Raw genomic sequence first — 113,789 nt, 5'->3', positions numbered from 1 at the left:
CAAACACGATCTCTGGATCATCGCCGACGAGGTCTATGAAGAGTTGATCTTCGGTGGTGGTTTTGCCTCGCCGCTCGATAATGCCGATCTGGCGGAGCGAACGATATCGGTGTCCTCGATCTCCAAGTCTCATGCCGCTCCGGGTTTCCGCAGTGGCTGGGCAATCGGCCCCGCCGCATTCTGCGAACGGCTTTTACCGGTGGCCGAAACCATGCTGTTCGGCAACCAACCCTTCATTGCCGACGCCACGGCTGCCGCGATCGAGCGTCCAAGCGGCGTTTCGGCCACGTTGCGCGCCTCCCTGAAGCGGCGCGCCGCCCTCCTGGTCGATGCGCTGTCGCCGGCCTCCGGCATTTCCTGCGCCATGCCGGAAGCCGGCATGTTTGCCCTGGCCGATGTCTCGGCAACCGGCCTTTCCGGTGAGGCCTTCGCGCTTGGCTTGCTGGCAGACGAGCATCTGGCGGTGATGCCCGGCTCATCCTTCGGGGACGAAGCGGATGGGTTCATTCGTATCAGTCTGACAGTGCCCGATGCCGACATTGAAGAGGCCGCGCGGCGGATCAGCCGTTTTGCCGCGGCGCTCAACGAAGAGAAAAAGGTGGCCGAGGCATGATCGGAGAAACTGTTTCCGTCGGCGAGGCGCTTGTTCGCCTGCTGGAAGCCCATGGTGTCGAGGTCGTCTTCGGCATTCCCGGCGTACACACGGCCGAGCTCTATCGCGGGCTTGCCGCTTCGAAGATCCGCCATGTCACGCCGCGTCACGAACAGGGTGCTGGCTTCATGGCTGACGGCTATGCTCGTGTCACCGGCAGACCAGGTGTTGCTTTCGTGATCACCGGGCCGGGGCTGACCAATACGATCACGGCGATGGCGCAGGCACGCGCCGACAGTGTGCCGATGCTGGTGATCTCCGGTGTCAACGCCCGCGCCACACTGGGGAAGGGGCAGGGATGTCTGCATGAGCTGCCGGATCAGCAGGCGTTGATGACACGCTTTGCCAAGGGCTCTGTGACGCTCATGCAGGCGGCGGATCTGGCGGGTGTGCTTGCGCGCTGTCTGGCGCTTGCCGTTTCGGGCCGTCCGGGGCCGGTGCATCTGGAAATACCGACCGACGTGATGGTTGAACGGATTGCGCCGCCTGCGCCAGCTATCCTGCCCGAGGCGAAGCCGCGCGCCGAAGAGGAGGTCATTCAATCGGCAGCCGCCATGATCGGTTCTGCAAAGGCCCCTGTCATTCTGGCGGGCGGTGGCGCATCCGGCGCGGAAGCCCCGCTGCGGGCCTTTGCCGAGCGCTGCGACGCGCCGGTCGTGCTGACGGCGAATGCCCGCGGGCTTCTAGCGGGCCATCCGTTGCAGGTGCCCGCCAGCGCCAGTCTTGCGCCAGTGCGCGACCTGATCGCGGCAAGTGATCTCGTCATTGCCGTCGGAACAGAGCTCGGCCAGACCGATTATGATGTCTATGTGGATGGCGGCTTTCCCGCCTTTCAAAAACTCATTCGCATTGACGTCGACATCGCGCAGATCGCGTCGGGTCCTGCCGCAGATGCCATGATCGTGGAGGACTGCGCCTCGGCGCTTTGCCGGTTGGCTTCGCTTTTCGACGGACAGGAAAGCACCGGAGCTCATCGGGCCAGAGGCGCATGCGAAGCCGCCTGGAGCGCGCTTTCGGACAAGATCAGAGGCGAAGTGCGGCTGCTGCACCGCCTGCGCGACGCGGTACCTGGTGCGCGGCTCATCGGTGATTCTACCCAACTCGTCTATGCCGCGAACCTCTATTTCGAGGCCGCCGCCCCAAAGCTCTGGTTCAATTCAGCGACCGGCTATGGCGCGCTTGGCTATGTGCCGCCGGGGCCCATCGGTGCGGCCATCGGCGAGCCGTCACGGCCCGTTGTCGCGATTGTCGGCGATGGTGGTCTGCAGTTCTCGCTGGCAGAGCTTGGAACGGCGGTGGATGAGAAGGCGGATGTTGTTTTTCTCGTCTGGAACAACCGCGGCTATCGTGAGATCGAGACCTATATGGAAGATGCGGGCATTGTCCCGGAGGGCGTGACGCCGACGCCGCCGGATATGGAAAAGATCGCCAATGCCTTCGGTCTCGGCTTCTCGAGCACGGCAGATGAGGATGAACTCGTCGCAGCGGTAGAAGATGCTGCTGCGCGTGGCGGTGTCCATCTGGTGGAATTCCAGGCCAGCTAGAACAATCCCCCGAAGACTGAGTGGGGTGCGTTGCCGGGCATACTTCGCAGCTGATAGCAGACAAAAAGCCGGGCTGCGCCTTGGCGCGACCCGGGAGAAAAAAGAGGCCCGTTACGGGCCTCTTTCAGAGCAACTGAGATTAGAAGTCGCGCTGCAGGCGGAACCAGCCAGCCCAGTAGTCTTCGTCCGCATAGGTGTCGGGCAGGTCGGTGTAACCAACGTTGAGCTTGGCGCTCAGGCCATCAACGATGGTGTAGTCGAACAGGACGCCTGCGGACCAGAAGTCTTCGTTATCCTGACCCGGAACGTTGGCGGAGGTCCACTGGTAAGCCGGCGTGACGGAGAACTTCTCGGTCACATCGAGCTGGTAGCCAGCAGCCAATGCCCACTCGGCGTATACGCCCTGAACAACCGTCGGGGTCTGCAGCGAGTAGTCGTAAAACTCATTGCTGAAGGTGTTGGCATATGCGTTCCAACCGGTGGAGTAGTTGGCGCCGAGGTTAAGCGAACCGGGGCCAATTGCGATCGAGGACATCAAACGCAGCGATGCTTCTTCGTTGTAAGTATCGTAAGCAGCGTCGAGTTTGGCGCCCACGCCACCGGCCTGGAAGCCGACACGACCGGAAATGCCGATCTTGGGGATGTTTTTGCTGTCATCAAGGCCGACCATGTCGGGCTCGAGAGCGTCGAGCGAGAGACCTGCCACGAAGCCATCACCGGCGAAGACATAGCGCATGGAGTTGAAGCGGGTGTTGCCGGAGAGATCGTCGATTTCACCGACAAGACCTTCATCCCAATAGCTGAGGAAGCGACCGGCCTGGAAGCCGCCGAGACCGATATAGGCTTCATTGATGTAAGTCGTTGCGGCGTCATCGTTGGAATATGCTTCGCTGCGCAGCGAGATCAGGCCCGTGAGCGTGCCGAGCTCGGAATCGGACTTGGACGAGATGTCGAGCTGACCACGCGTGAAGACGTTCCATGCGTCCGGGACATTGCCGCCATTCGAGCCGTCAACCTGGAAGCGGACGTAACCGCCGACATTCAGGCAGGTTTCGGTACCGGGAATGTAGAAGTAGCCGGCCCCGAAAGCGTCACAAACTTCGACATAGTTGTTCTGAACCGGTTCGATAACGACGACCGGGTCGGCAGCTTGCGCGCCGGTTGTGGCTGCAAGCGCAGCAGCCGAGCCAAGAAAGAGGCTTTTGAAGTTCATGAAGATAACTCCTCGTTGAATTAAACGGGGGCATTAGGTCTTGCCCTGGGCTGGAAGCAGCTCGTTGCGTTGCATCCATCCGCATCAAACCCGGCTGGGCCATTTTGAACAATAAACCGGTGGTGGAATGATAGTTCAATCGAATGATTAATAAATTTGTGTTGCGGTTCTGCAACGATAATCCTCTGAGAAACAAAGATAAATTGGGAGTATACAATGTCGGTCCAAGGTCACTTTGGCGTCCAAGCCGTTCCGGATATGGATCGAAAACGCAATAAAATCAAACGTATGATTAATTATTAAAAGAGGCTCGACGCCGATCTGACATGTGCCGGGCGCAGACCGAAACCTGATCGACGTACATTGGCCGTTTTTACCGGCGAAGATGTCGCGATCGTCAAAAAAAGAGGCGCGGCTGAAAAAACAGCCGCGCCTTTTTCTCTTAAAGGTTGTGTCTATCGATCTGGCGTCAGCGCCCTCAGGTTTCCGGGTCGCCCCGGCGCATCATTTCCGGGATTGGCATGGACAGAATATTGTAGCCATTGTCGACGAAATGAATCTCGCCGGTGACACCGGATGCGAGGTCGGAAAGCAGGTAGAGCCCCGATCCGCCAACATCTTCAATCGTGGTCGGGCGGCGTAGCGGCGCATTGCGCTGTTGCCAGGCATAGACGAGGCGCGCATCGCCGACGCCAGAGCCGGCAAGGGTGCGCACAGGACCGGCAGAGATTGCATTGACGCGGATGCCGCGCGGGCCGTAATCACCGGCAAGGTAACGCACAGAGGCTTCAAGCCCGGCCTTGGCGACACCCATGACATTGTAATTCGGTACAACAGCCGTGGACCCGCCATAGGTCAGCGTCAGCATCGAGCCGCCATCGGTCATCAGCTCCGCAGCCCGCTTGGCAATCTCGGTGAAGGAGAAGCAGGAGATCACCATGGTGCGGACGAAATTGTCCCGCGTGGTGTTAGCATAGAGCCCCTTGAGCTCGCTCTTGTCGGAAAAACCGACGGCGTGGACCAGAAAATCGAGCTTGCCCCAGCGCTCCTTGATGGCATCGAACACCGCGTCGACACTCTCGATATCCTCGACATCGCAAGGAACGACGAAGTCCGAACCAGCCTCAGCTGCCAGCGGATGTACGCGCCGCCCGAGCGCTTCGCCCTGATAGGTGAAGGCAAGCTCGGCACCCTCTGCATGGACCGCCTTGGCGATGCCCCAGGCAATGGAGTGGTTGTTGGCAACGCCCATGATGAGGCCGCGTTTGCCCTGCATAAGTCCGGTCATCTGCACATTATCCATTGTAACGCCGGAAAACCAGCGAGGCGTTCGTGCCACCGAAGCCGAACGAGTTAGAAAGGACGGTTTCGAGCTTGGCGTTGTCGATGCGCTCACGCACGATCGGAACGCCTTCGAATTCAGGGTCAAGAAGATCGATATGGGCGCTTTCGCCGATAAAGCCTTCCTGCATCATCAGCAGAGAATAGATCGATTCCTGAACGCCGGCAGCACCGAGCGAATGGCCGGTGAGTGACTTGGTCGACTGGATATGCGGGATCTTTTCACCGAAGACTTCACGTATTGCGCCTATTTCCCGGCTGTCGCCGACCGGCGTTGATGTGCCATGGGTGTTGATGTAGTCGATTTCGCCATCAACATCCGCCAGCGCCTGTCGCATGCAGCGCACGGCGCCTTCCCCGGAGGGCGCGACCATGTCATAGCCGTCCGATGTCGCACCGTAGCCGATGAGCTCGCCGTAAATCTTGGCGCCACGGGCCTTGGCGTGCTCCAGTTCCTCGAGGATGACGACGCCAGCACCGCCAGCGATGACGAAACCGTCACGGGCGGCATCATAAGCGCGCGAGGCGCGCTGGGCGTCCTCGTTGAAGTCGCTGGTCATGGCGCCCATCGCGTCGAACAGGTTCGACATGGTCCAGTCAAGGTCCTCATGACCACCGGCAAACATCACGTCCTGCTTGCCCCACTGGATCAGCTCGGCGGCGTTGCCGATGCAATGCGCCGAGGTCGAGCAGGCTGAAGAAATCGAATAGTTGACGCCATGGATCTTGAACCAGGTGGCAAGCGTCGCCGAGGCGGTCGAAGACATTGCCTTCGGCACGGCAAACGGGCCGATCCGCTTTGGTGAGCCGTTTTTCTCCGTAGTCAAAGCCGCTTCCACGATCGTTCGTGTCGACGGTCCTCCGGAGCCCATGACGATGCCGGTGCGCTCATTGGTGATGTCACCATCCTCGAGGCCGCTGTCGGCAATCGCCTGTTTCATGGCGACGTGGTTCCACGCCCCGCCCTGCGAGAGAAAGCGCATGGCGCGGCGGTCGACCTGGTCGGTCGGGTCCAGCGTCGGCCGTCCCCAGACCTGGCATTTGAAACCGTGCTCGGCGAAATCCGGCGAGAAAGAGATGCCTGATTTCGCCTCGCGCAGCGAAGCGGTGACTTCGGCGGCATCGTTTCCGATCGAGGATACGATTCCCAATCCCGTAACGACAACACGTCTCATATTCGTTCCTTCTCTTTCTCCTCCGGTCTCGCCTGCCGGCGCGACCGCCAATTGCGGCTTACTGTTCCTTGAACAGGCCGACCCTGAGATCGGAGGCCTTGTAGATGATTTCGCCATCGGCTTTCACCCAGCCGTCGGCAATGCCGAGAACCAGGCGGCCGCGCATCACGCGCTTGAAGTCGACGCCATATTCGACGAGCTTGTTCTTCGGCGTGATCATGCCCGAAAATTTCACCTCACCTGTGGAAATCGCACGGCCTTTGCCGGGTTCACCAAGCCAGCCGAGATAAAATCCGGTCAGCTGCCACAGCGCGTCGAGGCCCAGGCAACCCGGCATGACGGGGTCGCCCTTGAAGTGGCATTCGAAAAACCAGAGGTCGGGCGTGATGTCAAATTCTGCACGGGCGTGGCCCTTGCCATTGACGCCGCCATCCTCCGAAATCTCGGTAATGCGGTTGAACATCAACATCGGCGGCATCGGAAGTTGCGCATTGCCGGGGCCGAAAAGCTCGCCCTCGGCGCACTTGATGATGTCTTCGTAATCGAAATGCGATTGTTTCGTGCTCATTAAAACTCTGCTTCCCTTCGTTCCGCGAGGGGTTTCCGGTATCGGGCACAAGATAAGGGCGTATTCTTGTTGCAGCAATGCGCCGATATGCTACTTGGGCCAGAAATCCCGTAAATCAATTGTCATTCCGTTCACCGAGGCCATACAGGAAGCCGTCTTCCGCGGCCAGAGCGAAACGCGTTTCAGACCGGTATTTGCAGCTTAATTTCAATCGCCGCAAGCCCCAGTCCTATTGAAAGCGATTCTCAATACGGTTATACCGAGCGATATTTGCATTTTGTCAGATCAACCCATGAAAGTGGATATGACACCGAGAAATCGCGTATCAGAAGAAAAGCTTCGTGGAAGCGGCCTGCGTCCGACGCGTCAACGTGTCGCGCTGGCCGATTTGCTTTTCGCCAAGGGTGATCGTCATGTGACCGTTGAGGAGCTGCACGGCGAGGCACAGGATGCCGGCGTGCCGGTTTCACTGGCCACGGTCTACAACACGCTCCACCAGTTTACCAATGCCGGTATGATCCGTGTTCTCGCCGTCGAGGGCGCAAGAACATATTTCGACACCAATACCTCTGATCATCATCATTTCTTTATCGAAGGTGACAACCAGGTGGTCGACATGCCCGCCGACGGCATTTCCCTGAACGGCCTGCCGACGCCGCCCGACGGCATGGAAATCGCCCATATCGATGTGGTCGTCCGTCTGCGTCCGAAGAAATCCTGACAGTCTTGGCGTCGGTCGATTGGCTTGAACCGGCCGATGCTCCTATCCATCCTGCCGCGGAGACAATGTTGCTGTGTGGCCGCGCATCCGCGCAATGAGAAGACCCGCCCACTCGCGCAGTGCAGTAGAAAGCATTGCCGCATTGGTCATCGGTCTGTCGGTGCTGGGCGCAAGGCGAAGCCTGCCGTCTGTCCGGAAATCGGCGGGCCAAGGCGTCACGATCATCCCGGTCATTTCGAAAAGCGCCAAGGCGCGCGGCATGTGATAGGCCGAAGTGACCAGCAGGCACGGCCCTTCCATCGCGTTTTCCGCCATTAGCGCAGCCGTATTGGCGGCGTTCTCAGCCGTGTTGCGGGCATCGGGCTCATAAATCAGGCGGTCGGATGCGATGCCGTGATCGGCAAAGAACCGGGCAGCGGGCTCGGCCTCGCCGTTTTTCACACCGGTCAGCGCATTATCCCCGCCCGTGATCAGGATTGTCATCTCCGGGTAAAGCCGGGCAAGTCGCAGCGCCTCGATATAGCGGTCGGCTGCCCTGGTGAACACATAGCTGCCCCGGCGGGCCGAGGCCCCGGTATTGATGCCACCGCCAAGCACGATGGCGCAACCCGGTGGTTCGGTCAGGTCCGGCCGGTCGAAGCGGGTTTCGAGATCAGCCAGCAGCACCGCGCCGAGATTGGTGAAACAAGTCACCCCAAGCGTCAGCGCGGCAAGGCCGGAAAACACCGCCGCCGCGCCGGTCTTTGAAAAGGCAAGGCAGAAAAGTGCCGCGACCATTGAGAGAAAGGCGAATGCCAGGGGCTGGAACACCAGCCAGAACAGCTTTGACAGAACGAACATCATGCCTGCGTCCCGGACAGCGGTCACTCAGCCCTTGCGAAAGACGTAGTCCGTCTCCTGGCGCAATGTCTTGCCGGGTCGAAGGATGGCGTTCGGAAAGCCCTCCTGATTGATGGCGTCGGGCCAGACCTGGGTTTCAAGGCAGAAACCGGCAAACGGGCCGTAGGGGAAGCCGTTGAGGCCTTCCGGCGTCTCGTCGAGTTTGAAGGCGGTGTAGAGTTGCACACCGGGCTCGGTCGTCAGCACGTCGAGCGTGACCCGCGATGACGGCGCATAGGCGCTGATCACCGGCCGCTTTTCGGTGCGCTCGGTCGACAGGCAAAAATTGTGGTCGAACAAAACCTGCCGGCCGTTCTCGTCTTCGCGCTTCATCGGATGTGGCTTGCGGAAGTCGAAGGGCGTGCCTGCGACAGACCGCAGCTCGCCAGTCGGGATCTGCCGCTCATCCGTTGGCAGATAGTGGTCGGCCATGATCATCAGCGTGTGCTCGAGGGTATCCGTGCCGTTGCCGAGATTGAAATAGGTGTGGTTGCACATGTTGGCGATCGTCGGCTGATCGGCGGTTGTCTCGTAAACCACCGAGAACACGCCGCGCGGCTTCAGCCGGAAATGCGCGCGGATTTCGCAATTGCCGGGAAAGCCGCCGCGTCCGTCCGGGTCGGTGATCTTGAGCGTCACCCGGTCTTCGCCGATCTCCTCGAATTCCCACATGCTGACGCCGATACCGTTGCTGCCGCCATGCAGATTGGTGATGCCGTTTTCGTTGCAGTCGACCTGATATTCCTTGCCTTCGATTGAAAAACGGCCATTCGCGATCCGGTTGGACGAACGCCCCGGTGTTGCGCCAAAATAGGGAGAATGGGCCGGATAGTTGTCGAAATCGTCAAATCCCAGAACAAGCGCATGATCGTGACCTTCAAGGCGCAGATCCTGAACGACGGCGCCCCAGTTGATGATCTTCGCGGTCAGTCCGCCTCCCGAGATCGTGACTCGGCTGACGGTCTGGCCGTCCTTTGTCTGGCCGAAGGCTTCCGGTTGTGGCGCACTCATTTTTTAATCCTCCGCATCTGAAATGTTGCATTGCGGCGCGGATATTGCGCCGGAATGCCCGGTGCTTCAAGCGCTCAGGCGCTTTTTGCCGATTTCTTCCAGAGAGTAGGGCGTCGTCTGGTAGACTTCGTTGATCCAGTTGCCAAACAGCAGATGCGCATGCGAGCGCCAGCGGTTGAGCGGGGTGCGGTTCGGGTCGTCTGCCGGGAAATAGTTGAATGGCAGGTCAACTGGAACATTTGCTTCGACATCACGCATGTACTCATCGGCGAGCGAACCGGAATCATACTCGATATGGTTGAACATGTAGAGCCGGTTGGCGAAGCTCTCCTGCGCAAGACAGGGGCCGACCTCGTCGGAATCCATCAGCAATTCCATGCCGGCGACGCGTTCCAGATCCTCCCGGCGCACCTCTGTCCAGCGCGAAACCGGTATCTGGAAATCGTCGGAAAAACCGTTGAGATAGACCGAGGCCGGTTTCAGGTTGCGGTGGCGGTGGACGCCGAAGGCCTTCTTTTCCAGAAGCCTCTTGGGGATGCCGTGGAAATGATAGGCAGCGGCCATCGCGCCCCAGCAGATATTCATTGTCGAGTGGCAATGGGTCGTGGTCCAGTCAAGGATCGACTTCATCTCGTTCCAGTAGGTCACGTCCTCGAAATCGATCGTCTCCACCGGCGCACCGGTGATGATGAAGCCGTCGAATTTACGCTCCGCCACTTCGTCCCAGGTCTGGTAGAATGAAAGCAGGTGGTCGATCGGCGTGTTCTTGGCCTTGTGGCCGCCGACACGCACCAGCGACAGCTCGATCTGCAGCGGAGAGGCGCCGAGAAGGCGCGCGAACTGAAGCTCGGTCCTGATCTTGTTCGGCATCAGGTTGAGCAGCCCGAAATGCAGCGGCCGAATATCCTGCCGCTCCGCAACCGTTTCCGTCTTGACCCGCACGCCTTCGGAAATCAGTGTCTCGAAGGCCGGCAGCGTATCTGGAATCTTGATAGGCATGTCTCATTCCAATCCCGAACAGAAACCGGCCGTCTCAATACGCAACCGGTCCGAATGGGCAGGAATTTTCTGCTTGCTTCGGCCCTTTAGCGAATTGTTTTACGTGGCTGCAAGCCGGCCGGCCAAATCACCACAAGAAGAAGGTAGATATCGCCGTAATTGCCGGGCGTCAATCATGGCGCAACAGACACCATCTTGCCGGTGGGCTGCCTCAGGCGAAAAATGCACGAAATATCGGCCACGAAAGCGGTATTTCCATGCCAAATCCTAGACTCCTTGTGGCTTCTTTCCACTCAAGGAAAAACAGGCGAAAGCGAATGGAGCAATGACCGTCTGAGGAATGCTTCTCGTCATGAAACCAGAACTCCGGCGTTTTATCCTCTAGGAGAACTGTAAAGATGTGACGCCGGTGACTTACGGTCTTGCCGTTTTTGCTGAAGTTGTAGTCGGCGCTGCCATGTTCTGACCAGTTTTTGTTCGGCAACAAGCCGGTTTCCTCGTGAAATTCCCGCTTTGCCGCATTAATGGCAGACTCCCCGTGTTCTATCGTGCCGCCCGGAACCTGAAGCGGCACGGCGGGAAAATCCGGTTCATCAAAAACAAGGATTCTGCTGCCACGTCGTGCGTAGATGAGCACTTTTTCGGCGTCTGGCGGCATATGCTTTGGGCCCTTTGTTATAGATCGCGTTCATTCTCGCGGTAGCACCCTTTTTCAGGATGTCGCCCGTCTCAGTGTCGCCGTTGTGATGCCCATGGCGATCAGGGCGCTGCCACCCAGACGCGGCAACAATGAAGAAATCTTGGGAGATGTCAGCTTTATTCGGAGCCGGTCGGCCATTAGTGCGTACGCCAGAGCGTTGATTGCGCCTAACCCGACGAACGTGGCTGTGAGTATCGCAAACTGTGGAAGAAGCGGTGTTTCGGGTGCTATGAACTGCGGTACAAAGGCGATGAAGAAGGCAATCGATTTCGGGTTCAGCGCCGTCACCCCCATGGCATGAAAGAAAACCCGCCTTGCTGCAAGCGGGGCGTTGGCGGAAGCCGATACGGCCTCGCTCGGACCGGTGCTTTTGAATAGCCGGGTGCCGAGATAAACAAGATAGGCCGCACCGACCCATTTGAGAACGAGAAACAGCTTGGCTGACGTCAGCACCAGCGCGCCGAGCCCGGCAAGCGAAGCGGTCATGGCGATAAAGTCCCCAAGCGCGACACCGGCAACGGTGGCAAGCGCAACCCGCCGACCCTGACCGAGCGCGTAGCTCAGGACGAGAAGAACAGTGGGCCCCGGAATGAACAGCAGTGCTGTCGATGCGGCCACGAAGGTAAGCCAGAGGTGTAAATCCATCTCTCTCTCCGGTGAATTCTTCAGAATATTTCTAGCAAAGACAGGTCCTGCTTTTGCTGGCAAGTGGGCTGCAATCAAAAACATCTCGCACCGCCTTGACCTTCCAGCTACTGGAAGCCCCATCTTGGTCTCACCAACAGCAAGGAGCACGAAGATGGCAGAGAAACTGACGCTGAAAATCGAAGGCATGGGCTGCAGCAAATGCAGCGAAAAGGTCACCAATGCGCTTGGCCGCATTGACGGTGTTTCCGATATCGACGTCAGTCTTGACGCCGCCGCAGCCTCTTTTGCGCTTGCCGCACCGGCCACCCGCGAACATGCGGTCGAGGCCATCGAAGACGCTGGTTACGACGTCGTGGCGTGAGAAACGTCGGCTTTTGAATATTTGCGCGCCTGTCTGTCGGGGCCACCCGCTCGGGCGCGACCGGCACGAAAGGCACTGACCATGGAACAGACGATCACAACCGCGCGGAAAACGCAGCACATCACCTTGCCGGTGACGGGCATGACCTGTGCCTCCTGTGTGCGCAGCGTCGAACGGGTTGTCGGCAAGGTCGAAGGGGTTGAGGCGGTTGCCGTCAACCTTGCCACAGAAACGGCAGATGTTACGCTTTCAGACCGCAAGGCGACCGGTGCCGTTGTCGCCGCGATCGAGAAGGGTGGCTATGGCGTATCGCTTGCAACTGTCGAGCTTGGTATCGGCGGTATGCATTGCGCCTCCTGTGTTTCCGGCGTCGAACGCGCGCTTTCCCGTGTGCCCGGCGTGGTCTCTGCCCACGCCAATCTGGCCAATGAGCGGGCCACCGTTTCGGTGGTGCCGTCTGTCAGCGTCCTGATGCTCGAGGCTGCCGTGGAAAAGGCTGGTTTTGAGACGCTTCGCGTTGACAATCAGGCGCCTGACGTTGAAAGCCATGAAGGCCACAGGGCAAAGGAACAGACCGCTCTGAAGCGCGACCTGTTGACCGCCTTCGCCTTCACGCTGCCGCTTTTCGTGTTGGAGATGGGGTCGCATTTTGTCCCCGCTTTCGGGCGTCAGTTGACCGCGAATGTCGGCGTATTTCCGCTGCACCTGGTCTACTTCGTCCTGGCCACGATCGTGCAGTTCGGCCCGGGGCGGCGGTTCTACAGCCACGGAATCGCCTCGTTCCGGCGGCTTTCGCCGGATATGAATGCGCTGGTCATGCTCGGCTCGAGTGCGGCCTGGGCCTATTCCACGGTCGCGACCTTTTGGCCGCAGATTTTCCCCGCAGGCGCCGCCCAGGTCTATTTCGAAAGCTCCGCCGTCATTATCACGTTGATCCTGCTTGGCCGCTATTTCGAGGCCAAGGCCAAGGGGCGCACTTCTGCGGCCATCACCCATCTGATGGGACTGCAGCCGAAGACCGCCCGGATCGAGCGCGCCGGACAGACCGTCGATATCCCGATTGCCGACGTGAAGCGCGGCGATATCGTGATCGTGCGTCCCGGCGAGAAGATCGCGGTCGACGGCACGGTCGTCTCCGGTTCCTCGCATGTCGACGAGGCAATGATTTCCGGCGAGCCTTTGCCGGTGAAAAAAGGCGGGGGCGATGCTGTAACCGGCGGCACCATCAACAAGACCGGGTCTTTCAGCTTCCGTGCCACGGCGATCGGTTCCGACACGGTGCTGGCCCGCATCGTCAAGATGGTCGAAACCGCCCAAGGGGCGAAACTTCCCGTTCAGGCCATGGTCGACAAGGTGACCGCATGGTTCGTGCCGGCGGTGCTGATCGCTGCGGCCATCACCTTTCTGATCTGGCTGTTGATCGGGCCAACGCCTGCCTTTTCCTTCGCACTCGTCAATGCCGTTGCGGTGCTGATCATTGCCTGCCCCTGCGCCATGGGCCTTGCGACGCCAACCTCGATCATGGTCGGCACGGGCAGGGCGGCGGAAACCGGCGTGCTGTTCCGCAATGGCGAGGCGTTGCAGACGCTGCGCGACACCGCCATCGTCGCCTTCGACAAGACCGGTACGCTGACCGAGGGGCGCCCGCAGGTGACCGAGGCGCTGCCAGCTGATGGTTTCAGTTCCGATGACGTGCTGGCACTTGCCGCCGCCGTCGAAGCCGGCTCCGAACATCCATTGGCGGAAGCCGTGCTGGGCAGCGCTGCTGATAAAAAGCTTGCCGTCTCAAAGGCTGAAGGTTTTGAGGCGCAGCCCGGCTTCGGGGTGAAGGCGACGGTTGATGGGTGCATCGTTGCGGTTGGCGCCCGCCGCTTCATGGAGGCGCTGTCCGCCGATACGAAGGCGCTGGACCTCGTCGCCGAAGACCTTGCAGCCAAGGCGCGCTCCTTGTTGTTTGTCGCGGTCGATGGAAGGCTTGCCGGTGTCATCGGCGTTGCCGATCCGGTCAAGCCTTCGGCAAAGGCCGCAATTGCCGCATTGCATGATGCCGGCCTGAAAACCGCGATGATTTCCGGTGATAACCGGAAAACCGCCGAAGCGATCGCCCGGGACGTCGGGATCGATACGGTGATTGCCGACGTGCTGCCGGACGGTAAGGTTGATGCGCTCACCGTGCTGCGCGCCGAGCATGGTGCTATCGCTTTTGCCGGTGACGGCATCAACGATGCGCCTGCGCTTGCCGCTGCCGATACCGGTATTGCCATTGGTACAGGCACCGATATCGCCATTGAAACGGCGGATGTGGTGCTGATGTCGGGCGCTCTCACCGGTGTTGTCAACGCCATTCAGCTTTCGCGCGCGGTAATGCGCAATATCGCGCAGAACCTGTTCTGGGCCTTTGCCTATAATGCCGTGCTCATTCCGGTGGCCGCCGGTATCTTATATCCTGTGAATGGCACGCTCCTGTCGCCGATGCTGGCCGCGGCCGCGATGGGGCTGTCAAGCGTGTTCGTATTGTCGAACGCGCTCCGGCTGAAGCGGTTCAGTCCGCTTTCCTGATACGATAGTGGTGCTTTGAGGCCGGCTCGCACAAAACTTTTTTCGAACCGGCTTTCCTTACTGCTGCCATAGCTCTACAGTTCGTTTCAGCCGCTTTTGATCATGAAAAAAGGAAACTCCAGAATCCCCGATCCTTTGATCACGATCAATACGAACCGATTTAAAGCGGCCTATATCTGCCTCCGGTGAGATTGGACGGTCTTCGTTCCGGAGCGTTTTGGAACCCGGCCGGGTGCCATCCCGGTGACGAATTGAGGCGAAAAACTCACTGAACGACCGTTGGGCCGCTCCCAAGACCGGCCTTTTCCGTTCGCCATTTACAGCAACCGCCGGGCTTTCCGGCGATCAGCTTAGGAGTAGTCCCATGCCGGCCATCAGCACGACCGAACTTGACCAGCTTGTTGCCCGGACGAAGGCAGCGCAGCAGAAGTTTGCGACCTATACCCAGGAACAGGTCGACTTCATTTTCCGTTCCGCCGCCCTCGCCGCGGCCGACGCCCGCATTCCGCTTGCCCGTATGGCTCACGAAGAAACGGGCATGGGTGTGATGGAGGACAAGGTGGTCAAGAACCACTTCGCCTCTGAATACATCTATAACAAATACCAGGACGAAAAGACCTGCGGCATCCTCTCGGAAGAGCCTGAATATGGCATCTTCACGGTCGCCGAGCCTATCGGCCTGATTTGCGCTATCGTCCCCACCACCAACCCGACCTCGACCGCGATTTTCAAAGCGCTGATCAGCCTGAAGACCAGGAACGGGGTTATCTTCTCGCCGCATCCGCGTGCAAGACGCTCGACCTGCGAGGCCGCCCGCGTTGTGCTTGAAGCTGCCGTCAAGGCCGGTGCACCGAAGGATATCATCGGCTGGATCGATGAACCCTCGGTCGAGCTTTCCAACGCGCTGATGCACCATGACGATATCAACCTGATCCTTGCGACCGGTGGCCCCGGCATGGTCAAGGCCGCCTATTCGTCGGGCAAGCCCGCCATCGGCGTCGGCGCCGGCAACACACCGGCCGTTATCGACGAATTCGCCGATATCAAGCGCGCCGTTGCCTCGATTCTGATGTCGAAGACCTTCGACAACGGCGTTATCTGCGCTTCGGAACAGTCGGTTATCGCGGTCGACAAGGTCTATGATGTCGTGCGTGAGCGCTTCATCAGCCATGGCGGTTATGTGCTGTCGGGCAATGAGGCCGGTGCCGTTCGTGATATCATCATGAACAAGAAGGGCGCACTCAACGCTGAAATCGTCGGCCAGTCAGCCGAAAAAATCGCCGCCATGGCTGGTATCAAGGTGCCGCCGCGCACCAAGGTGCTGATTGCCGAAGTCGAAAGCACGGGTGAGGAGGAAGTCTTCGCCCATGAAAAGCTGTCGCCGACGCTGGCCATGTACAGGGCGAAGAATTTTGACCACGCCACCCGCATCGCTGCCGACCTGGTTGCGCTCGGCGGTATCGGTCACACCTCGGTTCTTTATACCGATCAGGATCTGCAGCCCGACCGCGTCAACGCCTTTGGCGAACGCATGAAGACGGCGCGTATTCTCGTCAATACGCCTGCATCGCAGGGCGGTATCGGTGACCTCTACAATTTCCGCCTGGCGCCGTCGCTGACGCTTGGCTGCGGTTCGTGGGGTGGTAACTCGATCTCGGAAAACGTCGGTCCGCAGCATCTGATCAACAAGAAAACGGTCGCCAAGAGGGCAGAAAACATGCTGTGGCACAAGCTTCCCCCGTCGATCTATTTCCGTCGCGGTTCGCTTCCCTTCGCACTTGAAGAACTCAAGGGCCACAAGCGCTGCCTGATCGTGACCGACCGGTTCCTTTTCGAGAACGGCTATATCAATGACACTGTCCGGGTTCTGAAGGGCTTTGGCATTGAAGTCGAAACCTTCTTCGACGTTCAGGCCGACCCGACGCTTGCCGTTGTCCGCAAGGGCTGGGAACTGGCGCGCTCTTTCGAACCGGATATCATCCTTGCACAGGGTGGCGGTTCGCCGATGGACGCTGCCAAGATCATGTGGGTGATGTATGAGCATCCGGAAGTCGAGTTCGCCGATCTGGCGTTGCGCTTCATGGATATCCGCAAGCGCATCTACCACTTCCCGAAACTCGGCGTGAAGGCCAAGTTTGTTGCCGTGCCGACCACTTCGGGCACCGGTTCGGAAGTCACCCCGTTTGCCGTCGTCACCGACGAAAAGACCGGTATGAAATATCCGATTGCCGATTACGAGCTGACGCCGACAATGGCCATCGTTGATGCCGATCTGGTCATGAACATGCCGAAGGCGCTGACGGCTCATGGCGGTATCGACGCCGTGACCCACGCACTCGAGGCCTATGTTTCGATCATGGCGAACGAGTATTCGGACGGTCAGGCGCTTCAGGCTCTGAAGCTTTTGAAACAGTACCTGCCCTCGGCATACAAGAACGGCGCTGCCGATCCCAAGGCCCGCGAGCAGGTTCACAATGCCGCGACGATTGCCGGCATTGCATTTGCCAACGCCTTCCTCGGAGTCTGCCACTCGATGGCGCATAAGATCGGCGCGCAGTTCCACCTGCCGCACGGCCTGTCGAACGCCCTGCTGCTGGCCAATGTGGTCCGCTACAATGCCGTCGACAATCCGACCAAGCAGGCGACCTTCAGCCAGTATGACCGGCCGAAAGCACTGTGCCGCTACGCCGAAATTGCCCGTCATCTCGACCTTGGCGGCAAGACGGACGAGCAGTCGGTCGAAAACCTTGTCAAGTGGATCGAAAGCCTCAACAAGGCCTGCGATATCCCGGAATCGATCCAGGCTGCGGGCGTCGGTGAAGCCGACTTCCTCGACCATCTCGACGGGGTTGCCGAAAAGGCTTTTGATGACCAGTGCACCGGCGCCAATCCGCGCTACCCGCTGATCTCGGAAATCCGTCAGGTCTTGCTCGACACCTATTACGGCCGCGCTTACGAAGAAGGCGTCACCCACGAGCCGGAAGCTGCCGATGACAAGGGTTCGGTCGTGCCGCTCAGCGCCCGCAAGTAAAAGCAGGGCACTGAAACCGATCAACGAAAACGCCGCCTTCGGGCGGCGTTTTTTGTTACGGTCTGAGGCCTGCTGAAACTGCGGTCTACCGTGACCGCTCCGGCCGCAGGTAGGCGGTCGGGTTGCCGTAGGTCGATGCGATTCGGGTGATGGCATGGTCGAGGTTTTCGCGCATCACCCGCATGGCCGCGCCATTGGCATGTACCAGGGTGTTGGCGTCCTCCATGATGCCGACATGGCCTTTCCAGAACACCAGATCGCCGCGTTTCAGCGCACGCCGTGTCAGCGGTTCGCCATCCATCAGTGCCTGCATGTCGGAATCGCGCGGCACGGCGCATCCGGCCATCATCATCGCGATCTGCACCAGCGCCGAGCAGTCGAGACCGAAACCCGAACGTCCGCCCCACAGATAAGGTGTTTCGATGAAGCGCAGTGCCGTTTTGACCGGGTCGTGCTCAAATGGCCGGCCGAGCGGAAAACAGTGATCGGCAAACACGGCCGTTCCGTCCGAACATACATAAAACCGGCTTCCGCGGGTCTCCATTTCGTCGACAAAGGTCAGCATGCAGCCCATGGAGAGCGCACAGACCGGCCCGGACTTGAGCTCTGGTTCCGGATAGAGAAAGGTCCGGGGTACCGAGATCATGTGGGATGCCTGGCGCTCCCCTTCGGCCACCATTGCTTCCGGAATGTAGCCGACATAGCCGTCGAAACGCGACTGGATCCACGCCCAGCCCGACTTGCGCTCGAAGATATCGACGGTTTCTCCGAACAGAAGCTGGCTGTCGATCACGGCGGCTTCCGCCGGTTTCGGTCTGAGCGGGGCGACGGGAACGATGATCTGGGCCGGCGTCGGTACAGCGAAACGGTCTGCGTGAACGATGCCGGAGAGCCGGGCATCGGCGAGATCGGGGCGAAAGGCGTGAAGCCTTCTGTCGAGTTCCATGACCATCAGGGTGTCCGGATTGTTTCGTAGAGCGCGCGGATGGCCTGAGCCTCGCCGCCTGCCGGGCCAAAATCGCGATCTGCCGGTGCGTGGCCGTAAATGTCAAAATGCGCCCAGCTACGTGCGTGGCGAACGAAGCGTTTCAGAAATAGAGCGGCGGTAATTGAGCCGGCCATACCGCCGGCGGGCGCATTGGTGAGATCAGCGATGCCGGTCTTCAGCCTTGCATCGTAGCCGGCGAAAAGCGGCATACGCCAGACCGGGTCAGAGAGCTTTTCGCCATTCGTGAAAAGCGTCTCGGCAAAACCGTCGCTGTCGGTATAAAACGGCGCGATATCCGGACCGAGGGCAACGCGGGCAGCCCCTGTCAGCGTCGCCATATCGATCAGCAGGTCTGGGGATGCCTCGTCGGCATAGGTCAGCGCGTCGGCAAGGATCAACCGTCCCTCGGCGTCGGTGTTGTCGATCTGCACCGTCAGGCCCTGGCGTGAACGGTAGATGTCGCCCGGGCGGAAGGCATTGCCTGCGATGGCGTTCTCGACGCTCGGCACGATGACGCGCAAGTCGACGTCGAGGCCGGCATCCATGATCATCAGTGCCAGTGCCATGACGTTGGCAGCCCCGCCCATGTCCTTCTTCATCAAACCCATGCTGGCAGCCGGCTTGATATCAAGCCCGCCGGTATCGAAACAGACCCCCTTGCCGACCAGTGTGACGGAGCGTGCGCCCTTTCTGCCCCATCGCATCTCCATCAGCCGTGGCGGCTTTCGCCGGCGCGGCCGACAGCATGGATCAGAGGGAAACCGCACGCGATAAGGTCGTCACCGCGGACTGCACTGAAAGATGCACCATAATGGTCGGCAAGCCCTTCGAACGCCTGTTCCAGGTGATCCGGCTGCATGTCATTTGCCGGTGTGTTGATCAGGTCTCGGGCAAGGTGGATGGCCGCGATATTACGCTCGATTTCTGCCGGGTCGCAGCTCTCGGGTATGGCCAGCTTGACCTGGCCGGTTGTCGATGGCTTCAGATAGCGCCCGAACCGGTAGCAGCCTGCAGCAAAGCCGATCAGTGCCTGGGTCAGGTCCCCGGGATAGCGGGCAAGGTGCCAGTCTCCGGCGGGCAGGAGCCTCGAAAGTCTGCCGGTGATGAAAGGACCGCCGGTGTTCGCGCCAAGTCCGAGCAGGGCGCCGGCAAGTCTGCCGTCTTTTCCCGGAAGCATCAGGATCTCGCCTTCGCGCGCGGAAAATCCAGCCGAAAGGGCAAAGCTCCGAAAGTCCTCGGGAAGAGTATCCGTCTGCTCGAGTTCGGGCTGCACAACGCCGTAGAGCGGGGTGGTCGCCGCTCCCGTGTCGCAAAAAGGTGAAGGGCGGTTGAAGAGTTGGAAACTGGCCATGGGTGAATCACTCGATACTTGTCTGTCCTCCCGGCCCACTTTCGCGGGAAAAAACTTTCTGTAAAGTGTCGGAAAGCCTCGGAACTGATTCCTTACGCTGATCGGGGCGCCCAGAACAGACGGAGATTGCCGGAAAATGAACAATCATACCGGGCTTTCAACAAAAGCGGCGATGGCGCTTGTGCTTGCCGCTATCACGGTTTCGGGCTGCGCCAGCGTGCGCAAGCCGATGACCTCGAGCCAGTATATGTCCGCCGAGGAGATCGCCAACCTGTCGCCTTCGCAGCGGCAGATGGCAAACTACAGGCTCGAAACGGCATTTCTGTCGCGGCCCGGCAACGTCAAATCGGGGATCGCCTGGTCCGAGTATTTGAAGGCGGAAGGCCGGTATTCCGAGGCCAATCTGGTGATGCGGGAGGTTGCTGCACGCAATCCCGATTCCGGTGACGCTCTGCTGTATTATGCCGGAACGCAGACTGCGCTGGGCTATTATCCCGACGCGCTGCGCACGATCCGCAACGCCGAGCAGATCGCCCCACGCGACTGGCGGACCTTTTCCCAGGAAGGTCTGATTCTCGATCAGATGGGTAAGCCGATGGAAGCACGCATGCGCTACCGTCAGGCTTTGGCGCTTTCACCGAAAAACCCGGAAGTCTTGTCCAATATGGCGGTTTCCTATGTCCTGACCCATGATTTGAATACGGCGGAAAATTATCTGCGCGAAGCAATTGCCCAGCGTGACGCCAGCTCCGAGGTGCGGATCAACCTTGCGCTTGTGCTTGCGCTGCAGGGCAAGGAACAGGAAGCTCAAAGGGTGGCGAGTGCCGGCGTTTCCGCCGAACAGGCACAAATCAACCTGGCAGCGCTTCAGGCCGCGACGGCACCCGGTGGCGCGTGGGAACAGTTTGTGGTTGGCGCCGACAGATAGAGCAATTCCGCTTTTCCCTGAATCACGAAATAGCTCTATCTCTTTGTTTTTACAGAATTCCTGACGGAAAACCGGTGCCCGTTTTTTCTGGAACTGCTCCAGGCGTGGGTGAAGGCGGTCGACCGAGGCGTTCTGCCGGTCGACCGTGTCAGGCCATCATCATGGCGACAAAGCGACTTGCAAGTCCAAAAAGCCCCGCCAGGCATGCAGCAGAAAACACCGTGCTTCCGGCGAGTGTAAGCCAGATCGCCCAGTTGGTGCTTTTATCGCGCGGATGTCTTGACAGATAGATCAGCTTTGCGTCAGCCGGTCGCCAATTGGCCATTCCTGACAGATACCCGTTTTCAGTAAATCGCCGCTTGTCGCCGACATTTTCAGCCGATGCCGTAGCAGCGAAACTCGGGCAATTTGAGGTTTGCCGTCCCATTGCCTCACTCCCTCGTTTTCCGTTCCTGCCCATGGGCAGAAAATTCTCCCGAAAGTGAGTATATGGGATTGTCTTCACAAAACTAGCATAATTTGTAAACCGGCAAGATCCGCCCCGGATTTCGGTGGATCGATTTCTTCCGGCCTCAATTTCCTCAACCTGAAAGGCGTGTCAGTTTTCTTCGCCGTCCGGCTTCGATTCGTCTTCTGTAACGGGGATGGCGTAGGACCCCGTCAGCCAACGGGAAAGGTCCAGTTCCCGGCAGCGGTTGCTGCAGAACGGGTAGTTCTCCCGGGTAGAGGGTCGACCGCATTCTGAGCATTTTCGGGGTTTTCTCAAAGGTTCGACGCGGGCGTCGTTTGCGTTACCCATGTTCGCTCCATTGCTCTGAAATGTCGCAGCCATGGCCGGAAAGCAATGTCTGCGTCTCAAAAAGCGGCAGGCCAACAACGGCGGAATAGGAACCGACAAGCCGCTCGATAAACGCGGCTGCAAGCCCCTGTATGGCATATGCGCCAGCCTTGCCACGCCACTCACCGGACGCGAGATAGGCGGTAATCTCTTTTTTGGAAAGGTTTTTGAAGGTCACGCGGGTTTCGACCACACGCAAACTGTCCGTCGTCTCTCCGGCCGCCCTGACACAAAGGCCGGTGAAGACCCGGTGATTGCGGCCCGAAAGCAGAGCAAGGCAGGATGACGCTTCATCCTCGCTCTCAGCCTTGGGCAGGATGCGCCGTCCTACGGCAACCACAGTGTCTGCGGAAAGCACGAGAGACCCACGCCAGCCCTCGTCAGTGGCGAGCGCCTCGGCAACCACGCAGGCTTTGCCGCGGGCAAGACGCCCGGCCAGCTGCCGCGGGGTTTCTTTCGCCGCCGGGGTTTCATCAATGTCGGCTGGATAGACCCGGTCGGGCGTCACCCCGATCTGGGCCAGCAGGTCCACACGGCGCGGCGATGCCGATGCCAGGACAAGTTTTGTCTTTGCCACGGTCAAGCCCGTTCCCGATCGGTCATGAGGGATCGCGCGCTTCTTACTTGAAGCGGTAGGTGATCCGGCCCTTGGTCAGGTCGTAAGGGGTCATTTCCACAAGTACCTTGTCACCAGCCAGAACACGAATGCGGTTCTTGCGCATACGGCCTGCGGTGTGAGCGATGATCTCGTGGTCGTTTTCAAGCTTCACCCGGAACGTCGCGTTCGGCAGAAGCTCGACGACGACGCCCGGAAATTCCAGTACTTCTTCTTTAGCCATCTATGTCGTTTCTTTTCTTCCATGCGTCCGGGTCCCAGAGCCTGGAACTGGCCGAACGCTGCTATCCCCCCAGGCCGTTGCCGGCAAAATAGACGGGATGCAGTTGCTTCATTTGTCTGCAGCGTATCGGCTGCGTTTTAAAACGCGCGGCGCTGCGGAATTGCGGCGGAACCTACACAATAGTTCAACGTTTGTGAACCTTGTTTGCTGCTGTCGTCGTTTTTTGTTCACGTGACGTTCGAAACAGCGGTGGATGCCGGTTCAACCGCGCCAATAGAGCACGCAGAACAGTGTGAAAAGGCGGCGTGCGGTGTCGAAATCAAGCTCGATCTTGCCGTTCAGCCTGTCCTGCAGTGTTTGCGAACCTTCGTTATGGACGCCGCGCCGGCCCATGTCGATGGCCTCGATCCGGCTCGGCGTCGCCGTCTTGATTGCCTCGTAATAGCTCTCGCAGATCATGAAATAGTCCTTCACGATCCGTCTGAAAGGGGTCAGCGAAAGGATGTGGGTCGCAACCTTGTCACCATTTTCCAGCGATATATCGAAGATCAGACGCTTTTCCATGATCGAGAGCGTCAGTTTGTACGGTCCGCCGTCATGGCCCACGGGTTTAAAAAGTTCTCTTCCAGTAGGTCAAATATGGCGACGGCGCGTTCGTGCTCGACATCGGGCGAGGCGCGGCCGATGCTCTCGTCGAGAACAACATCGCTCAGCCTGTATTCGCCCGTCGTCATGTCTATTCCTTGCGGTTGAGGCGGATTGCGACCGATCGTGCATGCGCGCCCAGTCCCTCGCATTCTGCAAGCTCAATGGCCGGCGGTGCAAGCATATTCAGCTGGTCGGGGCCCAGGCGAAGGATGGATGTACGCTTCATGAAGTCCAGAACACCCAGGCCTGAGGAGAAGCGAGCAGAGCGTGCGGTCGGCAGAACATGGTTCGAGCCGCCGACATAGTCGCCGATCGCCTCCGGGGTATAATGTCCGGCAAAGATCGCACCGGCATTGCGGACCTTCGGGATAAGGGCATCGGGATCATCAACGGCAAGCTCTAGGTGCTCCGGTGCGATCCTGTTGGCGAGCGTCAGTGCGGTGTCGAGGTCCGAGACGGTGATGATCGCCCCATAGTCGCGCCAGCTTGCGCCTGCGATCTCGCCGCGCGGCAGGGTCTTGAGCTGCCGTTCGACGGCTTGCTCCACGGCCTTGCCAAGGGCGGGGTCGGTGGTGATCAGGATCGACTGGGCTGCCGTGTCGTGCTCGGCCTGCGCCAGAAGGTCGGCAGCAATCCAGTCGGGATTGTTCTGGCCGTCGGCAATCACCAACACTTCTGAGGGGCCCGCGATCATATCGATGCCGACCGTGCCGAATACGGCGCGCTTGGCGGCTGCGACATAGGCATTGCCGGGCCCGACGATCTTGGAGACCGGGGCAATGGTTTCCGTGCCATAGGCAAGAGCGGCCACGGCCTGTGCACCGCCGATCCGGTAGATTTCGCTGACACCTGCGATCTTGGCGGCTGCCAGCACTGCCGGGTTGATCTTGCCCTTCATGGCAGGCACGACCATGACGATGCGCTCGACGCCGGCGACCTTTGCCGGCACGGCGTTCATCAGCACCGAGCTTGGATAGCTTGCCGTGCCGCCCGGCACGTAAAGCCCGACCGCTTCCACCGCCGTCCAGCGGTGTCCGAGACCGACGCCAATCTCATCCTCATAGAAATCATCGGGCGGGAGCTGGCGGGCATGGTGCTTGCGGATCCGCTCCTCGGCCAGAATGAGTGCATCAATGACCTTGGGGTCGACTGCCGCGATTGCCGTTTCCAGTTCCTCTGCTCCGACCCTCATCGGTGTGGCGGGATCAGACAAGTCGACGCCGTCAAACCGTGCGGAATATGCGGCCAGTGCTGCATTGCCGTTTGCGCGTACGTCGGCAAGGATTTCATCGACGGTATCGCCGACATCCTTGGAGACTTCGCGCTTCATCGAAAGCAGCGACCTGAAAGCGGTTTCGAAGCGATCTTCGGCTGCGTCGAGCCAGATGGCCATGTTTGCCTCACTCAATCAATTGGGAAAAGTCTGTCCTTGTCTTGCGGTTTGCCTCAGCGCGGATGGCGCGGTTTGCCGCGCGCTTCCCAGCTTGCCGAAAGATCGGCCAGCAGAACTTCGATACATTCCACATCCGCAACGATCTCGCCACCACCTGACAGCGTGATGATCAGTGAGCCTTCCGGGCCGTCACCGTTTTTTTCGAATTGCATCGAAAGCAGGTTGGAAACCTCGTCATCCGCTTTGCGGTCAAGCCCGATGCTGCGCACCGCATTGACCCGCTTGAAAACCAGCGCCGACCGTCGCCGCTCTGGCTTTTGAAGAAACCGCGCTTTTTCTCCCAGACGAAACGGTTGCACAGAAGCTGGAACTGACCCGCGACCCTGGAAAAGGTCACATCTCTGGACAGAAAAACGGCATCCTGAACATGCGCCGAGATGATGGCGAGGTCTTCTTCATCCAGCGCCATGAGCTTAAGTTGGTCGGTCGACATCGCACTTTTCCCGGCGGGTTCTCGTTTTGGAGCGTTTCAGGGCGATACGGAAACCGTTCGCTCTGTTGGTTCCAACCGAGATAAGCCCATGGCAGCCGTTTCGCAACCGCTGTGGCATCCGGTTTGTCGGTGTCGACAGGAAAATGGTGCCTGTAGCGGTGTCAGTCGCTGACGCGCTCGACAATGGCGCCACAGCGGGTGAGCTTTTCTTCCAGCCGCTCGAAGCCGCGATCAAGGTGGTAGACGCGCGACACAGTGGTTTCGCCCTTGGCCGCCAGTCCGGCGATAACAAGGGAGACCGAGGCGCGCAGATCTGTTGCCATCACCGGGGCTCCATGCAACTCGGATGCACCCTTGATTGTTGCGGTCTGGCCCGAAAGCGAAATGTCGGCGCCGAGACGGGCAAGTTCCTGAACATGCATGAACCGGTTTTCGAAAATCGTCTCGACAATGCGCGAGGTGCCCTTGGCGCGGGTCATCAGGGCCATGAACTGCGCCTGCAGGTCCGTCGGAAAGCCCGGATAGGGTTCTGTTGTAATGTCGACCGGGCGGATATCGTCGCCATGGCCGATGATATGGATGCCGGTTTCCGTGGGCGTGATTTCGGCGCCTGCTGCCCGGATCGCCTCGATTGCAGCGCTCAGGAGGGAAGCATCTGTGTTTTCCAGCGTGACCTCACCGCCAGCCATGGCAACGGCCATGGCATAGGTCCCGGTTTCGATCCGGTCTGGCAGCACGGTGTGGCGCGCGCCGGAAAGCGAGGTGACGCCATTAATGCTTATGGTGGGGGTGCCGGCACCTTCGATCTTCGCGCCCATGGCTTTCAGGCAATTGGCGAGGTCGACCACCTCCGGCTCGCGTGCAGAATTTTCCAGAACCGTGGTTCCGTTTGCAAGCGTTGCCGCCATCATCAGTGTGTGGGTCGCCCCGACAGACACCTTCGGGAACACATAATGGCGACCGACAAGCCCACCCTTCGGCGCTCTGGCCTCGACATAGCCCTGCTCGATCTCGATTTCGGCGCCCAGCGCCTTCAGCCCGTCGATGAAGAGGTCGACCGGCCGGGTGCCGATGGCGCAGCCGCCCGGTAGCGAAACCCGGGCAATGCCTTCACGCGCCAGAAGCGGACCGATGACCCAGAACGATGCGCGCATCTTGCGCACCAGGTCGTAAGAGGCGGTGGTTTCGGTAATCGTCGGGCAGTTGAAATGGATGGTGCGCGCATAGCCGTCGCTCTGGCGCTCGCGCCGGCCGTTGACGGAGATATCGACTCCATGATTGCCGAGAATGCGCATCAGAAGCTCGACATCGGCCAGATGCGGTACGTTTTCGAGCGTCAGTGTATCGCTGGTCAAAAGTGAGGATATGATCAGCGGCAGTGCCGCATTTTTCGCACCGGAAATGGGAATGACACCCTTCAAAGGGTTGCCGCCGACGACTCTGATTTGATCCATTCCACACTTTCCGGGAAATCCCGGCCTCTCCTTGAAGCTTAGGCGCGTCGCCTTAGACGAAACGCCCGCCATGATCAATCGCAATGGTTGATAAGTTGTTGAACGAGGCCGGTCAAAGCAGTGAAAAGTGGCAAGCGCGTGTTCGGCTTTTCTAAATTTCGGCGTGTGACTTCCGGATCCGGGCTGCCCGCCCGGCTTTCTCAGTCCTTGCCGGTGGTCTTCGAGGCCGGAAGCCCGTCGGTTTCATCTGCCTCGCCCTTACGGCGTGCGCGTGACTGCTGTTTGCGGCGCATCAGGTTTTCACGCAGTTGCTGTGCCGCGCGTTCCTTGCGAAGTGCTTCCGTATCTGGCTTTTTTTCTGTGGCCCGGCGTCACGCATTCCGCCATACCCTCCTGAAACAGACTTGCCGCCGAAATGGCGGTTATGGGAAAAGAATTGTGATTATCGTCTTGCACTCGCAGCGGAGCTATGGCAATAGCCCGCTTGCCTGCACCGAACGGTGCCGGACGATTCCGCCAGACGGAAACGGGCTGCCGTAGCTCAGGGGTAGAGCACTCCCTTGGTAAGGGAGAGGCCGAGAGTTCGAATCTCTCCGGCAGCACCAGTTTTTTATTTCGCTTCGCCGAAGCCAGCCGACATTTCGAATCAAGATAGTGTTTGTGTCGTTCGTCGACCGCACCAGATCGTTTGTTGTGTGATCTGTTTCCTTTCGGTCGTTATCGAAGGCGGGCAGCCCCTTCGAGGTTCGTGCTTTCAAATACCGGAAACGCCCCATGGTCGCCCTTTTTGTGCCCCGCAGAAACAACAAGCGCGAAATGGCGAGAGATTGAACTTAATTTTCTAGCGATGGCCGGTTACGGCGAACCGTTTTCTTGGATTGGGGCCTCAACTTTCCTAATTTCGGCCACAGTTCGAAACACGAAAGAATGGTTTCCCAATGAGAAAAACACTCTTCGCCGCACTCGGCGCCGCTCTCCTCCTGACCGCCGGTGCGCCCGCCAAAGCGGACGATCAGGTGGAAATTCTGAACGTGTCCTATGACATTGCGCGGGAACTCTACGCGACCATCAACCCGGCCTTTGCCGAATACTGGAAGAACGAGACCGGACAGGATGTGACCATCAAGCAGTCGCATGCTGGCTCCTCCAAGCAGGCTCGCGCCATCCTTCAGGGGCTGAAGGCTGACCTCGTGACCTTCAATCAGGTGCTTGACGTTCAGATCCTGGCCGACAAGGGCTTTGTCGCCGAGGACTGGCAGCAGGCGCTGCCGAACAATGCTTCGCCCTATTACTCGCTGCCGGCCTTTCTGGTGCGTGAGGGCAATCCGAAGGATATCAAGGACTGGGACGATCTCGCCCGCGACGATGTCCAGTTGGTGTTCCCCAACCCGAAGACCTCGGGTAATGCCCGTTACACCTATCTGGCTGCCTATGCCTACGGGCTTGAAAAGTTCGGTGGCGATGATGCCAAGGCCCGTGAATTCGTCGGCGATGTGATTGGCAATGTTGCCGTTTTCGACACGGGTGGCCGTGGCGCGACCACCACCTTTGTCGAACGCGGTATCGGCGATGTGCTGATCACTTTCGAGGCTGAGGTCGAAAATATTCGCGCCCAGTATGGCGAGGACGAATATCTGCGCGTCGTGCCGTCGATCTCGCTTCTGGCCGAATTTCCGGTTGCTGTTGTTCAAAAGGTTGCCGAGCAGCGCGGGACGCAGGACGTCTCCAAGGCCTATCTCGAGTTCCTTTACACCGAGCAGGGCCAGGAAATCGTCGCATCGTTCAACAACCGTGTCCACAACCCGGAAGTGAAGGCTCAATACGCCGACAAGTTTCCAGAGGTGAAGCTGGTGACGGTTGAGGAGATATTCGGCGGTTGGGGCGAGGCCAACGAAACTCACTTCAGCGATGGTGGCGTGCTCGACCAGATCCAGGCCGGCAACTGAGCCTGAACCGCTGACAATCCGGGGCCTGCGCCTTGGCGCGGGTCTCTTGCCTTTTTACAATCGATGTGGTGCATCGTGCCGTCACATCAATCAGGGCCATCATGTCGACCTCGATTTCACACGCCAGCCGTCAGCGATCGTCCGCCCGACGGGTTATTCCCGGTTTCGGGCTGACGCTCGGCGTCACGCTGCTGTTCGTCTGCCTGATCATTCTGCTGCCGTTGAGCGCCCTGTTCTTTCAGCTCGGCCAGCTTGGATTTGCAGATTACTGGCGCATTATCTCGTCGGACCGTACGCTGGCTGCGTTTCGGGTGACGATTTCTGCGGCCCTGATGGCGACGGTGTTCAATGCCTGTTTCGGCCTGCTGCTCGCCTGGGTGATCGTGCGTTATAAATTCCCCGGCAAGCGCTTGCTGGACGCGCTGATCGATCTGCCATTTGCCCTGCCTACCGCTGTTGCCGGTATCGCGCTTGTCGCTCTTTACGACCGCAATGGCTGGATGGGAATGCTGCTGGCCGAGATGAACATCAAGGTCGCCTATACCTGGTGGGGCATCGCAATTGCCATGACGTTTACCTCGGTGCCTTTTGGGGTGCGGACGGTGCAACCGGTCATGGAAAGTCTCAAACTCGATATCGAAGAGGCCGCGCAGACGCTTGGCGCGCGCGACATCCAAGTGTTTCGTCACATTATTTTTCCGCAGCTCTGGCCGAGTTTCATCATGGGCGCGTCGCTGGCTTTTGCCCGGTCGCTCGGGGAGTTCGGTGCGGTTATCTTTATTGCCGGTAATATGCCCTACAAGACCGAAATTGCCTCGCTTTTGATCATGATACGGCTGGATGAGTATGATTTCCCGGCCGCCAGCGCGATTGCGGGAACACTGCTTCTGCTGGCGCTTGTTGTGCTGGTTCTCGCCAATATAGCCACGGGCCGCGCCGGTCGGCACCTTTCAAGGGGAGGCTAAGGGATGGCAATTGCAACCATGCATCCTCAGGTGCGCGCCTTGATGCGCCGCCGCCGTGCCAAGCGATTGGCGCTTGTCATCGTCGCCGTGGCCTTTGCGTCGCTGGTCATGGGACTGCCGAGCCTTGCGATTTTCGTACGCGCCTTTTCCGAAGGTGTCGGGGTCTATCTTTCCAGTATCACTGAGCCGGAAACCCGTCATGCCATCCTGCTGACGGTGATCACCGCGCTGATCGCGTTGCCGATCAATATGGTGTTTGGTATCTCCGCCGCATGGGCGGTGACGCGGTTCCGTTTCCCCGGACGCCGGGCGCTTGTTACCATTATCGAATTGCCTTTTTCGATATCGCCGATCGTTGCCGGTCTCTGCTATCTTCTGGTCTATGGTTCGACCGGGCTTGTCGGCGGGTTTCTCGACCAGTGGAACATTCAGCTGATGTTCAATCTGACAGGCATCGTGCTGGTCTCGCTGTTTGTGACCTGCCCCTTCGTTGCCCGTGAGCTTATTCCGCTGATGGAGATTAGCGGGCGCGATCAGGAAGAAGCAGCGCTGACACTCGGGGCCAATGGTTGGCAGACGTTCTTCTACGTGACGCTGCCCAATATCCGCTGGGCGCTGCTTTACGGTGCGATCCTTGCCAATGCCCGCGTGATCGGCGAATTCGGCGCCGTCAGCGTGGTTTCCGGCAATATTCGCGGCGAGACGATGACGCTGCCGCTGCAGGTTCAGCTTCTCTATGACGACTACAATGTTGCTGGCGCCTTTGCCGCAGCCACCATCCTCGCCGTGATTGCCGTGATCACGCTGATCCTGCGCGCGGTGATTGAATCGCGCCATCCCAATGTCCACTGAGATCAACCGGGAGACCGATCATGGGTCTTGAGATCGAAAATGTTTCGAAATCCTATGGCAGCAACCTGGTGCTGGATGCTGTCGATCTGGATGTTCAACCCGGTGAGTTTGTCGCGCTTTTGGGGCCTTCAGGCTCCGGCAAGACAACGCTTTTACGGATTATTGCCGGGCTGCAGTTTGCAGAAGGCGGCAGGCTGGTGATGGAGGGCGAGGATATTACCGGGCTTGAGGCGCGGCTTCGCCGCTTCGGAATGGTGTTTCAAAGCTACGCACTGTTTGAGCATATGAGTGTTGCAGACAATACCGCTTTCGGTCTTAAGATGCGTCCGCGTGGCAGCAGGCCATCGCGCAGTGGAATTGGCGAGAGGGTGAAAACGCTCCTCGATATGGCCGAGATCGGGCATCTTGCCGAGCGGTATCCCTCGCAGCTTTCCGGCGGTCAGCGCCAGCGTGTTGCGCTGGCACGCGCGCTGGCCATCGAGCCGCGCCTGCTGTTGCTGGATGAGCCTTTTTCCGCGCTCGATACCAAGATCCGCAAGGGGCTGCGCTCGGCGCTCAGGGATTTGCAGAGGAAGGTCGGTATTTCCGCCATTCTGGTAACGCACGATCAGGAAGAGGCTTTCGAAATCGCAGACCGGATTGCGGTGATGTCGGAAGGCCGTATCGAGCAATTCGGCACGGCCGAAGAGCTGTTACGCACGCCAGCTAGCCCCTTCGTTGCTGAGTTTCTGGAAGGCATGGCGAATTATGAAAATCAGGGCGCCGGTATTTAAGCGGCGAATGGCCTGCACTTAGAGCCCCAGCTCATGCCACATACGGTCAACGCTTTCGGTCACGTCATCAGGCATTTTAAGGACCTCGCCCCATTCACGGTCGGTCTCAGGGCCGATCTTGTTTGTTGCATCCAGACCCAACTTGCCGCCAAGGCCGGGCTTGGGCGAGGCAAAGTCGAGATAGTCGACGGGCGTGCTTTCCAACAGCAGCGTATCGCGGGAGGCATCAAAGCGGGTGGCGAGCGCCCACATCACATCTTTCCAGTCGCGTACATTGATATCCGGATCGACCACAATGATCAGCTTGGTCATGTTGAACTGCGATAGCATCGACCATAAGCCCATCATCACCCGGCGCGCCTGACCGGCATAGCGCTTGTCGATGGCAATCACGATAGCGCGGTAGGAGCAAGCCTCGGGCGGCAGGTAAATATCGGTGATTTCTGCAAATTGTTGTTTGACGAGCGGGATGAACAGCTCGTTCATGGCCTCTCCCAAAACGGACGGCTCGTCCGGCGGGCGGCCGGTATAGGTTGACAGGTAAATAGGCTTGCGGCGCATGGTAATTGCCGTAATCGTGACCACGGGAAAACGCTCGATTGCGTTAAAATAGCCGGTGTGGTCGCCATATGGCCCTTCATTGGCTTCCTCGGAGATTGAGACGGTGCCTTCCAGCACGATTTCTGCATTGGCAGGGATGGAAAGTGGCTGCGTGAGGGCAGGGGCTATCCGGGTTTTGCGGCCTCTTAAAACGCCTGCAAAATCAAGCTCGCTCATGTCTTCAGGCAATGGCATCACAGCAGACAGGATCGTGGCAGGGTCTGTGCCAATCGCGATTGCGACCGGCATGTCCTTGCCTGACTTTTGCCAGGAGCGAAAATGTTTGGCACCGCCGCGCTGCGATAACCAGCGCATGATCAGCCTGTTCTTGCCCAAAACCTGCATGCGATAAATGCCGACATTGGCCGGGCCTGCCGGGCCGGATTTCTCACAATCGCGGGTGATGACCAGCGGCCATGACACCAGCGGCGCCGGTTCACCCGGCCAGCACCATTGGATCGGCAACCGACCGAGATCAACCTCGTCTCCGCGCCAGACGACGTCCTGACAGGGCGGTCGGTTCTCATCTTTTACACCAAGCGAAAGTGCTGATCGTAGCAGGGGAAGACTGCCCATCGCTTCCTTGAGGCTTGCTGGCGGATGCGGAGATTTAAGTTCGCCCAGAAGCGCTGCCAGATTTCCGATCCCACCTTCAGTTTGTCCAAATCCCCATTCAATCCGTTCCCTTGTTCCGAACAGATTGGCCAGAAGCGGAATGTCGCTGATTCGCCCATCGTCATGAACCGGTTTTTCAAACAGCAGCGCCGGGCCGCCCGTTGCAAGCACACGGCGATGGATTTCGGTGATCTCGTGTTTGAGTAAAACAGGCTTTGAAATACGCTTCAGCTGCCCATGGTTTTCAAGCGTCTTTAGGAAATCCTGTAACCCGTCATAGCGGTGCGGCGGCGTTTGTTTTTTCATCTGCTTTCATTGACGTTCGCAAAAGCGAAGGTCTTTGCGCTAGCTCAAATCGGAGCGGTCCCACTGTCGATAGTTTGCAGCCAACAAGGCTTAACAAAAGGCAGAACTGATGAGGCTCCCGCCCGCACTCGCCATCCCCTTCGATCTTGTGCCGGTACCGATTGCCGAGCGCACCGCCAATATGCTGCTGCAGCGGCTGATGCGCCGGCATCCCGGTATTTTCGAGCGTCTGGGCGAACACAAGTCCAAACGCTTTGGGTTTCGGCCGATCGACCTTCCCTTCGTTTTTGTCGTTGCCCCGGCGGAAGAGGAAGTGACCGTGCTGCGTGGCGATGCCGAAGACGGCGCCGATGCGGCCGTCGAGGGGCCGTTCTTCATGCTGCTGGCTCTGATGGAAGGCCGGTTGGACGGTGATGCACTGTTCTTCTCGCGAGACCTTGCAATCTCGGGCGATATGGAAGCCATGCTGGCGCTGAGAAACGCGCTTGATGATTGCGAAATCGATCTGCCGACTGATCTTTCGACACTTGCAGGCCCGTTTGCACCGGTCGTTGCCCGTACGGCAGCGCGCATTCGTGGCAAGGTGCTGTTCGAGGAGCCGCGTTCATGGAGCTGATCTGCCCCGCCGGAACCCCCTCTGCCTTCCGCGCCGCCGTCGATGCCGGCGCCGACGCGGTCTATTGTGGTTTTCGCGACGAGACCAACGCCCGCAACTTCCCTGGACTGAATTTTTCGCGTGAGGAACTGGGCGAGGCGATTGCCTATGCCCATTGTCACGGCTCAAAGGTTCTGGTCGCGCTCAACACCTTCATGCGCGCCGGTGCCGAGGAGATCTGGTATGAGGGGGCTCGCGAGGCCTCCCGGCTTGGGGCGGATGCGCTGATCCTGGCCGATATGGGACTGATGGCCTATGTCACCGAGAACCTTCCCGAACAGCGTTTGCATGTCTCTGTGCAGGCCTCTGCCTCGAATGCAGATGCGATCAGCTTTCTGGTTGATGCCTTCGGCGCCAAACGCGTTGTCCTGCCGCGCACGCTGACGATTGACGATATCGCCAGGATTTCCAAAGCCGTGACCTGCGAGATCGAGGTCTTCGTGTTCGGTGGCCTTTGTGTGATGGCGGAAGGGCGGTGTGCGCTGTCTTCCTACGCCACCGGCAAGTCGCCGAACATGAACGGTGTCTGCTCGCCGGCCAGCCATGTGCGCTATCGCCGCGAGGATAATGAGATGGTGTCTGAGCTCGGCGGCTATACGATCAACCGCTTTGGCAATGATGAGCCGGCTGGCTACCCGACGCTCTGCAAGGGCCGGTTCGATATCGGCGAGGCCTGCGGCTATGCGTTCGAAGATCCGGTTTCGCTCGATGTCATGAGTGAGATCGATGCCCTGAGGGCCGCCGGTGTGTCGGCGCTCAAGATCGAAGGGCGCCAGCGCGGCAAGGCCTATGTCGCCGAAGTCGTATCGACGCTGAAGGCTGCACTCGATGCCGACCCCGAACGCCGTGCCGTGTTGCTGTCGCGGCTTCGCGGCCTTTCGGAAGGGCAGAAGACAACGTCGGGAGCCTATGAAAAGAAATGGCGATAAGGGGGAGATGAAATGACCAGCACAGAACTCACGCTCGGACCGGTCTATTATCTCTGGGACGGACCGAAATGGCGCGACTTTTATTTCCGGATTGCCGATGAGGCGCCGGTTTCGCGTGTCATTGTCGGCGAAACCGTTTGTTCCAAGCGCCAGCATCTCGTCGACCCCTACATGGATGCGGTGACCGAACGGCTGGAAGCTGCCGGCAAGGAGGTCGTGGTCTCCACCTATGCGCTCGTGACCCTGATGCGCGAGACGAAGAAGTTGCGCGCGCTCGCAGCCAATGGTGATCGGCTGGTCGAGGTGAACGACCTGTCTGCCTTCATGTATCTCGACAGTCGTCCCCACACGGTCGGGCCGCTCGTCAATGTCTACAACGCTGCCACCGCAAGGCTTCTGAAGACCCGCGGCGCAACCACCCTCTGTCTGCCGCCGGAATTGCCGATGAGTTCCATCACGGCGATTGCAGTAGGTGATCCGGGTGTCGAGCTCGAGATCTTCGCCTTCGGGCGTGTTCCGCTTGCCATCTCTGCCCGCTGCGCCCATGCGCGCTCGAAGAACAAGATCAAGGATAATTGCCAGTTCGTCTGCGCGGAGGATCCGGACGGGCTTGATGTGCGCACGCTCGACCGCCAGCCGTTCCTCAGTCTCAACGGCGTCCAGACCATGTCGCACACTTGTCAGGCGCTTCTTGGGGAACTGGACGCATTGCGGTCCGCCGGCGTCTCCCGCTTCCGCCTGTCTCCGCAAAACTGTGACATGGTCGCGGTTGCGGAGGTTTATCGCGCCGTGCTGGATGGCAGCTTGGATGTGGAGACGGGCAAGGCGCGGCTGACCGCAATCTATCCGGATGTCCCGCTGTCCAACGGTTTTCTCTATGGCAAGGAAGGCGCGGCGTTTGTGGAGCACGCCGCTGATAGCTGAACCGGTCAGCCGGTCATCGAAGCGGCAAACAGCGTCAGGCCCATCAGCATGACCAGAAACGCACCGCCGATCTCGATGGTGCGGCCGATGACGGTGGCGCGGTGCGAACCGTGGCCGGCAAGCCGGATGGCAAGGCCCTTGGCTGACACGGCGATGATGGCGAGTGCCGAAACGGTAATCGCGGTGCCGATGGCCATGGCGAAGACCGAGGCGATGCCGCCGAGGATCAGTCCGTTCAACAGGGCGAAGGTCAGCACGATCAGTGCTCCCGAGCAGGGGCGCATGCCGATGGCAAGGATTGCCGCACCGGCGCTTTTCCAGTTGAAAGTCCTGCCGCCCAGTGTTGAAGGTTCGGGCATGTGGGCGTGACCACAGCCACAATCAGGGCCATGAACATGGTCATGTTCATGATGCGCGTGCGTGTGGTGATCGGTTTCGTGATGATCATGGTCAATATGCGCGCCGGCCGTTGCCGGCGCGTGGCCCTGATGGCCTGTCATCAGCGGGCGCGATTTGGTAAAAACCAGCCAGGCGCCGAAACCCGCGATCAGCAGAAAGCTTGCCCGCTCCATGAACAGCGTGGCGTCGCCCATGGAAACGGCGGTGCCGCGCAACAGCAGATAGGCAGTGCCGACCAGAAGTACGGCCATGAGCCCCTGGGCAAGCGACGCCAGCAGCGAAATCATGATCCCACGCTTCAGCTCGGTTTCATTGGCGATCATGTAGGAGGAGATCACCGCCTTGCCATGGCCGGGGCCTGCGGCATGGAACACGCCATAGGCGAAAGAAAGCCCCACCAGACCCAGAACCTTGAAAGGGTCGTCCTGCATCGCTTTCAGCGCTCCGGTCAGCGCCCGGTAGAATTGCTGCTGATAATGATTGATGGTGATCAGCATGCCCTGAAACGGCCCGAACGACGAGGAAAACGAAGGTTCCGACGCGCCGATACCGAGCGGAGACTGCGCCGCGGCGAATTTTGCGCCGGCGACAAAGGCAAGGACGATCAGGAAAACGGCAAGGAGAGGGCGTGTTATTCGCATGTGATGTCCAGCTTGGTGGCAAACAGCTTGCTCATGTCGGTCGGGTCATTGAAGAAGGCGGCGGTGAGACTGTCCGAATTCTCGGAGAGGATTTCGTCCGCATCCGGCCGCAGCACGTTTTCCTTGCATTTATCGAAGGCCTTGCCCTCGATCACCAGATCGCTGTCATTGCGGAAATCGATGGCGGTGTACATCGTCGGGTCATAAACGCCGAAGGTCAGGTGTCCCGAAAGCGGCAGCGGGTTTTCGGGTTTCGCGGCGAAGAACAGGAGCAATTGTCCGTCGACCATGTCGGCATGGATGACGTCGGGCATGGCGAGCTTCACGTCCTCACCATTGGCTGTGATCTGCGTATAGTAATTGTACTCGGCCAGCGACTGGCGCACGGTTTCGCCGATTTCCGTCAACTCGTCGCCTGTCAGTTGATTGTCGAGATTGGTGTCGTAGTCGAGGATGACAGAGGAAGAGAAGAATTCGTCGAAGCGCCAGACATTCTGGAGAGCGGTCACATTGCCATCGTCACCGGCGACCACTTCGAGCCGTGCGTCAACAAAAACATGGGGGTGGGCAAGCACGGGGCTGGAAGCCCCTGTGGCAAAAACGAGGCCGTAAAGCGCTGCTTTAAGTCTCAAATTATCATCCCCTGAAATCGGCGTTGGCCCGATTTGTGAATATCTGGACCAGAATTGAGTCAGAAACGTGCCGGATCAGTGTTTTTCGCAGTCGTTTTCCCGGAACCATTTTGAAAGGTAGTCCACGAACGAGCGGACCTTCGCGGGTAAGTAGCGTCTGTGCGGAAATACGGCATAAATGCCTGAATGCTGCGGCAGATATTCGTCGAAAAGCGATACGAGTTCGCCGCTATCAATAGCACGGCGTGCGACGAAATCCGGCAGCAGGGCGATGCCGAGGCCGGAAAGCGCGCCGCGCATGGTCACCATCGGCGAATTAACCTCGATCGGTCCGTGTATCGGCACACTGAACGCAGTGCCGTCTTCAGGGTTCTGAAACCGCATCGTATTGAAGGATTTGGGATTGGTGTCGATGATGACCGGGTGATTGGCCAGATCCGCCGGCTTGTCGAGCGGTGTTTCGAGACTGGCCAGAAACGCGGGCGAGGCGCAAACCCGGTTGATAGAGCTCGCAAGCTTTCGCGCGATCATCGTTGAATCCTCAAGTCGCGTGATGCGCACCGCCACATCATAACCCTCTTCAACGAGATCGACGAAGCGATCCTCGGCGACAATTTCCAGCGTCAATTCGCCATGGGCCTTGGCAAAGTCGATCAGCGCCTGGCCGGCCGGCGCGTCGACAAAGGTGCGCGGGACCGAAACGCGGAGCCTTCCGCGCAGGTCGGTATTGTTGGCACGCACGGCATCGGAAAGGTTGTCGACTTCCTGGATGATCTCGACGGCGCGGCGAAAATAGATATGCCCGGCTTCCGTCAGGGAAAACTGCCGCGTGGTCCGGTTCAGGAGCAGGGCGCCAAGATTGTCCTCGAGCTCGCGGACATATTTGGAGAGTAGTGCCTTCGAGCGTCCGGTCTTTCTGGCAGCGGCGGAAAAGCCCTCGGCTTCGACCACATCAATGAAGGCACGCATCCGCGTCAAGGTGTCCATGGCCGCTCCTGTTGGCTTGCCGGAATTTTTGTTTGAGCTTTGTCAAGCAGATAGCACGAATGCGATTGCTTGCAGCAGGATTTTGGGGTCCACCCACTTGATTTTCAAGTGCGTTTTTAATATCTCTCCGGTTGCCCAAAGTCGCGCGTGCCTGTGGGTGTCCGCCGAACCCTCGAATGGTGAGGAACTCGGTAAGGTACCTGGAATTAACCCCTCCAGTCGCTTCCCCGGCCAACCGGTTAAGCGAGGACATCTTGAAGCAACGACGGTGCGGGCCTTTCTGGTGTCTCCCGGCTTTCCAACAGCCGGGGTCCTAAAGAGGCACATACCATCATTGCCGGAAGTGCGGTCGGGATACCCCTCCAATCCAAGGCAGACAAAGCCGGACTTGTCCATTGCGGGCGGGTTCAATATTGAGCGTTCACCGCTAGCGGTCCCCGGGGTCTCCACCGGCCGGGTTCGTGAGCGGATCGATGCGCCCTTTGTCGACCCGATTTTTCGGGTCATTGCTTCGAAAGAAGAGGGTTATCATGACCACCGAACGTATCGCTGAATTCTTCAAGACCCGCCGTCCCGATGGGCCTTGCCTCGTTGTTGACCGCGAAGTCGTGCGTGACAACTACACCGCCTTCCGCCGCGCGCTGCCGAACAGTGACATCTTCTACGCCGTCAAGGCCAACCCGGCGCCGCAAATCCTCGAGCTTCTCGCCAGCCTCGGCTCCAACTTCGATTGCGCGTCCGTCGCCGAAATCGAAATGGCGCTGGAAGCCGGTGCCGGTGCCGACCGCATTTCTTATGGAAACACCATCAAGAAGGAGCGCGATGTTGCCCGCGCTTATGCGCTCGGCGTCAACCTTTTTGCTGTCGATTGCCATGAGGAAGTTGAAAAAATTGCCCGTGCCGCTCCCGGTGCGCGCGTGTTCTGCCGCGTTCTCACCGATGGCGAAGGCGCCGAATGGCCGCTGTCGCGTAAGTTCGGTTGCGTTCCGGCCATGGCCGTCGACGTGCTGGTCTATGCGCATCAGCTTGGTCTGGAAAGCTACGGCGTATCCTTCCATGTTGGTTCGCAGATGACCAAGGTCGAAGCCTGGGATGCAGCGCTTTCCGATGCAAAGCGGGTTTTCGCGCAGCTTGCCAAGCAGGGCATCCACCTGCAGATGGTCAACATGGGTGGCGGTTTTCCGACCAAGTATCTGCGCGACGTGCCGACGGCGGAAGCCTACGGCCAGGCGATCTTTGCCGCTCTGTCGCGCCACTTCGGCAACCGGCTACCGCGCACGATCATCGAGCCGGGCCGCGGCATGGTCGGCAATGCCGGCGTGATCAAGTCGGAAGTCGTGCTGATCTCGAAGAAGTCCGACAATGACAAGCATCGCTGGGTTTTCCTCGACATCGGCAAGTTCGGCGGTCTCGCCGAAACCATGGATGAAGCCATTCGTTATCCGATCCGCACCGAGCGTGATGAAGACGAGATGGAAGCTTGTGTTCTGGCTGGTCCGACCTGCGACAGCGCCGACGTGATGTATGAGCAGAACATGTACCCACTGCCGATCACGCTGACGATCGGCGACGAGGTTCTGATCGAAGGCACTGGCGCCTACACGACGACCTATGCCTCCGTCGCCTTCAACGGCTTCGAACCGCTCAAGTCCTACGTCATCTGAGAGCCTTCTTCGGATGACGGGTGTGAAGTGAGACTGCGGCCCTCCCTGCGGTCGCAGTCTCGGTAGCACGCCGGTGCGATAAACGCTGCCGGTCTTTGAGGCTGTTTTTGGGGAATTGGTCTGATGGCCCCTTTCTTTCAGGACGATACTATTGTCGCAGGCACCCCGGCTTTCACGATCTCGGAGGAAGTCGCTTTCGATGTCGTCGCGCGTGAAAACCTTCTTGATCGTGCCATGGGCGCGATGCGGAAGCGGAAGTCGTCGGAGAAGCTTCGCCGCAATCGTTTGCCGGCCGAAGGTCTGGCGCTTGTTGCTTGCGACCGCGATGGTGTGGTGATCGGCACGGTTCGGCTTTGGCATGTTGATGCCGGTGTGAATGCGTCCGGTCGCGCTGTTCCGGCTCTGCTGCTTGGCCCGCTCGCGGTCGACCCCGGCGCAAACGGCAAGGGCGTCGGCTCGGCCCTGATGCGTGCGGCGATTGCGGCTGCTGCGGCGCGCGGCCACGGTGCGATCCTGCTGGTCGGTGATCCGGAATATTATCAGCGCTTCGGCTTCTCGGCCGGCAAGGCGGAATGCCTTGTCATGCCCGGCCCGTTCGAGCGCCGCCGCTTTCTTGGTCTGGAGCTCAAGGATAGCTGGCTTGCCGGTGCAGTCGGTGTTCTCGTTGCAACGGGTGCCAGGGCACCATCGGCACGGGTCAAACCACTGCGTCGTGCGGCCTGAATCCGGGCGACAAATTCATCAGCAGATAAAAAAGGCTCTGACTCAATTTTGATGATATTTGGGACTCTGCTGACACGGTTTTCGTTGGAGAACCAATGCCATGCGCTCCCAATTTCGTCTTTCCGGTCTGATCCCAGCCGAATTTGTGGTGGAAACAACTCGCGAGGATGCCACGGCAATCGCGATCTCCGCACGTGCTGCTTCGAGCTGTAGCTCATGTCCTCAATGTGGCACGGCGTCTTATCGTGTTCATAGCCGCTACACGCGGGTGATTGGCGATCTACCGTGTTGCGGACGACGGATCGAATTGCATCTGACCGTCCGACGGTTCATTTGCGGGGTCGGCAATTGCAGTCAAAAGATTTTCGCCGAGCGGTTCGGCGATGACGTGGTCCGACCGATGGCCCGCAGGACAGCGCGTCTGGACACCTTGGTTCGCCATCTCGCGCTTGCATTGGGCGGTCGACCAGCAGCCCGACTTGCGGATCGCCTCGGATTTCCGGTGAGCAATGATACGCTGTTGCGCACCGTTCGGCGGTATGATCGCCCACCGCCAATACCACCGAGCGTCATCGGGATAGATGATTGGGCATGGCGTCGCAATCATCGGTATGGCACGATCATTTGCGATCTTGAGCGGCGAAAAACAATCGCATTATTGCCAGATCGGGAGCCGGCGACAGCCAAAGCCTGGCTGGCCCAGCAGCCCCAGATTGAAATGATCGCACGAGACCGCGGAGGCGGATATGCACAGGCTGCCGCACAGGCCCTGCCGCAGGCCGACCAGATCGCAGACCGTTGGCACCTTATGGAGAACGCCAGCCACGCCTTTCTCGACGCTGTACGCAAATCTATGCGACAGGTCCGCATGGTAATTGGCACAGCAACCGTTCACCCGAAGCTACTCACTGCCGCGGAGCGCCTGCAATACGAAGGTTATCTGCGGCGTGAGGAAGCCAATGCCGTTATACGCGGGTTCGTTGCCAACGGCGTGTCCATCAAGGAAATCGTGCGAAGAACCGGATACAGCCGAAAACTGGTCCGCAGTGTCGTCCGGGGTCAGCGTACCGACATCTTCCGGGTCCGACAAAGCTCGCTCGAGCCGTATCTGCCTTGGCTTGAAACGCAATGGGATGCCGGACTGCGAAACGGAGCTGAGCTATGGCGGCAACTTCGATTGGCTGGCTTCGACGGCAGCCTGCGGGTCGTCACCGAATGGGCAACGCGGCGTCGGCGTGCTGAAAAGGCCGAAAGCGGTCTCGGCTATGCGCCGGCCGCCCGTACGGTCGTCCGCCTGATGACGCTTGAACGGAACAACCTGACCAAGGCCCAAACGATAACGGTTGCAGCCATTGAAGAAAGTCTGCCAGACCTTGTCGAAGCCAGGGAAGTCGTTGAGGGCTTCCATGAAATGCTGCGCCACAAGTCCAAAGATGATCTGGAAGCCTGGATCGACCGTGCGACTAAAAGCCTGGTTGCCTCCTTCGCCAACGGCGTCATCCGCGATAGGGCCGCGGTCCAAAATGCGATCAGCTCAAAGTGGTCGAATGGTCAAACCGAAGGGCAGATTACCAAACTCAAACTCGTCAAACGGCAGATGTACGGACGGGGAAAACTCGATCTACTCGAGGCGCGTGTCGTCGGAGCGTCCTGATGCCATCGAGATCGCGTCAGAGCCTAAAAAGACCCTCACGGCATTGCCGTGAGGGTCTTTTGATTGGTGCCTGTTCTGCGTGTGCCGATCAGCTTGCCCGGCGGCGTTCGCTCACGGGCTGATAAGCGAGCTTTGCATGATAAGCGCAATAGGGCGTGTTTTCGGGGGACTCGCAGCCGCAGAAGTAGAAGTCGTCCTGGGTCGGGTCGCCGACCGGCCATTTGCAGGTCTGCTCGGTCAGGTCCGTCAGCGCGATCTTGCGCATGATCGGCACGACATTGTTGTTCGGCGCGGTTTTCTGCTCGGGAGCTGCTTCTGTCTCAGCAACGAATTCCTGCTTCAGCGCGGTCGCGCCTGCGGTGCGGGGCGCGCTGCTGGAAGGCGTGGATGCAGGGGCATCCGAAGGCTTGCGGCCACCGGCGCGCGCAGCAAAATTGGGAGCGCGCGGCGGGGCGGTGTTGCGTGCCGTTGCGCGGGTTGCGCTTGACGATGGTGTGCCGCCGCTCTTGGCGCGGCCGGGCAGCGCCAGACGGTGAACCTTGCCAATCACGGCGTTGCGGCTCACGCCGCCGAGCTGATTGGCGATCTGGCTCGCGCTCAACCCCTCGGACCAGAGTTGTTTGAGTTTTTCAACACGCTCGTCTGTCCAGCTCATGCGTTATCTCCGGCTGTTTGCGGGCGGAATCAGTCACCATGCTCCGGAATGTCTCCGAAACAGGAAAGTGTCGCCAATCCGGGTGATCAGATCCGCCGCCTGCAGTATTCTGTTGGTCCTAAGTTAGGCCGATGGCACTATCGTGGCAAGGTGACAGCGAATCACCTGAATCCTTTTTCGTGGTTTTCCCCAACTTGGTGTTTTTCGGATTTATAATGTGATGCGCCTGCAAAGTGCTGGGCCGCACTGCATTTGTTGACATTGGGGTTGGAGATGACAATATATGCCCAGCCGCCGCCTGAGGCGGCATTTTTAATTTCTGCAACCGCCACAGACCCAAAAGGCTGGCATCTTGTCCTTGCCGGGAGTTTAACCGCCATGTCCGGAATATCGCCGCTGTTCAACACGTTCGCCAGAATACCGCTTCGCTTCGAGCGCGGTGAAGGCGTCTGGCTTGTGAGCGACAAGGGCGAGCGATATCTTGATTTTGCCGCCGGTATTGCTGTCAATTCGCTTGGGCATGCCCATCCACATCTGGTTGCGGCGCTGCAGGACCAGGCCGAAAAGCTGTGGCACGTCTCCAACCTCTATCAGGTTCCGGGACAGGAACGGTTGGCGGAGCGGCTGACCCAAGCCACTTTCGCCGACAAGGTATTCTTCAGCAATTCCGGTGCGGAAGCGCTGGAAGCGGCGATCAAGACCGCGCGGCGTTATCATTATTCCAGGGGAAACCCTGAGAAGATCGATATCGTCACCTTTGAGGGAGCTTTCCATGGCCGGACACTGGCGACGATTGCCGCCGGCGGACAGGCGAAGTATATGGAGGGCTTCGGCCCGAAAGCGCCGGGCTTTGTTCAGATTCCCGCCGGTGACCTAGATCTCTTGAAGGAGACGGTGGGTGAGACAACGGCCGCGCTGATGATCGAACCGATCCAGGGCGAAGGCGGTGTGCGCACGGTCGACAAGGCGTTCCTTCAGGCGCTGCGTGCGCTTTGCGATGAACAAGGCCTGTTGTTGATCTTCGACGAGGTGCAGACCGGTGTCGGGCGGACCGGAACGCTGTTTGCCTATGAACAGACCGGAGTTGCGCCTGATATCATGGCGATCGCCAAGGGGATCGGCAGTGGTTTTCCCGTCGGCGCCTGCTTGGCCACCAACGAGGCGGCCTCCGCCATGGTGCCGGGCGTGCATGGCACGACATTTGGTGGCAATCCGTTGGCCATGGCTGTCGGCAATGCCGTTCTTGATGTGGTGCTGGAGGATGGCTTTCTGGCCCATGTCAGGGAAATGGGGCTGTTGTTCCGCCAGGGACTTGCCGAGATCCAGGACCGCTATCCCGATGTGATCGAGGAAATCCGTGGCGAAGGCCTGATGGTTGGCGTCAAGGCAAAGGTGCCGGCCGGTGCTCTGGTCGAGGCTATGCGCGATGAAAAGCTGCTTTCGGTTCCCGCTGGCGACAACGTCGTGCGCCTGCTGCCGCCGCTGACGGTCAGTGACGAAGAGGTCCGGGACGGTCTTGCGCGGCTTTCGCGCGCTGCGGCGAAACTGTCGGTTTCGCCCGCCCGGTCCGCATGAAGCATTAGAAAGAGTAGTTCCATGTCCTCTCCGAGACATTTTCTCGACCTCTCCGCCGTTTCGGCATCCGCGCTGCGGGACATCCTTGATGATGCGGCCACACGCAAGGTCGCGCAAAAAGCGGGTACCGCCGACAAGCCGCTTGCCGGCAAGGTGTTGGCGATGATTTTCGAAAAGCCGTCGACGCGCACCCGTGTGTCGTTTGATATCGGCATGCGTCAGCTTGGCGGTGACACGCTGGTGCTGTCCGGCAAGGACATGCAGCTTGGCCGTGCCGAGACGATCGGCGATACGGCCCGGGTGCTATCGCGTTATGTCGACGCGATCATGATCCGCACCACCGATCATTCGCGGCTTCTGGAACTGGCCGAATACGCGAGCGTGCCGGTGATCAACGGTCTGACCGATGCCACCCATCCCTGCCAGATCATGGCCGATCTGCAGACCTTCGAGGAGCATCTGGGGCCGGTGACCGGCAAGACCATCGCCTGGACCGGCGATGGCAACAACGTGCTGCATTCCTTCCTGGAAGGTGCAGGGCGGTTCAAATACAACATCAATATTGCCGTGCCTCCGGGATCGGAACCGGACAGCCGCTTTGTTGAATGGGCGCGCAGCGAGGGCGCCGAGGTGAGCTTCTTTGACGATGCCAAGGAAGCCGTTGCCGGCGTTGACTGCGTGGTGACCGATACCTGGGTTTCGATGAACCAGGAGCACAAGGCGCGCGGACACAATGTGTTCCAGCCGTTCCAGGTCAATGCCGACCTGATGGCGCGCGCCGCAGATGATGCGATCTTCATGCACTGCTTGCCGGCTCATCGCGGCGACGAAGTGACTGACGAGGTGATGGACGGGCCGCAATCGGTCGTGTTCGATGAAGCCGAGAACCGGCTTCACGCCCAGAAATCCGTAATGGCCTGGTGTCTCGGCGCAATCGACTGAGCCACCGGTCTCCCCCTTGAAACGGGGCGAAGGAGACAAATTATGCAGGATTTGAAAAAGCAACTCGGCGAGCTCGGCTTCGCCGGTGACGACATGGTTGTGCCCTTTCAGGTCGATGCGCTCGATGTGCGCGGCCGCACGGTTCAGCTCGGGCCGCTGCTCGATACCATCTTGTCGCGCCACGACTATCCCGAGCCCGTCGCGCGACTTCTGGCCGAAGTCGTGGTGCTGACGGCGCTGATCGGCACGTCGCTGAAGTTTCAGGGCAAGTTTACCGTTCAGACCAAGAGCGACGGGGCTGTCGATCTTCTGGTCGCCGATTTCTCGACGCCGGATGCGCTCAGGGGCTATGCCCGTTATGACGAAGAAGCGCTGGCTGCTGCCCTGGATGCGGGCAAGGCGGCGCCCGAAGACCTGCTCGGCAGTGGCGTTCTTGCGTTCACCATTGATCAGGGCAATTACATGCAGCCCTATCAGGGCATTGTGCAGCTTGACGGACGTTCGCTCGAAGAGATCGCTATGGGCTATTTCCGGCAGTCGGAACAGATACCGACTGCCGTCCGGCTCGGTGTCGCCCAACTGCTCGACCGCGACGATGACGGCCAGCCGCGTGAACGCTGGCGGGCCGGCGGTCTGGTCGCACAGTTTCTGCCCGAGGAGGCAGGCCGTATGCGCCAGCCCGATCTTCACGGCGGTGATGGTGATGACGGCAACTTTTCCCATGCCCCTGACGATGCGTGGACGGAGGCCCAGGCGCTGGTCGAGACCATTGATCTCGACGAGATGACCGATCCGGAAGTGGGGGCCGAGCGCCTGCTTTACCGGTTGTTTCACGAGCGCGGTGTCACGGTCTATCCGGCGCAGGAGGTCTATGACCGCTGCAGCTGCTCTCGGGAACGTATTCTGGACGTGCTCAAGGGTTTTACGGCTGAAGAGGTCGATGAAAGCGTCGAGGACGGCAACATTACGGTGACCTGCGAATTCTGCTCGACGGCCTATGTTTATACGCCTGATGAGGTCAGGAAAGCCTGAAGCTGTGAATGCTGAGTGATCGAACCGATCAGTTCACTAATTGATTGAAATGCGCCGGGCCACAGCGTATCCCTAGGGAAAACGTGAAAGGCTGACGGCGCATTTCCTGTATCCGGATTGTGTCGGCAAGAAAGTTGAAATGGTTTTTGGGAAATCGAAAAGCAGGTTTTGCCGGCGCGATGAGCCAACGCGCTGCGCGTTGCGGCGCATGGGGCGCCATGCGGCAGGGGAAGACCCGGTCAAGCGCAAGCAGATTGTGGAAGGCGCCCGGCAGGTTTTTATGAGTGTCGGCTTCGATGCTGCCAGCATGAACGATATCACCCGGGCGGCCGGTGTTTCCAAAGGCACGATCTACGTCTATTTCGAGAACAAGGGCGAGTTGTTTCAGACCATTATCCTCGAGGCCAAGCAGAAGATTTTCGAGGATCTGCGCACCACGCTGAATACCGAGGGGCCGGTCGAAGAGATACTCAAGCGCTTCTCCGTGCGCCTTGCCACCGGCATGACCTGCGAGGAAACGGTCAAGGCGATGCGGATCGCCATCGGAGTTGCCGAGCGGTTTCCCGAACTCGTGCGCTCCTTCTTCGGCGATCATCCCGGAAATCTGGTGGACACGCTGAGTGACTTTGTCGCCGCGCGCATCAGGACCGGTGAACTTGCAGCCCGTGATCCGCGTCTTGCTGCCGTTCAGCTTCTCGAGCTTTCCACCGGGCATTTGTGGAAGCAGCGCCTTTTCGGCCTGATGGATGAACCGCCGAGCGCAGTGGAAATCTCCGAAATGGCAGACAATGCCGTTGCGCTGTTCTTGAGCGGCTATTCCGTCCGTACCTGAATTCACCAGCGCTCATACCAGGGATCAGTGGCCCGCGCCGCCGGAACCTTCCTTCGGCTTGCGCACCAGAAAGATGCAGATGGTGAGGAAGGCGAACAGCGCTGTCAAAAGCACAAAGACATCGATGAAGGCAAGCAGCCAGGCCTGCTGCGAGATCATCTGTCCAAGTTGCATCAGGGCTGCCTTTTCACCGTCGAGACCGTGGCTGGAGTACAGCCCTTCCAGCGTTCCGACCCATTCCTGTGTCGTGCGGCTTGCTGCATCCACGCTTGCTGCCAGCCGGTCGTAGTGAAAATCGTCGCGGCGGCTCAACAGTGTGTTGATGACGGCAAGGCCCACTGCACCGCCAAGGTTGCGCGTCAGGTTGAACAGCCCGGAGGCGTTCTTGACGTCCTGTGGCGGCAGTGTTCCGAGCGCGATATTGGACACCGGGATCATCGAAATCATCAGCGCCACGCCGCGCCCGGCCTGCGGCCAGAATAGTTCCCAATAGTCCCATTCGGCGGTGATATGCGTCATTTGCCATGTGCAGAGCGCAAACAGCCCAAGGCCGATGCCCATCATCACGCGCGGATCGAGCTTGTTCTGCAGCATGCCGGCAAACGGCGCCGTCGCCATCATGAAGGCGCCGGTCACGAACATGGTTTCGCCGATCATCAGTGCGTCATAGCCGCGAATGCGCGCCATGTAGAGCGGGAACAGATAGACCAGACCGTAAAGCCCGACGCCGAGCGAAAACGAGAAGATCGAGCCGACGGCGAAGTTGAAATTGCCGAAGGCCTTGAGGTCCACCACCGGATAGCGGCTGGTAAAGGATCGGTAGAAGAATGAGATGCCCGAGACGATCATCACCACGAAGGCGTAGCGGATCACGTCGGCCTGGAACCAGCCTTCGATATTGCCTTCTTCGAGGAAATATTCGAGCGAGCCCAGAAACGCTGCCATTGCGATCAGGCCGATCCAGTCAAAATGCTTCATGATCGACAGGTCGGGCTTGTCGAAATCGATCAGCAGCCATGCCCCGATGGCGACCAGAATGCCGGGTATGACATTGACGAGAAACAGCCAGTGCCACGAAAACGCATCAACGAGATAACCGCCAACGGTTGGACCGATGGTCGGTGCCATTGTGGCCACCAGGCCGACAACGGGGATAACGGTCGAGCGTTTGGAGGGCGGGAAGGCGGTGAACGCCACCGCAAACACGGCCGGAACCATGCCGCCGCTCATGAACCCCTGCAGGGCCCGGAAGATGATCATCTGGTCGATCGAATTCGCCGTTGCGCACAGCGCACTGCAGGCGGTAAACGCTGCGGCCGAAACGGAGAAAACCACGCGCGTAGAGAAAATCCGCGCCAGAATGCCCGAAAGCGGGATCATGATCACTTCGGCGATCAGGTAGGAGGTCTGCACCCAGGCAATCTCGTCGGCGCTTGCGGAAATGCCGGCCTGAATGTCTGTCAGGGCCGAGGCGACGATCTGGATGTCGAGGATCGCCATGAACATGCCGAAGGCCATGATGATGAACGCCGCCCAGGTGCGGGCGCTGACATGGTCTGATGGTACCTGCGGGGTTTCCGCAGGCGCTTTCCCGCTATGTTCGTGGCTGTCGGCAATCTCTGTCATGTCTCAATTGTCCGGTGAGGAGGTGCGGGCCGGAAGGGGCAGCGGTCGCCGTTGCTCTGGTCAGTTGTTGTCGACGACGACCTTGCCGAGCGTGCCGTCTGGTGCGGTGCGGCTATCGGCTTCCGCCGTCACTGAAAGTCCGGCCTTCATATAGCCCTTGTCGAGGATCTCCTTTGGAATTGAGATATGCACCGGAATGCGCTGGACGACCTTGGTGAAGTTGCCGGTCGCGTTTTGCGGCGGCAGCAGGGCGAAGACCGCGCCCGAAGCTGGTGAGAACGACACGACCTTGCCGGTGAAATCATCTCCCTTGAAGGCATCGATGCTGACATGCACATTCTCGCCGATGCCCAGCCGGTCGAGATCGGTCTCCTTGAAATTGGCGACGATATAGAGCTCTTGTGTGGGAACCAGTGCGCCGAGGCGGGACCCGGACGAGACAAGGTCGCCAACCTGGACATTGCGGTTGCCGAAGACACCGTCGAACGGTGCCCTTATCTCGGTAAAGGAAAGGTCGCGCCGGGCAAGGTCGATCGCGAGCTGGCGTTCCTTCAGCGCTGCCTGCTGCTGGGCAAGCTCGGCTTTGGCCGTGTTGATGTTCGACCGGGCGACCTCGATCGCAGCATTGGCCGCTTCAACCTTTGCCTTGAGCTGGTCGACCTGTGACCTGGCGTCGTCAAAGGTTGCCACCGTCGCGGCACCCTTTTCCTTCAGCGTGTTGGCACGCTGAAGCGCACTTTGGCGTTTTCGATTTGCGGGTCGAGCGCATCGCGATTGGCCTGGGCCTGACTCAGTTGGGCGTTGGCGCCTGCAATCCGCGCTTCGGTCGCCTTCAGCGCCACGTTCTGGGCGTTGAGCTGAGCTTCGGCCTGGGCCAGTGCGTTCTGGTAGTCGCCGTCATCAATCTTGACCAGCAGGTCGCCCTTTTTGACCTTCTCGTTGTTTTTGACCGCAATGCTTTCGACATAGCCGGATACCTTCGGCGCAATCGTCGCGATATCGCCTTCGACATAGGCGTCATCGGTGGAAACGATGAAGCGACCCTCGGTCCACCATTCATAGCCGAACCAGCCGGCACCGGCGATGATGGCGAGGCCGATGACGGCAAAGATGAACTTGCGCGCGCCGCCCGACTTTTCCGCCGTTGCCTCGTCCTGCGCGGCCGGGCTGACCTCGTTTTCGTTGCTCATGCTGAAAGGCCTTTCCGGGCTGAACATGGGAGGGTGTTCAGCAGATAAACTGGCAAATCTAACTTCGAACTCTGGAGTTCGATTAATCGTGTGGCTAATGCGCCCCGGTCGCTGTTCTGTCAACCCGCTTGTTGTTTTCGGAACCGGGATCGAGGGAAAGACGTTGATGGCACATACGGGAATTTGCAGCTATAAAGTACTGTCTTGAACGGGATCAGGCACCGGGCTGCCCCCACGAAAGCGCCCTTGTCGTTCAAATGAGGAGAACCCGGTGACCGACCTGTTTGCACTGGCCGCCCAGCCCGAAGCCTGGGCAGCGCTTGTAACGCTGATCATCATGGAAGTCGTGCTTGGTATCGACAATCTGGTGTTCATATCCATCCTGACCAACAAACTGCCGGAGAAAAACAGACAGGCTGCGCGCCGCATCGGCCTTGGCCTTGCGCTGGTCCTGCGGTTGGTTCTCTTGGGAACCGTTGCATGGATCGTGCAGCTGACAGCGCCAGTATTTTCCGCGTTTGGTCACGGCTTTTCGTGGAAGGATATCATCCTGATCGCCGGTGGGCTGTTCCTGGTCTGGAAGGCGACCAAGGAAATCCATCACAGCGTCGATCCAGAGGAGGAACCCGGCGAAATGGTTGGCGGCGCGGTGAAGGCGAGCTTTTCAGCGGCAATCTTTCAAATCCTGCTGCTTGATCTCGTTTTCTCCATCGACAGCATCATCACCGCCGTTGGTATGACCGAGCATCTTCCGATCATGGTGATTGCGGTTGTTGTTGCTGTGACGCTGATGCTGGTCGCTTCCGGACCGCTGGCCCGTTTCATCGAGGCCAACCCCACCATCGTCATGCTGGCGCTCGCTTTCCTGCTGATGATCGGCACGACGCTAATTGCCGACGGGCTCGGTTTCCATGTTCCCAAGGGTTATGTCTATGCCGCGATGACGTTTTCCGGTCTGGTGGAAGTTCTCAATATGCTGGCACGGCGCAAGCGCCGGCGCGAGCGCGGGCCCCACGGTGAAAAGCCCGCAACGGAGGGCGCGTCGGCCGGCCATTAAGCCAGACGGCTTGACGGAAACGGTTGAATATGGCCTAAGGCAGGCCAGTACGAGCCGCCTTGACTGACGGGCCAACTGCGCCTTGCGGCTTCAGCGAGATCAAGCACTGGAAAACTCTCTCGGCCGGATATGACCGTCACCCGATCCGGCCGGCAGCATGGACGAACACGATGAGCACAACCGGCCCACGCCTTCGCATTGCGCCTTCCCCGACTGGCGAGCCGCATGTCGGCACTGCCTATACGGCGCTTTTCAACTATCTCTACGCCAAGAAGATGGGCGGCACTTTCATCCTTCGTATCGAGGATACCGATGCTTCGCGCTCGACCCCCGAATACGAGAAGAACGTGCTCGATGCGCTGAAATGGTGTGGGCTTGAATGGGATGAGGGCCCGGATGTCGGCGGCGACTACGGTCCTTATCGTCAGTCCGACCGCAAGGCGATCTACAAGCCCTTCGTCGACAAGCTCGTCGAAGATGGTCACGCCTTCCATTGCTTCTGCACGCCCGAGCGGCTGGAGCGCATGCGCGCCGGCCAGCGCGCCGAAGGCCGTGCCCCGAAATATGACGGGCTCTGCATGCATCTGAAGGCCGAAGAAGTGCAGTCGCGCATGGAGGCCGGCGAGCCAAACGTCGTGCGCATGAAGATCCCGGAAGAGGGCGCCTGCAAGTTCACCGACGGTGTTTACGGCGATGTCGAGATTCCGTGGGATGCGGTTGACATGCAGGTGCTGCTGAAAGCCGACGGTATGCCGACCTATCACATGGCCAATGTCGTGGACGACCACCTGATGAAGATCACCCATGTCGCGCGCGGCGAGGAATGGCTGGCATCGGTGCCGAAGCATATCCTGCTCTACACCTATCTGGGTCTTGAGCCGCCGCAGTTTTTCCACCTGCCGCTGATGCGCAATCCCGACAAATCCAAGCTGTCGAAGCGCAAGAACCCAACCTCGATTTCTTATTATTCCGCGCTCGGCTATCTGCCGGAAGCACTGATGAACTTCCTCGGCCTGTTCTTCATCCAGATCGCCGAAGGCGAGGAACTGATGTCGATGGACGCGTTGATCGAGAAGTTCGACGAAGACAATCTCAACAAATCCGGTGCCGTGTTCGATACGCAAAAGCTCGAATGGCTGAATGGCCGATTCCTGCGTGAAACCCTGTCGGAAGAAGACTTTATTTTGCGTGTTGCCGCTTGGGCCTCTGAAAATGCGCGCCTGAAGGAAGGCTTGAAGCTTTCGCAAAGCCGCATCACCAAACTGGGTGAGCTGCCAGCATTGATGGGCTTCCTGCTGCAATCCGATATGGTGCCGGCGCCGGAAACCTTCGCGAAGATCAAAAAGACCAATCCGGAAGAAATTCTGGAAATCCTGAAAGCTGTCCAGCCCGTGCTGGAAAAGCTGGTGGAATGGAATGCAACGACGATTGAAGACGCGCTGCGCCAATTGGCCGAAGACATGGACAAGAAGCTGCGCATCGTTGTTGCGCCGCTTTTTGTGGCAATGTCGGGTTCATCGCGCTCGCTGCCATTGTTTGACAGCATGGCAATTCTCGGCCGTGCGGTTGCGCGTCAGCGCCTGAAAAATGCCGAGGCCGTCGTGGCCAAAATGGTTGCAGAAGAGGCAGGTAAGTAAGATGAACAAGAAGACTGAAGAACAGGGCCTGTCCTCCGACGCCACAGAAGTCCGCGCCCAGAAACTGGAAATCCTGCGCGAAAAGATCGGCGACGTTTATCCAGCCCATTTTCACCGCACCATCACCAATGCGGAACTGGCAGAGAAATATGCTGATCTGGCAGACGATACTGTAACCGAGGATATCGTGACCGTTGCAGGCCGCGTCTATTCGATGCGCAATTCCGGCATGTTTGTTGATCTGCGCGATGCCTCCGGCAAGATCCAGATCTTTTCGCACAAGGACACCACGTCGGAAGAGGTGCGTGAACTATGGTCGTTGGTGGATCTTGCCGATATTGTTGGTGTTACCGGTGTGGTGCGCCGCACCAAGCGCGGTGAGCTGACGATCAACGCCCAGCAAATCACCATGCTGACCAAGTCGCTCAAGCCGATGCCTGAAAAATATCATGGGCTTGCCGATATCGAGACGCGCTACCGCCAGCGCTACCTCGACATCATGAGCAATGAGGATAGCAAGCTGCGCTTCGTTCAACGCTCGAAGATTCTCTCCGGTGTGCGTCGTTTCCTCGAGGGCGAAGGCTTCATGGAAGTCGAGACGCCGATGCTGCAGTCGATCTATGGCGGCGCGTCTGCTGATCCGTTCAAGACGCATCACAATGCGCTCGATATCGATATGTATCTCCGCATTGCGCCGGAGCTTTACCTGAAGCGGATTCTGGTTTCGGGGCTCACCGACAAGGTGTTTGAGGTCAACCGCAACTTCCGCAATGAAGGCGTTTCGACCCGGCACAATCCTGAGTTCACCATGATGGAGTGCTACTGGGCCTATGCCGATTATGAGGACATGATGGGCATTGTCGAACGCATGTTCGAAACACTCGCCATGACCCTGCATGACACCACCACAGTCAAGTTTGGCGAGATCGAGCTGAATTTCAAGGGCCCCTTCAAGCGCGTGCCCATGCCTGACGCGGTGAAGGAAGCAACGGGTATCGACTTCCTGTCGATTGCCACCGACGAGGACGCCCGCGAGGCTGCCGAGGCTGCCGGTTTCGAGGTCGAGAGCGACTGGACCTGGGGTGAATGCCTCGCCTTCATCTTCGAGGAAAAGGTCGAGGCCACGCTGATTCAGCCGTCCCACGTCACCCATTTCCCGAAGGACATTTCACCTTTTGCCAAGGAAGTGCCGGGGGAGCCGCGTCTGGTTGAGCGTTTCGAGACCTATGCCAATGGCTGGGAACTCGGCAATGCGTTTTCCGAGCTCAATGATCCGGTCGAACAGCGTCGCCGTATGGTCGAGCAGCTTGAACAGGCCCATGCCCGCGGCGAGCTTGAAAAACAGCTCGATGACGATTTTCTCAATGCCATGGACCACGGTATGCCACCGGCAGGGGGCTTGGGCATGGGGATCGATCGGATGATCATGCTTTTGACCGACGGACCGTCGATCCGCGACGTCGTCCTGTTTCCGGCCCGCCGTCAGAAGGACTGACGGCTTCTCATGTTTTTAAATGATAAAAGCCCGGACGGTTTCGCCCGGGCTTTTCTGTTTTTATGTGGCTTTAACGCACTGTTTCGCGGAGCGCGGTGTTGAGGTCAGCTCTGCTCAAAAGCGTACAATAGGCTGGCCGGTCGCGTTCAAAACGCCAGCCCTCAGACAGTGGACCGACATCGATACTGTCAAAGCCAAACTCTTCGTAGAGCCCTGCCACCAGCGCCTTTGCTTCCTGGTCATCACCGGCCAACGGAAGTGCTACGCGGTCTTTGGCTCCTTTGGGGCGGGACTTTTCGTCCAGATCGATCATGCGGATAGCGTTGAATGCCTTGACGACGCGCGCAGCCGGCAGGTGCGCCGCCAGCATTTCGCTTGTGGTCGTCGTGGCATTATCGAGGGCTTCGATATGGCCGTCGCGTTCTGGATAGTAGTTGACCGCGTCGATTGCGATTTTTCCGGCAAAAGCTGACGCGGGCAGTGTCTTGTAGGCGGAAAGAGGGATGGCGATGATGACAATCTCGCCAAAGGCAATGGCCTCATCGACCGTCCCGACCTCGCAGCCGATACCACCACTCAAGCTGAAAAGGGTATGAGGCCCGCGTGAGTTGCTGATCATGACCTGATGGCCGACTTCCATGGCTTTCGTGCCGAGAATCCGGCCGACAAAGCCCGCACCAATGATTCCTATTTTCATGACTGTTTCCCTTCAAATGAACGATGAAAGGGTTTTAATGCTCTAGTATTTGTTGATAAATACCGGACATAGATGGTCACTAACAACCCAAAGGGGATAATTGTGGATCGGCTTACCAGTATGGCCGTGTTTGTCAAAGTGGTCGATCTCGGCTCTTTCGTTGCGGCAGCCAATGAGATGGGCCTTTCGCCGCAAATGGTCTCCAAGCATGTGGTTTTTCTTGAAGACCGTCTGGGTGCGACGCTTTTGAACAGGACCACACGCAAACAAAGCTTGAGTGATATTGGTCGCGCCTATTATGAACGCTGCAAAATCATTCTCGGCGAGGCAGAGGCAGCCGAGAGCCTTGCGTCGGATATGCGTCGCCACCCGAAGGGGCTATTGCGCGTCAACGCGCCGAGGACTTTCGGATCGCTCGTTCTCGCGCCGATGGTGACGCGGTACCTCGCGCGTTTCCCTGATGTCGAGATTGATCTCGTCCTGGAGGACCGTTTTGCCGACCCTGTGGAGGAAGGGTATGAAATTGTCATACGGATCGGCAATGTCCCTGCACCGGGCCTTGTTGCTGTGCCGCTTGCCCCTTATCGACTTGTCGTTTGCGCGGCGCCCGACTATCTGGCCCGCTGCGGAGAGCCGAAGAAGCCCGCCGATCTGGTGCATCACCAGTGTCTGGTTTTTGGCCAGAGTTCTTTGTCCAGACCCAGTTGCTGGCGTTTTTATGAGGGTGGCAAAGAGACGGAAGTCAATGTTTCAGGGCGTATTCGCAGCAATGACTGGCTTACGCTGATGCGAGCCGCAGTAGAGGGCTATGGGGTCGCGCTCGGGGCTGAGTTGATCATGAGGGATGAACTGGCGGCAGGGCGGTTGGTTCGGGTTTTGGGCGGGTATGCTGTGCCGGTTCGCCCGGTCAATGCGTTTTACATTGCCGGGCGAAGGCCGACGGCCAAGGTCAGAAGTTTCCTGGATGCGATGGTTGAGGCCTTCGGCCCGGAAGCGTAGTGCCGCGCTTCACCCTTCCCAAGATGCCTATGCTTTGACGCGGTAAGCCTCGGGAATGGTGAATGTCTCATCGGCACGATAGTATCCGCCGTCCTTCACCTCTTCGATCAGAACCATTGTGTGCGGGCGTGCAGCCTCTGAAAAATACTCCGCCAGCATGTCGGTGATACGGTGACCAATTTCGGCTTTCTGCTCGCGCGTAAGCGCTGCTTCCGGTGTTTTGATGTTTACGAATGGCATTTGAATAATCCTTATGGGTTCGCAATGAAATGGACTGCGGCTAGACCAAACCGCCATTGACGCGGAGGACCTGCCCGGTGACATAGCGGGCGGCCGGGCTCACCAGAAATGAAACAACATCTGCAATATCGTCCGGTTCACCCAGACGCCCGGCCGGGATCATGCTGGTCAGGCGATCCACCAGTTCTTCGCTCTTGCCGTCGAGAAACAGTTCTGTTGCCACAGGGCCGGGGGCAACCGCATTGATGGTGATGTTGCGCGCAGCAAGCTCTTTGGCTGCGATGTGTGTCATCGTTTCAACCGCGGCCTTGGTTGCGGCATAGACGCCGTAGGCCGGCAATTTGGTGCCGACGACGCTGGTGGAAAAATTGACGATGCTTCCGCCATCTGCGAGCCGGTTTGCTGCCTCGCGGACGCCACGAAACGTGCCGCCGAAATTGATGGCGACTTCACGCTCGAAGCTCTCATCATCAAAGTCTTTGAAGGGGGCGAGATCGAGCACGCCGCCATTGTTGATGAGAATATCGGCCTTGCCGAAGTGCTCTTCGGCAGCATCGAACAGTGTTTTGATGCCTTCCGGCCTGCCGATATCGGCCTGAACTGCGATCGCTTTGCCACCGATGCCGTGGATCTTTTTAATGACCTCTTCAGCAGCTTTGGCGCTGTTCACGTAATTAACGATGACGCTTGCGCCTTCTTTTGCCAATCGTTCGGCGATCGCAGCACCGATGCCGCGTGAGGCGCCGGTGATGATTGCTGTTTTGCTTCCGGACATGTTTGTTTCCTTTCAAAGTTCGATGACCGGACAATAATTCGACCTATGATCAAAACAATTGCATGGTAATTGACATCATAATTCGACTGTGGTGAACAATCGTCATGGACAGACTGGACCGCATGCGGCTTTTTACCCGCGTCGCTGAGCGCGGCAGCTTTTCCGCTGCCGCTAGCGATCTCGACCTGGCGCGCTCTACAGCAACGGCGTCGGTCAAGGCACTTGAGGCCGATCTCGGTGTCCGGCTTCTGGAGCGCACCACGCGGCATGTCACGATGACGCTTGACGGCGAGGCTTTCTACCGCCGCGCGATTGCCATTCTTGCCGAGGTCGAGGAAGCCGAAACAGCGTTTCGGTCCGAAAGCCCTTCCGGGCTTTTGCGCATCGATGCCCACCCGCATCTGACCCGGACATTCCTGCTTCCCCATCTGCCGGCGTTTCTGGAGCGCTATCCGGGGCTCAGGCTCCATTTCGGGCAGGGGGATCGCTATGTCGATCTGGTGCGCGAGGGGGTGGACTGCGTGATCCGCGCGGGCGAACTGGAAGACAGCGGGTTGATCGCCCGCAAGCTGGGTCATCTGGATGAAATCACCTGTGCCAGCCCCGGCTATCTCATGACCCACGGCACGCCTGAAACGCCGGATGACCTCGATGGCCATCTGGCCGTCGGCTTTGTGTCCTCGCGCACGGGCGATATCATGCCACTTGAACTGATGCAGGGTGGTCGCACACGTTTCATCAAGCTGGACTGGCGGCTGACGGCCAATGATTCCGGGACCGCGCTCGAGCTTGGCCGGCTCGGCTTCGGTCTGGTGCAGGCGCCGCGCTATCATTTCGAAGCAGATATCAAAGCCGGGCGGATGGTCGAGGTGCTGCCCGGCTTTCCGCCGCCGCCGACCCCGCTTTCTGCGCTCTATCCGCAAAACCGCCAGACCGCGCCGCGTCTTCGGGTCTTCCTCGACTGGATCGGCGCGATTTTCGGTGGCGGCAAGGTCTAAGAGCCGTTTAGATCGGCATTAAAAATCCGTCAGCTTCCTTGTGCCGGGCGATGCCGGTTCCCACATGAAAGTAAGATAATGATGGGAGGCAGACATGGCTCAGTTGAAAGATAAAATCGCCATCATCACCGGCGGATCAGGCGGCATCGGCATCGCAACAGCAAAGCGGATGACGGCCGAGGGAGCTCGGGTGTTGTTGGTCGATATCGATGAGAATGCGCTGAAGGATGCAGTTGCCGAACTCGGACATGACAAGGCGGCCTATGCCGTCGCCGACGTTACCGATCCTGACCAGACAAAGGCCTATGTCGCAGCGGCTGTCGAAAAATTCGGCAAGCTCGATATTCTCGTCGCCAATGCCGGCATCGAAGGCGTGGTCAAGCCGATCGCTGACTATCCTGTCGAGATGTTCGACAAGGTCATTGCGGTCAATGTGCGCGGTGTATTTCTTGGGCTGAAGTTTGCCATGCCTGAACTGAAGAAGACCAAAGGCAATGTGGTGATCATGTCGTCGGTTGCAGGCCTCGGCGGCACGCCCGATGTCTCGGCCTATATCACCTCGAAACATGCGCTTGTCGGGTTGATGCGCACGGCAGCGCTCGAGGGCGCGCGTGATGGCATCAGGGTCAATTCGATCCATCCTTCGCCGGTCGAAACCCGGATGATGCGTTCGCTGGAAGAGGGGTTCGCCCCTGGACAGGGCGGCGAGGCCAAGAAGGGTTTTGCGGCCAGCATTCCGCTTCAGCGCTATGCCGAGCCCGACGAGATCGCGGATGCGGTGGTCTATCTGACCAGCGACAAGGCCAGATTCGTGACCGGTGTCCGCCTGCCCGTCGACGGCGGCATGACGGCCGATTGAACAAAGAGCTCTCTCCCGCGGCGTTTCAGTCGTGAGACCGCCCGGCCTGGACCAACAGGCCGGGCTTTTTCATGGCCGGTGCCGGTCGAGTTCGGCAAGCGTCGGCTCCGCATCGACAAGCCGCCGGGTATAGGCCTCATGCGGGTTGTCGAGCACATCGCGCACAATGCCCTCCTCGACGATCTGGCCGCCGCGCATCACCGCAACCCGGTCACAGATCTCGTCAACCACGGCGATATTGTGGGTGATCAGCAGGATCGAAACGCCGTGGTCCGCGCGCATGGTGAGAAGAAGCTTCAGGATTTGGGCCTGGACGGTGACATCAAGCGCCGATGTCGGTTCGTCGGCGACCAGCAGTTTCGGCCGTGTGATCAGCGCGCGGGCAATGGCGATGCGCTGGCGCTGGCCGCCGGAAAACTGATGCGGATAGCGGTCGATATCGCTGGGCTTCATGCCGACCTCTTCCAGAAGGGCCGCGATCCGCTCCCGCCTCGCTTTGCCGCGCGGCGCATTCTCTTCCAGATGCAGCGGCTCGCCGATGATCCGGCCGACGTTATGGCGCGGATCGAGCGAGCCATAAGGATCCTGAAACACCATCTGGAAATGGCGGCGCATGCGCCGGAGCTGCCGGTCGGAAATGGCTGTGATCTGACGGTTCTCGAAAAACACCGTGCCGGACGTTGGCTTGTCGAGCGCCGTAATCAGGCGGGCGAGGGTGGATTTCCCCGACCCGCTTTCACCGACAATGCCCAGGATCTCTCCGGCCTGAAGGCTGATCGAAACGTTATCAAGGGCGGCAGGGGCATCGGCGTGATAGCGGCGGGTGAGGTTTTCGATGCGCAGAAGGGCTGTCATGACGCTTCACCCAGGCCGGCGCGCACCCGATGGGGCAGTGATGACAGCAAGCGCCTGGTATAGTCATGGGACGGACGGCGGATAACATCTTCCGCCGCACCGGTCTCCATCAGCCGGCCGTCATGCATCACCGTGACACGGTCCGCCATGCGGGCGATGACCCCGATGTCGTGGGAGATCAGCATCAGTCCGATGCCGAGCTCGCCGACCAGGCTTTTGAGGATGTCGAGGATTTCCGCCTGAACCGTGACGTCGAGCGCGGTCGTCGGCTCGTCGGCGATCAGAAGGTCCGGCTTCAGCGCCAGCGCGATCGCGATGCCGACGCGCTGGCGCTCACCGCCGGACAGTTCATGCGGATAGGAATTTATTCTGGTGCCTGCGCGGGCGATCCTGACCATCTCCATCAGGCGCATGGCCTCGTGCCTTGCCTTTGTCCGGCCAGCCGGGCGATGGAGGTGGAAGGTTTCGGCGATCTGGTTGCCGATGGTCATGGCTGGATTGAGCGCCGTCATCGGCTCCTGAAAGATCATGCCGATGCGGGCGCCACGGATCCGGCTCATCTGCCGTTCGGACAGCGCGAGCAGGTTCTCGCCGTCAAGGCGGAGCGCGCCGGTGGCCTTCGCCGTTGCGGGCAACAGCCCGATGGTGGCAAGTGCGAGCATCGATTTCCCCGACCCGCTTTCGCCGACGATGCCCAGTGTCTCACTACGCGCGAGTGCAAGATCGATACCATGGAGCACTGTGCGGTTTGCGCCGCCGGTATCGAAACCGACAGTCAGGTTTTCGATCTCAAGCATCATCGGCGCTCTCTCCTGCGCGGATCGGTGAGGTGGCTGAGACCGTCGCCCAGAAGATTAAGGCCGAGAACCGCAAGGCAGATCGCAAGGCCCGGCGCGAGCACCATATGCGGGGCGGCTGCAAGGTAGGTCTGCGCCTCTGCCAGCATCCTGCCCCATGATGGTGTCGGCGGGGCGACGCCAAGTCCGAGAAAGGAAAGACCCGCTTCCGTCAGGATCGCAAGACCTGTCTGGATCGCAAACTGCACGATGATCTGCGAGCCGATGTTGGGCAGGACATGTTCGAGCGTGATCCGGGGAGCGGATTTGCCGGCCATGCGGGCGGCAAGAATATAGTCGCGCGCCCAGACCTGAAGGGCGGCGCCCCGTGTCACCCGTGCAAACACCGGCACCATGAACAGTGCGATCGCGGTGATGGTGGTTGCCGGCCCGCCGCCGAGGACAGCGGCAAGCAGCAGTGCGGACAGCACCGGCGGAAACGCGAAGATCACATCGTTGACGCGCATGGTCAGCGTTTCGAAATGCCCGCGCGATGCCGCGGCCGCCGTGCCCGCCAGTGTGCCGATCGTGCCGCCGATGAAAACGCCGGAAAAGGCGGTGCCGAGCGAGACCCATGCGCCCGCCATGATCATCGAGGCCTCATCGCGTCCGAAATGATCGGCGCCCAGAAACCCGCCCGGGCCGGGCGGTTTCAGCCGGGCGGGAATGTTGATCATCGTCGGGTCCACGGGGGTCCAGAACCGGCTGGTAATCGCCGCTGCGACGAAAAGCGCGGTGATCGTGCCGCCGATCAGAAGCGAGAGGGGCAGCCGCTTCATCGCTTCAACCTAGGATCGATCACGGCGTAAAGCGCGTCAACTGCGAAGTTGAGCCCCATGACGATGGCGGCGAAGAACAGGGCGACATTCTGCACCACGATCAGGTCACGCTGGGCAAGCGCCTGATAGGCAAGCGTTCCCATGCCCGGCAGGGTGAACACATTTTCGACCAGCACCGTTCCAGCGATCAGGACCGAAATCTGCAGGCCGAGCATGGTTACGACCGGGATCAGCGCGTTCGGCACAACATGGTGCCAGAGCGCGTAAGCCGGCGTTGCCCCCTTGGCGCGAGCGGTGCGCACGAAATCTTCATTTGCGATTTCGATGACGGCGGTGCGGGTTACCCGCGTCAGCACCGCCGCCTGTGGAATGGCGAGGGCTATGGCCGGCAGCACAAGGGCGTTGAGGCCGGGCATGAGCCCGCTATCCCAGCCAGGAAAGCCGCCTGCGGGAAACCAGCCAAAGGTGAGCGCCACGCCGAGGATCAACAAAAGCCCGATCCAGAAATTGGGGACCGCAATACCGATCTGGGCAAACAGAGATGCAAACAGATCAACCGGGCCGTTGGGCCGCGCTGCGGCCAGGACACCAAGCGGTAGCGAGATCGCCACCGAGAGGAAAATCGCAAGACCGGCAAGCGGCAGGGTGACGGCGAGCCGTTCCGCGATCAGCGTGCCGACCGGTGTGGCATAGGTATAGGAGTTGCCGAGGTCGCCCGTCAGGAGGCCTGTCAGCCAGTCGAAATAGCGGATAAGAAATGGCTGGTCGAGGCCAAGCTGGTGACGCAGGGCGGCGAGCGTATCGGGGGCGGCCGACGTGCCGAGCATGATCTCCGCCGGGTCGCCCGGTACTGCTGCCATCACCGCGAAGATGACGAAGGAGACGGCCAAAAGGCTTGCCAGCAGAAAAGCAAAGCGGCGCGCCAGCCGTGCCGGCGCCCCGTTTCTGCTAGCCTCAAAAGGTCCGGCTTGCGCCAAGTCTATTCGCTCCAGCGGGCATCGGTGACATCGTTGGAGGGCACCGGCTCGTTCGTCCACATGCCTTCAAGTCCGGCTTTCCAGATGCCGATCTTCGGCCAGGCATAAAGGAACAGCGCCGGCACGTCCTCGGCGAGGATTTCCTGCGCCTGTCTGTAGCCCTCAAGCCGCGCTTCCGCGTCGGTTGCATTGGCGATTGCGGTCATCGTGGTGTCGAACGCGGCGTTGTCATAGTTGAAGTAGTATGGCTTGCGCGCATAGATGCCGATATCGAGCGGTTCGGCATGGCCGATAATGGTCATGTCGTAATTGGTGTCCTTGAATACATCCTTGATCCATGTCGCCGGAAACTCGGAGGACTCGATTGTCGCAGTGACGCCGCCTTGCGCGAAATAGGCCTGCATGATTTCTGCCGCGCGTTCGGCATAGGCACGGTTTGGCACTTTCATGGTGAAGGAAAACCCGTCGGCATAGCCCGCTTCGGCAAGAAGCGCGCTAGCCGCTTCCGGGTCGTAGGGCAGAACCCCGGTCAGATCCTCATAGCCGGCATCAGACGGCGAGAAATGGCTGCCGATCGGTGTACCATAGCCTGAATTGGTGGCATCCACGATCGCCTGGCGGTCGATCATCATCATCAATGCCCGGCGCACACGGCGGTCATCGAAAGGCGGCTCGGCATTGTTCATGCCAGCCACCACTTCCATGCCGGTGGTGCCGGGCACGACGGCGAAGGCATCCTTGGTCTCGAACTGGCTGACCAGTTCAGGTGCGGCAAATTCCGGAATGGCGTCGACGCCGCCGGAATTGAGCGCTGCGGCCTGTGCCTGCGGATCGGCGATGAAGCGGAAGGTGACCTGTTCAAGCGCCGGCTTTTCGCCCCAATAGTCCGGATAAGTGGCGAGTTCGACCTGATTGCCCCTTCGCCATTCGACAAAGGAAAACGGACCGGTGCCGACCGGATCGGTGGCGTTGGCCGGTTCGCTTTTCGGTTCCACCATCACGGCAGCAGGAAAGCCGAGCCAGTAGAGCAGGTCATAGGCGGGGCGGGAAAGGTTGAGCACCAACGTATTTGCGTCGGGCGCTTCCACGTTTTCGATGGCGCTGTAGAGCGCCTTTTGCGGGTTGACGGAATCGTCTGCGATGATGCGATCGATTGAAAACTTCGCGGTTTCGGCGTTGAAGGCTCGGTCGTTATGGAAGGTGACGCCCTCGCGGAGATCGAAAGTGTAGGTCAGTCCGTTATCGGAGACTGTCCAGTCGGTGGCCAGTTGAGGCGCGATCGCACCTGCTTCGTTGATGGTGACAAGGCCTTCGAACACATTCTGCCAGACCACCTGGCCGATGGCGACCGGTGCGGCGGCCGTCGGGTCGAGGCCGGCCGGCTCGATGCTCATGCCGATCACCAGGTCTGTTCTGGTTTCGGCAAGCGCCGGAGAGGCTACCGTGATGCCCGTTAAGACCGATGCTGCAAAAAGGGCGCTGATGGTTATGCCGGGACGTTTGCGCATGCCTTGGAGATCCTTTCCGGTGGGACGAACTGGAGGAGGTCTATAACGTACCGCACGGCCAAGTGTAAATCATTTTCCCGATAATACTGCCTAGTGTAACGGTAATCGTTTCACTGAGTTGTTCAGTTCATCGGCTGGCCAGACCCGCATGGGTGGACAGAAAGGTCTTCAGAAAATCGGTGAGGCGTTGTGCGGCAAAGGTCGGCGTCGGGCCGCCAGTCGTGATCAGCCGGATTTCGGTGGCGATTTCGGCCCGTTTTTCGAATGGCCGCACTGTCAGTGCCTTCTCGCGGATTTCGCGGGCAACCGTCATGGTCGGCAGGATGAGGACGGCTGCACCGCTGCGCGCCAGTTCCTTCTGCAATTCCAGCGAGGAGGTTTCAAAGATCGCCGCCATCGGTTCGAGGCCGGCTGCGCGCTGACGCGCGTCGAAATCGCGGCGAACGCTGAAGGCGCGGTCGGGCATGGCAATGGCGTGGTTGCGGATGTCTTCGAGCGTCACCGTGTCCCGGGTTGCCAGCGGGTGATCGGGGGCCATCACCGGCTCATGCAGCACCGGCAGTTCGAACAGGGTCTGGGTGTTGGCATCTTTCGGCGAAAACATCGTCACCGCCAGATCGCTTTCGCCCGCGGTGACAGCACGGATCGCGGCTTCGGCTGACGAGACTGTCACCGCAATCGAAATGCCGGGATAAAGCGCATAGAATTCGGCGAGAGCAGGGGCGAGGATCGCACTGATCACGGCGCCATTGACATGCAGCGACACATGGCCTGCCTTCAGATCGCGCAGATCGTCGATGACCTGCCGGGCGCTTTCGAGGTCGCGGATCACGGCATGCGTTCGTTCCGCCAGCAGCGTGCCGGCTGCCGTCAGCACGATCCCGCGTGCGCCGCGCTCCACCAGTGGCGCATCGAAATAGGCTTCGAGGTTTTCCAACTGACGGCTGACGGCCATCGGTGAAACACCGAGCGCTTCGGCGGCCTGCCGGATCGAACGCGATCGCACCAGTTCGTTGAAATAGATGATCGCCTGTAGCTGCATGAAATTGCCCCGGTTGCTGCCTCAGCATTTGATCCGCACTTGTGTGTCAGGGCAAGCCCATGCGCACCTGCCCATGCCTGGATACCCCTGTTTGTGTTTGGACAGGCCGACAAACACTTGTTGTATTTTGGTATTTAATTGGTATTATTTTGTCAAAGGCTGAAATACCAAGCGGGGATCGGCTGCGCTCATGCAGGAGCTGTTCAGGAATATCGATGTCTCGGGAGATGGCCCGCTGTACCAGCGCCTGAAGGCAGGCATTGCGGCGGCCATCGCCGGTAATGCGCTTGAGGGCGGAGCCGCTTTGCCGCCGGAGCGCGATCTGGCCCGGCTGCTCGGCGTCAGCCGCGTGACCGTGCGCCGCGCGATTGCCGAACTGACAAGCGAGGGCCTGCTGATACGACGGCAGGGGGCAGGCACCTTCGTTGCCTTCCCGGCGGACCGCATCGAGCAACCGCTGAAGCGCCTGACATCATTCACCGAAGACATGATGGCGCGTGGGCTCAGACCGCATTCGCGCTGGCTGGAGCGCGGATTGTTTCCGGCCACGGCTGAAGAGGCCAGGGCGTTCGGCGCGGCGACGGGATTGTATGTCGCCCGCCTCAGCCGCATCCGCTTTGGCAGTAGCCGGCCGATGGCGCTGGAGCATACATCTCTGCCCGCCGATATTCTGGACGCACCGGCGGCCGTCGGACCGTCGCTTTATGCGGCCCTCGCCGAACGTGGCATTCGGCTTGAGCGGGCCAGCGAACGCATCACGGCCTCTGTGCTGACGGATGAGCAGGCCAGACTTCTGGGGGTGCCGGCCGGATCTCCGGCGCTTGCCATCCTCAGAACCGGGTTCGATACATCCGGGCGCACCATTGAGATCACCCGATCCTTCTATCGAAGCGATATTTACGACCTCGTCGCCGAACTGACCTTTTCCAACGATGAATAGGCGCGGCGATGCAACATGAACCGAGAGACTGTGCGATGACTGAACCGACCCATATGCGCCGTGAGATCAACGAAATTCCGGCCGCCGCGGCCCGACTGCTCGACGGCAGTGGAAAGGCTTTTGCCGAGGCCGGCAAGGCGCTCGCCGAAAAGGACCCCGGCGTTGTGGTCACGGTGGCGCGTGGCTCCTCCGATCACGCGGCCCTGTTTTTGAAATATGCGATCGAGCTGACAACCGGTGTTCCGGTGGCCTCGCTCGGCCCTTCGCTGGCCTCGATCTATGATGCGCCGCTGAAGATGGGATCCGCGGCGGCGATCTGTATTTCCCAGTCCGGCAAGAGCCCGGATATCGTTGCGCTTGGTAAGTCCGCGCGCGCCGGCGGGGCACTGACGCTGTCGCTGGTCAACACCATCGCCTCGCCGCTTGCAGATGTCGCCGACCAGCCGATCGATATTGCCGCCGGTCCGGAAAAGGCGGTGGCTGCAACCAAGTCCTATGTCAATTCCATCATTGCCGGCCTTGGCGTGCTTGCCGAATGGGCCGATGATGCGGCACTCAAAAATGCGCTTGCCAGACTGCCCGACGATCTCGGCAAGGCGCTTGCCTGTGACTGGTCGCCGCTGATGGCCTCGCTCGAGAATGCGCAGTCGCTTTATGCGCTGGGCCGGGGGCCGAGCTTTGCGATTGCCAGCGAAGCGGCGCTGAAATGCAAGGAAACCTCAGAGCTGCATGCCGAGGCTTATTCATCGGCTGAAGTCATGCACGGGCCGGTTTCGCTGGTGGAGGCGCGGTTCCCGGTGATTGCCTTTGCCGCGCGCGACAAGGCGGAGGCCTCGATTGCGAAAACCGCCTCCGGCATGGCAGCCAAGGGCGCTGACGTGTTTCTGTCTTCGGATATGGGCGACAAAACCACGCGGCTTCCCTTCGTGGACTCCGGTCATCCGCTGACCGATGCGCTGGCGCTGATCGTGCCCTATTACAGCTTCATCGAAACGCTGTCGCGCGCTCGCGGGTTCAACCCCGATCAGCCAGTGGCGCTCAACAAGGTGACGGAGACCGAGTGAGATGAAAAAGGCGATCTGCGGTGCGCGGATATTTGACGGGGAAAGCTTTCACACAGGCTTGGCGCTGGTTTTCTCCGAAAAACGGATCGAGGGACTTTTCGCCGAGCGCCGTGTGCCTGCCGATGCCGAGATCATTCGTGCCGACGGCCATATGATCGCTCCGGGCTTTGTCGACCTTCAGGTCAATGGCGGCGGCGGCGTTCTGCTGAACAATGATCCGAGCCTTGCGGGCATCGAGACCATCTGCCGCGCCCATGCGCAGTTTGGCACGACAGCGCTGTTGCCGACGCTGATCACCGACAGGCCCGAGGTGGTAAAGCAGGCGGTTGCGGCCGGACGGGAGGCACATGCTGCCGCCGTTCCCGGCTTTCTCGGCCTGCATCTGGAAGGCCCGCATCTGGCGCTTGCAAGGAAGGGAACGCATGATCCGGCGCTGATCCGGCCGATGGAAACGGCAGATTGCGATTTTCTCGTTGAAAATGCCGGGGCTTTCGGCGTTGCGCTGATCACGGTGGCGCCGGAAAGTGTGCAGCGTCAGCAGGTCGCGCGGCTTTGCGAGGCTGGCTATACCGTCAGCCTCGGCCATACCGGGACAGGCTGTGCCTCGGCCGGCGAATACCGCATGGCCGGCGCCAGCATGGCCACCCATCTGTTCAATGCGATGAGCCCGCTCAACCACCGTGAACCCGGTCTTGTCGGTGCGGTCCTGTCTGATGGCGGGCTGTCATGCGGCCTGATTGCCGATGGCTATCACGTCGATCCCGTGGCCATGGGGATTGCGCTCAGAGCCAAGAAAGGGCCAGGCCGGATCTTTCTTGTGACCGATGCTATGTCGGTTACGGGAACGGATATGGAGAGCTTCACCCTCAATGGCCGCACGATCTGCCGCAGCGAAGGCCGGCTGACGCTTGCCGATGGAACGCTTGCCGGTGCCGATACAGACATGCTGACCTGCGTGATCAACTGCCACAAGGTTCTTGGTGTGCCGCTTGAAGAGGCGCTGCGCATGGCCTCGCTCTATCCTGCAGACGCCGTTAACGCCAGGCACAAGGGGCGGCTTGAGCAGGCCTCCGATGCCGATTTCGTGCTGCTGAGCGAAGACCTGCAGCTTGCGGCCACCTATATCGGCGGCGCGCGCGTTTTCTCCGCAGCCTGAGGCCTCTACCAAGGGTCAGTCGAACACGATCGACGGGCCCTTGCTGGTTCTCGCCTCAAGGCCCGTCCGGGTTGCCTTTGCGATCGCGCGGTAGGCTTCCGCGTATTCTCCGTCCGGTTCTCCGGCCATCACCGGCGTTCCGTCGTCGGAGGTTGTGCGGATATCCATGGCCAGCGGCACCTCGCCGAGGAACGGAACGCCGATCTTTTCAGCCTCCGCCTTTGCGCCGCCATGGCCAAAGATGTGATGGGTCTCGCCGCAGCTCGGGCAGATGAAAGCACTCATGTTTTCCACGATGCCGAGAACCGGCACGGACACCTTGTTAAACATCGCGATCGCCTTGCGCGCATCAATCAGCGCGAGGTCCTGCGGGGTGGAGACCACGACGCTGCCGGCAAGCGGTACCTGCTGGGCCATGGTCAACTGAGCGTCTCCGGTGCCGGGCGGCATGTCGACAACGAGAACGTCGAGCTCGCCCCAGGCAACCTCGCGCAGCATCTGCATCAGCGCAGACTGAACCATCGGCCCGCGCCAGATCACGGCGGTCCCCTCATCGACCAGAAAGCCGATCGACATCACCTTGAGGCCGTATTTTTCCATCGGCATGATGGTGCGACCGGGCCCTTGCATCGGGCGGCCGGACAAACCCATCAGCCGGGGGATTGAAGGGCCGTAGATGTCGGCATCCAGAAGGCCGACCTTCAGTCCTTCCGCAGCAAGACCAAGCGCAAGATTGACCGAGGTCGTGGATTTGCCCACGCCCCCCTTGCCTGAGGCAACTGCTATGATGGAACCGATGCCGGGAATGTCCGGTTTGGCGGGCTTGTTGGTATCGGCATGGGCCTTGTGCGCTTCAGGTTTGGGGCGTTCATGGGGTTGCTCGGCCGGCTTGTCGGCGGTCAGCGTCACCAGTGCCTGACGTGCCCCGGGCAGGGCTTCGGCCGCCTTTTGCGCGGCCAATCGGACAGGTTCAAAGGCCTCGACCGTATCGGCAGGCACGCTCAGCGAAAAATAGATCTTTCCATCGGCAATGAAAATGTCTGAAACCAGACCGCTGAAGGCCAATGGCTTGCCATCGGCAAGTGTCACGGATTCAAGGCTTCTGAGAACCTGTTCTTTGGTGATGTCGGTCATGGCGCCCTTCCTGTTCTGACACAGTGTCTAGATAGTGAAGATTGACCGAAACGCCAATGGTCGAGCGACCGCAAGGCATCGTTCAAGGGGCAGGGATGTGGGACAAGAAACGGGGACTGTTGCAGTATTTCCGGCAAGAAGAAAACAGAAACGCCGGCGCGAGAATGAAGACTTTGAAAGTCTGTCGCGCCAGCGTTTCTGTTGTTTTCAACCCGCGCTCTTGGGCGCGTGTTTGTTTTCATCCCCTCTGGAATTGATGAGAAGATGAACCATTACATTAGCCATTGCAAGCGGCTTTTTTGCGGGTAGAACAGTGATTTAGACTTGAGGCTCCGTCAACGCCCGCCATTGCGCGTGTGTTGCGATGCACAAATTATTGACTCCGCTTATTTTTTGGGCTTGAGCGTTTCGCGTCAGGGACAAGTCATGGCGCGCTATTTTTTCTTCATCGCGCCGCTGACCGCGCCATTTTTTGGGCGGTTTTGCGGCTTCGATGGCAAGAACGCGAACAGAAACCTTGATTTATCGGCCCACGTTGTCTTTCCTCATTTGCACGGTCGGGAAAGTCTGCGATTCTGAGCGAGGAGGCTCTCGAAACGCAAGGAACCGCCACAATGCCACAAGAGGAGCGCCGTTAGCGACAATGACCGCAGAGACCGTATTCGAAGGCCGGATCCTGGTGAACGACCGAACGGAACTGGGCGAGGGGCCGGGGTACGACCCGGCGACAGATCAGATCTGGTGGTTTGATATTCTCAACTGCAAGCTCCATCTCCTCAATGCCTCGACCCGGGATCGCCGGATTATCTCGCTTCCCGAAATGGCAAGCGCGATGGCTGTGGTTGATGAACGGCGCCATGTCATCGCGACGGAGACAGGCCTTTATTTTCATGACGCCTCAACCGGCGCCTTGTCGTTGCATGCTGCTATCGAACCGGACAATCCCGTCACCCGTTCCAATGACGCCCGGGTTCACGCATCGGGCGCGTTCTGGGTCGGCACCATGGGCAAAAACGCCGAGAAAGAGGCGGGGGCGATCTATCATGTGCTGGGCGGCACGGTGACCAGGATTTTCGACAGGATCACCATCCCAAACGCGATCTGCTTTTCGCCGGACGGTGCCACGGGTTACTATGTCGATACCGATCTCAACACGCTGATGCAGGTTCCCGTCGATCCCGAAACCGGGCTGCCCGACGGGCCTGCGACGGTGTTTATCGACACCTCGGATAAGCCCGGCGGCATGGACGGGGCGATTTGCGACGGAGATGGCCATATCTGGAACGCCCGTTTCGGTTCCGGTGTTCTCGACCGCTATGACACCGCCGGCAAGCTGGTTGCCCGCTTCCAGCTGCCCGCCCGCCAACCGACCTGCCCTGCCTTCATCGGCCGTGACGGCGGCTGGATGATGGTGACGTCTGCTGCAATGGATGCCAAAATTGCCGAGGAGCCGAATGCCGGTTTCACCTTCGCACTCGTCACCGGCGCCAAGCCGCGTTTCGACCCGGCCTACAAGGCGTTTTGAGCGCTCACATCAGCGAACAATAGCGCAGCGCATCGTAGATGGCGGCGTGGATATTGCGCGCATGCACGGCATCGCCGATGCGGAAAAGGTCAAAACCACCTTCCGCGTTGGACTGCGGCAGAGGCGGCTTTCGCGCGATCAGCGACCGGTAGTCGACTTCGCCGCCATTGCGCGACAGCGGTTTGAGGGCAAAATACAGATCATCCATCGCCATTGTGCCGTATTCGACCACGACCTGCCCGGTCTCCACCTCTGTGACGACGCCCGGCGCATAGTCGCTGGCAAGCAGCGCCTTCAGTGCGTTGCCGTCCCGCCTTATGGCTTTCAAGCGCTTGTTGATGGTGATCCTGACGCCTTTTTCGGCGAAACGCCCGGCATAGGGGACGTGGTTCATGCCGCCGACATCGGGCGCGAAGAAGCGTTCCGGGGTGACGATCTCGAGCGCCGCACCGCTATCGGCGATCATTTCCGCCGTTGTCAGGCCGGGATGGCCGCCATGATCGTCGAACAGCAGCACCTTGCTTGCAGGCTTGACCGTGCCGGCAAGGATATCCCAGCTTGAGACCGCAAGCTCCTCGCCTTCGTCAAGTGGTGGCGATTGGGCAATGCCGCCGGTGGCGATCACCACCAGATCCGGCGCTTCAGCGAGAATATCCTCTTCCTCGGCAAAAATGTTGTAACGGATCGGGACGGACAGGCGCTCAAGCTCGGCAAGCCGCCAGTCGACAATACCAATGAGTTCGCGGCGGCGCGGATTGCGGGTCATAAGGTTGATCTGTCCGCCGGCTTCATCGGTCGCTTCGAACACAGTGACCTGATGCCCGCGTTCAGCCAGCACGCGGGCTGCCTCCATCCCTGCCGGGCCGGCGCCGACAACCACGGCCTTTCGCGTGCGCCCGGCGGTCTGGATGATATGCGGCATGGTCGCTTCGCGGCCGGTCGCGGCATTGTGGATGCACAGCGCCTCGCCGCCTTCATAAATCCGGTCGAGACAGTAGGTGGCACCGACACAGGGGCGGATGCGGTCTTCGAGCCCGGCCTTGATCTTGTCGACGATATGCGGATCGGCCATGTGGGCACGTGTCATCCCGACCATGTCGAGCCGGCCCTCGGCAATCGCGTGGCGGGCGGTGGCGACATCGGCGATGCGGGCGGCATGGAAAACCGGAAAGCGCGTTTGCTTGCGGATATCGCCGGCGAAATCGAGATGCGGAGCCGAGGCCATGCCCTGGATCGGAATTACTTCGGTCAGCGGTGCGTCATGATCGATATGGCCACGAATGATGTTGAGGAAATCAATCGTGCCGCTGTCGACGAGCGTCTGGCAGATCGAAAGCCCGTCGGCGCGGGAAAGCCCGCCCGCCCGGTTCTCGTCGGCGACCAGGCGCATGCCGACGATGAAATCCGGTCCGCAGCGCTTGCGGATCGCATCCAGCACAAGGAAGGTGAACCGCAGCCGGTTTTCAAGCGAACCATTATGCGCATCGTCGCGCTGATTGGTCAGCGGCGACCAGAAACTGTCGAGCAGATGGCCATAGGCCTCGATCTCGATCCCGTCGAGGCCTGCCGCCATCATCCGCTCGGCGGCGGTGGCGTAATCCTCCACTATGCGGGTAAAGTCGAAATCCTCCATCGCCTTCGGGAATGTGCGGTGGGCCGGTTCCCGCGTTGGCGAGGCGGAAAGCACCGGCAGCCAGTCGCCCATGTTCCAGCCGCTGGTGCGCCGGCCAAGATGGGTAAGCTGGATCATCACCGCGCAGTCATGTTCGTGGCAGTCGTCGGCAATGCGGGCCATCAGCGGAACGATTTCGTCGCGCCATGCATGGAGGTTGCCGAAGGCGGCCGGGGAATCCGGTGCGACCACCGCCGAGCCTGCCGTCATCGTCAGTGCGATCCCGCCCCTGGCCTTTTCCGCGTGGTAGAGCCGGTAGCGGTCGGTGGGCAGGCCCCCCTCGCCATAGGCCGGCTCGTGGGCGGTCGACATTAGCCGGTTCTTGAGGCGCAGGTGCTTGAGCTGGAAGGGTTGCAGCAGGGGATCATCGTGCATGGCGGGCTCCGGCGTTTTCTGTCTTCATGCTACATGAAAATATGCTCGCGCCTCGGCTGAACGCGTCGGGCGCTGTCCAGCCAGCGTCAAAAATCGGAGATGGTACTGTCGTGAAGCGTTTCCATAGCGTGCGAATCCCTTTAGATATGCGCCATGAGCATCAGACAGCTTTCGGAAACCGTCATCAACCAGATTGCCGCCGGCGAGGTCATCGAACGGCCGGCAAGCGCTGCCAAGGAACTGGTGGAAAATGCGCTTGATGCCGGGGCAACCCGCATCGAGATCGCGACCGCCGGTGGTGGCAAGGCGCTGTTGCGGGTCACGGATAACGGTTCGGGCATGACGCCGGAGGATCTGGCACTTGCGGTAAAGCGGCACTGTACCTCGAAGATTTCCGCCGATCTCACCGATATCCGCACACTCGGCTTTCGGGGCGAGGCGTTGCCATCAATCGGCTCGGTGGCGAAACTCTCGGTTTCAAGCCGCACAAGGGGTGCGGGCGAGGGCTACCGCATCGAATTGCATGGTGGAAAGCTGAAGGAGCCGCAGCCGGCGCCGGTCAATCCGGGCACCATTGTTGAGGTGCGCGATCTGTTCTTTGCGACCCCCGCCCGGTTGAAGTTCTTGAAAAGCGAGCGGGCGGAATCGGGCGCGATCACCGAGGTGGTCAAGCGCATGTCGCTTGCCTTTCCCGCCGTCCGTTTCGTGCTGTCCGGTTCCGATCGCTCGACACTGGAACTCCCGGCGACAGGCGATGACCGGCTTGCCCGTATCGCGCAGGTTCTGGGCAAGGATTTCAGGCCGAATGCGATCGAAATCGATGCCGCCAGAGAGGATGTCGGTCTCACCGGCTATGTCGGCGTGCCGACCTTCAATCGTGGCAATTCGGGGCATCTCTATGCGTTCGTCAATGGCCGTCCGGTTCAAGACAAGCTGTTGATGGGTGCAATTCGCGCTGCCTATGCCGAGACCGTTCCGAAGGGCCGTTATCCGATGGCGGTTCTGTGGTTCTCGCTCGATCCGGGTCTGGTTGATGTCAATGTCCACCCGGCCAAGGCCGATGTCCGCTTCCGGGATCCGGGCCTGGTGCGCGGCCTGATTGTCGGGGCGATCCGCGAGGCGTTGACCCGGAACGGCGACCGTGCCTCTTCCACCGGCGCAGATGCGATGCTGCGGGCCTTTCGTCCGGGCACGTCGCCGCAGGGGGCGGGCGCAACACCGGGGCGCTTTGGCGCTGGCAATCGCGATGTGCGGCCATCCAATGTCAACTGGACGGCGGAGCGTTCGCCGTCGCGGCCGCAAGGCTTTGGCGAGACGCCGCAGGCGGTTTTTTCGGGGCAGCGGACGTTGCTGAAACGGCGGGGCAGGGCAGTGAGATGCTTGCCGGCTTCGGTGCACCGTCCGCCCGTTCCGAGAGCTTTGAACCGCGCACGGAAGATGTGCGTTTGGATCATCCGCTGGGGGCCGCCCGCGCACAGGTTCACGAAAACTATATCGTCGCCCAGTCGGGAACCGGCCTTGTGATCGTCGATCAGCATGCCGCCCATGAGCGACTGGTCTATGAGGCGCTGCGCAAGGCGCTTGCCGACCGCAGACTGCCGTCGCAGGGGCTGCTGATCCCCGAGATTGTCGACATGCCAGAGGAAGACTGCGACCGGCTGATGCCCTTTGCCGAAGAGATGAACCGCCTCGGACTTGTCTATGAGCGTTTCGGCCCCGGCGCGATTGCGGTGCGCGAAACACCGGCGATGCTGGGCGAGGTCAATGCTCCGGCCCTGATCCGCCAGCTTGCCGATGAGGCCGGCGAGTGGGAAACCGCCGATGGCCTGCGTGCCAAACTTGAAAGTGTTGCCGCCACCATGGCCTGCCACGGTTCTGTCAGGTCTGGACGGCGCTTGCGCGTTGAGGAAATGAATGCTCTTCTCCGGCAGATGGAAGAAACACCGGGTTCGGGACAGTGCAATCACGGTCGCCCGACCTATATAGAATTGAAACTTGCCGATATCGAGCGCCTGTTCGGACGCTGAGAACGGCAAGAAAAACATCCTGAATTTGGAGAATGTGCGGTGAATATCCTTGAAGGCAATGGCAGGGGTGAGGCAAAAATCCGGTATCTGGATGCCGATTTCGAGGTGATCATGCCGGGGACGCATGTGCTGTGTGCGATCACCGGCCGCCGTATCCCGCTCGATGAACTGCGCTACTGGAGCGTTGCCCGGCAGGAAGCCTATGCCGATGCGCCAGCCGCTTTCGAGGCCGAGAAAAAGGCCGGAGCGCTGCCGACCGGCAAGGCCTGATGTGGCGACGCTGATCGCCCTTGCCGGGCTTCCGGGGGCCGGCAAAACCACGATCGCACGGCTTGTTGCCCAAAAGCGTCCGGCGGTTTTTCTGCGTGTCGATGAAATCGAGGCTGTTCTGCGTGCTGATGACGGGCACTGCAATATCGGCCCGTTGGGCTATCAGATTGCCGCAGCCCTTGCCGTTTCCAACCTGAAGACCGGGCAGGACGTTATTGTCGACTGCGTCAATCCGTGGCCGCTGACACGTTCCATGTTCGCTGAAGCGGCAGTTTGCGCTGTAGCTGGCTTTCTCGGTGTCGAGATTGTGTGCTCGGATGCCGGTCTGCATCGCGCCCGGATCGAAACTCGGGTGAGCGACATCGGTAATGGACACTCAGAGCCGGACTGGAAGGCCGTGATCGACCGCGACTACAGACCCTGGCGGGAGGCTGATGTGCTGGTCGATACGGCCGAACTCTCCAGTGAAGCGGCAGCCGGGAAGATACTGACCGAACTTCAGCCCTTATTAGCCTGAGGCATCTCCGCTGAAGAGCGGAGCGCCTGAATGGCACTAGAGCCTTTCCGGGTTTCGCGGAAACGCAAGAAGGCTCTATTTCTTTGTTTTTACGTAACTCCGGACGGTGAGCCGCCGTCCACTTCACCTGGAAGTGCTCTAGTTGCTGCCGGGCAGGCCGAGCTGGCCGCGCACGAGAGCGAGGCCTTCCATGCCCTTGCGGTCACCCATTTCAGCGAGCGCTTCGAACACCTTCTGGGCGTCGAAATAGCGGCCGAGATTGTAATAGGCATAACCACGAATGACCATCAGTCCGGTTCTCGTCCGGGGCCAACTGGCTGCGCTGGTTCAGGAGAAGCAGTGCATCCTGATAGTGACCACCCTGATAAGCCGAAATCGCGCGACTGGTCAGGATCTGTACCTGGAGACCGAGCTGGCGCTCACGGCTGAGCGGCTCTTCTGCTGCCGACACGGCTGCCTTGCTGGTGAGGCCCATCCGCATATAGGCGAGGCTCTGGCCATAGGCCGCTTCTTCGCGATTTTTCGCGGAAGAGGAGCCGAGTGCGGTTTCGAAGGCGCGTGCTGCTTCCATCGGGCGCTCAAGGTCCATAAGGCACCAGCCCTGCCTGAGGGCGGCATTCGGTGACAGCCCCTCGGATGAACGACCGCTCCAGCAGTTTCCGCCCGAAGAAGACGAAGTCGAGCGCCGTGTGGTCGTCGTCGTAGAGGACGCCGCTCGGGTCGTTGCGGCAGGTGTCGTGGTTGCGACGGGCGTGCCCGTGGGCAACTGGGTGCCAGCTGGCAATGTGGACAGGGTGACACTGCTGTCGGACGCATTTTCCTGGTTGAGGAAATAGGTGATTTCGAACTGCCGCAGATAGTCCCGGTTGATATAGGCCTGCTCGTCGAAACGATAGATCACGGTCTTCTCCGAAGGCTGGCCGGTGGTGTAGAAGGCCGCCTGGACCTGGGCAGCTGAAACATTGTAGCGGGTCTGGTTCGGCTCCAGCGCGGAATTGACGACGGTGACGGTCTGAACGCCGGTCACCGGATCGGTCTGGATCATCGAGCGCGGAATGGTCAGCCGCTCAATGGCGCGTGTGCGGTTGGCAAGATCGCTATCGCCCGCGGCCGGCGGCGTGCCGGAGGCACCGGCGCCATAATAATACTGGTAGTAGTCCGGGACATAATTTGCCGGAGCATTTTCTGCCTGCTCACCTGCAAGCGGCTGGGAACCGGGGGCATAGAGCGGTGCAGTCAGTGAGACACCCGTGCCCGTCTGTCCGAGCGTTCCCGGTGTGGGCGCCGCAGCCCCAAGCGGGGTCTGCTGTCCGGTGGACAGGTCGATCTCGGCAATCGGTACGGCAACCGTGCGGGTCGTGCCATCGCTCTGCTCAAGCCCGGTCAGCTCGAATACGGTCGCCATCACGTTTTCGATGGTGGTGACCGGCGCATTGGGGTCGTTTAGCCAGGCGATACGCTCTGAATAGGGGGCCCAGATCTTCTGCATCAGATAGACGCCCGGTTTGTAGCTCAGTTTGTTGAGCATCAGCGTCACACCGTAGGCCGCCGGCTCGTAAGACGCCTCCCAGGAAAGGGCTGCCTCGAACCATTGCAGCGCGGCGAGCGGCTGGCCAAAATCGCTTGAATACCAACCGAATTGCTGGGCAGCGGTCATGCTCTGGGTCTCGGTGACGACATCGGCCATGCGTGCAAGCACATCCTGGCCGTAATCCTTGCGCGGGATGCGGCCGAGCATGTTGACGACGGCGTTCAGATAGGTGTCCATTGCCTCGGATGAAGCATTGCGCCAAGGATACATCACCGCCTCGGCTTCCTCGGCATTGTCCTGTGAGATCAGGATCAGCGCGAGCCCCTGCGAGATTTCCGCGGAATCCCCCTCCGCGCGGGCCTTGCGGAACCATTCTTCCGCTGCGGATTCGCTGTCTCGTACCAGGAAATACCACGCCAGAAGCTCGGCATCCTTTGGGTCTTTGCCATCATTGGCCAGAGTTTCCATATGGGCCAGATCGTCGGGCGAGATCACAATCGTTTTGTCTTCTCCGGCCTGCGCAAACCGGTCCCGCAGAAGCGCATCGCGGATCTCCTGAAATTCATGCGTGTCCCCAGCGCTCGACCGTTCATAGCTCAGCAGGGCCTTCATGTCGTCATACGGCATGAATTCCATCGCTTTTTGCATCGTGGCGAGGCGCTCCTGCGGCTCATCACAATTCTTCAGGACGTATGTGTAGGCATCCATGGCGCGCGTAAGCTTGTCTGTTCTGGCGAAGGCTTCACCGACCTGCCAGAGGATATTGATCTCCGCGCAGGTGAGCAGGCTCGGCGCCTGCGAAGCGAGGTCTATGACTTCTTCATAATCGCCGTCTTTCGAGGCCTGAAGCAGATTGGTGCGCGTTTCCGCGATATGCAGGCGGTTGAGAAGGTCAGCCGGCGCCTGCCAGTCGGGTTCTTCCGTGCGGCGGGTGTTGATGAGCTGGTGTACGATCGCGTAATCGCCCTTTGCATATGCCTCCCACATCGCATTGAGCTGCTCATCCTCACCATCTTCGACCGCCAGCGGATTGGCCGGCGGCGTCCAGTTGGGATAGAGCGACCGGAGGCGCGAAATCTCGGCCTGGAGACGCTGCAGGTCGCCCTGCTGGGCGAAATAGCGCAACGCGCTTTCATCGACTGCCGGTGTGGCCGGCTGCTGGTCAGGAGCCGGTTCGGCGCTCTCCCGTGAAGTTGCGGGCGCCGGCGCACTCTGGCGCGCGGGTGAGGCATCGGGCAGGTTGCGCAACGCCTCAGTCGGTTCCTGAGCCTGTGCCTCGGGTACCGTCGTAAAGAGCGGCTTGGGCGAGCTCATCGACGCGGGCTGGTCGTCTTGGACGATTTTCTCATAAGCGCGCTGGAGTTGGTATGTTGGCTCGGCCATAGCTGTTGTGACCGGCACCTTGGGGCCTGCGCCGCCCATGCCGATTGCACCGATCAAGGCGATCGCGCCGGCTGTCAGTGCAATATATGTCAGTCTCATAACATCCCTACTCCGGCCAAACGGGCGGTCACCAATCCCAGAAAACGCGACCTTGCCCGCCTTATTTTATCTCGCCGTCTCCCGCAAATTCGGAACCGGATTACGGAACTGGTCGGTTCATACCGCTGGCCTGTTCCGCTGGTGTGTTCCGCGACAAGAGCACAGCTTCGCCCTCTACAAACCCATATTGTCGTTAAGAAATACTAAAAATCATGTTGTTTCGGTGCTTTCGACAAATAAAACAGGAGCTGCACTGCGGCGCGCGCTTATCTGTAGATCGCTTTGTTAGTCCTTTGTTTACCAAAGTCTGAAAAATGTAGGGTTGAAATATCGTGTGACCAGGGACAGAACCGGGTCGCCGCAGCAAAGCTCAGGGTGTGCTCAATCATGACGAACGCAATTGCCTATCTGATCAAGACCCGATGCCGGGCGGCGATGGGCCTTCTGGCGGTAGGGTTGCTCTCGGGATGTGCCGGCGATCTGATGTCCTATACATCCAATGTCCGCAACCTCATGCCCGAGGAAGCCGTAATCATGCCGCCACCGGGCGGGCCGGCTATCGTTTCGGTGCTCGAAACGCAGTATTCCAATGCCATCGACCAGCGAGATCCTGCTGAGAACCGATGCACGAACGCCGGGGCAGAACTACATCAATGCGATCTTCTTTGGCACGCGCAACTATTCTCCGATGAACAAGCGCTCACTGAGCTATACCGCGCTGACCGAGACGCGCATCGACGAGTCCATGCGTGAAGAGCTCGCCGGCGTCAGAATGGTGCAATCACCCTATTACGTGCAGAACAATTACGGTCCCTTTGGATATGCCTTTGGCCAGGGACGCGGTGATGATCTCTGCATGTATGGCTGGCAGCAGATCAGGCCGGGACGTGACAGCCTCGCGGCATTCGGACAGGCCGGGACTATTCAGATCAGGGTCAGGTTCTGCGAAAGCGGGGCCAGCGAAGACGATTTGCTCGGTATCATGTACGGCTATACCGTGAATGTCGCTGTCGAGGCCTATGGCTGGAACCCCTATGGCGAGCAGGCATCGCCACCGCCGCTTCTGGGTGAGACCGGTGCGCCGAGCTATCCACGCAAGGCCTATGATGACCGTCCGGAGCGCCTCGCCAATACCGAAGCCGTTCTGGAACGTACGACAGCGCGCAGCGTGCCTCAGACACGCAGTGCGACCGTCAGGTCCGCTGCCCCTGTCGTCGCTTCTGATGAAATCAGCCTTGATGTTGTGCGTCTGCCACCCGGCAGCCTGCCCTCGGGTGGCTATGTCAGCGTTCCGCCGGCCCCGGGCGTTTCTGCAGTCAGCGGCGCAGCGCCATCCGGCATGTCTTCCATTCCGGCGCCAGGACGTCAGCCTGCCTCGGCTATTTCGACTTCAGCGGCGCCGCAGCAGTCTTCGACCCCGTCTGCAGCGCCCTCAAGCAGCTCCATCCCGGTGCCTGCCAGGCCTTCCGGCGCGGCCCCGGCATCCCGATCCCCCGCGGCGGTTGCACCGGCGACAACAAAAACATCGCGTCCAACCTCTGCAGCACCCTGCCGCCTGCTGCCCGGTTCGACGACGGTGAGCTGTGAATAGCTCCGTGCGGTCGAATTATGCAATACTGGCCGACAAACTGTTTCGGTCCTGATGCTTGCAGGTTGCGGGCAGGACCGTTTATGTGCCCATCGAAAGGCCGATATGCCGCCAAACAGCGTGGAATGCGAATCTTGTGCAAGAGCCTTTCATTCAGTTCAGGAACCGTCTATCGCATCGCATATGATGGTTGGAGATGCGCAGCTTGCGAGCTTGGTTTCGTCTTTCTCCGGAAAACGGCCGCGGAGGAAAACAATTCTTAGGTTTCTTTCGTATAGGTTTAAGAAATACTCACACCAGCCTTTAGGAAGGGTGTTGCCGGATGCGTAGGGCAGCGATTGTCATATCTTGGATCGTAACGTCGATCTTCGTGCTGGGTCTTGTTACCCTGCCGATCGACCTGCGCACGCAGATCGTGGTCAGCGTCGTTGCCGTCGCGGTCATGATGGTGCTCAAACAAATGCACGCGGAAGGCAATTGGCGTTTGATCGCGTTGGCTTTCGGCACCTCCATCGTCCTACGTTACGTGTTCTGGCGAACAACGAGTACGCTTCCGCCTATCACCGAACTGCAGAACTTCATTCCTGGTGTTATGCTTTACTGCGCGGAAATGTTTTCCGTCGGCATGCTCGCACTCAGCCTTTTCGTGGTGGCCTTTCCGCTGCCGGTGCGTCCGCGCTGGGGCAAGCTCGAAGGCGAACTGCCCTATGTCGATGTCTTTGTGCCATCCTATAACGAGGATGCAACGCTGCTGGCCAATACGCTGGCCGCCGCCAAGGCTATGGATTATCCGCCTGAAAAGCTGAAGGTTTACCTTCTTGACGACGGTGGATCGGAGCAGAAGCGCAATTCCAAGAATTTGGTGGAGGCAAGCCTCGCCCAGACCCGCCACCGCGAGCTGAGGCAGCTCTCCGCAGAACTGGGCGTCGGTTACATCACCCGGCCGCGCAATGAGCATGCCAAGGCGGGCAACATGAATCATGCTCTGCAGTTCACCACCGGCGATCTCATCGTGGTGTTCGATGCCGACCACGCGCCGACGAATGATTTCCTGCAGGAAACGGTCGGCTACTTCCTCGAAGATCCCAAGCTATTCCTCGTCCAGACGCCGCACTTCTTCATCAATCCCGACCCGCTGGAGCGAAATCTGCGAACCTACGAGCTGATGCCCAGCGAGAACGAGATGTTCTACGGCATTATCCAGCGCGGTCTCGACAAGTGGAACGCCTCGTTCTTCTGCGGGTCGGCAGCGGTGCTGCGGCGTGAGGCTTTGAACTCGGTGAACGGTTTTTCCGGCGTGTCGATCACGGAAGATTGCGAAACCGCCGTCGAACTACACTCCAATGGCTGGAACAGCGTCTATGTGGACCGGCCGCTGATCGCCGGCCTGCAGCCCGCAACCTTCTCGAGTTTCATCGGCCAGAGAAGCCGCTGGGCACAGGGCATGATGCAGATCCTGCGCTTCAAGTTTCCGCTTCTGTTGCGCGGTCTCACCCTGCCACAGCGCCTTTGCTACATGTCGTCAAACCTGTTCTGGCTGTTCCCCTTCGCGCGCGCTTCATTCATGATCGCACCACTGTGCTATCTGTTCTTCGGCCTGCAGATCTTCGATGCGTCAGGTGGGGAGTTTCTGGCCTATACGCTGTCCTATCTGATCGTAAACATGCTGATCCAGAACTATCTGTTCGGTCAGTTCCGGTGGCCCTGGATCTCCGAGCTCTATGAATATATCCAGACGGTGCATCTGATGCCCGCCGTGGTCTCCGCCATCCTCAATCCAAGGAAACCGTCTTTCAAGGTTACGGCCAAGGATGAGTCGATCGAGCACAGCCGGCTTTCGGAGATCAGCCGGCCCTTCTTCATCATTTTCTTCGTCTTCGTGGCCGCCATGGTGATGATGGCTTACAGGCTTTATGCCGAGCCTTATCTGGCGGGGGTCACCTGGGTTGTGGGGGGCTGGAACTTCCTGAACCTGTTCTTGACGGCTGCAGCTCTGGGCGTGGTCTCAGAGGTCGGAGAGCGGCAGAAATCACGTCGTGTGAAGATGTCTCGGCGCTGTGAACTTGTGATCGGCGACAGTGTCTATCGCGGGACCATCGAGGATGTTGCGACCGCCGGCGCCGGTCTTCAGGTCCAGGTGCGCGATCTCGACCGGTTGCGCCCGGGAACGCATGCGCTGTTGCGTGTCGAACCGTACAAAGGGGGTGATCCCGGCGAAGTGCCGGTTATGATCCGGCACGCACGTTCGCTTGGCGAACTGGCCATGGTCGGCTGTCGTTATGCACCGGTCAGCAGCCTGCATAGTTCGGTCATATCCGATCTCATGTTCGCCAATTCGGAGCGTTGGCAGCAACTGTTGCAGTCGCGCAAGAATGATCCCGGCACACTTGCCGGTACCTTCTGGTTCATCAAAATGTCGGTTCGGCAAATGGGACGCGGGATGAGCTATTTTATCGGAAAATACCAGCCCAATACCGGCGGCGCTCCGGTTCGGGGGAAGGGCAAGAGCTGATGAGACGGATTCTGCTTGTCGTTATTCTGTTCCTGACCGGTTCCGGGTTGGCCGCCGCGCAGGCGGTCGCACCGTTCGATATGGGGGGCGATGGTTCAGGGCCGCCGCCAATGGCTGCTGAGCCCTTGCAACCGCAGCAGCCGGCGCAGGCAAGCGCTGCCACGACGGCGGAAAGCGTACCGTTTTTCCGCTATGTCATTCCCGCTGACGAGATGCGCCTCGAAGGGGAAAACGTGGAACGCTCCTGGTCGATGTATCTGACCGAGGAGCAGGCGCGGTCGGCAACGAAATTCAATATCGGCTACCAGAACTCGATTTTCGTAGCGCCTGAGTTTTCACGACTGACCATTTCGTTCAACAATGTGGAGGTCGCCCGGCCTCCGCTATCATCATCCGAGCGCCAGTCCGACCTGCGTTTCGATGTGCCCGCCGGTATTCTCGAACCCGGCTACAATATCGTTTCCTTCAAGATCAAGCAGCGACACCGGACTGATTGCGGCCTCGATTCCACCTATGATCTGTGGACCGATATCGATCCCGAGCGGACCTTTCTTATGTTCGACAGCCCTGATGCCGGAATGATGTCCAGCACCGAGGATATTCGTGCCGTCGGTGTGGATGCGCTGGGCCGTACACATTTTCACATCGTGGCACCGGCTCTGAGCGAAACGATTGCCTCCGATCCGATGTTGGAACTCGCCCAGGGACTCGCACTTCTGTCGGATATGCCGAATACCTTCTTCACATATTCGAAGTCCGAGCCGGTGAAGTTTGCGTCCGGCGTACTGCCCGTCTATGTCGGTACACCGGCTGAATTGCGCCCGATTCTGGGTGATGCGCTGCCGGATATTGGTACTACGCAGTCGGCGCGCTTCATTTCCACCAATAAGCTCGGTCAGAGTGTACTCGTTCTGGTGGCGCCGTCCTGGCAGCGGATCGGTCCGCTGATCGACGGCATCACCGCGCCTGCAGCCCGCAGTGCGGCCATGAAGGACGAGGCCTATTCGACCCATTCCTGGCGTAAACAGGATACCCAGCTTCTCACCGGACATCGCGTGCTGACATTTGAACAACTCGGCATTCCAACCCAGGAATTCTCCGGTCGCAGCTTCCGGGCTGAATTCGCCATCGGGCTGCCTGCCGATTTCTATGCCGATGCCTATGGCGAGGCGCGGCTGCTTCTCGATGCGGCTTACGGACCGATCGTTCTGCACTGGCAGCCGGCTTCATGTGTTCGTGAACGACCAGCTTGCAGCGACCTGGCCGATCAGCACGGTCAACGGTGCCGTGCTGCGGCGTACGCCGGTCCGGTTCACCATGCGGCATCTGAGACCGGGTGTGAACAAGATTGTGCTGGAGGCATCGCTTCTGACGCGCGAAGATGCGGCCTGCCTGCCGGGAGCGACCGCGGACGATACGCCGCGTTTTGCCGTGTTCGATACCAGCGAATTCGAAATGCCCGATTTCGGTCGGGTTGCTCAGGTGCCCAACCTCTGGGCCACAAGCGGTACGGCATTCCCTTATGCGCGCCACGAGGATCGGATCCCGTTCTATATCGATAGCCTCAACAGCGACACGATGGGTGCGGCATCTGATTTCGTAGCCAAGCTTGCCAATGCCGCGCGCCACCAGATTCCGGTTGATGTGGTGCATTCGATCGAGGATGTTGGTGATGGTGACGCAATTTTCCTTGGCAGCATCGGCACGATCCCTGCACAGGCTCTCAGAGAAACCAAGATTTCCCAGACAAGCCGTAGCGTTTGGACCCAGCAGGTCGGAGGCGAGGCCAATTATTCAGAGCCTGAGACCACGATCGAGGAGTGGGACGAGGCGGTAACTGCGGGCTGGTACAACTGGATATTCGAGGTCGAGAAATACCTGAAGCGCAATTACGACCTGTCATTCGAAACCCTGCGGTTCCTGCCGCGGCCGGATACCGATTATCTGCCGCCGAACTCGATTTCGATGATGATAGCGCAAGAGCCGAGCCCGAACGACGATGGTGCCTGGACGCTGATCGCCGCTCCAACCCATGAGAACCTCGCCAATGGCATGAGGGCGCTGACAAAGCGTCAGCACTGGGATGCTGTCCAGGGCCGTGTCACCACCTACAACCGCAATAACGGGGTGATCGACAATGTTGGCATCGGGGCGACAGTGTTTATATTCGACACGCCGTTTTCGATCAGCAATATAAGGCTGGTGTTGACCAACTGGTTTTCGACCAACACCATGTCGTTCTCGCTGGCACTGGTCATCGGCACGGTATTGCTCGGCATAGCGACCAAGGCGATGTTGACCCGTTTCGGCCGTTACGACGAGTAGCGATCGCTGAGCACCTGAAAGCCGATGACAGCCGCGCCGACAAGACCTGGTTCGTCACCGCTTTCGGCAGGCACCACAAGCGGATGCGATGGCCTTGTGAGCGTAAGGGGACGTACCGACCGGTCGAGCGCCCTCACCAGCGCGTGGTCGCGCGCAAGGCCGCCACCGGCAGGCACAATGGTGGCACCAGTGAGATTGACCGCCATGGCCAGCGGGCCGGCGACGAGCGCCAGAAAGGTTTCGACGGTGTGCTGTGCACGGGGTCGTCCGGCGTGCCAGTCGGCGAGAATGCTGGTGGCCTCTGCTTCAACGCCGCTAAGATGAGCATGGAGGTGTTCCAGGCCACGTGCACCGGCCACGGTGTCGAGGCATCCCGCAAGGCCGCAGCCGCAGGCAAAGTGCGGAATACGCGTTTCGCCGACGACCATTGGCACCACCGGCCCGTGACCCCACTCTCCTGCAACACCGCCGCTGGCATTGACCAGGCGGCCGCAGCTGACGAGGCCGCCGCCGACGCCGGTGCCGAAAATTGTCCCGAACACGATTTCGTGCCCTTTGCCTGCGCCGAAAATGGCTTCGGCCATGGCGAAGCAATCAGCATCATTGGCGATAATGACCGGGATTCCCGTCCGCTTTTCGAGATCGCTTTTCAGGTCCGTGCCATGTATCGCCGGAATGTTGGCAACGATCAGCGTTCCTGTTTCCGGATTGACCACACCCGCAAGCGAGATGGCTATGGCCGCCGGTTGTTCGGGAAGGGAGCTGGCAAAACCTGCGAGCCGGTCGATGAAGGCGATACGGTCGGCAGACGGTGTATCGAACCGGGTCACCCGGCCCGGACGCCCGCCCGCAACAGCCGTCGCTGCCCGGATAGACGTTCCGCCGATATCGAAACACAGGATAGGACTTGCCATGAGCTGCTCCCTTTGATGCGCTGCCGGCTCCGTGGGCATGAAGACGAGATCGCGACCCATGAACCGAAACGCGCTCTCAAACTCTGCAACGATAGCCCCAAGGCAGTGCTTATTGTGCTTCGGCGACCCAGCCGTCAACAGGTCGAGGAAGCTGGCGGCATAAGATCGGAACCAAAAACCACCATTTTGTGCGCTTTATGTGTGCGTTTACACCTGCCTCGACAAAGTCTGCGGTTTCTCATCTCAGATCGTCAGACTATTGCGGGAACAGCAATGTAACCTGAAAACGTGCGCCCCAACCCTGAGGGCCGCCATCCGGTGAAGCAGCCCAATAGCGTGCGCCAAGTCCAAACTGGACGGGTTGCTTGCCAATTTTGACCACTTGCGTGACGACGAAATTGATGGGCACAGACCAATCCTCTGTCTGCCAGTTATAGGTGCTTTCGGTGTTCAAGGTAAACGAGGTGGCCTTGGGCGTGGTATAAGACAGAAAGGGCTGAAGGAAGGTCGCCGATTGTTGTCCATATTGATCATTGTTGTTGATCGACCAGACATGGTTGGCCAAACCTCCGACTGTCCATCCATCGCTTTGTTTCAGGGCAACACCGGTCAGGCCGGCGCCCCATTGGTTGGGGGCAATGTCATCAGTGGCGGTGGGCGCCTGTATCACCGGGCCTACCCCCAGATCACCCCGTTCTGCGTCGCGGCTTTGGGTGAAAAGAATAAGCTCTGAAGGGTATTGCCCAAACCAGCTTCTGAGTTTCCGCCCGACACCCCGTCCTGACGAACGACCGGAATGATGGTGCGTGAAATCAGATTCCAGTCCTCACTGATCGAGATTGGGATCACGGGCTGAAAATTGATGTAGCTTTGGTGCCCATTCCCACTGATGCCGTAACCATCATTGTAGTTGTATTGTATCGGCACGCTGATGAGGTTAGCGATCGGGTTTGACAGTTTTTTCGCCAAATCAGCGCTGTCGCCGGCGCTTTGCGGGGCCGTTACATCAGCTGGCGCCGCTTGAGCCAAGGCACAACCGGGAACCGCAAGACTGAGAACAGCGGCAGCAAAGTGACGTGGCAATATCCTCATCATTCATGTCTCCATATGGAAATCCAACCGCCCGACTATGCTGCTCACACCCTGGTCTATTTCAGCAGCTCGATTTCACCCGGTCGCCAGCTCTTGTTGATCCAGGGCTCAAGCGGACCATACATGCGCAGGATCGTGAACCAGCTTTTCCCCGGTATGGTCTGAAGCCAGTTGCCCTCTTTGCCTTCTGGTGCTTCAGGCGCAAAATAAACATCGTAAGAACCATCGGTGTTTTTCTTGATGCCGTCAGACTGACTACCGACGGTGGGAAACGTCTGGCTGGTCTGCAACATGGAGCGGGTCTGGGTGTCGTACATTGTCACGGCCCAGAAATTATTCACCGGCACGTCTGGCGGCAGGTGCAGACGATAGGTTTTCGAGCCGTCGAAGGCCTGTTTGGTTGCGTCGCGAAATGCCACCGCATAATCCGAACCTTTGCCCGGATTGGTGACCGCCATTGCAGGACTTACGCCAGTATAATTGAAATAAAACATCGTTCGCGCGTCGAGATTGCGGGCGCCGTCGACGTCAAAAAACACATCCTTGTTGGCGTAGCCCATCACCCAGGAACTGTCGGAATCAGGATAGATAAACGCCCCCTTCATACGCGGATTATAGGTAATGGCTCTGGCTGTTGCATCGCCGATCGCGGCAGCCTCGCTCAGCAACTTTTTCATGCGGTCGTTTGGCTGAAACGGTTTTCCCTTGACGATGCCGATGGATGCCAGAAGTCCACGTGTCTCCGCACCGATTGCATCAATCGGTTCTTCCTGAACAACTGTGTTCAGCCCTTCGAAAAAGCTGAGATCGCTCGGCGCAACGGTATTGTAGCTCATGCCCGAAAAATTGATGAATTCGGTTTCGTCGGGATCATCCATCTTTGACAGCGGGTAGACTTTCAACTTGGTTTTGATGTTTTCGACGGCGGAGGCCAATCCGTCGGCAATGGATCCACGCAAAAACAGCAAGTTGTTATAAGTTGGGGTGTGGACGACGAAATAGCCGTCGGGAATTGTCCCATCATGGCCGGGTGGCAGCAGCAGATATTTACCGCCCTTGCCCTTGTCGGGGCCCACAAGACCCAGATCTTCGACATATCTGAACCAGGCATCGTCGAAAAAGCCCAGCATGCCCGGCGGCAATTCAACCACCAAAGGCCCATCAGCCTTTAAATCCAGATAGCCTAGAGCGTAAAGCGTCGAGGTGTTGCCAGTCAGATAAAGCGACGTCGAATCCAGCAGGTTCTCGGATATAGTAATCTTATTGGAACGGTTTGCGCCGATCTCTGCATTTCCTGACCGCATAAAGGCCAGAGACGCGGCGCCCTGATTGTTTAAAAAGACCTCAACGGCGCGCATCCGGTCGAGATTGTCATAAAGTGCGGCAACGGAGGCGTCGGTTGGAACACCGTCGAAGAACCCAAATGTGCCAACGGGCGTTTCGACCTTATCTGGCGTGGAAATCGCGTCCAGTGTCTGCTGGGAAACTTGCGCAAAAGCTGTCGTTGCCAATGCAACTGCAACAGCGGCCGGTGCTATTCTTGCTAATACCTGTCTTGCCATGTTTCATCCCCTCATGAATTGACCAGCATATCCTCGCAATATGCATGTCGTTCGCACCTGGCTGATCGAAATTGTGGATAGCAAGGCACCGCTTAAACGCGATCTTGCCGCCAATGATCGCCAAACCATCGATAGAACCGCGCATTGTGCGCCGTTTTTGACCCAGTGCTGTTGTACTCCGGCGACCCACCTATTTTGAACGGGGTGTGGGTGGTCCCGGGAATGTGTAGCTGCCGTCGAGAACAGCCTGTTCCGGTTCGTACATGCGCACGGCATAGTTCCAGCCGTCCATGATCGGCAGGCAATTTTCAATGCCTTCGCCGCAGCCACCAAAGCGGATGGTGTAAGAACCATCGCTGTTGGGCTTTGCGATCAGGTTGTTGAGGTTGTAGGCATGAAGGGCGTTTTCCTTGAAATAACCCTGCGCATCATAAAGACTGACCGACCAGAAACCCTTGACCGGAACATCCTTGACCGTGATCTCGTATTCCCCGACTGGCAGATCGGGTTGAACATTGATGTAAACAGCGTCCTTGTCAGGCAATCCGCCCCAGGCCGATGCTGTTCCGATCAGAAAATGGACCGGGTCAACATCTTCTTTTGATCCGAAAGTGTGCACATAGCGCTTTAGTCCCTTTGCAAGATCAAGAATGGGCTCAAGCGTCGCCTTGTAGCTTGTCTCGTCATAGTCCGGCATCTTGAAGGCCGTGTCTGATCCTGCCGATATTTCAATCTTATCCTGAAGCTTGTGGGCTTCTACAAGATCTGCCTCATCTGAGGCATTGACGAGTGTGCGGAAAATAAGACCAACAACTGGTGTGCCGAATTTTTCCATCGTCAGCTTGTGGGCACCTGCACCATAGAAAACGTCATTCACGTAGCCATCATTGTTGATGACCATCAGTGACATATAGCGCTTTCCTGCTTCTGGCATGGTGATTGTCGCACCCTTCGAGATGTCAACGACACCGAGGCTATAGAGCGTGTCACGGTTCATCCGGATGACATTCTGCTTATCAATCGGCGTTGGTGTCCTGTTGCTATGCAGCTTGTTGATCCCACCGGCCATTTCGATGATGCCGTCAAATTCCATATCGGTCTGCGCGCGGTCAAAATTGTCGACATTGACAACGATTGTTTCAGCGGCGGCAACGATTGGCGTAAAGCTTAATGCAAAGGCGAGCAGAAGCGAAAATGTTGCGAAATATTTCATTTTGGTCAGGCTCTTTCAAAAGGCTCGCGGAAATATTGAAAATGGCAAAGAACGCTCCGGTGCTGTTCTATTTGCTCGGCTCGATTTCACCCGGTCGCCAGCTCTTGTTGATCCAGGGCTCAAGCGGACCATACATGCGCAGGATCGTGAACCAGCTTTTCCCCGGTACGGTCTGAAGCCAGTTGCCTTCTTTGCCTTTTGGTGCTTCAGGCGCGAAATAAAGTTCGTATGAACCGTCGGCATTTTGCTGGATGCCCTTCGACTGGCTGCCAATGGTCGGGAATTTCTGGCTGGTCTGCAGCATTGATCGCGTCTGGGTATCGTAGAGTGTCATTGCCCAGAAATCATTGACCGGAACATTTGGCGGCAAGTGCAGCGTATAGGTCTTGGAGCCGTCAAATGGCTTCTTTTCGGCATCAAGCATGGCCAGTCCGTAGTCCGAACCGGCACCGGCCTTGGTCACCGCCATGGCTGGCGTCACGCCACCGGCGTTGAAGTAATATAAGGCACGGGCATCAAGCCCCATCGCGCCATCGGCTTCAAAACTGGTGTTCTTGTTGGCAAAGGCCGTCGACCATGTGCTGTCGGGATAGATTTCCACGCCGGAAATGCGGGGGTGGTAGGTAATGACCCGCGCGGTGGCATTTGCGATATCGCTTGCTTCGCCGAGCAGTTTTTTCATGCGCTCGGTCGGCGCAAATGGTTGTCCCTTGATGATGCCAATGGCCGCAATTGCACCACGCACCTCAGGGCTGATGGCATCAATCGGTTCTTCCTGAATAACGGCGTCGAGGTTTTCAAAATAGCTGAAGTCACTGGGGAAGACCGTGTTGAAAGCTTTGCCCGACACGTTAATGAATTCTGTTGGAGCAGGGCTTGCCGCGTCCTTCAGCGGATAGACTTTCAGTCCGGCGGTGATGTTCTTGACAGCCGGTTCCAGTCCGTCCTTTATCGAGCCGCGCAGGAACAGAAAATTCCGGTTGGTCGACGGCGACAGAAGGAAATAGCCTTCCGGTATTTCGCCGGAATAATGGGGTGGCACAACGAGATACTTGCCGCCCTTGCCTTTGTCTGGCCCGGTTACACCGATATTGCCGACGAAGCGCTGCCATCCATCATCGAGAAAGCCGAGCATGCCAGGCGGAACCTCGATAACGGTCGGCCCGTCACTGGCAAGGTCGGTGTAGGTGTAGGCATAAAGTGTCGATGTATTTGCTGTGACCACAAGGGTCTGGGAATCCATCAGGCCCTCGAACACCGCAATCCTGTTCGCCCCCTTGGCACCGGCATCGTCCAGCCCCTTGCGCACGCTGTACATCGATACCGCGCCGATATTATCCAGAAAGACCTCGACGCCGCGCATCCGATCAAGGTTGTCGTAAACCAGATCAACGGTCTTGTCCGTGGGGGTGCCATCGAAAAACTCCAGCCTGCCAATCTGTGTGTCGACCTTATCGGGTATCGAAATGGACTTCAGTTCGGCTTCGCTGACCTCGGCCAAAGCCTGCAACGGTATTTGAAAAATCAATACGGCGGTTGTCAGGGCAGCTAGATAACTGATTTTCATTTATTTTTAACCTTCAGGCTTAATCACTGTGGCGGGTTCAGACAGGGCTTCAACTTGGGCTCGAACAGGTCGCAGATCGGCTTGTGAAATAGTTGCTTCAAACATAGGCATATGCGACATTTTGTTGCTGTTCATTTTACGCCAGCCGCTTGAAAATCGAGGATGATCGCATGCGCATGATCCCGCTCATTTCCAGCCTGACAGTTCAGGGAATTCCTGATCTGATTAGCCGTGAACTGGGCAGAAAGACGCTGGCGCGCGCGAATTTGGCGGCGGGAATTGATCTTGAAGCGTTGGAAGGACAGAATTTTTTTATTCCGCAAGCTTCAGTTCTGTCGATAGTCGAAACGGCTTCCCGGGCTGCAGGGACAGAAAATTTCGGGCTGATGATGGTCAGCCAGATGGATGTGATCAATTATGGTATCTGGGGCCACTATGTGCTTGGGGCCGAAAATCTTGAAGCCGCAATCCAGCGGTGCATTACTGCTTTGCCATACCATTCCACCGGCGATGAGATGGCGCTTACCATTCATGGGCATGAGGCGCGGTTCAGCTATCGCTTCTCGCTGTCAAATCAGCGGGAATACGCCAACATCGCCAGTCTCGGCGCCGGGGTGTTGACCAGTCTATGCAAGGCCTATTGCCCTGGCTTGTGGCAGCCGCTGCGCATCGAACTCGATATTCCCAGGCCACGCCGGACAGCGCCGTTTGAAGATGTTTTTCGATGTCCCGTGGTTTTCAATGCACGCAAAATGAGTGTGGTTTTTGATGCGAGGCGTCTTTTTGCAGCTGTTGCGCGTCCGGCACAAAGTCCGCTGATCACAATTGAAGATGTTATCCGCGACCGGCGCGGCACAGTCCCGCGTGACATCACTGCCTCAGTCGCTGAACAGATCAGGCTGCAGCTCTTTGGAAGTGGCGAGGTGAAAATCGACGCCGTTGCCCGCTCCATCGGATTCAGTATCCGCACGTTGCAACGCGAGCTAAATTACGCCGGTGTTGATTTCCGCGCCATGCTCAACGCAGTCAGGATAGCAAGGGCCGCCGAGCTCCTGCGAGGCACCCCAATGCCGATCATCACCATTTCTACCGAGCTGGGCTACAATACTCCGGGCAACTTCTCGCGCATGTTTCGTCAGGCAACAGGTCAATCACCGAGCGAATATCGTGACGCCAACCTATCTCGTGTACCGGGTTTCATCGGCAATCATTCCGGTTGAACAACCTTCATCGCGAATGCGGCGGACGGCCTCACCCTTGATCTGTTCCGGCAGATATTCCGGCCATCGGGCGAGAGCCCGGCCTCAAAGTCCCGGATCTCAACGTCGCCATTCTCCACCATGACTTGAAAGGTGGAAAGCGGCCTTCCATCCGTTTTTTGGTTTTGCCAGTTCCCAAAACGGTGATTTGCAAAGCTTAATCCGGTACTTGCGTCTGAGACGCCAAGCGATCTCGCCCTCGATCTAGCGCGCATGAATTTGCAGTGGATAAGAGCGGCAGAACGTTGTTGCATTCGGTAGCAGTTCAAATCTCCGACACCCTGATAGGGATTTCGATTTGTTGGTGTGACGGCAAGTCATGCTATCAATCATATCAGTACTTTAAGTAAGTTACACGTGCCCTTATCTGGGCGCGATTTTACTTTCACTTATCACGTGAATTTTACGTCATTCCTTCGTCCGCCTGGCCTATTTGCGCTTTGCCGCAAGCCAGGCTTTGGCGTCTTCAACTTCCATGGGTTTGGCGAACAGGTAGCCTTGGGCATTGTGCACCTTGAGCTGGCACAGCATGTCCCGCTCGGCTTCCGTCTCGACACCTTCGGCAATCGTGCTCGCGCTGGTCTTTTCGGCGAAATGAACCATACCGGCCACCAGCGCCTGTTTGGCCGGGTTGGAGTCGATGTCGCGGATCAGCTCGATATCAAGCTTTAAAATGTCGGGTTTCATCCTCAAAAGTGCGACAAGACCTGAAAAACCGGCACCAACATCATCGACCGCGGTTCTGACGCCCATCGCTTTCAGTCGATCGAGCTCAAGACTCAGCCGCTCCTGATCTTCGACGATGTCATGCTCGGTCACCTCGACCACTATTCGCTTCGGATCGGCTGTGCGGATAATGTCCGCCAGCATGCCAGTTGCGATTGTTTCCGGCGAGGCGTTGACGCCGATCGTCATATCGGGTGGAAGCTGAGGGAGAAGTGAGAGCGCCTTTGTAATCGACAGCGCTTCCAGATCAACCTGCCGTCCAACCCTGCGGGCTTCCTCATACCAGAGGTTCGGTGGTCGGCAAGGGGTCCCGGAGAAGCGTGACAACGCTTCGAACTTGATGGGCTCACCCGTCTGAAGCGAAACGATCGGCTGTAGCACCATTCGCAGCGTGGCTCCGCCCATAGCGTCGTCAATGCGGGCCTCAGCCTCGGAAAGCTCGCTACGACGGCGCAAGCCCGCATTGATCTGCCTGCCGGCAAGATTGGCGAAGGTTTCCATCACCTTCAGGTCGCGCTCGCCCAGTGACGGATTGGGTGTTGTGCGCAGGCAGCAGAACATGCCGAACACGGACCCGTCATCACGGTAGACCGGCACGCTGAGGTGGCTGCCAATCGGTATGTTTGCAGTGATTGGCATGGAGACGGCAAGCGGGTGGTCGCCGGTATCGGCCATTACGTTTGGAAGCCTTCCATCGAGAATATGCTGACAGTAGACCTCTTGAAGACTGAAAACGGCGCCGGGAAAGGCCAGCGCCTCGAAGCCTGGGGCGTTGACAGCGCGGAACACCGAATTACCGTCGATAATCTCCGATAAATAGGCAACCTGCATGTCAAAATGGGTACGGACCGTTTCGAGAATGAGATCAAGCGTATCGCCATCCTCGGTTGGACTGTCGAGATCAAGTTTGAGGGGCAGGCGGCTCATCGTGGTTGGCCTTTGTTCGCTGAAGTGGTGTGCGCCGGTCTTTGACTGTTAGGGCGTTCTGACCTTGTTTTTCCTGAACCGTTTCAAAGCAGGAGGCCGCGGTTCTTCAGCCCCGAATGCGATTGGTTTTTGCTGTTACTAAATATATGTGCCAGAGCGCGAACGTCCAGCACCATTCCTGGTAAAACGGCGGAGGCCAGAGACCGAAGGCCGTATGCAGATCAGATGGATTTCGAGGGAGCAGAGGCCGCCGCAGCTTGTACTCGCCTGCTTTTGACCTCTATACCGGCTAGATCGAAACAAATTCCGTCAGCCTTGGTATCGGAGAGAAAGATTGACAGATCGTATCGAAATCGCCGACGGACTGACATTCAGCCGCCTCGTCTACGGCATGTGGCGGATTACCGACGCTGACACCTCTCCAGGCCATGTGCAGGAAAAGGTCGAGGCCTGCATCGCGCAGGGCATCACCACCATGGATCAGGCGGATATCTATGGCGGCTATACTGCCGAGGCGGTGCTTGGCGGTGCACTGAAGGCCGCGCCCGGCCTGCGCGACAGGATAGAGATCGTGACCAAATGCGGCATTGTCGCGCCCGTCGGCCGGCATGCGGAGGCTTCGGTGAAGCACTATGACACGTCGAAAGCGCATATCCGCGCCTCGGTTCAGGCTTCGCTTACCGATATGGCGACCGATCACATCGACCTGCTGCTGATCCACCGGCCCGATCCACTGATTGATCCGGAAGAAACCGGCAGGGTACTTGATGATCTGGTGGCCGAAGGCAAGATCCGCGCTGCCGGTGTCTCGAATTTCCGCCCTTGGGATTTTTCGCTTCTGCAGTCGAACATGCATGCGCGGCTCGCCACCAACCAGATCGAACTCGGCCTTCTGGCGCCCGAACCGTTGGTCGATGGCGATCTCGCCTTCCTGCAGGAACGCAAGCTGCCGGTGATGGCATGGTCGCCGCTTGGTGGCGGCAAGCTTTTCGGTGAGGCCGGAAAGCCCCTGATCCATGCACTTGAGAAGATCGGAAAGCGCTTCGGTGTTGATGCCGGTGCGGTCGCGATCGCCTGGCTGCTGGCGCATCCGGCAAAAATCCTGCCGGTGCTCGGCACCAACAATCCCTATCGGATCGCGAAAATTACCGAGGCCCTCAAGGTCGAGCTCGGCCGTGAGGACTGGTTCACACTCTTTGAGGTGGCGCTCGGTCATGAAGTGTCATGAGGAGAGGGTGATGATGCGCTGCTCTGCCATCGGCAGCTGAAAGCCGCAATCGTGCAAACAGGCAGAAATTTCGTGCGGCAGCACTTCGTCTGGTCTAGACATGGCGTCGGACGACGGTTCACTGCAGAACGGGGGCGCTTTTACGCGAAATCCTGGACTGCGGCAGTGCCTGCGACCCCGATTACGGCGTGTGACGGATAGACCGATGACAATCTTGCTGGCTGCAGCTTCTGTTCTTGCGCGGGTCAATGGCCCGCTACTGGCGCTCGGTCGGTGGACGGGCGCTGGCTTGATGGGGCTGATGGTTATCGTCATCCTCATCCAGGTGTTCTTCCGCTATGTGCTGAATGATGCGCTGGCCTGGACGGAGGAGTTGGCGCGCTTCCTGATGCTGTGGATGGTAAGCCTGATGGCGCCGACGGCCTTCAGGCATGGCGGCTTCATCAGCATCGACACGATAAAGCGGTTCTTGCCGGAAAGGCTTGCCGCCTTTGTCAATCTGGTTCTGCTGCTCATATCCGCTGTCGTGTTGTGGTGGGCCGTCAATATTGGCTGGAATGAGGTGATGGGGATCGGCGGCCGTTTCACCATGCCGTCGCTGACGATCCCGACCGCGCTTGATCTTTCCACATGGATGAAGGTTCCGCGTGCCTGGATGATGGCTTCGCTGGCAACCGGGATCACCATGATGCTCGCGGTCAATATCGAGTTGCTGCTGCGGCTTTTGGCCGATCTTCTCGGTGCTGGCAACCGGCTGAAACCGCTTCCGGTCGTCTTCGGGCTGGAGAGGGAATGATGCTGAGCCTGTTTCTGCCGCTGTTTCTGATCTTCCTGTTTTGCGGTCTTCCGGTGCTGTTTGCGCTGATTGCCGCCCCGGCATTGTTGCTGTGGTTCAACGGGCAGGAACGCGACATCGTGCTGCTCTATCGCAATGTCTATAACGGCATGGATTCATTTCCGCTGATGGCGGTGCCCTTCTTCATGCTGGCGGGCGAGCTGATGAACCGGGCCGGCATAACCGAGCGGCTGGTGGAGTTCTCGCAGGCCGTGATCGGTCATTTCCGCGCCGGCCTTGCCCATGTGAATATCCTCTCCTCCATGCTGTTTGCCGGGCTTTCCGGTTCTGCCGTGGCCGATGTTTCAGCGCTCGGCGCAATGATGATCCCGGCCATGGAGAAACAGGGCTATTCGCGCAAATTTGCAGCAGCCATTACCGCCGCCTCCTCGATCATCGGGCCGATCATACCGCCGTCGGGCATCATGATCATCTACGCCTATGTGATGGGAGAAAGCGTTGCCGCGCTGTTTCTGGCGGGCATCGTGCCGGGCGTGCTGATGGGTGTTTCACTGATGGTTTTGGTCCGGTTGATGGCCGACCGGCAGAGATTGCCAGCGGCCACCGAAAAGGCGAGCTGGAGGGCGCGCGGCGATGCCAGTCTGAAAGCCTTCTGGCCGCTGCTCACCCCGATTATCATCATGGGGGGTATTCTGGGTGGCGTATTTACGCCGACAGAGGCTTCGGCAATTGCTGTTGCCTATGCCTTCGTGATTGGCTTCTTCGTGCTGCGCTCGCTCCATGTGCGCGATGTACCGGGTATCTTGATGCGCGCCGGGCTCACCTCCTCGGTGGTGCTGTTGCTCGTCGGCGCGGCCATGGCCTTCAAGACAGTGGCCTCGCTTGCGCACACGCCTGAGCTTCTGGCCTCGTTCATGCTGGGGCTGACGGAAAACCCGCTGATCCTGCTGTTCCTGATCAACATCCTGCTATTCGTCGTCGGCATGTTTCTTGATGCCGGCCCGGCGATCATCATTCTCGGGCCCATACTGGGGCCGATTTTCCTCAAAATGGGCGTTGACCCGGTGCATTTCGCCATCATCATGGCGGTCAATCTGACAGTCGGCCTTCTGACGCCGCCAATGGGACTGGTGCTGTTCGTCACCTCGTCCGTTTCGCGCCTCAGGGTGGAGACCGTGGCGCGTGCGGTGCTGCCGTTTCTGGCCGTCGAGGTGGTGATCATCTTTCTGATCACCTACATCCCCGCACTCAGTCTGACGCTGCCGCGGATGTTCGGATTTCTGGAGTAAACATGCAAAATAAACTGATCCAAGGGAGAATTGAAATGCTCAGGGACATGATGAAGACGGCGCTGCTCGCCGGAGCGCTGGCCATCTCGGCGGGCCAGCTTGCGGCGGCTGCCGATATAACGCTGCGCGCCACGGCCAATTCCAACGAGAACGACGAGGATTATGACGGTCTCGTGGTCTTCAAGAATTATATCGAGAACGCCTCCAACGGGACGATGGCGGTCGAGATATTCATGGGCACCCAGATCTGCGCCACTGGTGAGGAATGCCTTCAGGGCATCGCCGACGGCACGATCGACATCTACATGTCGACCTCCGGCGGCGCTGCGGGCCTGTTCCCCTATCTGCAGATCCTCGATCTGCCCTATCTGATGAACGACGACCGCGTGGCCGAGGAAGTGCTCTCCGGCCCGTTCACGGCCGAACTGCGTGATCTGGCGCTGGCAGACAGCGGTGACACCATCCGGCTGATGACGATCGGCAATACCGGTGGCTGGCGTAATTTCGCCAACACCGAGCACACCATCAAGACGCCCGCCGATATGGCCGGCATGAAGCTGCGCACCGTACCGGCGGAACTGCCGCAGGAACTGGTGCGCTCGCTCGGGGCCGCTCCCACGCCGATTGCCTGGCCGGAGCTGTTCACCTCGCTGCAGACCGGTGTTGTCCAGGGCACCGCCAATGGCATCACCGACATCATGAACATGAAGTTCACCGATGCCGGGCTGAAATTCATCACGCTTGACCGCCATTCCTATATGGCCGCGTTCTGGTGGATGTCGAACGAGCGGTTCGAGGGCCTTTCGGACGCGCAGAAGACCATTGTCGCCGATGCATTCTACGGGCTGCAGCAGGCAACCTTTGCCAGCCCCAAGCGCAAGGAAATTGCCGCCTATGAGGGTTTCCTCAAGGCCGGTGGTGAGATCTATGTGCCGAATGAAGCCGAAAAGGCCGAATTCAAGACCGCTGTCGAACCGGTTTTCGATTGGTTCAAGTCTTCCGTACCGGGTGGCGAGGATATTTTCGCAAGCTTCACCGCCGCTGTGGAAGAGGCCGAAGCGACCGTGAACGAGCAGCGCGCGGTGGAAATCGCCAACTGAGTTTTCGGTACCCTTTGCCGGAAAACGATACAGAAAATGGCGGCATTCGCTCAGAACGCCGCCATTTTTGTTTTAAAGCGCGAAAGACGGCAGCTTGTTCCGGCAAGACGCGAAGAAAACGGCGCCGGTTAGCCATCGAGGGGAAAGAGATGCGCCCTTTCCGGGGCGAAGACGAGGGTGATTTCACTGCCGGTATCAAGCGGGCGGTCCTCTGCAAGGGCGGCAACGATGCGGCCGCCGCGCGAGAGCTCGACATTGATAATGGTTTCCGTGCCGAGGCGTTCGACCAGCGACACCGTGCCATGCAGTCCGCCCGCCGTGCCATCCTTCACGACATCGAGATATTGCGGGCGAAGGCCGAGCCGGGCCGTTGACGTGCTGGAAAAGTCGAAGCGTGTCTGAGGAATGGCGACCGGGTCCAGCGCGTCCGATTTGACTGTTATGGTCTCGCCTTTCTGCTCGACGATGTCGACATCCATGAAATTCATCGATGGTGAGCCGATGAAGCCGGCGACAAACAGGTTCGCGGGCGCGTGGTAAAGCTCCATCGGGCTTCCGACCTGCTGCACTTCGCCATCCTTCAGCACCACGATCCGGTCGGCGAGCGTCATCGCCTCGACCTGGTCATGGGTTACATAAATCATCGTTGCGCCAAGCTGGTTGTGGAGTTTGCCGATTTCCATACGCATATCCATGCGTAGCGCGGCGTCAAGGTTCGACAGTGGCTCGTCGAACAGGAAAACGGCCGGATTGCGAACAATCGCCCGGCCGATGGCAACCCGCTGGCGCTGGCCGCCGGAAAGCTGCGAGGGGCGGCGGTCAAGCAGGTGCTCCATTTGCAGGATGCGCGCCGCCCGCTGGACGGCTTCTTCCTTTTCCTTCTTGCTAACGCCGGCAATTGTCAGCCCGAAGGCGACGTTTTCGCGAACCGACATATGCGGGAAGATGGCATAAGTCTGGAACACCATGGCGATGCCGCGTTCCTTTGGCTGCAGGTCATTGACCCGTTTACCGCCGATTTCGAGCGTGCCGCCGGAGATGTCCTCAAGGCCTGCGATCATCCGCAGCAGCGTTGATTTCCCGCAGCCCGAAGGGCCGACGAAGACGACGAACTCGCCGTCTTCGATCTCAAGGTCGACACCCTTGATGACCTCGACCTGGCCGAAAGATTTGCGGATGTCACTGAGCGCCAGTTCTGCCATGTCGATTCTCCCCTCAGCCCTTGACGCCGGTGGATGCGATGGATGCGATGAAGGCGCGTTGCAGCACCAGATAGAAGACGAGAACCGGAATGGTGATCAGCGAGAGATAGGCCATCACTTCGCCCCAGGGCACGTTGAGCTGGAAAAAATAGCCAAGCCCGACCATGATTGGCCGGTGGGCCTCGTCCTGCACCACGATCAGCGGCCAGAGATATTGTTCATTGTACATTTTCAGCGCTTTCAAAATGGCTGCCGTTGCAATCACCGGGCCTGAAAGCGGCATCACCACGCGGCGGTAAACCTGCCACCAGCTCGCGCCTTCGGCGCGCGCCGCCTCGATCAGTTCGCCCGGCAGGTCCTTGAAATACTGGACGAACAGAAAGACCGTCAGCGCGTCGGCGATCCATGGGATGATCTGAACGCGATAGGTGTTGAGCCAGCCCCAGCTCAGCCCGTCGAGGCCGAGCCATGGCAGGCGCGAGACGAACAGCAGAAGTGGGATCGCAATTGTCTCGAACGGAATGATCAGCGTTGCCAGAACGATGGAAAGCACCAGCGTATTGCCGCGCCAGCGCACGAAGGTGAAGGAGAACGCGCCGAGCGAGCATAAAAACAGCGAGGCCAGAACCGTAATCGTGGTGATCATCACCGAGTTGAACACGAACAGGCCGATCGGCGCGCGCTCGAAAGCACCGGCGTAGTTTTCAAGGCTGATGTCGCCAACCGGTAAAAAGGCTCGGAGCGACGAGGTGTCGCGCAGAAGCTGGGCGTCGGGCTTCAGCGACGACATCACCATGAACAGAAGCGGAAGCAGGAAGACCAGCGCCACCAGAAAAAGAACAAGGTAGCGCGTGAAAAGCCGGAGGCCATGATTGTCACCGGAAATGGCGGCCATGGTTCAGCTCCTTTCCCGGGTAAAATAGCGCTGCGCCAGAGATATGGTGAGCACCAGCACAAACAGCACGACCGAGATCGCCGAACCACCGGAGATATCCTGCCGCCCGTAGCCGCGCTCGACCGCCTGATAAACCAGCGTCTGTGTGGAATCGAGCGGTCCGCCCCTGGTCATGACGTCAATCTGCGCGAACACGGCGAAGCACTGCATGGTGATGACCACCAGAACCAGAACGGCAGTGTTGCGCAGGCCCGGCCAGGTGACATAACGGAAGGTCTGCCATTTGGACAGAACCCTCAATGGCAGCGGCCTCGTAAAGTGTTGGCGAAATAGTCTGCAAGCCGGAAAGCCAGATCACCATGTGAAAGCCGACCGCCTGCCAGATAGACATGGCAATGATGGAGCCGAGTGCGGTGCTTGTATTGCCGAGCCAGTCGACCGGCTGGAACAGGCCGAAGGTCATTCCGGAAAGCAGGGCGTTCAAAAGACCGTCATTGCCGTCATAGATGAACCGCCAGAGCAGCGAGACGACGACGATGGAAACCACCACCGGCATGAAGAACACGGCGCGGAAGACGTTCACCCCGCGTAGACGCTGATTGATCAGCAGCGCCAGACAGAGCGCCAGTCCGGCCTGCACCGGCGCGGTCACCGCCACGAAAACCAGTGTATTGCTCAGCGCCTTCATGAACACCACGTCGCGCGCTACCACCACATAGGCGGTGTTTCCCGCATGGACGCGGAACCATTCGCGCATGCCGCGATATTGCGGGTAGTCATCGGATCGGGTCAGGGAGCGCACACGCGGATATTCCAGCGCACCGTCATCGTCACGCACCAGCTGACCGGTATCATCGCGTTCGGGTTCGATTTTCAGCACGTTGAGGCCGAGAAGATCGCGATAGTTCTCCATCCCGACATAGCGGGTTGGGTTCGGCGAAATCAGCCGCTGGTCGGTAAGCGAAAAGCCGATCGCCAGAAAGAACGGCAGGATGATGAACAGGCCGATGAGCAGAACGGACGGCGCGGCAAAGGCCCAGCCCGCCCCGTTATTCTCCGTCAGTTTCCGGCTCATGCGCGTCGTTCCTTATGGTCGATACCGGTGGGCTGTCGCGTCTCTGTTTCTGCGTCATGCCCTAGTGGAATGAATTTGACATTTGAGTCCCGTTTCAGCGACCGCGTCCATCAAATGTCAAATTCTAAAATTCCATTAGAAAATATATACTTGCTAGTGGTCCCTATGATTCCAACATTTGCTGATGAGGTCGCAGCGAGGGGAATAAAATGTTGGAATCGGACCACTGGGATGACTCAGAACGGAGGCAGACGTGCGCAATGAAAGAGGACCGGCCGAAGCCGGCCCCCTTTTGGCCCCCGCCTGATCAGTTGTGGCCGTAGCCCTGATTGCGCTCGATATCGGTGTTGATCTCGTCCACCGCGCCGTCGAGTGTGTCGGCGACATTGGCGCCGTTGGCGATGTCGGAAATCGCCTTCTGGAACACGCTGGTTTCAACCACATAGCCGGGTGTTACAGGCCGAAGCGAGCCCTGCGCGTCAGACAGGCCGTAGAAAACGGCAAGCGGTGCGCCTTCCTTGTAGAGTTCCGACATGTCGGCTGCACCCTTTGTCGCCGGGACAAGGCCGATGGCATTCGAGAATTCGGCGAGATACTTGTCCTGAATGGCGAATTCGATGAATTCGGCAGCACCTTCAGGATGTTCGGACGCAGCCGAAATGCCAAGCTGCCAGCTTGCCGCGCCGATCTTCGGACCATTGCCGAAATCGGGCGCGGGCAGGAAGACGACATCGTCAACGGCGTCGAGCTTGGCGCGCGCCGTCCAGTTGCCGTTCCAGTCAATGGCATAGGAGCCGTCTATAAAGCCGTTCTGATGGTCGGCGGGGTCCTGGCTGGTGCCGGGTGCAAGGTCACGGTCGAACAGCGACTGCCACCATTCGCCGAATGCGATGGCTTGGTCACCGTTCAGCACGCCCTCTGCCGTCTGGTAATCGGAACGATCAACGAGGTCGCCGCCGAAGGACTGCAGGAACGGCAGGAATGCATAAGTGTACCATTCGCCATTGTCTGCCATGCCGAGGTTCAGCGGATATTCGAAATCGCCGCTGTCCTTCAGCTTGACGAGAATGGCGTCGAACTCTTCCGCCGTCCACGGCTCTTCCAGCGTCGGTGTGCGGATATCGTATGCGTCCAGAGTGGACTGGCGCGTCATTATGGCGAGTGCCGCATCCCAAAGGCCGATGGAATAGATCTGGCCATCCCATTTGCCAATGGCGCCGGGCAGGAAGCCCTCAATGGCGCTTTCATCGATCGGAAGCGGCTGCATGTAGCCGGACCAAGCCCAGTTCGGCATGATCGGCCCGTCGACATCGATGATGTCCGGCAGATTGCCGGCAAGGGCTGCTGCCGTCACCGATCCATTATAGGAATTTTCCGGAAAGCTCTCGAGCACGACCTCCCAGTCGTCCTGGCTTCCGTTGAAATCGGCAACGATCCCCTCGAGAATGCTCGCCTCCGTCGGGTTGCCGGCGCCGTGATACCACATGGAAAGTTCAGTCGCTGCAAAGGCACCGGCGGGCAGCACCGTGGACGTCATCAGTGTCGCGAGGGCAAGGGCAGTTCTCTTCATCGTCAATCCTCCGATTTGAACATTTCGGGCCTCTGGACGGAGGCGGAAGACGAGCGGCATTAGCCGCCCGCAGGAAACGGTTGTTGGGAGGAACGGTAGCAACAGCTTGATGTGTGCACTATCGCTTAGGCGGGCCAGAATGAAGAGGTCATACGCCTCAGGGGAGCGGCCGACCGCCGGACCGCCTCAGCGGCCCGGCTTGTTGCAGGCGGGGGCCTTCCGTCGCTCGAAATCAGGCGAAATGCCGTTCGAGCGATCTGGAATTGCCGCCGTACCCTCCCCGTACATTGGCAATAGTGGCCTCCCCGCCGTGTCCCACTTAAGGGACACAACTTTTAGTGAGCGCTTCATTAACACGAAAGTTCCGCCGGCCACAACCGTGCGGCCGGGATTTCTTGGTGTCCGCATTGCATCCTTGATCTGCTGACAAGGAATGACACACCAGATAGCATGATTGCACAGGTATGGAGGACAAAATGCTGGTTGGTGATGCAATTCAGGCGATATCGGGTGTTTTGCGGACTGCCTGGGCGATCGATGCACTCTATCTGAGCGGAAGTTTTGCCGTTGGCCTTGAGGATGAATACAGCGATATTGATTTTGTCCTTGTTACCAGGGACGGTCCAAGCGACACAGTGGCAGCACTGTGGCGTTCAGCTGTGGAGGTAACCGGCGAACCCGTCCTGTGGCGGGACCGAGTGACGTTTCCCTCGCTTATTAACGCGATTACGGCAGACTGGCTGCGCATCGATGTCATCATCCTCAAACCCGAACAGATGGTGTCGCGAAACAGGACGGAGCTTGCCGTCCTGTTTGATCGCGCGGGACTTTGGGAAGCGCTTCCCGACTGCGTGCAAAAGAAATCACCTGATCCGAAACGGCTGCGCGATCAGTTTGAGGAATTCATCCGGATCGTCGGCCTGCTTCCCGTCGCGGCCGGTCGTAAGGAATATATCAACGGCGTGACCGGCATTTACCATCTGCGCAACCTGCTCGTGGATCTGTTGATAAAGGAAACCGATGCGCCGCATCGGGGCGGTGCATTGCATCTCAATCGGTTGCTCACAGATGAGCAGAAAGAACTCCTGAAGTCTCTTCCCGCGCCGGTCGCCGAGCGTGAAGCGATGATCGAGGTGCACCTTGCCTATGCAAAAGCCTATCTGCCGCGCGCGCGCCAGCTTGCCGCATTATGGGGCGTGGAGTGGCCGGAACGCTTCGAAGTCGTAACGTGGCGGCACCTGCACGCCACGCTCGGCATCAATCGGCCCTATAGTACAGGATGACATGTCCTGTCGGTGATCGCTGCAACAATGTACGCATCAGCAACCTCGGCATGCTCATTGGCCGGCCCGGCTTTTACTTGAACCCGACGACCCGGTGCGGCATGTAAGGTGCTTCCAGCCGTTCGACCTCTTCCGCCGTCAATTTCAGTGCCAAGGCCGCCTCGGCGTCGTCGAGATGGTGTGGTTTGGATGCGCCAATGATCGGGGCTGAGACTTCCGGCTTCGCCATAACCCAAGCGAGCGCCACGCGCGCCATCGGCACGCCGCGTTCATTGGCGATGTCGGCAACGGCATTCACCACCTTGCGGTCGGAATCGGCGGTTTCGGCGTAAAGCGTCTTGCCGAATTCATCGGTCTCGGAGCGGTCGGTGGTAGTGTCCCAGGGCCGCGTCAGCCGTCCGCGCGCCATCGGGCTCCACGGAATGACGCCGATGCCTTCGGCCGCGCAAAGCGGCAGCATCTCGCGCTCTTCCTCGCGGTAAAGCAGGTTCACATAATTCTGCATGGTCACGAATTTCGCCCAGCCATTGGCCTTTTGGGTGGCGAGCATCTGCGCGAACTGCCAAGCATACATGGAAGATGCGCCGATATAGCGCGCCTTGCCGGACTTCACCACGTCATGAAGCGCTTCGAGCGTTTCCTCGATCGGGGTGTTATGGTCGAAACGGTGGATCTGGTAGAGGTCGACATAATCGGTGCCCAGACGACGAAGCGAATTGTCGATTTCCTGCATGATCGCCTTGCGCGACAGGCCCATGCCGTTCGGCCCCTCATGCATGCGGTTCATCACCTTGGTGGCCAGCACGATTTCCTCGCGCCGCGCAAATTCCTTCAGCGCCTTGCCGACAATTTCCTCGGATGTTCCGGCGGAATAGACATTGGCCGTGTCGAAGAAGTTGATACCATCCTCGACCGCCTTGCGGATGAAGGGGCGGCTCTGCTCTTCCGTCAGCGACCAGGGGTGGGAGCCGGCTTCGGGCACGCCATAGGTCATGCACCCAAGGCAGAGGCGGGAGACATCAAGGCCGGTGCGACCGAGCTTCACATATTCCATTTGTCCGGGATCCTCAGTTTTCGGGCAGGGCGAAGGTGACTCTGCCAACGCGCCCTGTCAAAGAAAAACGCCGCCGGATTTGTCCGGCGGCGCTTGGTAAGTCTGATCAGGCGGCCTTGGCGGCGAAGGCCTTTTTGCCCTCTTCGTCGAGTGCTGCAAAATCCGCGTCGGAAAGCGAGATGTTGGTCGCCGCGATATTCTCCTCCAGATGCTTGACCTTGGAGGTGCCGGGGATCGGCAGCATGACCGGGCTGCGTTTCAACACCCAGGCAAGCGCGACCTGGCTTGGAGCGGCATCGTGCTTTTTCGCAATATCATCAAGCAGCGAACCCGAATTAGCGAGCTCGCCAGCGGCCAGCGGGTGCCACGGAATGAAGCCGATATTGTTTTGCGCGCAGTAGTCGAGAACTTCCTCGCTGGTACGGTCAACCAGATTATAACGGTTTTGCACCGTCGAGACCGGGAACACCTTCTGTGCGGCCTTGATCTCGTCGACCGAGACCTCGGACAGGCCGGCATGGGCGATCAGCCCCTCGTCCAGGAACTCCTTGATGGCGCCGAACTGTTCATCCGCTGGCACCTTGGTGTCGATGCGGTGAAGCTGCCAGAGAGCGATCTGCTCAACGCCGAGATTGCGCAGACTCTTGTGGACCTGCTGGCGCAGATATTCTGGCCGACCAACCGGCAGCCAAACATTGGGGCCGGTGCGTGTCAGCCCGCCCTTGGTCGCAATCTTGATGTCGCCATACGGATGAAGCGCTTCCTTGATCAACCATTCGGAAATGTCAGGGCCGTAGCTGTCGGCGGTGTCGATGAAGTCGACGCCGAGTTCCGGCAGCCGCTTCAGCGTGGCAATGGCGCCGTCATGGTCAGCCGGTTCGCCCCAGATGCCGTTGCCGGTGATGCGCATGGCACCGAAACCCAGCCGCGTGACCTCCAGGTCTCCGCCGATTGCGAAAGTGCCTGACTTATCAGCACGAATATCAGCCATGGTATTCTCCCATGTTTGGTGAAAATGCCGCGCGGCAGGATGACCGAAGAGATATCGGGCGCGCGGAAAAGGTGTCGCGAATTTGCAATCCCTCAGATGGTCTGGCAGGGACGCCGTTTCAATGCGTGCAACGTTTTTTCATTCAAATAGCCTAGGCGGCCACCAACGCCCGAAGGACTGCTCACTGAAGATGGAACATCTTTCTGAGCGGCACCTGAACCGGTGCATTATCCGGATTGGTTTCCATGACATCGGCCATGAAGGTCCACCAGCGCTGCGCTATCTCGGTGTCGGGGATGGCATCCATCTCATGATCGTCGGTGCGCTTCAGCACCGCGAACAGGTGATGGGTCTCTTCATCGAGCCAGATCGAATAGTCGGAGACGCCTGAATCCTTAAGAAGGGCGGCGAGATCCGGCCAGATTTCGTCGTGGCGGCGCTTGTATTCCTCGGCCTGTCCGCGGTTGAGGTTCATGCGGAATGCGATGGTTTCCATGGGCTTACTCCTCCCGATGGCTTTGCCTCAAACGATGCCGCCGCTGGCACCCGTGACGGCCGGACGTTCGCCGGCAACCTTCTGCCGGTAGCCCGAGGCGCGGTAGGTGGCGACGGGGTCGATGGCACCGCCTGCTTTCCTGCGCGCCATGGCGAGGATCGGCCCGACATCGGTGCGGAAGGCGTCCTTCAGCGTTTCAGACGCCATCATCGGGTCATTGTCATTCTGGAAGCCGGCAAGTGCAGTGCGGTCCACGACAAGCGCCTGTGCATAGGCGCGACGGACCTCGATGGCCGAGCGCATCAGGCTTTCAATCGGATCGGTGACATTGTGCGACTGGTCGAGCATGTGGGCGGGATCAAAATCCTTCGCGCCTTCCGCATCAACCAGCTCGTTGAACACCAAAAACAGGCGGAACGGGTCGATCGAGCCGGTGTCGAGATCGTCATCGCCATATTTCGAGTCGTTGAAGTGGAAGCCACCGAGCTTGCCGAACTGGATCAGGCGCGCCACGATCATCTCGATATTGACGTTCGGCGCATGGTGGCCGAGATCGACGAGGCAGAATGCCTTCGGACCGAGTTCCTTGGCGATCAGATAGTTGGTGCCCCAGTCCTGAACGACAGTCGAGTAAAACGCCGGCTCGAAGATCTTGTGTTCGGAAAAGATCCGCCAGTCATCGGGCAGAGCCGTGTAGATGTTCTTCATCGCATCCAGGTAGCGTTCGAACTGTCTGGTGAAGTGGCTCTGGCCCGGAAAATTCGAGCCGTCGCCGATCCATACCGTCAGTGCCTTGGAGCCGAGCGCCCTGCCAATTTCGATACACTCGATGTTGTGGTCGATCGCCTGCTGGCGGGTCGCTGCATCGGTATGGGAGAGCGAGCCGTATTTGTAGGAGTGTTCCTGTCCTTCCTGGTCTTGGAAGGTATTGGAATTCATCGCGTCAAAGCCAAGTCCGAGCGCTTCTCCGCGCTGGCGCAGTTCGGAAAGGTCATCGACCTTGTCCCAGGGAACATGCAGCGATACGTTGGGGGTTGCACGCGTCAGCTGCTGGATCACCGCGCAATCTTCCAGCTTGTCGAAGATGTGGCGAGGCTCGCCGGGTCCGGGGAAACGGGCAAAGCGCGTGCCGCCTGTGCCGACACCCCAGGAGGGCACGGCGACACCATAGGCGGCGACCTTGGCGGTGACGTCATCGATGCTGACGCCGCCTCTGGCGAGTTTCTCGCCCAGCGCATTGTAGTCCGTCTCAAGGGCTGCTGCGCGCTTGTCGTTCTCTGCGGCCAGCACGCTCCTGTCGATCATCAGTTCCATCTGTTCCTCCCGTGCAGACTTTACGTGTCTGCTATGACCTCATAGTCACGGCAGCCTCGAGGGAAGCGCTTTGCTTGCCTCAGCCGCCACATTTTGACTTCTGCACTCTATCGCGGAAACGACACCGCGTTGCCGGCATCCACATTGATGATGTTGCCCGTCGATTTTGCCGACATGTCGGAGGCGAGGAAGTAGATCGCCTCGGCAATGTCTTCCGGGAACACCGAGCGCTTCAGCATTGATCGCTCACGGTAATGCGCCTCAAGCTCGTCGGTCGACATCTTGTAGGCGGCGGCGCGCTGTTCCTTCCACTCGCCGGTCCAGATTTTCGAGCCGCGCAGAACAGCATCCGGATTGACGGTGTTGACGCGGATCTGGGCGCTCGCGCCTTCAAGCGCGAGGCAACGGGCCAGATGGATTTCGGCGGCTTTGGCCGTGCAGTAGGCAGCAGCGCCCGGAGACGCGGCAAGTCCGTTTTTCGACGAGACGAACACCACATTGCCGCCGGCATTCTGGTAGCGAAACAGACGGAAGGCCTCGCGCGACACCAGGAAATAGCCGGTGGCCAGGATGGCGATATTCTTGTCCCAGAGATCGAGCGTGGTATCCTCGATGGGGGCGGATGAGGCAAGGCCAGCATTGGATACCAGAATATCAAGCCCACCGAATTCCGTCACGGCCTCGGAAAAACCGCTGGCGACTTCGGCTTCATCGGTGACATTCAGATGCACGCTACGGACAATGTCCTTGCTGAAGACCGACGACAGTTCGTCTTTGGCCGTAGCAAGGGCGGCATCATCGATATCGGCAAGCACCACGCAGGCGCCTTCTCCTGCCAGCCTGAAGGCAGTCGCCTTGCCGATGCCACCGGCGCCGCCGGTGACCAGCGCAATCTTGCCGGCAAGCGGTTTCGGCTTGGGCATGCGCTGAAGCTTGGCCTCTTCCAGAAGCCAGTATTCGATGTCGAAGGCCTCCTGTTCGGAAAGGCCCTGATAGGTGGAGACCGAGGACGCACCGCGCATCACATTGATGGCGTTGACGTAGAATTCGGCCGAAATGCGGGCCGTCGCCTTGTCCTTGGCGAACGAGATCATGCCGACGCCGGGCACCAGATAGATCACCGCGTTCGGGTCGCGCATGGCGGGCGAATTGTCGTGCTTGCAGCGTTCGTAATAGGCGGCGTAATCCGCGCGGTAGGCGGCGATTGCATCTTCAAGTCCGGCAACGGTGTTGTCGATATCCGGGCTTTCCGGATCGAAGTCGATGACCAGCGGGCGGATCTTGGTGCGCAGAAAATGGTCCGGGCAGGAGGTGCCGAGCGCTGCAAGGTCCTCGAGCCGGTTGGAGCCTACGAATTCGAGAACGGCCGGCTGATCGTCGAAATGGCCGAGCTTGCCTTCGGTCTCCGAAATCATGCCACGGATCTTCGGCATCAGCTTTTCCGCCACCGCGCGGCGCTCATCGGCGCCAAGGGTCTTCACCTTCGGGCCGCCGAAGGCCGGGCCCTGGATCCTGGCGTCGAGCCAGTCCATCGCCTTGTTGATGATCTCGAGCGTGGTCTCGTAGCTTTCCTTCGCCGTGTCACCCCAGGTGAAAAGCCCATGGCTTTCAAGGATGACGCCGCGTGCATTCGGGTTTTCTTCGCAGAACTTGCCGAGCCACAGGCCCAGTTCATAGCCGGGACGTTTCCAGGGCAGCCAGCCGATCTCGCCGCCGAAAATTTCCTGCGTCAGCGCTTTGGAATCGCTTGAGGCGGCTATGGCGATGATGGCATCGGGGTGCATGTGATCGACGTGCTTTTCCGGGACATAGGCATGCAGCGGCGTGTCGATCGAGGCGGCGCGGGCATTGAGGTTGAAGGTGCAGTGGGGGAGGTAGCCCACCATCTCGTCTTCATGTTCGACGCCGCGGTAAAGCCCCTTCAGCGCATTGAGCTTTTCCATATAGAGGGTGGCGAAACCGTCCATCTTGATGGTACCAACGTCGCCGCCCGAGCCCTTGACCCATAAAACCTCGACCTGATTGCCGGTGAGCGGATCGTTTTCCATCACCTTGGCCGAGGTGTTGCCGCCGCCGTAATTGGTGATGCGCTTGTCGGAACCCAGCAGGTTGGAGCGGTAGAGTAGAAGCTCGGGTCCGCTCATGCCTGCTGCCTTCGCGTCGTCCCACAGGTTCTCAAGCCGGGCGGCCCGGGTATCATTCGCCATCATTTCCTCCTTCGGGGCCTTTTGGCCTTGTTCTTCCCCGTTAAAATCTATCCGAAAGTCGGGATTGTCAATCACAAACAATCAAAAGCAATCATTAATGAAGCCATTGCAGTTCTCGTTGATTATTTTTGATTGACAATGATGGTATTTCTCTGAACTCTGTCAAAAAGGAGGCCCCATGCACGAAAAAGAGCGCCATCGCATCATCCTGTCGGCGGTACAGGAAAAGCCGGTCGTGACCGTGGCGGAGCTCGTCGATCTGACGGAAAGCTCTGAAGCGACGATCCGGCGTGATATCGCAGCTCTTCATGTGGCGAAACGCTTGCGGCGCGTGCGGGGCGGGGCGGAATCGCTGAGTCCACCACAATTCGTCGGCCTTGCAGGGCGTCCCTTCAGTGTCAACCAGACCATGAACGCCAGACAGAAGCAGGCAATTGCCAAGGCGGCTGTGGCACTTTGCGACGACGGCGATTCCGTAATCATCAATGGCGGCACCACCACTTTCCAGATGGTGCATCACCTTGCCAATCGCAGGCTGCAGATATTCACCAATTCCTTTCCCATCGCCGAACATCTCTTAAAGCACTCCAAGAATACCGTGATGCTCTCAGGGGGCGTGATCTATCGCGAGCAGAACGTGATCCTGAGCCCATTCGAGAACGATGTGACACGCAATTTCTGGGCAAAGCGGATGTTTATGGGCGCTCAAGGGATCGGCCCGCTTGGTCTGATGGAAGCAGATCCGCTGCTGATCCAGGCCGAGCAGAAGCTGATCGATCAGGCTGACGAACTCGTGGTTCTGGTCGATTCATCGAAATTCAGGCAGCGGTCGAGCCTGATCCTTTGTGGGCTGAAGCGAGCCTCGACCGTGATTACCGATTCCGGGCTGCAGGCGTCCGACGCCCGCATGCTGGAGGAGGCCGGCGTTTCGGTGATCATCGCCGATACGCAGGCAATGGAGGAAACCGGTTCCGGCTGAAACCTTGGAGGAAGGACAGCTTGAACCCCGTTCATCAACTGGAGGAGCAAGATGAGCATTTTGAAGAAGGTTCTCGTGGGGGCATTGATCTCCACGGCGCTTGTTGCGCAAGGCGCACAGGCTGCAGACAAGAAGATCGCGCTGGTCGTCAAGGCACTTGGTATCGGCTTTTTCGAGGCCGCTGCCGAAGGCGCTGAAGAGGCCGCAAAAGAAATCGGTGGCGTCGAGCTGATTTACACAGGTCCGACCGATACCACCGCCGAGGGGCAGATTGATGTCATCAATTCGCTGATTGCGCAGAAGGTCGATGCCATTGCGATTTCGGCCAATGACCCGGATGCGCTGGTGCCGGCGCTGAAACGCGCCATGCAGCGCGGCATCAAGGTGGTGTCGTGGGATTCCGGCGTCGCGCCCGATGGCCGCATGGTTCATCTCAACCCGTCGTCCAATCCGCTGATCGGCAACATGATCATCAAGCTTGCCGCCGACAATCTGCCGGATGGTGGCAAAGTCGCGGTGCTTTCGGCTTCCGCTACCGCCACGAACCAGAACACCTGGATTGCGGAAATGGACAAGGTGAAGGGCGACTATCCGAATATCGAAGTCGTGACCACGGTCTATGGCGATGACCTGTTCGACAAGTCTTATCGTGAGACACAGGGCCTCATTCAGTCCTACCCGGATCTGAAGGCGATCATCGCGCCGACGTCAGTCGGCATTGTTGCCGCCGCCCAGGCCGTCTCCGATGAAGGCAAGATCGGTGAGATCAATGTCACCGGCCTCGGCCTGCCGTCCGAAATGGCGGCCTATGTCGATAATGGCGCGTCGAAATCCTTTGCCATCTGGAACCCGATCGATCTTGGCTATGCCGCCGTGATGCTGTCGAACGACCTGATCGACGGGGCTGAAGCCGAACCGGGTGCCAAACTCTCGATGGGCCGCCTCGGCGAACTGACGCTTGACGACGACAATGCCGGCGCCATGGCCGATCCCTTCGTCTACGACAAGTCGAACATCGACCAGTTCAAGGACATTTTCTGAGCCACGTCCTCCCGGGACGGGGCGGACCTGCGATTGCTTGCAGGTCCGCCCCCGCGAACGACAACAACAAATAATCCCCCGCAGGCGATCCATGTCCGAAACAAAGCCACCGACCGATGCCGCACCCGCCATCGCGCTTGACGGCATCACCAAGACATTCCCCGGCGTACGGGCGCTTTCCGAGGTCTCGCTTGCGCTCTATCCCGGCGAGGTGACAGCACTTGTCGGCGAAAACGGCGCTGGCAAATCGACGCTCGTCAAAATTCTCACTGGCATCTACCAGCCGGACGGCGGCGACATCACGATGGACGGCGCAAAGGTTGCCTTTCCGACGGCGGATGCGGCAAGCGCGCATGGTGTCACCGCCATTCATCAGGAAACCGTGCTGTTCGATGCGCTGACGGTGGCCGAAAACATCTTCATCGGCCATGCGCCGACAAATCGGTTCGGGCTGATCGACTGGAAGGCAATCCATGACCGCGCCCGTGATATCCTTGACGGTATCGGCGCGCGGATCGACCCGCGCCACCGGCTGAGCGAACTCGGGATCGCAAACCGTCACATGGTGGCCGTTGCCCGCGCACTCTCCGTCGATGCCCGCGTGGTGATCATGGATGAGCCGACGGCGGCCCTTTCGCAAAAGGAAATTGAGGAGCTTTACGAGTTGGTCGAGAAACTGAAGGCCAACGGCAAGGCGATCCTGTTCATCTCCCACAAGTTCGACGAAATTTTCCGGATCGCAGACCGCTATACCGTGTTTCGCGATGGCGAGATGGTGGGCGAGGGGACAATCGCCGAGACCGATGAGAATGCGCTGGTGGAACTGATGGTGGGGCGGCCGGTCGATCAGGTCTTCCCCAAGCAGGCGGTCGAAATTGGCGGGCCGGTACTGACGGTTTCCGGCTACCGTCATCCGACCGAATTCGAGGATATCGGCTTCACGCTGCGCCGCGGTGAAATTCTGGGCTTTTACGGCCTTGTCGGCGCCGGCCGGTCGGAATTCATGCAGGCGCTGTTCGGCATCACCAAGCCGTCCGCCGGTGCGGTGCGCATAGACGATGAAATCGCGGTGATCCGCTCGCCGTCGGAAGCAGTGAAACAGGGCATCGTCTACGTGCCCGAGGAGCGTGGCACGCAGGGCACCATCACCGCCATGCCGATCTTCGAAAACGTGACGCTGCCATCGCTGGCCAAGGTTTCGCACAGGGGTTTTGTGCGCATGGCCGAGGAATTCGCGCTGGCGCGGGAATATACCGAGCGGCTGGACCTGCGCGCCGCCTCGCTCGATCAGCCCGTTGGCAATCTCTCCGGCGGCAACCAGCAAAAGGTGGTGATCGCCAAATGGCTGGCGACCCAGCCGAAAGTGATCATTCTCGATGAGCCGACCAAGGGCATTGATATCGGTTCGAAATCCGCCGTTCATGCCTTCATGAGCGAGCTTGCGGGCAGAGGGCTTTCCATCATCATGGTGTCATCGGAAATTCCGGAAATCCTCGGCATGTCCGACCGAGTCATCGTCATGCGCGAGGGGCGGATTGTAGACGAGCTTCCCCGTGCGGACATGTCGGCGGAAAAGCTAGTGCGGGCAGCAGCCGGCATCGGGGTGGCGGCATGATGGCGCGTATCTTCAAACACCGCGAGGTGCTGCTGTTCGTCGCGATCCTGCTGCTTGTCGGCGCCATTGCA

At 59.2% G+C, this 113,789-nt stretch carries 99 protein-coding genes, 1 tRNA gene, 7 pseudogenes and 1 riboswitch (2 of these 108 cut by a window edge); of the genes and pseudogenes, 51 read left to right on the top strand and 56 right to left on the bottom strand.

Annotation, left to right across the window (positions count from 1 at the left end; genetic code table 11):
- Together AC0L7L_RS15480 and AC0L7L_RS15475 are read left to right on the top strand one after the other, a co-directional pair.
- On the top strand, window positions 1–613 hold the 3' portion of the coding sequence (locus AC0L7L_RS15480; protein WP_272212913.1) for a pyridoxal phosphate-dependent aminotransferase. It extends 584 nt beyond the left edge of the window; 613 of the gene's 1,197 nt are visible here — the last part of the coding sequence; its start codon lies beyond the left edge, outside the window; its stop codon occupies window positions 611–613.
- The gene (locus AC0L7L_RS15475) at window positions 610–2,196 is read left to right on the top strand and encodes a 5-guanidino-2-oxopentanoate decarboxylase (protein WP_272212912.1); all 1,587 of its coding nucleotides are present in this window, start codon (window positions 610–612) and stop codon (window positions 2,194–2,196) included. Before AC0L7L_RS15480 ends, AC0L7L_RS15475 begins: the two co-directional genes overlap by 4 nt.
- A 139-nt stretch (window positions 2,197–2,335) precedes the next feature.
- On the opposite strand, the gene AC0L7L_RS15470 is transcribed toward AC0L7L_RS15475, so the two are convergent.
- From AC0L7L_RS15470 to fabA, 4 genes are all read right to left on the bottom strand, one after another.
- On the bottom strand, window positions 2,336–3,409 hold the full coding sequence (locus AC0L7L_RS15470; RefSeq protein WP_272212911.1) for a porin: 1,074 nt from the start codon (window positions 3,407–3,409) through the stop codon (window positions 2,336–2,338).
- A gap of 478 nt (window positions 3,410–3,887) precedes the next feature.
- Entirely contained in the window at window positions 3,888–4,697 is an 810-nt protein-coding gene (gene fabI, locus AC0L7L_RS15465) for an enoyl-ACP reductase FabI (RefSeq protein WP_272212910.1), read from the bottom strand.
- A 7-nt stretch (window positions 4,698–4,704) separates the two neighbouring features.
- Window positions 4,705–5,925, bottom strand: a complete 1,221-nt coding sequence (gene fabB / locus AC0L7L_RS15460) for a beta-ketoacyl-ACP synthase I (protein WP_473509931.1) — start codon at window positions 5,923–5,925, stop codon at window positions 4,705–4,707.
- Window positions 5,926–5,983: 58 nt separating this feature from the next.
- Window positions 5,984–6,493: a 3-hydroxyacyl-[acyl-carrier-protein] dehydratase FabA gene (gene fabA, locus AC0L7L_RS15455; protein ID WP_272212909.1), complete on the bottom strand. Its 510-nt coding sequence runs from the start codon at window positions 6,491–6,493 to the stop codon at window positions 5,984–5,986.
- A gap of 304 nt (window positions 6,494–6,797) precedes the next feature.
- Here fabA and irrA point away from each other — a divergent pair, with 304 nt between their 5' ends.
- Window positions 6,798–7,214 (top strand): iron response transcriptional regulator IrrA, encoded by a 417-nt coding sequence (gene irrA / locus AC0L7L_RS15450; protein ID WP_272212908.1) that lies wholly within the window; start codon window positions 6,798–6,800, stop codon window positions 7,212–7,214.
- Window positions 7,215–7,256: 42 nt separating this feature from the next.
- On the opposite strand, the gene AC0L7L_RS15445 is transcribed toward irrA, so the two are convergent.
- The 5 genes from AC0L7L_RS15445 to AC0L7L_RS15425 all read right to left on the bottom strand — a co-directional run bounded on the left by AC0L7L_RS15445 (window position 7,257) and on the right by AC0L7L_RS15425 (window position 11,448).
- A complete protein-coding gene (locus AC0L7L_RS15445) occupies window positions 7,257–8,057 on the bottom strand; it encodes a YdcF family protein (protein ID WP_272212907.1) in 801 nt (266 codons plus the stop codon).
- Window positions 8,058–8,081: 24 nt separating this feature from the next.
- A complete protein-coding gene (locus AC0L7L_RS15440) occupies window positions 8,082–9,104 on the bottom strand; it encodes an aldose epimerase family protein (RefSeq protein WP_272212906.1) in 1,023 nt (340 codons plus the stop codon).
- Between the two features lie 66 nt (window positions 9,105–9,170).
- The gene (locus AC0L7L_RS15435; RefSeq protein WP_473509928.1) at window positions 9,171–10,103 is read right to left on the bottom strand and encodes a homoserine O-succinyltransferase; all 933 of its coding nucleotides are present in this window, start codon (window positions 10,101–10,103) and stop codon (window positions 9,171–9,173) included.
- Window positions 10,104–10,169: 66 nt separating this feature from the next.
- Window positions 10,170–10,247, bottom strand: a riboswitch (SAM riboswitch).
- Window positions 10,248–10,314: 67 nt separating this feature from the next.
- The gene (locus AC0L7L_RS15430; protein ID WP_272212903.1) at window positions 10,315–10,761 is read right to left on the bottom strand and encodes an NUDIX hydrolase; all 447 of its coding nucleotides are present in this window, start codon (window positions 10,759–10,761) and stop codon (window positions 10,315–10,317) included.
- Between the two features lie 54 nt (window positions 10,762–10,815).
- Window positions 10,816–11,448, bottom strand: coding sequence for a LysE family translocator (locus tag AC0L7L_RS15425; RefSeq protein ID WP_272212902.1), 633 nt, complete (start codon window positions 11,446–11,448; stop codon window positions 10,816–10,818).
- A 154-nt stretch (window positions 11,449–11,602) separates the two neighbouring features.
- Between AC0L7L_RS15425 and AC0L7L_RS15420 the strand changes: the two genes are divergently transcribed.
- The 3 genes from AC0L7L_RS15420 (at window position 11,603) to adhE (ending at window position 17,402) form a co-directional block, all read left to right on the top strand.
- Window positions 11,603–11,812, top strand: coding sequence for a heavy-metal-associated domain-containing protein (locus tag AC0L7L_RS15420; protein WP_473509925.1), 210 nt, complete (start codon window positions 11,603–11,605; stop codon window positions 11,810–11,812).
- An 81-nt stretch (window positions 11,813–11,893) separates the two neighbouring features.
- A complete protein-coding gene (locus tag AC0L7L_RS15415; protein WP_473509923.1) occupies window positions 11,894–14,371 on the top strand; it encodes a heavy metal translocating P-type ATPase in 2,478 nt (825 codons plus the stop codon).
- A 364-nt stretch (window positions 14,372–14,735) separates the two neighbouring features.
- Window positions 14,736–17,402: a bifunctional acetaldehyde-CoA/alcohol dehydrogenase gene (gene adhE, locus AC0L7L_RS15410; RefSeq protein ID WP_473509921.1), complete on the top strand. Its 2,667-nt coding sequence runs from the start codon at window positions 14,736–14,738 to the stop codon at window positions 17,400–17,402.
- Between the two features lie 85 nt (window positions 17,403–17,487).
- Here adhE and AC0L7L_RS15405 read toward each other — a convergent pair whose 3' ends face one another.
- Together AC0L7L_RS15405 and AC0L7L_RS15400 are read right to left on the bottom strand one after the other, a co-directional pair.
- Window positions 17,488–18,348, bottom strand: coding sequence for a C40 family peptidase (locus AC0L7L_RS15405; protein ID WP_473513955.1), 861 nt, complete (start codon window positions 18,346–18,348; stop codon window positions 17,488–17,490).
- 5 nt (window positions 18,349–18,353) lie between these two features.
- Window positions 18,354–19,741: pseudogene (locus AC0L7L_RS15400) on the bottom strand (leucyl aminopeptidase family protein).
- Between the two features lie 136 nt (window positions 19,742–19,877).
- Here AC0L7L_RS15400 and AC0L7L_RS15395 point away from each other — a divergent pair.
- Window positions 19,878–20,669, top strand: a complete 792-nt coding sequence (locus AC0L7L_RS15395) for a tetratricopeptide repeat protein (protein WP_272212893.1) — start codon at window positions 19,878–19,880, stop codon at window positions 20,667–20,669.
- Between the two features lie 148 nt (window positions 20,670–20,817).
- On the opposite strand, the gene AC0L7L_RS15390 is transcribed toward AC0L7L_RS15395, so the two are convergent.
- From AC0L7L_RS15390 to murA, 8 genes and pseudogenes are all read right to left on the bottom strand, one after another.
- Window positions 20,818–21,096, bottom strand: a complete 279-nt coding sequence (locus tag AC0L7L_RS15390; protein WP_473509919.1) for a hypothetical protein — start codon at window positions 21,094–21,096, stop codon at window positions 20,818–20,820.
- Window positions 21,097–21,267: 171 nt separating this feature from the next.
- A complete protein-coding gene (yacG, locus tag AC0L7L_RS15385) occupies window positions 21,268–21,468 on the bottom strand; it encodes a DNA gyrase inhibitor YacG (RefSeq protein ID WP_272212892.1) in 201 nt (66 codons plus the stop codon).
- Entirely contained in the window at window positions 21,461–22,084 is a 624-nt protein-coding gene (locus AC0L7L_RS15380) for a Maf family nucleotide pyrophosphatase (protein ID WP_473509917.1), read from the bottom strand. The genes yacG and AC0L7L_RS15380 overlap by 8 nt, the downstream gene beginning before the upstream one ends.
- Window positions 22,085–22,127: 43 nt before the next feature.
- Complete coding sequence (gene infA / locus AC0L7L_RS15375; protein ID WP_024708546.1) at window positions 22,128–22,346, bottom strand: translation initiation factor IF-1; 219 nt, start codon at window positions 22,344–22,346, stop codon at window positions 22,128–22,130.
- Window positions 22,347–22,607: 261 nt separating this feature from the next.
- Window positions 22,608–23,080: pseudogene (locus tag AC0L7L_RS15370) on the bottom strand (UPF0262 family protein).
- A 2-nt stretch (window positions 23,081–23,082) separates the two neighbouring features.
- Window positions 23,083–24,387: a histidinol dehydrogenase gene (gene hisD, locus AC0L7L_RS15365; protein ID WP_272212891.1), complete on the bottom strand. Its 1,305-nt coding sequence runs from the start codon at window positions 24,385–24,387 to the stop codon at window positions 23,083–23,085.
- Window positions 24,388–24,440: 53 nt separating this feature from the next.
- Window positions 24,441–24,880 (bottom strand): annotated as a pseudogene (locus AC0L7L_RS15360) (DUF2948 family protein).
- A gap of 161 nt (window positions 24,881–25,041) precedes the next feature.
- On the bottom strand, window positions 25,042–26,334 hold the full coding sequence (gene murA, locus AC0L7L_RS15355) for a UDP-N-acetylglucosamine 1-carboxyvinyltransferase (protein ID WP_272212889.1): 1,293 nt from the start codon (window positions 26,332–26,334) through the stop codon (window positions 25,042–25,044).
- A 530-nt stretch (window positions 26,335–26,864) separates the two neighbouring features.
- Here murA and AC0L7L_RS15350 point away from each other — a divergent pair.
- The 5 genes from AC0L7L_RS15350 (at window position 26,865) to AC0L7L_RS15330 (ending at window position 30,870) form a co-directional block, all read left to right on the top strand.
- Window positions 26,865–26,939 (top strand) — tRNA-Thr (locus AC0L7L_RS15350).
- Window positions 26,940–27,272: 333 nt separating this feature from the next.
- On the top strand, window positions 27,273–28,280 hold the full coding sequence (gene cysP, locus AC0L7L_RS15345) for a thiosulfate ABC transporter substrate-binding protein CysP (protein WP_473509914.1): 1,008 nt from the start codon (window positions 27,273–27,275) through the stop codon (window positions 28,278–28,280).
- A gap of 101 nt (window positions 28,281–28,381) precedes the next feature.
- The gene (gene cysT, locus AC0L7L_RS15340; RefSeq protein ID WP_473509912.1) at window positions 28,382–29,245 is read left to right on the top strand and encodes a sulfate ABC transporter permease subunit CysT; all 864 of its coding nucleotides are present in this window, start codon (window positions 28,382–28,384) and stop codon (window positions 29,243–29,245) included.
- Between the two features lie 18 nt (window positions 29,246–29,263).
- Window positions 29,264–30,097 (top strand): sulfate ABC transporter permease subunit CysW, encoded by an 834-nt coding sequence (cysW, locus tag AC0L7L_RS15335; RefSeq protein WP_473513953.1) that lies wholly within the window; start codon window positions 29,264–29,266, stop codon window positions 30,095–30,097.
- Window positions 30,098–30,117: 20 nt separating this feature from the next.
- Window positions 30,118–30,870: an ABC transporter ATP-binding protein gene (locus AC0L7L_RS15330; RefSeq protein WP_272212887.1), complete on the top strand. Its 753-nt coding sequence runs from the start codon at window positions 30,118–30,120 to the stop codon at window positions 30,868–30,870.
- 18 nt (window positions 30,871–30,888) lie between these two features.
- Here AC0L7L_RS15330 and AC0L7L_RS15325 read toward each other — a convergent pair whose 3' ends face one another.
- Window positions 30,889–32,391, bottom strand: a complete 1,503-nt coding sequence (locus AC0L7L_RS15325) for a UbiD family decarboxylase (protein ID WP_473509910.1) — start codon at window positions 32,389–32,391, stop codon at window positions 30,889–30,891.
- 106 nt (window positions 32,392–32,497) lie between these two features.
- On the opposite strand from AC0L7L_RS15325, the gene ubiT reads away from it, so the two are divergent.
- From ubiT to ubiV, 3 genes are read left to right on the top strand one after another with little or no spacing between them, the layout of a single operon-like run.
- Window positions 32,498–33,007, top strand: coding sequence for a ubiquinone anaerobic biosynthesis accessory factor UbiT (gene ubiT / locus AC0L7L_RS15320; RefSeq protein WP_473513951.1), 510 nt, complete (start codon window positions 32,498–32,500; stop codon window positions 33,005–33,007).
- Complete coding sequence (gene ubiU, locus AC0L7L_RS15315; protein WP_473509908.1) at window positions 32,998–33,975, top strand: ubiquinone anaerobic biosynthesis protein UbiU; 978 nt, start codon at window positions 32,998–33,000, stop codon at window positions 33,973–33,975. Before ubiT ends, ubiU begins: the two co-directional genes overlap by 10 nt.
- A gap of 12 nt (window positions 33,976–33,987) precedes the next feature.
- Window positions 33,988–34,899, top strand: a complete 912-nt coding sequence (ubiV, locus tag AC0L7L_RS15310; protein ID WP_272212884.1) for a ubiquinone anaerobic biosynthesis protein UbiV — start codon at window positions 33,988–33,990, stop codon at window positions 34,897–34,899.
- A gap of 5 nt (window positions 34,900–34,904) precedes the next feature.
- Here the strand turns inward: ubiV and AC0L7L_RS15305 are convergent, their stop codons facing one another.
- The 3 genes from AC0L7L_RS15305 to AC0L7L_RS15295 form a co-directional block, all read right to left on the bottom strand.
- Window positions 34,905–35,939, bottom strand: coding sequence for a nickel/cobalt transporter (locus AC0L7L_RS15305; RefSeq protein ID WP_272212883.1), 1,035 nt, complete (start codon window positions 35,937–35,939; stop codon window positions 34,905–34,907).
- Entirely contained in the window at window positions 35,930–36,571 is a 642-nt protein-coding gene (locus AC0L7L_RS15300) for a DUF1007 family protein (RefSeq protein ID WP_473509906.1), read from the bottom strand. The genes AC0L7L_RS15305 and AC0L7L_RS15300 overlap by 10 nt, the downstream gene beginning before the upstream one ends.
- 75 nt (window positions 36,572–36,646) lie before the next feature.
- Window positions 36,647–37,558: a LysR family transcriptional regulator gene (locus tag AC0L7L_RS15295; RefSeq protein WP_473509904.1), complete on the bottom strand. Its 912-nt coding sequence runs from the start codon at window positions 37,556–37,558 to the stop codon at window positions 36,647–36,649.
- Between the two features lie 530 nt (window positions 37,559–38,088).
- On the opposite strand from AC0L7L_RS15295, the gene odc2 reads away from it, so the two are divergent.
- The 3 genes from odc2 (at window position 38,089) to AC0L7L_RS15280 (ending at window position 41,599) form a co-directional block, all read left to right on the top strand.
- On the top strand, window positions 38,089–39,222 hold the full coding sequence (odc2, locus tag AC0L7L_RS15290; protein ID WP_473509902.1) for an ornithine/lysine decarboxylase: 1,134 nt from the start codon (window positions 38,089–38,091) through the stop codon (window positions 39,220–39,222).
- A gap of 123 nt (window positions 39,223–39,345) precedes the next feature.
- Complete coding sequence (locus AC0L7L_RS15285; RefSeq protein WP_272212879.1) at window positions 39,346–39,945, top strand: GNAT family N-acetyltransferase; 600 nt, start codon at window positions 39,346–39,348, stop codon at window positions 39,943–39,945.
- A gap of 100 nt (window positions 39,946–40,045) precedes the next feature.
- Entirely contained in the window at window positions 40,046–41,599 is a 1,554-nt protein-coding gene (locus AC0L7L_RS15280) for an ISL3 family transposase (protein WP_272212878.1), read from the top strand.
- An 88-nt stretch (window positions 41,600–41,687) separates the two neighbouring features.
- Here the strand turns inward: AC0L7L_RS15280 and AC0L7L_RS15275 are convergent, their stop codons facing one another.
- Complete coding sequence (locus AC0L7L_RS15275) at window positions 41,688–42,254, bottom strand: GcrA family cell cycle regulator (RefSeq protein ID WP_473509899.1); 567 nt, start codon at window positions 42,252–42,254, stop codon at window positions 41,688–41,690.
- Between the two features lie 161 nt (window positions 42,255–42,415).
- A complete protein-coding gene (locus AC0L7L_RS15270) occupies window positions 42,416–42,634 on the bottom strand; it encodes a hypothetical protein (protein ID WP_272212877.1) in 219 nt (72 codons plus the stop codon).
- Here AC0L7L_RS15270 and AC0L7L_RS15265 point away from each other — a divergent pair.
- The 4 genes from AC0L7L_RS15265 (at window position 42,633) to AC0L7L_RS15250 (ending at window position 46,635) form a co-directional block, all read left to right on the top strand.
- A complete protein-coding gene (locus AC0L7L_RS15265) occupies window positions 42,633–43,829 on the top strand; it encodes an aspartate aminotransferase family protein (RefSeq protein ID WP_272212876.1) in 1,197 nt (398 codons plus the stop codon). The genes AC0L7L_RS15270 and AC0L7L_RS15265 overlap by 2 nt on opposite strands.
- A 21-nt stretch (window positions 43,830–43,850) precedes the next feature.
- Window positions 43,851–44,771: an ornithine carbamoyltransferase gene (gene argF / locus AC0L7L_RS15260; protein ID WP_473509897.1), complete on the top strand. Its 921-nt coding sequence runs from the start codon at window positions 43,851–43,853 to the stop codon at window positions 44,769–44,771.
- A 42-nt stretch (window positions 44,772–44,813) separates the two neighbouring features.
- Window positions 44,814–45,803, top strand: coding sequence for an Hsp33 family molecular chaperone (locus AC0L7L_RS15255; RefSeq protein ID WP_272212874.1), 990 nt, complete (start codon window positions 44,814–44,816; stop codon window positions 45,801–45,803).
- A gap of 139 nt (window positions 45,804–45,942) precedes the next feature.
- Window positions 45,943–46,635 (top strand): TetR/AcrR family transcriptional regulator, encoded by a 693-nt coding sequence (locus AC0L7L_RS15250; RefSeq protein ID WP_272212873.1) that lies wholly within the window; start codon window positions 45,943–45,945, stop codon window positions 46,633–46,635.
- A gap of 24 nt (window positions 46,636–46,659) precedes the next feature.
- Here AC0L7L_RS15250 and AC0L7L_RS15245 read toward each other — a convergent pair whose 3' ends face one another.
- Genes AC0L7L_RS15245 through AC0L7L_RS15235 form a run of 3 tightly spaced genes read right to left on the bottom strand, consistent with a single transcriptional unit; the run spans window position 46,660 to window position 49,451 of the window.
- The gene (locus AC0L7L_RS15245) at window positions 46,660–48,261 is read right to left on the bottom strand and encodes a DHA2 family efflux MFS transporter permease subunit (protein WP_272212872.1); all 1,602 of its coding nucleotides are present in this window, start codon (window positions 48,259–48,261) and stop codon (window positions 46,660–46,662) included.
- A 60-nt stretch (window positions 48,262–48,321) separates the two neighbouring features.
- The gene (locus tag AC0L7L_RS15240) at window positions 48,322–48,951 is read right to left on the bottom strand and encodes an HlyD family secretion protein (protein WP_272212871.1); all 630 of its coding nucleotides are present in this window, start codon (window positions 48,949–48,951) and stop codon (window positions 48,322–48,324) included.
- Between the two features lie 20 nt (window positions 48,952–48,971).
- Window positions 48,972–49,451, bottom strand: coding sequence for an HlyD family secretion protein (locus AC0L7L_RS15235; protein WP_473509893.1), 480 nt, complete (start codon window positions 49,449–49,451; stop codon window positions 48,972–48,974).
- Between the two features lie 271 nt (window positions 49,452–49,722).
- Here AC0L7L_RS15235 and AC0L7L_RS15230 point away from each other — a divergent pair, with 271 nt between their 5' ends.
- The 3 genes from AC0L7L_RS15230 (at window position 49,723) to lysS (ending at window position 53,640) form a co-directional block, all read left to right on the top strand.
- Entirely contained in the window at window positions 49,723–50,508 is a 786-nt protein-coding gene (locus AC0L7L_RS15230) for a TerC family protein (RefSeq protein WP_272212869.1), read from the top strand.
- A 170-nt stretch (window positions 50,509–50,678) separates the two neighbouring features.
- On the top strand, window positions 50,679–52,145 hold the full coding sequence (gltX, locus tag AC0L7L_RS15225) for a glutamate--tRNA ligase (RefSeq protein ID WP_473509889.1): 1,467 nt from the start codon (window positions 50,679–50,681) through the stop codon (window positions 52,143–52,145).
- Window position 52,146: 1 nt separating this feature from the next.
- Entirely contained in the window at window positions 52,147–53,640 is a 1,494-nt protein-coding gene (gene lysS / locus AC0L7L_RS15220) for a lysine--tRNA ligase (RefSeq protein ID WP_473509887.1), read from the top strand.
- Between the two features lie 70 nt (window positions 53,641–53,710).
- Here the strand turns inward: lysS and AC0L7L_RS15215 are convergent, their stop codons facing one another.
- Window positions 53,711–54,337, bottom strand: a complete 627-nt coding sequence (locus AC0L7L_RS15215; protein ID WP_272212864.1) for an NADPH-dependent F420 reductase — start codon at window positions 54,335–54,337, stop codon at window positions 53,711–53,713.
- A 102-nt stretch (window positions 54,338–54,439) separates the two neighbouring features.
- Between AC0L7L_RS15215 and AC0L7L_RS15210 the strand changes: the two genes are divergently transcribed.
- Window positions 54,440–55,336 carry a LysR family transcriptional regulator gene (locus AC0L7L_RS15210; protein ID WP_272212863.1) on the top strand — a complete coding sequence of 299 codons (897 nt, stop codon included), beginning with the start codon at window positions 54,440–54,442 and terminating at the stop codon, window positions 55,334–55,336.
- Between the two features lie 27 nt (window positions 55,337–55,363).
- Here the strand turns inward: AC0L7L_RS15210 and AC0L7L_RS15205 are convergent, their stop codons facing one another.
- Together AC0L7L_RS15205 and AC0L7L_RS15200 are read right to left on the bottom strand one after the other, a co-directional pair.
- Window positions 55,364–55,576 carry a tautomerase family protein gene (locus AC0L7L_RS15205; RefSeq protein ID WP_272212862.1) on the bottom strand — a complete coding sequence of 71 codons (213 nt, stop codon included), beginning with the start codon at window positions 55,574–55,576 and terminating at the stop codon, window positions 55,364–55,366.
- Window positions 55,577–55,616: 40 nt separating this feature from the next.
- A complete protein-coding gene (locus AC0L7L_RS15200; protein WP_473509883.1) occupies window positions 55,617–56,351 on the bottom strand; it encodes an SDR family oxidoreductase in 735 nt (244 codons plus the stop codon).
- A gap of 104 nt (window positions 56,352–56,455) precedes the next feature.
- Between AC0L7L_RS15200 and AC0L7L_RS15195 the strand changes: the two genes are divergently transcribed.
- On the top strand, window positions 56,456–57,349 hold the full coding sequence (locus tag AC0L7L_RS15195) for a LysR family transcriptional regulator (protein ID WP_473509881.1): 894 nt from the start codon (window positions 56,456–56,458) through the stop codon (window positions 57,347–57,349).
- Window positions 57,350–57,443: 94 nt separating this feature from the next.
- Window positions 57,444–58,208, top strand: coding sequence for an SDR family NAD(P)-dependent oxidoreductase (locus AC0L7L_RS15190; RefSeq protein WP_272212859.1), 765 nt, complete (start codon window positions 57,444–57,446; stop codon window positions 58,206–58,208).
- 69 nt (window positions 58,209–58,277) lie between these two features.
- On the opposite strand, the gene AC0L7L_RS15185 is transcribed toward AC0L7L_RS15190, so the two are convergent.
- From AC0L7L_RS15185 to AC0L7L_RS15160, 6 genes are all read right to left on the bottom strand, one after another.
- A complete protein-coding gene (locus AC0L7L_RS15185; RefSeq protein WP_272212858.1) occupies window positions 58,278–59,063 on the bottom strand; it encodes an ABC transporter ATP-binding protein in 786 nt (261 codons plus the stop codon).
- Window positions 59,060–59,863 (bottom strand): ATP-binding cassette domain-containing protein, encoded by an 804-nt coding sequence (locus tag AC0L7L_RS15180; RefSeq protein WP_473509877.1) that lies wholly within the window; start codon window positions 59,861–59,863, stop codon window positions 59,060–59,062. Before AC0L7L_RS15180 ends, AC0L7L_RS15185 begins: the two co-directional genes overlap by 4 nt.
- Window positions 59,860–60,678 carry an ABC transporter permease gene (locus tag AC0L7L_RS15175; RefSeq protein WP_473509875.1) on the bottom strand — a complete coding sequence of 273 codons (819 nt, stop codon included), beginning with the start codon at window positions 60,676–60,678 and terminating at the stop codon, window positions 59,860–59,862. The genes AC0L7L_RS15180 and AC0L7L_RS15175 overlap by 4 nt, the downstream gene beginning before the upstream one ends.
- Window positions 60,675–61,655 (bottom strand): ABC transporter permease, encoded by a 981-nt coding sequence (locus AC0L7L_RS15170; RefSeq protein ID WP_473509873.1) that lies wholly within the window; start codon window positions 61,653–61,655, stop codon window positions 60,675–60,677. Before AC0L7L_RS15170 ends, AC0L7L_RS15175 begins: the two co-directional genes overlap by 4 nt.
- Before the next feature lie 2 nt (window positions 61,656–61,657).
- Complete coding sequence (locus tag AC0L7L_RS15165; RefSeq protein WP_473509872.1) at window positions 61,658–63,163, bottom strand: ABC transporter substrate-binding protein; 1,506 nt, start codon at window positions 63,161–63,163, stop codon at window positions 61,658–61,660.
- A gap of 127 nt (window positions 63,164–63,290) precedes the next feature.
- Window positions 63,291–64,205: a LysR family transcriptional regulator gene (locus AC0L7L_RS15160; protein ID WP_272212850.1), complete on the bottom strand. Its 915-nt coding sequence runs from the start codon at window positions 64,203–64,205 to the stop codon at window positions 63,291–63,293.
- A 190-nt stretch (window positions 64,206–64,395) separates the two neighbouring features.
- Between AC0L7L_RS15160 and AC0L7L_RS15155 the strand changes: the two genes are divergently transcribed.
- Genes AC0L7L_RS15155 through nagA form a run of 3 tightly spaced genes read left to right on the top strand, consistent with a single transcriptional unit; the run spans window position 64,396 to window position 67,365 of the window.
- Entirely contained in the window at window positions 64,396–65,145 is a 750-nt protein-coding gene (locus AC0L7L_RS15155) for a GntR family transcriptional regulator (protein ID WP_473509869.1), read from the top strand.
- Between the two features lie 35 nt (window positions 65,146–65,180).
- Window positions 65,181–66,209 (top strand): SIS domain-containing protein, encoded by a 1,029-nt coding sequence (locus AC0L7L_RS15150; protein ID WP_272212847.1) that lies wholly within the window; start codon window positions 65,181–65,183, stop codon window positions 66,207–66,209.
- A gap of 1 nt (window position 66,210) precedes the next feature.
- Complete coding sequence (nagA, locus tag AC0L7L_RS15145; RefSeq protein ID WP_473509867.1) at window positions 66,211–67,365, top strand: N-acetylglucosamine-6-phosphate deacetylase; 1,155 nt, start codon at window positions 66,211–66,213, stop codon at window positions 67,363–67,365.
- A 15-nt stretch (window positions 67,366–67,380) separates the two neighbouring features.
- On the opposite strand, the gene AC0L7L_RS15140 is transcribed toward nagA, so the two are convergent.
- Window positions 67,381–68,499, bottom strand: a complete 1,119-nt coding sequence (locus tag AC0L7L_RS15140) for an Mrp/NBP35 family ATP-binding protein (RefSeq protein WP_473509865.1) — start codon at window positions 68,497–68,499, stop codon at window positions 67,381–67,383.
- A gap of 426 nt (window positions 68,500–68,925) precedes the next feature.
- Between AC0L7L_RS15140 and AC0L7L_RS15135 the strand changes: the two genes are divergently transcribed.
- Together AC0L7L_RS15135 and AC0L7L_RS15130 are read left to right on the top strand one after the other, a co-directional pair.
- Window positions 68,926–69,078: a hypothetical protein gene (locus AC0L7L_RS15135; RefSeq protein WP_473509863.1), complete on the top strand. Its 153-nt coding sequence runs from the start codon at window positions 68,926–68,928 to the stop codon at window positions 69,076–69,078.
- A 64-nt stretch (window positions 69,079–69,142) separates the two neighbouring features.
- Complete coding sequence (locus AC0L7L_RS15130) at window positions 69,143–70,024, top strand: SMP-30/gluconolactonase/LRE family protein (RefSeq protein ID WP_473509861.1); 882 nt, start codon at window positions 69,143–69,145, stop codon at window positions 70,022–70,024.
- Between the two features lie 4 nt (window positions 70,025–70,028).
- Here AC0L7L_RS15130 and AC0L7L_RS15125 read toward each other — a convergent pair whose 3' ends face one another.
- On the bottom strand, window positions 70,029–72,071 hold the full coding sequence (locus tag AC0L7L_RS15125) for an oxidoreductase (protein ID WP_473509859.1): 2,043 nt from the start codon (window positions 72,069–72,071) through the stop codon (window positions 70,029–70,031).
- Between the two features lie 153 nt (window positions 72,072–72,224).
- Here AC0L7L_RS15125 and mutL point away from each other — a divergent pair.
- From mutL to AC0L7L_RS15110, 3 genes and pseudogenes are all read left to right on the top strand, one after another.
- A pseudogene (gene mutL, locus AC0L7L_RS15120) lies at window positions 72,225–74,098 on the top strand (DNA mismatch repair endonuclease MutL).
- A 39-nt stretch (window positions 74,099–74,137) separates the two neighbouring features.
- Window positions 74,138–74,368, top strand: a complete 231-nt coding sequence (locus AC0L7L_RS15115; RefSeq protein WP_473509857.1) for a DUF2093 domain-containing protein — start codon at window positions 74,138–74,140, stop codon at window positions 74,366–74,368.
- A 1-nt stretch (window position 74,369) separates the two neighbouring features.
- Window positions 74,370–74,885, top strand: coding sequence for a P-loop nucleotide/nucleoside kinase family protein (locus AC0L7L_RS15110; RefSeq protein ID WP_473509855.1), 516 nt, complete (start codon window positions 74,370–74,372; stop codon window positions 74,883–74,885).
- Between the two features lie 211 nt (window positions 74,886–75,096).
- Here AC0L7L_RS15110 and AC0L7L_RS15105 read toward each other — a convergent pair whose 3' ends face one another.
- Window positions 75,097–77,898, bottom strand: a complete 2,802-nt coding sequence (locus AC0L7L_RS15105; protein WP_473509853.1) for a hypothetical protein — start codon at window positions 77,896–77,898, stop codon at window positions 75,097–75,099.
- 387 nt (window positions 77,899–78,285) lie between these two features.
- Here AC0L7L_RS15105 and AC0L7L_RS15100 point away from each other — a divergent pair.
- From AC0L7L_RS15100 to AC0L7L_RS15080, 5 genes and pseudogenes are all read left to right on the top strand, one after another.
- A pseudogene (locus tag AC0L7L_RS15100) lies at window positions 78,286–78,471 on the top strand (hypothetical protein); the annotation flags it as partial.
- Between the two features lie 16 nt (window positions 78,472–78,487).
- The gene (bcsN, locus tag AC0L7L_RS15095; protein WP_473509851.1) at window positions 78,488–79,489 is read left to right on the top strand and encodes a cellulose biosynthesis protein BcsN; all 1,002 of its coding nucleotides are present in this window, start codon (window positions 78,488–78,490) and stop codon (window positions 79,487–79,489) included.
- Window positions 79,490–79,808: 319 nt separating this feature from the next.
- Window positions 79,809–81,998 (top strand): UDP-forming cellulose synthase catalytic subunit, encoded by a 2,190-nt coding sequence (gene bcsA / locus AC0L7L_RS15090; protein ID WP_473509849.1) that lies wholly within the window; start codon window positions 79,809–79,811, stop codon window positions 81,996–81,998.
- Window positions 81,998–83,188, top strand: a pseudogene (locus tag AC0L7L_RS15085) (cellulose biosynthesis cyclic di-GMP-binding regulatory protein BcsB); the annotation flags it as partial. The gene bcsA and the pseudogene AC0L7L_RS15085, both read left to right, overlap by 1 nt.
- The gene (locus AC0L7L_RS15080) at window positions 83,148–84,323 is read left to right on the top strand and encodes a cellulose biosynthesis cyclic di-GMP-binding regulatory protein BcsB (RefSeq protein ID WP_473509847.1); all 1,176 of its coding nucleotides are present in this window, start codon (window positions 83,148–83,150) and stop codon (window positions 84,321–84,323) included. The pseudogene AC0L7L_RS15085 and the gene AC0L7L_RS15080, both read left to right, overlap by 41 nt.
- Here AC0L7L_RS15080 and AC0L7L_RS15075 read toward each other — a convergent pair.
- The 5 genes and pseudogenes from AC0L7L_RS15075 to AC0L7L_RS15055 all read right to left on the bottom strand — a co-directional run bounded on the left by AC0L7L_RS15075 (window position 84,311) and on the right by AC0L7L_RS15055 (window position 90,671).
- Window positions 84,311–85,237, bottom strand: a complete 927-nt coding sequence (locus AC0L7L_RS15075) for an ROK family protein (RefSeq protein WP_473509845.1) — start codon at window positions 85,235–85,237, stop codon at window positions 84,311–84,313. The genes AC0L7L_RS15080 and AC0L7L_RS15075 overlap by 13 nt on opposite strands.
- A gap of 256 nt (window positions 85,238–85,493) precedes the next feature.
- Window positions 85,494–86,329 (bottom strand): annotated as a pseudogene (locus AC0L7L_RS15070) (transporter).
- Between the two features lie 56 nt (window positions 86,330–86,385).
- Window positions 86,386–87,891 (bottom strand): DUF1254 domain-containing protein, encoded by a 1,506-nt coding sequence (locus AC0L7L_RS15065; protein WP_473509844.1) that lies wholly within the window; start codon window positions 87,889–87,891, stop codon window positions 86,386–86,388.
- Window positions 87,892–88,081: 190 nt separating this feature from the next.
- Window positions 88,082–89,104, bottom strand: coding sequence for a DUF1254 domain-containing protein (locus AC0L7L_RS15060; protein ID WP_272212829.1), 1,023 nt, complete (start codon window positions 89,102–89,104; stop codon window positions 88,082–88,084).
- A 67-nt stretch (window positions 89,105–89,171) separates the two neighbouring features.
- The gene (locus tag AC0L7L_RS15055; protein ID WP_473509843.1) at window positions 89,172–90,671 is read right to left on the bottom strand and encodes a DUF1254 domain-containing protein; all 1,500 of its coding nucleotides are present in this window, start codon (window positions 90,669–90,671) and stop codon (window positions 89,172–89,174) included.
- Window positions 90,672–90,841: 170 nt separating this feature from the next.
- On the opposite strand from AC0L7L_RS15055, the gene AC0L7L_RS15050 reads away from it, so the two are divergent.
- Window positions 90,842–91,891, top strand: coding sequence for an AraC family transcriptional regulator (locus AC0L7L_RS15050; RefSeq protein ID WP_473509841.1), 1,050 nt, complete (start codon window positions 90,842–90,844; stop codon window positions 91,889–91,891).
- A 468-nt stretch (window positions 91,892–92,359) separates the two neighbouring features.
- On the opposite strand, the gene AC0L7L_RS15045 is transcribed toward AC0L7L_RS15050, so the two are convergent.
- Window positions 92,360–93,583: a sensor domain-containing phosphodiesterase gene (locus AC0L7L_RS15045; RefSeq protein WP_272212824.1), complete on the bottom strand. Its 1,224-nt coding sequence runs from the start codon at window positions 93,581–93,583 to the stop codon at window positions 92,360–92,362.
- A 334-nt stretch (window positions 93,584–93,917) separates the two neighbouring features.
- On the opposite strand from AC0L7L_RS15045, the gene AC0L7L_RS15040 reads away from it, so the two are divergent.
- The 4 genes from AC0L7L_RS15040 to dctP all read left to right on the top strand — a co-directional run bounded on the left by AC0L7L_RS15040 (window position 93,918) and on the right by dctP (window position 97,996).
- Entirely contained in the window at window positions 93,918–94,811 is an 894-nt protein-coding gene (locus tag AC0L7L_RS15040; RefSeq protein WP_473509838.1) for an aldo/keto reductase, read from the top strand.
- A 205-nt stretch (window positions 94,812–95,016) separates the two neighbouring features.
- Window positions 95,017–95,607 (top strand): TRAP transporter small permease, encoded by a 591-nt coding sequence (locus AC0L7L_RS15035; protein WP_272212822.1) that lies wholly within the window; start codon window positions 95,017–95,019, stop codon window positions 95,605–95,607.
- Entirely contained in the window at window positions 95,607–96,896 is a 1,290-nt protein-coding gene (locus tag AC0L7L_RS15030) for a TRAP transporter large permease (RefSeq protein ID WP_473513949.1), read from the top strand. The genes AC0L7L_RS15035 and AC0L7L_RS15030 overlap by 1 nt, the downstream gene beginning before the upstream one ends.
- 35 nt (window positions 96,897–96,931) lie before the next feature.
- Window positions 96,932–97,996, top strand: coding sequence for a TRAP transporter substrate-binding protein DctP (gene dctP / locus AC0L7L_RS15025; RefSeq protein WP_473509836.1), 1,065 nt, complete (start codon window positions 96,932–96,934; stop codon window positions 97,994–97,996).
- 128 nt (window positions 97,997–98,124) lie between these two features.
- Here dctP and AC0L7L_RS15020 read toward each other — a convergent pair whose 3' ends face one another.
- The 5 genes from AC0L7L_RS15020 to AC0L7L_RS15000 all read right to left on the bottom strand — a co-directional run bounded on the left by AC0L7L_RS15020 (window position 98,125) and on the right by AC0L7L_RS15000 (window position 102,738).
- Window positions 98,125–99,198 (bottom strand): ABC transporter ATP-binding protein, encoded by a 1,074-nt coding sequence (locus tag AC0L7L_RS15020; RefSeq protein ID WP_272212819.1) that lies wholly within the window; start codon window positions 99,196–99,198, stop codon window positions 98,125–98,127.
- 13 nt (window positions 99,199–99,211) lie between these two features.
- Entirely contained in the window at window positions 99,212–100,093 is an 882-nt protein-coding gene (locus tag AC0L7L_RS15015; RefSeq protein ID WP_473509833.1) for a carbohydrate ABC transporter permease, read from the bottom strand.
- A gap of 3 nt (window positions 100,094–100,096) precedes the next feature.
- Complete coding sequence (locus AC0L7L_RS15010; RefSeq protein WP_473509831.1) at window positions 100,097–100,267, bottom strand: hypothetical protein; 171 nt, start codon at window positions 100,265–100,267, stop codon at window positions 100,097–100,099.
- A gap of 4 nt (window positions 100,268–100,271) precedes the next feature.
- Window positions 100,272–101,168 (bottom strand): carbohydrate ABC transporter permease, encoded by an 897-nt coding sequence (locus AC0L7L_RS15005; RefSeq protein WP_473509829.1) that lies wholly within the window; start codon window positions 101,166–101,168, stop codon window positions 100,272–100,274.
- 307 nt (window positions 101,169–101,475) lie between these two features.
- Complete coding sequence (locus AC0L7L_RS15000; protein ID WP_272212814.1) at window positions 101,476–102,738, bottom strand: ABC transporter substrate-binding protein; 1,263 nt, start codon at window positions 102,736–102,738, stop codon at window positions 101,476–101,478.
- A gap of 476 nt (window positions 102,739–103,214) precedes the next feature.
- Here AC0L7L_RS15000 and AC0L7L_RS14995 point away from each other — a divergent pair, with 476 nt between their 5' ends.
- On the top strand, window positions 103,215–104,021 hold the full coding sequence (locus AC0L7L_RS14995) for a nucleotidyltransferase domain-containing protein (protein ID WP_272212813.1): 807 nt from the start codon (window positions 103,215–103,217) through the stop codon (window positions 104,019–104,021).
- Window positions 104,022–104,094: 73 nt separating this feature from the next.
- Here AC0L7L_RS14995 and AC0L7L_RS14990 read toward each other — a convergent pair whose 3' ends face one another.
- The 5 genes from AC0L7L_RS14990 to AC0L7L_RS14970 form a co-directional block, all read right to left on the bottom strand.
- On the bottom strand, window positions 104,095–105,075 hold the full coding sequence (locus AC0L7L_RS14990) for an aldo/keto reductase (protein WP_272212812.1): 981 nt from the start codon (window positions 105,073–105,075) through the stop codon (window positions 104,095–104,097).
- A 106-nt stretch (window positions 105,076–105,181) separates the two neighbouring features.
- Complete coding sequence (locus tag AC0L7L_RS14985; protein WP_473509826.1) at window positions 105,182–106,066, bottom strand: aldo/keto reductase; 885 nt, start codon at window positions 106,064–106,066, stop codon at window positions 105,182–105,184.
- Between the two features lie 181 nt (window positions 106,067–106,247).
- The gene (rhaM, locus tag AC0L7L_RS14980; protein ID WP_272212810.1) at window positions 106,248–106,562 is read right to left on the bottom strand and encodes an L-rhamnose mutarotase; all 315 of its coding nucleotides are present in this window, start codon (window positions 106,560–106,562) and stop codon (window positions 106,248–106,250) included.
- 27 nt (window positions 106,563–106,589) lie between these two features.
- Window positions 106,590–107,876 carry an L-rhamnose catabolism isomerase gene (gene rhaI, locus AC0L7L_RS14975; protein WP_473509823.1) on the bottom strand — a complete coding sequence of 429 codons (1,287 nt, stop codon included), beginning with the start codon at window positions 107,874–107,876 and terminating at the stop codon, window positions 106,590–106,592.
- Window positions 107,877–107,983: 107 nt separating this feature from the next.
- Entirely contained in the window at window positions 107,984–110,083 is a 2,100-nt protein-coding gene (locus tag AC0L7L_RS14970) for a bifunctional rhamnulose-1-phosphate aldolase/short-chain dehydrogenase (RefSeq protein ID WP_473509821.1), read from the bottom strand.
- 178 nt (window positions 110,084–110,261) lie between these two features.
- Here AC0L7L_RS14970 and AC0L7L_RS14965 point away from each other — a divergent pair, with 178 nt between their 5' ends.
- The 4 genes from AC0L7L_RS14965 to AC0L7L_RS14950 form a co-directional block, all read left to right on the top strand.
- Complete coding sequence (locus tag AC0L7L_RS14965) at window positions 110,262–111,062, top strand: DeoR/GlpR family DNA-binding transcription regulator (protein WP_473509819.1); 801 nt, start codon at window positions 110,262–110,264, stop codon at window positions 111,060–111,062.
- 51 nt (window positions 111,063–111,113) lie between these two features.
- Complete coding sequence (gene rhaS / locus AC0L7L_RS14960; protein WP_272212807.1) at window positions 111,114–112,103, top strand: rhamnose ABC transporter substrate-binding protein; 990 nt, start codon at window positions 111,114–111,116, stop codon at window positions 112,101–112,103.
- 91 nt (window positions 112,104–112,194) lie between these two features.
- Window positions 112,195–113,718: a sugar ABC transporter ATP-binding protein gene (locus AC0L7L_RS14955; protein ID WP_272212806.1), complete on the top strand. Its 1,524-nt coding sequence runs from the start codon at window positions 112,195–112,197 to the stop codon at window positions 113,716–113,718.
- A protein-coding gene (locus AC0L7L_RS14950) for an ABC transporter permease (protein WP_473509817.1) crosses the window boundary here: on the top strand, window positions 113,715–113,789 show its start. It continues 909 nt past the right edge of the window; only the first 75 of its 984 coding nucleotides appear in the window; it begins with the start codon at window positions 113,715–113,717; the stop codon falls past the right edge of the window. The genes AC0L7L_RS14955 and AC0L7L_RS14950 overlap by 4 nt, the downstream gene beginning before the upstream one ends.

The sequence above is a fragment of the Martelella sp. K41-7 genome (assembly GCF_055808365.1).
The sequence above is the reverse complement of the archived record's forward strand: the minus strand, read 5'-3'. Positions and strand labels throughout refer to the sequence as shown.

Bases quoted from the DNA above. Each gene is read 5' to 3' on its own strand.
- AC0L7L_RS15475 (WP_272212912.1), top strand. From the start codon at position 610: ATGATCGGAGAAACTGTTTCCGTCGGCGAGGCGCTTGTTCGCCTGCTG.
- AC0L7L_RS15470 (WP_272212911.1), bottom strand. From the start codon at position 3,409: ATGAACTTCAAAAGCCTCTTTCTTGGCTCGGCTGCTGCGCTTGCAGCC.
- fabI (WP_272212910.1), bottom strand. From the start codon at position 4,697: ATGACCGGACTTATGCAGGGCAAACGCGGCCTCATCATGGGCGTTGCC.
- fabB (WP_473509931.1), bottom strand. From the start codon at position 5,925: ATGAGACGTGTTGTCGTTACGGGATTGGGAATCGTATCCTCGATCGGA.
- fabA (WP_272212909.1), bottom strand. From the start codon at position 6,493: ATGAGCACGAAACAATCGCATTTCGATTACGAAGACATCATCAAGTGC.
- irrA (WP_272212908.1), top strand. From the start codon at position 6,798: ATGACACCGAGAAATCGCGTATCAGAAGAAAAGCTTCGTGGAAGCGGC.
- AC0L7L_RS15445 (WP_272212907.1), bottom strand. From the start codon at position 8,057: ATGATGTTCGTTCTGTCAAAGCTGTTCTGGCTGGTGTTCCAGCCCCTG.
- AC0L7L_RS15440 (WP_272212906.1), bottom strand. From the start codon at position 9,104: ATGAGTGCGCCACAACCGGAAGCCTTCGGCCAGACAAAGGACGGCCAG.
- AC0L7L_RS15435 (WP_473509928.1), bottom strand. From the start codon at position 10,103: ATGCCTATCAAGATTCCAGATACGCTGCCGGCCTTCGAGACACTGATT.
- AC0L7L_RS15430 (WP_272212903.1), bottom strand. From the start codon at position 10,761: ATGCCGCCAGACGCCGAAAAAGTGCTCATCTACGCACGACGTGGCAGC.
- AC0L7L_RS15425 (WP_272212902.1), bottom strand. From the start codon at position 11,448: ATGGATTTACACCTCTGGCTTACCTTCGTGGCCGCATCGACAGCACTG.
- AC0L7L_RS15420 (WP_473509925.1), top strand. From the start codon at position 11,603: ATGGCAGAGAAACTGACGCTGAAAATCGAAGGCATGGGCTGCAGCAAA.
- AC0L7L_RS15415 (WP_473509923.1), top strand. From the start codon at position 11,894: ATGGAACAGACGATCACAACCGCGCGGAAAACGCAGCACATCACCTTG.
- adhE (WP_473509921.1), top strand. From the start codon at position 14,736: ATGCCGGCCATCAGCACGACCGAACTTGACCAGCTTGTTGCCCGGACG.
- AC0L7L_RS15405 (WP_473513955.1), bottom strand. From the start codon at position 18,348: ATGGAACTCGACAGAAGGCTTCACGCCTTTCGCCCCGATCTCGCCGAT.
- AC0L7L_RS15395 (WP_272212893.1), top strand. From the start codon at position 19,878: ATGAACAATCATACCGGGCTTTCAACAAAAGCGGCGATGGCGCTTGTG.
- AC0L7L_RS15390 (WP_473509919.1), bottom strand. From the start codon at position 21,096: ATGGGACGGCAAACCTCAAATTGCCCGAGTTTCGCTGCTACGGCATCG.
- yacG (WP_272212892.1), bottom strand. From the start codon at position 21,468: ATGGGTAACGCAAACGACGCCCGCGTCGAACCTTTGAGAAAACCCCGA.
- infA (WP_024708546.1), bottom strand. From the start codon at position 22,346: ATGGCTAAAGAAGAAGTACTGGAATTTCCGGGCGTCGTCGTCGAGCTT.
- hisD (WP_272212891.1), bottom strand. From the start codon at position 24,387: ATGGCCATCTGGCTCGACGCAGCCGAAGATCGCTTCGAAACCGCTTTC.
- murA (WP_272212889.1), bottom strand. From the start codon at position 26,334: ATGGATCAAATCAGAGTCGTCGGCGGCAACCCTTTGAAGGGTGTCATT.
- cysP (WP_473509914.1), top strand. From the start codon at position 27,273: ATGAGAAAAACACTCTTCGCCGCACTCGGCGCCGCTCTCCTCCTGACC.
- cysT (WP_473509912.1), top strand. From the start codon at position 28,382: ATGTCGACCTCGATTTCACACGCCAGCCGTCAGCGATCGTCCGCCCGA.
- cysW (WP_473513953.1), top strand. From the start codon at position 29,264: ATGCATCCTCAGGTGCGCGCCTTGATGCGCCGCCGCCGTGCCAAGCGA.
- AC0L7L_RS15330 (WP_272212887.1), top strand. From the start codon at position 30,118: ATGGGTCTTGAGATCGAAAATGTTTCGAAATCCTATGGCAGCAACCTG.
- AC0L7L_RS15325 (WP_473509910.1), bottom strand. From the start codon at position 32,391: ATGAAAAAACAAACGCCGCCGCACCGCTATGACGGGTTACAGGATTTC.
- ubiU (WP_473509908.1), top strand. From the start codon at position 32,998: ATGGAGCTGATCTGCCCCGCCGGAACCCCCTCTGCCTTCCGCGCCGCC.
- ubiV (WP_272212884.1), top strand. From the start codon at position 33,988: ATGACCAGCACAGAACTCACGCTCGGACCGGTCTATTATCTCTGGGAC.
- AC0L7L_RS15305 (WP_272212883.1), bottom strand. From the start codon at position 35,939: ATGCGAATAACACGCCCTCTCCTTGCCGTTTTCCTGATCGTCCTTGCC.
- AC0L7L_RS15295 (WP_473509904.1), bottom strand. From the start codon at position 37,558: ATGGACACCTTGACGCGGATGCGTGCCTTCATTGATGTGGTCGAAGCC.
- odc2 (WP_473509902.1), top strand. From the start codon at position 38,089: ATGACCACCGAACGTATCGCTGAATTCTTCAAGACCCGCCGTCCCGAT.
- AC0L7L_RS15285 (WP_272212879.1), top strand. From the start codon at position 39,346: ATGGCCCCTTTCTTTCAGGACGATACTATTGTCGCAGGCACCCCGGCT.
- AC0L7L_RS15280 (WP_272212878.1), top strand. From the start codon at position 40,046: ATGCGCTCCCAATTTCGTCTTTCCGGTCTGATCCCAGCCGAATTTGTG.
- AC0L7L_RS15275 (WP_473509899.1), bottom strand. From the start codon at position 42,254: ATGAGCTGGACAGACGAGCGTGTTGAAAAACTCAAACAACTCTGGTCC.
- AC0L7L_RS15265 (WP_272212876.1), top strand. From the start codon at position 42,633: ATGTCCGGAATATCGCCGCTGTTCAACACGTTCGCCAGAATACCGCTT.
- AC0L7L_RS15270 (WP_272212877.1), bottom strand. From the start codon at position 42,634: ATGGCGGTTAAACTCCCGGCAAGGACAAGATGCCAGCCTTTTGGGTCT.
- argF (WP_473509897.1), top strand. From the start codon at position 43,851: ATGTCCTCTCCGAGACATTTTCTCGACCTCTCCGCCGTTTCGGCATCC.
- AC0L7L_RS15255 (WP_272212874.1), top strand. From the start codon at position 44,814: ATGCAGGATTTGAAAAAGCAACTCGGCGAGCTCGGCTTCGCCGGTGAC.
- AC0L7L_RS15250 (WP_272212873.1), top strand. From the start codon at position 45,943: ATGGTTTTTGGGAAATCGAAAAGCAGGTTTTGCCGGCGCGATGAGCCA.
- AC0L7L_RS15245 (WP_272212872.1), bottom strand. From the start codon at position 48,261: ATGACAGAGATTGCCGACAGCCACGAACATAGCGGGAAAGCGCCTGCG.
- AC0L7L_RS15235 (WP_473509893.1), bottom strand. From the start codon at position 49,451: ATGAGCAACGAAAACGAGGTCAGCCCGGCCGCGCAGGACGAGGCAACG.
- gltX (WP_473509889.1), top strand. From the start codon at position 50,679: ATGAGCACAACCGGCCCACGCCTTCGCATTGCGCCTTCCCCGACTGGC.
- lysS (WP_473509887.1), top strand. From the start codon at position 52,147: ATGAACAAGAAGACTGAAGAACAGGGCCTGTCCTCCGACGCCACAGAA.
- AC0L7L_RS15215 (WP_272212864.1), bottom strand. From the start codon at position 54,337: ATGAAAATAGGAATCATTGGTGCGGGCTTTGTCGGCCGGATTCTCGGC.
- AC0L7L_RS15205 (WP_272212862.1), bottom strand. From the start codon at position 55,576: ATGCCATTCGTAAACATCAAAACACCGGAAGCAGCGCTTACGCGCGAG.
- AC0L7L_RS15200 (WP_473509883.1), bottom strand. From the start codon at position 56,351: ATGTCCGGAAGCAAAACAGCAATCATCACCGGCGCCTCACGCGGCATC.
- AC0L7L_RS15195 (WP_473509881.1), top strand. From the start codon at position 56,456: ATGGACAGACTGGACCGCATGCGGCTTTTTACCCGCGTCGCTGAGCGC.
- AC0L7L_RS15190 (WP_272212859.1), top strand. From the start codon at position 57,444: ATGGCTCAGTTGAAAGATAAAATCGCCATCATCACCGGCGGATCAGGC.
- AC0L7L_RS15185 (WP_272212858.1), bottom strand. From the start codon at position 59,063: ATGACAGCCCTTCTGCGCATCGAAAACCTCACCCGCCGCTATCACGCC.
- AC0L7L_RS15180 (WP_473509877.1), bottom strand. From the start codon at position 59,863: ATGATGCTTGAGATCGAAAACCTGACTGTCGGTTTCGATACCGGCGGC.
- AC0L7L_RS15175 (WP_473509875.1), bottom strand. From the start codon at position 60,678: ATGAAGCGGCTGCCCCTCTCGCTTCTGATCGGCGGCACGATCACCGCG.
- AC0L7L_RS15165 (WP_473509872.1), bottom strand. From the start codon at position 63,163: ATGCGCAAACGTCCCGGCATAACCATCAGCGCCCTTTTTGCAGCATCG.
- AC0L7L_RS15160 (WP_272212850.1), bottom strand. From the start codon at position 64,205: ATGCAGCTACAGGCGATCATCTATTTCAACGAACTGGTGCGATCGCGT.
- AC0L7L_RS15155 (WP_473509869.1), top strand. From the start codon at position 64,396: ATGCAGGAGCTGTTCAGGAATATCGATGTCTCGGGAGATGGCCCGCTG.
- AC0L7L_RS15150 (WP_272212847.1), top strand. From the start codon at position 65,181: ATGACTGAACCGACCCATATGCGCCGTGAGATCAACGAAATTCCGGCC.
- nagA (WP_473509867.1), top strand. From the start codon at position 66,211: ATGAAAAAGGCGATCTGCGGTGCGCGGATATTTGACGGGGAAAGCTTT.
- AC0L7L_RS15140 (WP_473509865.1), bottom strand. From the start codon at position 68,499: ATGACCGACATCACCAAAGAACAGGTTCTCAGAAGCCTTGAATCCGTG.
- AC0L7L_RS15135 (WP_473509863.1), top strand. From the start codon at position 68,926: ATGGCGCGCTATTTTTTCTTCATCGCGCCGCTGACCGCGCCATTTTTT.
- AC0L7L_RS15130 (WP_473509861.1), top strand. From the start codon at position 69,143: ATGACCGCAGAGACCGTATTCGAAGGCCGGATCCTGGTGAACGACCGA.
- AC0L7L_RS15125 (WP_473509859.1), bottom strand. From the start codon at position 72,071: ATGCACGATGATCCCCTGCTGCAACCCTTCCAGCTCAAGCACCTGCGC.
- AC0L7L_RS15105 (WP_473509853.1), bottom strand. From the start codon at position 77,898: ATGAGACTGACATATATTGCACTGACAGCCGGCGCGATCGCCTTGATC.
- bcsN (WP_473509851.1), top strand. From the start codon at position 78,488: ATGCCATCGACCAGCGAGATCCTGCTGAGAACCGATGCACGAACGCCG.
- bcsA (WP_473509849.1), top strand. From the start codon at position 79,809: ATGCGTAGGGCAGCGATTGTCATATCTTGGATCGTAACGTCGATCTTC.
- AC0L7L_RS15080 (WP_473509847.1), top strand. From the start codon at position 83,148: ATGCCGATGCCTATGGCGAGGCGCGGCTGCTTCTCGATGCGGCTTACG.
- AC0L7L_RS15075 (WP_473509845.1), bottom strand. From the start codon at position 85,237: ATGGCAAGTCCTATCCTGTGTTTCGATATCGGCGGAACGTCTATCCGG.
- AC0L7L_RS15065 (WP_473509844.1), bottom strand. From the start codon at position 87,891: ATGGCAAGACAGGTATTAGCAAGAATAGCACCGGCCGCTGTTGCAGTT.
- AC0L7L_RS15060 (WP_272212829.1), bottom strand. From the start codon at position 89,104: ATGAAATATTTCGCAACATTTTCGCTTCTGCTCGCCTTTGCATTAAGC.
- AC0L7L_RS15055 (WP_473509843.1), bottom strand. From the start codon at position 90,671: ATGAAAATCAGTTATCTAGCTGCCCTGACAACCGCCGTATTGATTTTT.
- AC0L7L_RS15050 (WP_473509841.1), top strand. From the start codon at position 90,842: ATGCGCATGATCCCGCTCATTTCCAGCCTGACAGTTCAGGGAATTCCT.
- AC0L7L_RS15045 (WP_272212824.1), bottom strand. From the start codon at position 93,583: ATGAGCCGCCTGCCCCTCAAACTTGATCTCGACAGTCCAACCGAGGAT.
- AC0L7L_RS15035 (WP_272212822.1), top strand. From the start codon at position 95,017: ATGACAATCTTGCTGGCTGCAGCTTCTGTTCTTGCGCGGGTCAATGGC.
- AC0L7L_RS15030 (WP_473513949.1), top strand. From the start codon at position 95,607: ATGCTGAGCCTGTTTCTGCCGCTGTTTCTGATCTTCCTGTTTTGCGGT.
- dctP (WP_473509836.1), top strand. From the start codon at position 96,932: ATGCTCAGGGACATGATGAAGACGGCGCTGCTCGCCGGAGCGCTGGCC.
- AC0L7L_RS15020 (WP_272212819.1), bottom strand. From the start codon at position 99,198: ATGGCAGAACTGGCGCTCAGTGACATCCGCAAATCTTTCGGCCAGGTC.
- AC0L7L_RS15015 (WP_473509833.1), bottom strand. From the start codon at position 100,093: ATGGCCGCCATTTCCGGTGACAATCATGGCCTCCGGCTTTTCACGCGC.
- AC0L7L_RS15010 (WP_473509831.1), bottom strand. From the start codon at position 100,267: ATGACCAGGGGCGGACCGCTCGATTCCACACAGACGCTGGTTTATCAG.
- AC0L7L_RS15005 (WP_473509829.1), bottom strand. From the start codon at position 101,168: ATGAGCCGGAAACTGACGGAGAATAACGGGGCGGGCTGGGCCTTTGCC.
- AC0L7L_RS15000 (WP_272212814.1), bottom strand. From the start codon at position 102,738: ATGAAGAGAACTGCCCTTGCCCTCGCGACACTGATGACGTCCACGGTG.
- AC0L7L_RS14995 (WP_272212813.1), top strand. From the start codon at position 103,215: ATGCTGGTTGGTGATGCAATTCAGGCGATATCGGGTGTTTTGCGGACT.
- AC0L7L_RS14990 (WP_272212812.1), bottom strand. From the start codon at position 105,075: ATGGAATATGTGAAGCTCGGTCGCACCGGCCTTGATGTCTCCCGCCTC.
- AC0L7L_RS14985 (WP_473509826.1), bottom strand. From the start codon at position 106,066: ATGGCTGATATTCGTGCTGATAAGTCAGGCACTTTCGCAATCGGCGGA.
- rhaM (WP_272212810.1), bottom strand. From the start codon at position 106,562: ATGGAAACCATCGCATTCCGCATGAACCTCAACCGCGGACAGGCCGAG.
- rhaI (WP_473509823.1), bottom strand. From the start codon at position 107,876: ATGGAACTGATGATCGACAGGAGCGTGCTGGCCGCAGAGAACGACAAG.
- AC0L7L_RS14970 (WP_473509821.1), bottom strand. From the start codon at position 110,083: ATGGCGAATGATACCCGGGCCGCCCGGCTTGAGAACCTGTGGGACGAC.
- AC0L7L_RS14965 (WP_473509819.1), top strand. From the start codon at position 110,262: ATGCACGAAAAAGAGCGCCATCGCATCATCCTGTCGGCGGTACAGGAA.
- rhaS (WP_272212807.1), top strand. From the start codon at position 111,114: ATGAGCATTTTGAAGAAGGTTCTCGTGGGGGCATTGATCTCCACGGCG.
- AC0L7L_RS14955 (WP_272212806.1), top strand. From the start codon at position 112,195: ATGTCCGAAACAAAGCCACCGACCGATGCCGCACCCGCCATCGCGCTT.